The organism is Aliivibrio sp. A6 (assembly GCF_028765505.1).
Taxonomy (GTDB): domain Bacteria; phylum Pseudomonadota; class Gammaproteobacteria; order Enterobacterales; family Vibrionaceae; genus Aliivibrio; species Aliivibrio finisterrensis_A.
The window spans coordinates 1-115,343 of record NZ_JARACR010000010.1; the positions used below are offsets into that span (position 1 = coordinate 1).

The 115,343-nt window shown below is 37.8% G+C and carries 105 protein-coding genes; 66 read left to right on the forward strand and 39 right to left on the reverse strand.

Annotated elements, in window-relative coordinates; translation table 11 throughout:
* From PVK70_RS07850 to PVK70_RS07895, 10 genes are all read left to right on the forward strand, one after another.
* The coding region (locus tag PVK70_RS07850) for a retron St85 family RNA-directed DNA polymerase (protein WP_242504745.1) at positions 1–946 on the forward strand (946 nt) is incomplete at its 5' end.
* Positions 939–2,573: a retron Ec78 anti-phage system effector ATPase PtuA gene (gene ptuA / locus PVK70_RS07855; protein WP_130047301.1), complete on the forward strand. Its 1,635-nt coding sequence runs from the start codon at positions 939–941 to the stop codon at positions 2,571–2,573. The genes PVK70_RS07850 and ptuA, both read left to right, overlap by 8 nt.
* Positions 2,574–2,576: 3 nt before the next feature.
* Complete coding sequence (ptuB, locus tag PVK70_RS07860; protein ID WP_105054663.1) at positions 2,577–3,245, forward strand: retron Ec78 anti-phage system effector HNH endonuclease PtuB; 669 nt, start codon at positions 2,577–2,579, stop codon at positions 3,243–3,245.
* A gap of 18 nt (positions 3,246–3,263) precedes the next feature.
* Positions 3,264–6,368: a type I restriction endonuclease subunit R gene (locus tag PVK70_RS07865; protein WP_105054664.1), complete on the forward strand. Its 3,105-nt coding sequence runs from the start codon at positions 3,264–3,266 to the stop codon at positions 6,366–6,368.
* A gap of 484 nt (positions 6,369–6,852) precedes the next feature.
* Positions 6,853–9,315 carry a LysM peptidoglycan-binding domain-containing protein gene (locus tag PVK70_RS07870; RefSeq protein WP_130047302.1) on the forward strand — a complete coding sequence of 821 codons (2,463 nt, stop codon included), beginning with the start codon at positions 6,853–6,855 and terminating at the stop codon, positions 9,313–9,315.
* Entirely contained in the window at positions 9,312–9,797 is a 486-nt protein-coding gene (locus PVK70_RS07875; RefSeq protein ID WP_130047303.1) for a hypothetical protein, read from the forward strand. Before PVK70_RS07870 ends, PVK70_RS07875 begins: the two co-directional genes overlap by 4 nt.
* Before the next feature lie 58 nt (positions 9,798–9,855).
* On the forward strand, positions 9,856–10,230 hold the full coding sequence (locus PVK70_RS07880) for a hypothetical protein (RefSeq protein WP_130047304.1): 375 nt from the start codon (positions 9,856–9,858) through the stop codon (positions 10,228–10,230).
* Entirely contained in the window at positions 10,230–10,634 is a 405-nt protein-coding gene (locus PVK70_RS07885; protein ID WP_130047305.1) for a hypothetical protein, read from the forward strand. The genes PVK70_RS07880 and PVK70_RS07885 overlap by 1 nt, the downstream gene beginning before the upstream one ends.
* A complete protein-coding gene (locus PVK70_RS07890; RefSeq protein WP_130047306.1) occupies positions 10,624–11,196 on the forward strand; it encodes a hypothetical protein in 573 nt (190 codons plus the stop codon). The genes PVK70_RS07885 and PVK70_RS07890 overlap by 11 nt, the downstream gene beginning before the upstream one ends.
* 96 nt (positions 11,197–11,292) lie before the next feature.
* Entirely contained in the window at positions 11,293–11,589 is a 297-nt protein-coding gene (locus PVK70_RS07895) for a hypothetical protein (protein WP_130047307.1), read from the forward strand.
* Between the two features lie 265 nt (positions 11,590–11,854).
* Here PVK70_RS07895 and PVK70_RS07900 read toward each other — a convergent pair whose 3' ends face one another.
* Complete coding sequence (locus tag PVK70_RS07900) at positions 11,855–12,715, reverse strand: helix-turn-helix transcriptional regulator (RefSeq protein WP_130047308.1); 861 nt, start codon at positions 12,713–12,715, stop codon at positions 11,855–11,857.
* Positions 12,716–12,917: 202 nt separating this feature from the next.
* On the opposite strand from PVK70_RS07900, the gene PVK70_RS07905 reads away from it, so the two are divergent.
* From PVK70_RS07905 to PVK70_RS07920, 4 genes are read left to right on the forward strand one after another with little or no spacing between them, the layout of a single operon-like run.
* Positions 12,918–13,697, forward strand: a complete 780-nt coding sequence (locus PVK70_RS07905) for a Wadjet anti-phage system protein JetD domain-containing protein (RefSeq protein WP_130047309.1) — start codon at positions 12,918–12,920, stop codon at positions 13,695–13,697.
* A 3-nt stretch (positions 13,698–13,700) separates the two neighbouring features.
* Positions 13,701–16,640 carry a hypothetical protein gene (locus PVK70_RS07910; protein WP_130047310.1) on the forward strand — a complete coding sequence of 980 codons (2,940 nt, stop codon included), beginning with the start codon at positions 13,701–13,703 and terminating at the stop codon, positions 16,638–16,640.
* Complete coding sequence (locus PVK70_RS07915) at positions 16,633–18,042, forward strand: hypothetical protein (protein ID WP_130047311.1); 1,410 nt, start codon at positions 16,633–16,635, stop codon at positions 18,040–18,042. The genes PVK70_RS07910 and PVK70_RS07915 overlap by 8 nt, the downstream gene beginning before the upstream one ends.
* Complete coding sequence (locus PVK70_RS07920) at positions 18,042–18,608, forward strand: condensin complex protein MksE (protein WP_130047384.1); 567 nt, start codon at positions 18,042–18,044, stop codon at positions 18,606–18,608. The genes PVK70_RS07915 and PVK70_RS07920 overlap by 1 nt, the downstream gene beginning before the upstream one ends.
* 246 nt (positions 18,609–18,854) lie before the next feature.
* Here PVK70_RS07920 and PVK70_RS07925 read toward each other — a convergent pair whose 3' ends face one another.
* Positions 18,855–19,133, reverse strand: coding sequence for a type II toxin-antitoxin system RelE/ParE family toxin (locus PVK70_RS07925; RefSeq protein WP_130047312.1), 279 nt, complete (start codon positions 19,131–19,133; stop codon positions 18,855–18,857).
* A complete protein-coding gene (locus tag PVK70_RS07930; protein ID WP_105054681.1) occupies positions 19,134–19,412 on the reverse strand; it encodes a damage-inducible protein J in 279 nt (92 codons plus the stop codon).
* Between the two features lie 317 nt (positions 19,413–19,729).
* Between PVK70_RS07930 and PVK70_RS07935 the strand changes: the two genes are divergently transcribed.
* From PVK70_RS07935 to pepT, 4 genes are all read left to right on the forward strand, one after another.
* Entirely contained in the window at positions 19,730–20,161 is a 432-nt protein-coding gene (locus tag PVK70_RS07935; protein ID WP_130047313.1) for a LysM peptidoglycan-binding domain-containing protein, read from the forward strand.
* A 253-nt stretch (positions 20,162–20,414) separates the two neighbouring features.
* Positions 20,415–21,266: a MurR/RpiR family transcriptional regulator gene (locus PVK70_RS07940; RefSeq protein WP_130047314.1), complete on the forward strand. Its 852-nt coding sequence runs from the start codon at positions 20,415–20,417 to the stop codon at positions 21,264–21,266.
* A gap of 173 nt (positions 21,267–21,439) precedes the next feature.
* Positions 21,440–22,801 carry a C4-dicarboxylate transporter DcuC gene (gene dcuC, locus PVK70_RS07945; RefSeq protein WP_130047315.1) on the forward strand — a complete coding sequence of 454 codons (1,362 nt, stop codon included), beginning with the start codon at positions 21,440–21,442 and terminating at the stop codon, positions 22,799–22,801.
* A gap of 92 nt (positions 22,802–22,893) precedes the next feature.
* Positions 22,894–24,138 carry a peptidase T gene (gene pepT, locus PVK70_RS07950; RefSeq protein ID WP_130047316.1) on the forward strand — a complete coding sequence of 415 codons (1,245 nt, stop codon included), beginning with the start codon at positions 22,894–22,896 and terminating at the stop codon, positions 24,136–24,138.
* 118 nt (positions 24,139–24,256) lie between these two features.
* Here pepT and PVK70_RS07955 read toward each other — a convergent pair whose 3' ends face one another.
* The gene (locus PVK70_RS07955) at positions 24,257–25,279 is read right to left on the reverse strand and encodes a Mal regulon transcriptional regulator MalI (RefSeq protein ID WP_130047317.1); all 1,023 of its coding nucleotides are present in this window, start codon (positions 25,277–25,279) and stop codon (positions 24,257–24,259) included.
* A gap of 249 nt (positions 25,280–25,528) precedes the next feature.
* Between PVK70_RS07955 and malX the strand changes: the two genes are divergently transcribed.
* From malX to manA, 3 genes are all read left to right on the forward strand, one after another.
* Positions 25,529–27,106 (forward strand): maltose/glucose-specific PTS transporter subunit IIBC, encoded by a 1,578-nt coding sequence (gene malX / locus PVK70_RS07960; protein WP_130047318.1) that lies wholly within the window; start codon positions 25,529–25,531, stop codon positions 27,104–27,106.
* Between the two features lie 82 nt (positions 27,107–27,188).
* On the forward strand, positions 27,189–28,358 hold the full coding sequence (locus tag PVK70_RS07965; RefSeq protein ID WP_130047319.1) for a MalY/PatB family protein: 1,170 nt from the start codon (positions 27,189–27,191) through the stop codon (positions 28,356–28,358).
* The gene (manA, locus tag PVK70_RS07970; RefSeq protein WP_130047320.1) at positions 28,358–29,464 is read left to right on the forward strand and encodes a mannose-6-phosphate isomerase, class I; all 1,107 of its coding nucleotides are present in this window, start codon (positions 28,358–28,360) and stop codon (positions 29,462–29,464) included. Before PVK70_RS07965 ends, manA begins: the two co-directional genes overlap by 1 nt.
* 68 nt (positions 29,465–29,532) lie before the next feature.
* Here the strand turns inward: manA and PVK70_RS07975 are convergent, their stop codons facing one another.
* Positions 29,533–30,441, reverse strand: a complete 909-nt coding sequence (locus tag PVK70_RS07975; protein ID WP_130047321.1) for a DMT family transporter — start codon at positions 30,439–30,441, stop codon at positions 29,533–29,535.
* 67 nt (positions 30,442–30,508) lie between these two features.
* Here PVK70_RS07975 and PVK70_RS07980 point away from each other — a divergent pair, with 67 nt between their 5' ends.
* Entirely contained in the window at positions 30,509–31,330 is an 822-nt protein-coding gene (locus PVK70_RS07980; RefSeq protein WP_207216395.1) for an AraC family transcriptional regulator, read from the forward strand.
* A gap of 78 nt (positions 31,331–31,408) precedes the next feature.
* Here the strand turns inward: PVK70_RS07980 and PVK70_RS07985 are convergent, their stop codons facing one another.
* The 3 genes from PVK70_RS07985 to PVK70_RS07995 all read right to left on the reverse strand — a co-directional run bounded on the left by PVK70_RS07985 (position 31,409) and on the right by PVK70_RS07995 (position 35,204).
* The gene (locus PVK70_RS07985) at positions 31,409–32,581 is read right to left on the reverse strand and encodes a MalY/PatB family protein (protein WP_165367135.1); all 1,173 of its coding nucleotides are present in this window, start codon (positions 32,579–32,581) and stop codon (positions 31,409–31,411) included.
* 9 nt (positions 32,582–32,590) lie between these two features.
* Positions 32,591–34,045, reverse strand: coding sequence for a Na+/H+ antiporter NhaC (nhaC, locus tag PVK70_RS07990; RefSeq protein ID WP_130047323.1), 1,455 nt, complete (start codon positions 34,043–34,045; stop codon positions 32,591–32,593).
* 136 nt (positions 34,046–34,181) lie between these two features.
* The gene (locus tag PVK70_RS07995; protein WP_130047324.1) at positions 34,182–35,204 is read right to left on the reverse strand and encodes a LacI family DNA-binding transcriptional regulator; all 1,023 of its coding nucleotides are present in this window, start codon (positions 35,202–35,204) and stop codon (positions 34,182–34,184) included.
* A 202-nt stretch (positions 35,205–35,406) separates the two neighbouring features.
* On the opposite strand from PVK70_RS07995, the gene PVK70_RS08000 reads away from it, so the two are divergent.
* Complete coding sequence (locus tag PVK70_RS08000; RefSeq protein ID WP_130047325.1) at positions 35,407–36,399, forward strand: MBL fold metallo-hydrolase; 993 nt, start codon at positions 35,407–35,409, stop codon at positions 36,397–36,399.
* A 72-nt stretch (positions 36,400–36,471) separates the two neighbouring features.
* On the opposite strand, the gene PVK70_RS08005 is transcribed toward PVK70_RS08000, so the two are convergent.
* Complete coding sequence (locus PVK70_RS08005; protein ID WP_130047326.1) at positions 36,472–36,924, reverse strand: DUF417 family protein; 453 nt, start codon at positions 36,922–36,924, stop codon at positions 36,472–36,474.
* Positions 36,925–37,049: 125 nt separating this feature from the next.
* Here PVK70_RS08005 and PVK70_RS08010 point away from each other — a divergent pair, with 125 nt between their 5' ends.
* From PVK70_RS08010 to PVK70_RS08035, 6 genes are all read left to right on the forward strand, one after another.
* Positions 37,050–37,610, forward strand: a complete 561-nt coding sequence (locus PVK70_RS08010; protein WP_130044446.1) for a TetR family transcriptional regulator — start codon at positions 37,050–37,052, stop codon at positions 37,608–37,610.
* Between the two features lie 33 nt (positions 37,611–37,643).
* Positions 37,644–38,024: a VOC family protein gene (locus tag PVK70_RS08015; RefSeq protein WP_130047327.1), complete on the forward strand. Its 381-nt coding sequence runs from the start codon at positions 37,644–37,646 to the stop codon at positions 38,022–38,024.
* Between the two features lie 175 nt (positions 38,025–38,199).
* Positions 38,200–38,784 (forward strand): glutaredoxin domain-containing protein, encoded by a 585-nt coding sequence (locus PVK70_RS08020; RefSeq protein ID WP_130047328.1) that lies wholly within the window; start codon positions 38,200–38,202, stop codon positions 38,782–38,784.
* Positions 38,777–39,463, forward strand: a complete 687-nt coding sequence (locus tag PVK70_RS08025) for a TVP38/TMEM64 family protein (RefSeq protein WP_130047329.1) — start codon at positions 38,777–38,779, stop codon at positions 39,461–39,463. The genes PVK70_RS08020 and PVK70_RS08025 overlap by 8 nt, the downstream gene beginning before the upstream one ends.
* Before the next feature lie 150 nt (positions 39,464–39,613).
* Positions 39,614–41,050 (forward strand): amidohydrolase, encoded by a 1,437-nt coding sequence (locus PVK70_RS08030; RefSeq protein ID WP_130047330.1) that lies wholly within the window; start codon positions 39,614–39,616, stop codon positions 41,048–41,050.
* 139 nt (positions 41,051–41,189) lie between these two features.
* On the forward strand, positions 41,190–41,495 hold the full coding sequence (locus PVK70_RS08035; protein WP_130047386.1) for an SPOR domain-containing protein: 306 nt from the start codon (positions 41,190–41,192) through the stop codon (positions 41,493–41,495).
* A 57-nt stretch (positions 41,496–41,552) separates the two neighbouring features.
* Here PVK70_RS08035 and PVK70_RS08040 read toward each other — a convergent pair whose 3' ends face one another.
* Complete coding sequence (locus PVK70_RS08040) at positions 41,553–42,896, reverse strand: MATE family efflux transporter (protein ID WP_130047331.1); 1,344 nt, start codon at positions 42,894–42,896, stop codon at positions 41,553–41,555.
* 488 nt (positions 42,897–43,384) lie between these two features.
* Between PVK70_RS08040 and PVK70_RS08045 the strand changes: the two genes are divergently transcribed.
* Positions 43,385–44,266 (forward strand): sulfite exporter TauE/SafE family protein, encoded by an 882-nt coding sequence (locus PVK70_RS08045; protein WP_130047332.1) that lies wholly within the window; start codon positions 43,385–43,387, stop codon positions 44,264–44,266.
* An 85-nt stretch (positions 44,267–44,351) separates the two neighbouring features.
* Positions 44,352–44,918, forward strand: a complete 567-nt coding sequence (gene efpL / locus PVK70_RS08050; protein WP_130044453.1) for an elongation factor P-like protein EfpL — start codon at positions 44,352–44,354, stop codon at positions 44,916–44,918.
* A gap of 86 nt (positions 44,919–45,004) precedes the next feature.
* Here the strand turns inward: efpL and PVK70_RS08055 are convergent, their stop codons facing one another.
* From PVK70_RS08055 to PVK70_RS08075, 5 genes are all read right to left on the reverse strand, one after another.
* On the reverse strand, positions 45,005–46,183 hold the full coding sequence (locus PVK70_RS08055; RefSeq protein WP_130047333.1) for a threonine/serine exporter family protein: 1,179 nt from the start codon (positions 46,181–46,183) through the stop codon (positions 45,005–45,007).
* Positions 46,184–46,274: 91 nt separating this feature from the next.
* Positions 46,275–47,696, reverse strand: a complete 1,422-nt coding sequence (gene rsmF / locus PVK70_RS08060; RefSeq protein WP_130047334.1) for a 16S rRNA (cytosine(1407)-C(5))-methyltransferase RsmF — start codon at positions 47,694–47,696, stop codon at positions 46,275–46,277.
* Positions 47,697–47,857: 161 nt separating this feature from the next.
* Entirely contained in the window at positions 47,858–50,494 is a 2,637-nt protein-coding gene (locus tag PVK70_RS08065; RefSeq protein ID WP_130047335.1) for an MlaD family protein, read from the reverse strand.
* Positions 50,472–51,698 carry a paraquat-inducible protein A gene (locus tag PVK70_RS08070; protein WP_130047336.1) on the reverse strand — a complete coding sequence of 409 codons (1,227 nt, stop codon included), beginning with the start codon at positions 51,696–51,698 and terminating at the stop codon, positions 50,472–50,474. The genes PVK70_RS08065 and PVK70_RS08070 overlap by 23 nt, the downstream gene beginning before the upstream one ends.
* Positions 51,699–51,715: 17 nt before the next feature.
* On the reverse strand, positions 51,716–53,509 hold the full coding sequence (locus PVK70_RS08075; protein ID WP_130047337.1) for an ABC transporter ATP-binding protein: 1,794 nt from the start codon (positions 53,507–53,509) through the stop codon (positions 51,716–51,718).
* A 97-nt stretch (positions 53,510–53,606) separates the two neighbouring features.
* On the opposite strand from PVK70_RS08075, the gene PVK70_RS08080 reads away from it, so the two are divergent.
* The 14 genes from PVK70_RS08080 (at position 53,607) to rmf (ending at position 74,988) form a co-directional block, all read left to right on the forward strand.
* Complete coding sequence (locus PVK70_RS08080; protein WP_130044459.1) at positions 53,607–54,059, forward strand: GAF domain-containing protein; 453 nt, start codon at positions 53,607–53,609, stop codon at positions 54,057–54,059.
* 105 nt (positions 54,060–54,164) lie between these two features.
* Positions 54,165–54,794, forward strand: a complete 630-nt coding sequence (gene proQ / locus PVK70_RS08085) for an RNA chaperone ProQ (RefSeq protein WP_130044460.1) — start codon at positions 54,165–54,167, stop codon at positions 54,792–54,794.
* A 17-nt stretch (positions 54,795–54,811) separates the two neighbouring features.
* A complete protein-coding gene (prc, locus tag PVK70_RS08090) occupies positions 54,812–56,830 on the forward strand; it encodes a carboxy terminal-processing peptidase (RefSeq protein WP_130047338.1) in 2,019 nt (672 codons plus the stop codon).
* 279 nt (positions 56,831–57,109) lie between these two features.
* On the forward strand, positions 57,110–57,778 hold the full coding sequence (locus PVK70_RS08095; RefSeq protein ID WP_130047339.1) for a hypothetical protein: 669 nt from the start codon (positions 57,110–57,112) through the stop codon (positions 57,776–57,778).
* Positions 57,779–57,936: 158 nt separating this feature from the next.
* Entirely contained in the window at positions 57,937–60,540 is a 2,604-nt protein-coding gene (pepN, locus tag PVK70_RS08100) for an aminopeptidase N (RefSeq protein WP_130047340.1), read from the forward strand.
* Positions 60,541–60,648: 108 nt separating this feature from the next.
* On the forward strand, positions 60,649–60,873 hold the full coding sequence (locus tag PVK70_RS08105; protein WP_130047341.1) for a DUF2835 domain-containing protein: 225 nt from the start codon (positions 60,649–60,651) through the stop codon (positions 60,871–60,873).
* A gap of 320 nt (positions 60,874–61,193) precedes the next feature.
* Positions 61,194–66,032 (forward strand): NAD-glutamate dehydrogenase, encoded by a 4,839-nt coding sequence (locus tag PVK70_RS08110; RefSeq protein ID WP_130047342.1) that lies wholly within the window; start codon positions 61,194–61,196, stop codon positions 66,030–66,032.
* 267 nt (positions 66,033–66,299) lie between these two features.
* A complete protein-coding gene (gene pyrD / locus PVK70_RS08115) occupies positions 66,300–67,310 on the forward strand; it encodes a quinone-dependent dihydroorotate dehydrogenase (protein WP_130047343.1) in 1,011 nt (336 codons plus the stop codon).
* A 218-nt stretch (positions 67,311–67,528) separates the two neighbouring features.
* Entirely contained in the window at positions 67,529–68,068 is a 540-nt protein-coding gene (locus PVK70_RS08120) for a cell division protein ZapC (RefSeq protein WP_130047344.1), read from the forward strand.
* A gap of 581 nt (positions 68,069–68,649) precedes the next feature.
* A complete protein-coding gene (gene rlmKL / locus PVK70_RS08125) occupies positions 68,650–70,767 on the forward strand; it encodes a bifunctional 23S rRNA (guanine(2069)-N(7))-methyltransferase RlmK/23S rRNA (guanine(2445)-N(2))-methyltransferase RlmL (protein ID WP_130047345.1) in 2,118 nt (705 codons plus the stop codon).
* Between the two features lie 6 nt (positions 70,768–70,773).
* Positions 70,774–71,016 carry a glutaredoxin family protein gene (locus PVK70_RS08130; protein WP_060990975.1) on the forward strand — a complete coding sequence of 81 codons (243 nt, stop codon included), beginning with the start codon at positions 70,774–70,776 and terminating at the stop codon, positions 71,014–71,016.
* A complete protein-coding gene (locus PVK70_RS08135; protein ID WP_130047346.1) occupies positions 70,997–72,907 on the forward strand; it encodes an ABC transporter ATP-binding protein in 1,911 nt (636 codons plus the stop codon). The genes PVK70_RS08130 and PVK70_RS08135 overlap by 20 nt, the downstream gene beginning before the upstream one ends.
* 8 nt (positions 72,908–72,915) lie before the next feature.
* Positions 72,916–74,613, forward strand: a complete 1,698-nt coding sequence (locus PVK70_RS08140) for a DUF3466 family protein (protein WP_130047347.1) — start codon at positions 72,916–72,918, stop codon at positions 74,611–74,613.
* Between the two features lie 201 nt (positions 74,614–74,814).
* Positions 74,815–74,988 carry a ribosome modulation factor gene (gene rmf, locus PVK70_RS08145; protein ID WP_045102089.1) on the forward strand — a complete coding sequence of 58 codons (174 nt, stop codon included), beginning with the start codon at positions 74,815–74,817 and terminating at the stop codon, positions 74,986–74,988.
* A 178-nt stretch (positions 74,989–75,166) separates the two neighbouring features.
* On the opposite strand, the gene fabA is transcribed toward rmf, so the two are convergent.
* Together fabA and PVK70_RS08155 are read right to left on the reverse strand one after the other, a co-directional pair.
* Positions 75,167–75,685, reverse strand: a complete 519-nt coding sequence (gene fabA, locus PVK70_RS08150) for a bifunctional 3-hydroxydecanoyl-ACP dehydratase/trans-2-decenoyl-ACP isomerase (RefSeq protein ID WP_130047348.1) — start codon at positions 75,683–75,685, stop codon at positions 75,167–75,169.
* A 65-nt stretch (positions 75,686–75,750) separates the two neighbouring features.
* Positions 75,751–77,412: an AAA family ATPase gene (locus tag PVK70_RS08155; RefSeq protein WP_130047349.1), complete on the reverse strand. Its 1,662-nt coding sequence runs from the start codon at positions 77,410–77,412 to the stop codon at positions 75,751–75,753.
* 182 nt (positions 77,413–77,594) lie between these two features.
* Between PVK70_RS08155 and matP the strand changes: the two genes are divergently transcribed.
* Positions 77,595–78,041, forward strand: a complete 447-nt coding sequence (gene matP, locus PVK70_RS08160; RefSeq protein ID WP_130047350.1) for a macrodomain Ter protein MatP — start codon at positions 77,595–77,597, stop codon at positions 78,039–78,041.
* Between the two features lie 96 nt (positions 78,042–78,137).
* Here matP and PVK70_RS08165 read toward each other — a convergent pair whose 3' ends face one another.
* From PVK70_RS08165 to PVK70_RS08180, 4 genes are all read right to left on the reverse strand, one after another.
* The gene (locus tag PVK70_RS08165) at positions 78,138–78,692 is read right to left on the reverse strand and encodes a DUF1439 domain-containing protein (protein WP_130047351.1); all 555 of its coding nucleotides are present in this window, start codon (positions 78,690–78,692) and stop codon (positions 78,138–78,140) included.
* 446 nt (positions 78,693–79,138) lie between these two features.
* The gene (locus PVK70_RS08170; protein WP_130047352.1) at positions 79,139–81,214 is read right to left on the reverse strand and encodes an ATP-binding protein; all 2,076 of its coding nucleotides are present in this window, start codon (positions 81,212–81,214) and stop codon (positions 79,139–79,141) included.
* 12 nt (positions 81,215–81,226) lie between these two features.
* Positions 81,227–82,411: an FIST signal transduction protein gene (locus PVK70_RS08175; protein WP_130047353.1), complete on the reverse strand. Its 1,185-nt coding sequence runs from the start codon at positions 82,409–82,411 to the stop codon at positions 81,227–81,229.
* Positions 82,412–82,507: 96 nt separating this feature from the next.
* Complete coding sequence (locus PVK70_RS08180) at positions 82,508–82,963, reverse strand: hypothetical protein (RefSeq protein ID WP_130047354.1); 456 nt, start codon at positions 82,961–82,963, stop codon at positions 82,508–82,510.
* Positions 82,964–83,232: 269 nt separating this feature from the next.
* On the opposite strand from PVK70_RS08180, the gene ccoN reads away from it, so the two are divergent.
* From ccoN to ttcA, 11 genes are all read left to right on the forward strand, one after another.
* Positions 83,233–84,663, forward strand: a complete 1,431-nt coding sequence (ccoN, locus tag PVK70_RS08185) for a cytochrome-c oxidase, cbb3-type subunit I (protein ID WP_130047355.1) — start codon at positions 83,233–83,235, stop codon at positions 84,661–84,663.
* A 12-nt stretch (positions 84,664–84,675) separates the two neighbouring features.
* A complete protein-coding gene (gene ccoO / locus PVK70_RS08190) occupies positions 84,676–85,287 on the forward strand; it encodes a cytochrome-c oxidase, cbb3-type subunit II (RefSeq protein WP_130047356.1) in 612 nt (203 codons plus the stop codon).
* A gap of 10 nt (positions 85,288–85,297) precedes the next feature.
* On the forward strand, positions 85,298–85,480 hold the full coding sequence (locus tag PVK70_RS08195) for a cbb3-type cytochrome oxidase subunit 3 (protein WP_130044485.1): 183 nt from the start codon (positions 85,298–85,300) through the stop codon (positions 85,478–85,480).
* The gene (gene ccoP / locus PVK70_RS08200; RefSeq protein WP_130047357.1) at positions 85,477–86,448 is read left to right on the forward strand and encodes a cytochrome-c oxidase, cbb3-type subunit III; all 972 of its coding nucleotides are present in this window, start codon (positions 85,477–85,479) and stop codon (positions 86,446–86,448) included. Before PVK70_RS08195 ends, ccoP begins: the two co-directional genes overlap by 4 nt.
* A gap of 102 nt (positions 86,449–86,550) precedes the next feature.
* A complete protein-coding gene (locus PVK70_RS08205; RefSeq protein WP_130047358.1) occupies positions 86,551–87,030 on the forward strand; it encodes a FixH family protein in 480 nt (159 codons plus the stop codon).
* Positions 87,031–87,048: 18 nt separating this feature from the next.
* Complete coding sequence (locus tag PVK70_RS08210) at positions 87,049–89,427, forward strand: heavy metal translocating P-type ATPase (protein ID WP_130047359.1); 2,379 nt, start codon at positions 87,049–87,051, stop codon at positions 89,425–89,427.
* Positions 89,420–89,584 (forward strand): cbb3-type cytochrome oxidase assembly protein CcoS, encoded by a 165-nt coding sequence (gene ccoS / locus PVK70_RS08215; protein ID WP_130044489.1) that lies wholly within the window; start codon positions 89,420–89,422, stop codon positions 89,582–89,584. The genes PVK70_RS08210 and ccoS overlap by 8 nt, the downstream gene beginning before the upstream one ends.
* On the forward strand, positions 89,581–90,255 hold the full coding sequence (locus PVK70_RS08220) for a sulfite exporter TauE/SafE family protein (protein ID WP_130047360.1): 675 nt from the start codon (positions 89,581–89,583) through the stop codon (positions 90,253–90,255). Before ccoS ends, PVK70_RS08220 begins: the two co-directional genes overlap by 4 nt.
* A gap of 95 nt (positions 90,256–90,350) precedes the next feature.
* The gene (locus PVK70_RS08225; protein ID WP_130044491.1) at positions 90,351–91,103 is read left to right on the forward strand and encodes an FNR family transcription factor; all 753 of its coding nucleotides are present in this window, start codon (positions 90,351–90,353) and stop codon (positions 91,101–91,103) included.
* A gap of 149 nt (positions 91,104–91,252) precedes the next feature.
* Positions 91,253–92,200, forward strand: a complete 948-nt coding sequence (uspE, locus tag PVK70_RS08230) for a universal stress protein UspE (protein WP_130047361.1) — start codon at positions 91,253–91,255, stop codon at positions 92,198–92,200.
* A 149-nt stretch (positions 92,201–92,349) separates the two neighbouring features.
* Positions 92,350–93,273 (forward strand): tRNA 2-thiocytidine(32) synthetase TtcA, encoded by a 924-nt coding sequence (gene ttcA / locus PVK70_RS08235; protein WP_130044493.1) that lies wholly within the window; start codon positions 92,350–92,352, stop codon positions 93,271–93,273.
* Positions 93,274–93,342: 69 nt separating this feature from the next.
* On the opposite strand, the gene PVK70_RS08240 is transcribed toward ttcA, so the two are convergent.
* From PVK70_RS08240 to PVK70_RS08250, 3 genes are read right to left on the reverse strand one after another with little or no spacing between them, the layout of a single operon-like run.
* The gene (locus PVK70_RS08240) at positions 93,343–93,990 is read right to left on the reverse strand and encodes a DUF2987 domain-containing protein (RefSeq protein WP_130047362.1); all 648 of its coding nucleotides are present in this window, start codon (positions 93,988–93,990) and stop codon (positions 93,343–93,345) included.
* A 1-nt stretch (position 93,991) separates the two neighbouring features.
* Positions 93,992–94,726, reverse strand: a complete 735-nt coding sequence (locus PVK70_RS08245; protein ID WP_130047387.1) for a glucosaminidase domain-containing protein — start codon at positions 94,724–94,726, stop codon at positions 93,992–93,994.
* Between the two features lie 7 nt (positions 94,727–94,733).
* Positions 94,734–95,546, reverse strand: coding sequence for a hypothetical protein (locus PVK70_RS08250; protein WP_130047363.1), 813 nt, complete (start codon positions 95,544–95,546; stop codon positions 94,734–94,736).
* A 326-nt stretch (positions 95,547–95,872) separates the two neighbouring features.
* On the opposite strand from PVK70_RS08250, the gene potA reads away from it, so the two are divergent.
* The 5 genes from potA (at position 95,873) to PVK70_RS08275 (ending at position 101,173) form a co-directional block, all read left to right on the forward strand.
* On the forward strand, positions 95,873–96,991 hold the full coding sequence (gene potA / locus PVK70_RS08255; RefSeq protein ID WP_130047364.1) for a spermidine/putrescine ABC transporter ATP-binding protein PotA: 1,119 nt from the start codon (positions 95,873–95,875) through the stop codon (positions 96,989–96,991).
* Positions 96,975–97,832, forward strand: a complete 858-nt coding sequence (gene potB / locus PVK70_RS08260) for a spermidine/putrescine ABC transporter permease PotB (RefSeq protein WP_130047365.1) — start codon at positions 96,975–96,977, stop codon at positions 97,830–97,832. Before potA ends, potB begins: the two co-directional genes overlap by 17 nt.
* Positions 97,832–98,602 (forward strand): spermidine/putrescine ABC transporter permease PotC, encoded by a 771-nt coding sequence (gene potC / locus PVK70_RS08265; protein ID WP_130047366.1) that lies wholly within the window; start codon positions 97,832–97,834, stop codon positions 98,600–98,602. The genes potB and potC overlap by 1 nt, the downstream gene beginning before the upstream one ends.
* A gap of 107 nt (positions 98,603–98,709) precedes the next feature.
* Complete coding sequence (locus PVK70_RS08270) at positions 98,710–99,744, forward strand: extracellular solute-binding protein (protein ID WP_130047367.1); 1,035 nt, start codon at positions 98,710–98,712, stop codon at positions 99,742–99,744.
* 385 nt (positions 99,745–100,129) lie between these two features.
* Complete coding sequence (locus PVK70_RS08275) at positions 100,130–101,173, forward strand: extracellular solute-binding protein (protein ID WP_130047368.1); 1,044 nt, start codon at positions 100,130–100,132, stop codon at positions 101,171–101,173.
* Positions 101,174–101,256: 83 nt separating this feature from the next.
* On the opposite strand, the gene cobB is transcribed toward PVK70_RS08275, so the two are convergent.
* Both cobB and PVK70_RS19100 read right to left on the reverse strand, forming a co-directional pair.
* Positions 101,257–101,985: a Sir2 family NAD+-dependent deacetylase gene (gene cobB / locus PVK70_RS08280; protein ID WP_130059993.1), complete on the reverse strand. Its 729-nt coding sequence runs from the start codon at positions 101,983–101,985 to the stop codon at positions 101,257–101,259.
* Positions 101,986–102,084: 99 nt separating this feature from the next.
* Complete coding sequence (locus PVK70_RS19100) at positions 102,085–102,195, reverse strand: DUF3894 domain-containing protein (protein ID WP_165366849.1); 111 nt, start codon at positions 102,193–102,195, stop codon at positions 102,085–102,087.
* Between PVK70_RS19100 and PVK70_RS08285 the strand changes: the two genes are divergently transcribed.
* Together PVK70_RS08285 and PVK70_RS08290 are read left to right on the forward strand one after the other, a co-directional pair.
* Positions 102,152–103,063, forward strand: a complete 912-nt coding sequence (locus PVK70_RS08285) for a LysR family transcriptional regulator (RefSeq protein ID WP_130047370.1) — start codon at positions 102,152–102,154, stop codon at positions 103,061–103,063. The two genes, PVK70_RS19100 and PVK70_RS08285, sit on opposite strands and share 44 nt — an antisense overlap.
* Positions 103,064–103,313: 250 nt before the next feature.
* Positions 103,314–104,534, forward strand: coding sequence for a NupC/NupG family nucleoside CNT transporter (locus PVK70_RS08290; RefSeq protein ID WP_130047371.1), 1,221 nt, complete (start codon positions 103,314–103,316; stop codon positions 104,532–104,534).
* A 116-nt stretch (positions 104,535–104,650) separates the two neighbouring features.
* On the opposite strand, the gene PVK70_RS08295 is transcribed toward PVK70_RS08290, so the two are convergent.
* The 6 genes from PVK70_RS08295 to PVK70_RS08320 form a co-directional block, all read right to left on the reverse strand.
* On the reverse strand, positions 104,651–104,941 hold the full coding sequence (locus PVK70_RS08295; protein WP_130044504.1) for a putative quinol monooxygenase: 291 nt from the start codon (positions 104,939–104,941) through the stop codon (positions 104,651–104,653).
* Positions 104,942–104,992: 51 nt separating this feature from the next.
* Positions 104,993–105,649, reverse strand: a complete 657-nt coding sequence (locus tag PVK70_RS08300; RefSeq protein ID WP_130047372.1) for a Qnr family pentapeptide repeat protein — start codon at positions 105,647–105,649, stop codon at positions 104,993–104,995.
* Between the two features lie 228 nt (positions 105,650–105,877).
* A complete protein-coding gene (locus PVK70_RS08305) occupies positions 105,878–106,252 on the reverse strand; it encodes a hypothetical protein (RefSeq protein ID WP_130047373.1) in 375 nt (124 codons plus the stop codon).
* Positions 106,253–106,376: 124 nt separating this feature from the next.
* Complete coding sequence (locus PVK70_RS08310; RefSeq protein ID WP_130047374.1) at positions 106,377–106,976, reverse strand: sugar O-acetyltransferase; 600 nt, start codon at positions 106,974–106,976, stop codon at positions 106,377–106,379.
* 29 nt (positions 106,977–107,005) lie between these two features.
* Positions 107,006–107,434, reverse strand: coding sequence for a PACE efflux transporter (locus PVK70_RS08315; protein WP_130047375.1), 429 nt, complete (start codon positions 107,432–107,434; stop codon positions 107,006–107,008).
* Between the two features lie 136 nt (positions 107,435–107,570).
* The gene (locus PVK70_RS08320) at positions 107,571–109,496 is read right to left on the reverse strand and encodes a transglycosylase SLT domain-containing protein (protein ID WP_130047376.1); all 1,926 of its coding nucleotides are present in this window, start codon (positions 109,494–109,496) and stop codon (positions 107,571–107,573) included.
* 262 nt (positions 109,497–109,758) lie between these two features.
* Here PVK70_RS08320 and PVK70_RS08325 point away from each other — a divergent pair, with 262 nt between their 5' ends.
* Complete coding sequence (locus tag PVK70_RS08325) at positions 109,759–111,078, forward strand: polysaccharide deacetylase family protein (protein ID WP_422836529.1); 1,320 nt, start codon at positions 109,759–109,761, stop codon at positions 111,076–111,078.
* A 56-nt stretch (positions 111,079–111,134) separates the two neighbouring features.
* Here the strand turns inward: PVK70_RS08325 and PVK70_RS08330 are convergent, their stop codons facing one another.
* The 3 genes from PVK70_RS08330 to PVK70_RS08340 form a co-directional block, all read right to left on the reverse strand.
* Entirely contained in the window at positions 111,135–111,683 is a 549-nt protein-coding gene (locus PVK70_RS08330) for a VRR-NUC domain-containing protein (RefSeq protein ID WP_242504748.1), read from the reverse strand.
* A gap of 121 nt (positions 111,684–111,804) precedes the next feature.
* Entirely contained in the window at positions 111,805–112,260 is a 456-nt protein-coding gene (locus PVK70_RS08335; RefSeq protein WP_130047377.1) for a PaaI family thioesterase, read from the reverse strand.
* 139 nt (positions 112,261–112,399) lie between these two features.
* Entirely contained in the window at positions 112,400–113,062 is a 663-nt protein-coding gene (locus PVK70_RS08340) for a hypothetical protein (protein WP_165367137.1), read from the reverse strand.
* Between the two features lie 63 nt (positions 113,063–113,125).
* Here PVK70_RS08340 and PVK70_RS08345 point away from each other — a divergent pair, with 63 nt between their 5' ends.
* Positions 113,126–113,578, forward strand: coding sequence for a hypothetical protein (locus tag PVK70_RS08345; RefSeq protein WP_130047379.1), 453 nt, complete (start codon positions 113,126–113,128; stop codon positions 113,576–113,578).
* Positions 113,579–113,640: 62 nt separating this feature from the next.
* Here PVK70_RS08345 and PVK70_RS08350 read toward each other — a convergent pair whose 3' ends face one another.
* The 4 genes from PVK70_RS08350 to PVK70_RS08365 form a co-directional block, all read right to left on the reverse strand.
* A complete protein-coding gene (locus PVK70_RS08350) occupies positions 113,641–114,186 on the reverse strand; it encodes a sugar O-acetyltransferase (protein WP_130047390.1) in 546 nt (181 codons plus the stop codon).
* Positions 114,183–114,440 carry a hypothetical protein gene (locus PVK70_RS08355; RefSeq protein WP_130047380.1) on the reverse strand — a complete coding sequence of 86 codons (258 nt, stop codon included), beginning with the start codon at positions 114,438–114,440 and terminating at the stop codon, positions 114,183–114,185. The genes PVK70_RS08350 and PVK70_RS08355 overlap by 4 nt, the downstream gene beginning before the upstream one ends.
* 9 nt (positions 114,441–114,449) lie before the next feature.
* A complete protein-coding gene (locus PVK70_RS08360) occupies positions 114,450–114,764 on the reverse strand; it encodes a cupin domain-containing protein (protein ID WP_130047381.1) in 315 nt (104 codons plus the stop codon).
* Positions 114,765–114,850: 86 nt separating this feature from the next.
* Positions 114,851–115,198, reverse strand: a complete 348-nt coding sequence (locus tag PVK70_RS08365) for a RidA family protein (RefSeq protein ID WP_130047382.1) — start codon at positions 115,196–115,198, stop codon at positions 114,851–114,853.
* Between the last annotated feature and the right edge of the window lie 145 nt (positions 115,199–115,343).

The window sequence follows — 115,343 nt, forward strand, 5'->3', positions numbered from 1 at the left end:
AATGGGATTAGAAATGACTTTGATAGAACAGCTAGCATTAGAGTTGAAAAAGGGTGAGGACGAAGTCGCCCGTTTTCTGCTGAGTGCACCTAAAAGGTACAAAGTATATACTATTCCTAAACGTACCTCTGGACACCGAGTGATAGCTCAACCTTCTAAAGAATTAAAAGAATATCAGCGTAAATATTTGGAGTTTCAGCAGTTACCTATCCATGAGTCAGCTATGGCTTATCGAAAAGGTATGAGCATTAAGCAAAACGCACTTGCTCACAAAACCAATCCTTATTTACTTAAACTAGATCTTGAAAATTTCTTCAATTCTATTACTGATAAATTATTTTGGAAAGTTTGGGAATCAATACAGACTCTACCTTCAATTCAAGATAAACAAACGTTAAATAATTTACTTTTTTGGTGCCCGAGTAAAACGACCGGAGGAAGTTTGATCCTTAGTATAGGAGCGCCAAGTTCCCCGCTTGTCTCTAATTTTTTTATGTATCAGTTTGATTGTGTCATAAGCAAGGTATGCCTTGAAAGAGGGATTGTATACACACGCTATGCTGATGATTTGACATTTTCAACAAAGCATAAAGGCATACTTTTTGACCTTCCGATACTTGTAAAAGAAAAGCTGGTTGATTTGTTTGGAAATTCAATAAGAATCAATAGAAAGAAAACAAAGTTCTCATCTAAAGCACACAATAGGCATGTTACTGGTATCACTATTAACAATGAAGGGAAGCTCTCTCTCGGAAGGGAGCGAAAAAGATATATCAAACATTTAGTACACCAAGTTCAACTAAGTAAACTTGATGCTGAGGATAGAGGACACCTTAGAGGTCTAATTGCTTTTGCTAAGCATATAGAACCTGCGTTTGTTGAATCATTGAAACGAAAATATTCAGCTGAATTAATTACTCAAATTGTTGAGGAACCAAATGGCTAAGCAACATAAAAATACAAGCAGAACGGTTAAACACCTAATCCAAAGTGCTGCGAAAGGGAATTTTAGCTCCTCATTTCAACTTTTTCAAAACTATTCGGAAGGTAAAAATGTAGAGCAAAAAGATGAAGATTTAGCTCTAGAATACTTTACTGAAGTAGAAACTGCGCTTATTGAAAAAAAACTTACTCTATCCTCATTACAACTAGTGGATTATAGAAGGTTTCGGTCATTAGATATTCACTTTAATGAAAATATTACGGTGATTATTGGTGATAATGGTGCCGGAAAAACAAGTATTGCAGATGCGATAGCCAAAACTCTTTCTTGGTTAAATAACAACCTTGAAAAAAAAGATGTAGTTGGAAGACCGATTAAGGATAGTGATATTCACGTAGAATCTAGGGAGTTCTCGGAGGTTACAAGCAAATTTAAGTTTGATGATAATAATGATTTTGAGGCGACTATCGGTAATACGGTTCTTGGTTATGGTGGAAGTTCTCCTACAGATGTTGTGGGTATAAAGCAAGTTGCGAATATGTATAAGATGACTGCTGCTAAAAATCCATTAATAAACCTTCCTCTTCTAGCATTTTATTCAGTTGAGCGTTCTGATTTTTCACTGTCTTCGACTATATCGGAGAAAGCTTCAGGTGATGGTGTCAATAATAGATTTTCCGACCTTAAGACCTCTCTGGAGGGAAGTGGAAAACTAGAAGATTTTTCGAAGCTTTATATTGAGTTGGTTAATCTGGCGAAAGGCGAAGAAACTAAAGAAGTGCAAGATCTAAAGATTCAGATATCTAATCTGCAAGATACTATTAACGATGTATATGGAGGACAAGAACCTCCGGAAAATGATGCCTTCAATGCAAAATTGAATAGTAAAAAGGAAGAGTTAGCAAACCTATTAAAGAGTAAACCTTCAGCAAAGTATCAACGTCATTTAGAATTTGTTAATAACGCTATTGAAACACTTGTACCTGATGTCAAGAATCTTGAAGTTGACCGTAGTTCGGGAAAATCTAGATTATTAGTAGAAAATTTTGGCAATAGAGTAAATATCGCTCAGTTATCACAAGGTCAAAAAATGCTTGTCGCTCTTGCCGGAGATTTAGCAAGGCGTTTAGTAAAGTTGAATCCTGATTCTGCTATGCCATTAAATGCTAATGGAATTGTAGTGATTGATGAAATTGAGCTGCACCTTCACCCTAAGTGGCAACAAGAAATACTCATAGGACTTCAAACTACGTTCCCTAATTTGCAATTTATCGTCACCACTCATAGCCCACAGGTCCTCTCTACGGTTGATAAGCAATGTATTCGTCAGATATGCCTCGATGACAATGGGAATCCAATAATTAGTACACCGAATTTTCAAACTAAAGGTGTCACTAGTGCTGATATTTTAGCCCGTATTATGGGTACTAATTCCGTACCTGAAAAACTGAAAGAAGCTACTTGGCTCAATGATTTCTCTAGATACCTTAAAGCAGGTAACCAAGAACTACGAGATGTTACTTTTGCTAAGATAAGTAATCATTTTGGTGAGAGTCACCCTGTCGTTATCGATTGCGAGAGTCAAATTAGAATCGCGCAAATGAAAGCTAGATTAAATAAAGAGCAATAGGATATGAGGAAACTACATAGACCAATGCCAGGACCTCACTGCTTATCAAATTACAATCATAATTCTCAAAAATGGACTAGCCGGAGGCCAAGTACTGCTTGTAGAGATGCTATTTGGGACAAGCTACAAACGATGCAAAATGGATTTTGTGTTTATTGTGAGTCAGTAGCAATCAAAGGGAACGGGCATATTGAGCATTTTTTTCATAAAGGTCAGAAGTCAGATGGGTCAACTCCATATAAACATTTAACGTTTAATTGGATTAATTTATTTGGATGTTGTGGCCTAAGGACAGGTAATAGCTGTGGGCATTATAAAGATCGTAAAGGTGACGACGGACCTGGAAATTATAATGCTAGTGACCTAATAAGACCTGATATCGATGATCCCAAAGACTATTTTAATTTCTTGGATACAGGGATAATAGAGCCTAAACTTGGATTATCTCCAGATATGCATAAAAAGGCTACAGAAACGTTAAGGGTCCTTAAATTAGATTTCTTCAATGGAGCGAGAAAAACACAAATTGATGTGTTCAAAAAAGAGCTTAATGAATTAGAGAGAATAAGCGGTCAATTAGATGATCAGACTCTACAGCAAGCTATGGATGATATTAAAGTGCAAGTTAAGTTGCAGGAGTATCAAACAGCAGTACTGGAAGCTTTATTTTAATTAATTAGGAATAAATTAATGGTCAGTCAAACCAATGAACAAGCTTTAGAAGCTGCAATTGAAAAGCATTTAACAGGTGTTTGCTTAGAAGAGATTAAGTTAGGTATAAGTGAGGTAGCACCTGGATATGGTAGTGATCTATATAAGCTTGGATACACTAGAGATTTTGATATGCAGTATTCTTTAGATCTTCGGTTTTTTTGGCAGTTTTTAAAAGAAACACAAGAAAAAGAGTTGGACAAGCTGAAACGAAACAGCCCTAATGATTGGGAACGAAAAGTACTTGAACGTTTTGACCGACTAATCAAAAAACATGGTATTTTACACTTATTGAAAAAGGGTTTAAGTGTTGATGATGCTCACTTTAGTTTACTGTATCCTGCCCCTCTTGCGAGTAGTAGTGCAAAGATTAAGCAAAACTTTAATGCAAATATATTCAGCTCGACTCGCCAAGTTAGGTATTCGGTTGCCAATCCTCAACAAGAGATTGATATGGTGTTATTTATCAACGGAATTCCGCTGATAACAATGGAGCTGAAGAACTATTCAACAGGTCAAACAGCTCGCTACCACGGACAAAAACAATACCGTAACGATCGAGATATTACTCAACCACTATTACAATTTGGTCGTTGCTTAGTTCATATGACTGTGGATACAGATGAAGTCTATATGACGACTAAATTAGCGGGCAAGGATACTTTTTTCCTGCCATTTAATAAGGGGCACAATCATGGCCAAGGCAATCCTCCGAATACCTTATTAAACGGTGGTCATAAAACATCGTATTTGTGGGAAGAAGTATTCACCAAAAAAAGTTTAGCTAATATCATCCAACACTTTGTGCGTTTAGATGGCAGTATTAAAGATGATTTGAGAAAACGTACTCTTTTCTTTCCTCGTTACCATCAGATGCAAGTAGTACGTAAGTTAGTCGAGCATGCTGCAACAAATGGAGTAGGCCAAACCTATTTGATTCAACATTCCGCAGGCTCTGGTAAGTCAAATTCAATTACTTGGGCTGCTTATCAATTAATAGAAACTTACCCTGTAAGAGCTGATCTACCCGGTAGTAAAGGCGTTGAACAGCCTTTATTTGATTCAGTAATTGTTGTAACAGACAGACGTCTCTTAGATAAACAATTACGGGATAACATTAAAGAGTTTTCTGAAGTCAAAAATATTGTAGCTCCTGCATTTAAATCATCAGAGTTAAAATCAGCCTTAGAAAATGGTAAGAAAATTATCGTTACAACGATTCAAAAATTTCCATTTATTATCGATGGTATTGGAGATCTGAGTGATAGACGATTTGCAGTAATTATTGATGAAGCACATAGCTCGCAGAATGGCGATGCTCACGACAATATGAATCGTGCTATGGGCAAATCAGAAGTTGAAGAAGCAGAGGACCCACAAGAAAAAGTGCTACAAGCAATGCGTTCAAGAAAAATGCGCGGTAATGCATCTTATTTTGCATTTACTGCTACGCCTAAAAATAGCACTTTGGAGAAGTTCGGACAAAAACAAGAAGATGGACGTTTTGAACCAATAGATTTGTATTCAATGAAGCAAGCTATTGAAGAAGGCTTCATCTTAGATGTTATTGCGAACTACACAACCTACAAAAGTTATTACGAGATTGAAAAATCAATTCAAGATAACCCAGAGTTTGATTCTAAAAAGGCTCAAAAGCGTTTGCGTGCGTATGTAGAAGCTAGCCAACAAACAATCAATACCAAAGCTGAAATTATGTTAGATCATTTCATACCTAAAGTCGTTAACACAAAGAAGTTGCGCGGCAAAGGGAAAGGTATGGTGGTAACTCAAAGTATCGAAGCGGCAATTCGTTACTACAAAGCGATCACTCGCATACTTGATGAGCAAGGAAACCCGTTTAAAGTGGCTATTGCGTTCTCTGGTACAAAAGAAGTTGATGGTATTGAGTACACAGAAGCCGAGATGAACGGGTTTGCTGAAGGTGATACTAAAGACTACTTTGATGTTAACTACAAAAAAAAGAATCCAAATGATCCAATACCTAAGCACATAAATCAGGATGAGTACCGATTACTTATTGTTGCAAATAAGTATCTTACAGGTTTTGATCAACCTAAGCTTTGTTCGATGTACGTAGATAAGAAACTCTCTGGAGTATTATGTGTTCAAGCCTTGTCTCGCTTGAACCGCTCAGCGCCAAAGCTTGGAAAGAAAACAGAAGACCTTTTTGTTTTGGATTTCTTCAATAGTGTAGAGGATATTAAAACATCTTTTGACCCTTTCTATACCTCTACTACTTTATCGGAAGCAACTGATGTCAATGTATTGCATGAACTTAAGGATGTAATGGATGAGGTTGCTGTATATGAATGGCCTGAAGTTGAGAGCTTTATTGAGCGCTACTTTAACAACGAAGATGCACAAATTCTAAGTCCTATCATTGATACAGCTGCAAATCGTTTCAACTTCGAACTAGATCTAGAAGATGAAGACAAGATTGACTTTAAAATCAAGGCTAAACAGTTTGTTAAAATATACGGGCAGATGGCATCCATCATGCCGTATGAAGTTGCAGCGTGGGAAAAGCTATTTTGGTTCCTGAAGTTCCTAATACCAAAGCTCATAGTGAAAGATCCAGACTCTGAAGCTTTAGATGCTTTATTGAGTTCTATTGACTTGAGTTCATATGGATTACAGCGCGTTAAACTCAATCATTCTATTGAGTTAGATGAAGCAGGTTCAGAGCTTGAACCACAAAACCCTAATCCCCGAGGTGCTCATGATGATGATGATGAACGTGATTCTCTTGACGAGATTATCCGAAATTTCAATGAACGTTGGTTTCAAGGGTGGAGTGCAACACCTGAAGAACAAAAGGTGAAATTCATTAACATTGCAGAAAGTGTTAAGAGTCATCCAGACTTTAAAGCTAAGTATCAAAACAATCCAGATCCTCACAACCGAGAGTTAGCCTTTGAAAAGATGCTTAAAGAAGTAATGCTGGCAAGGCGTAAGGATGAACTTGAACTTTATAAATTGTTTGCAGGGGATACCGCATTTAAAGCATCGTGGACTCAAAGTATGCAACATACTGTTAATTCTGAGGCATCTAAAAGAGTTTAAATTACTTAACGTATTTATTCTTGTACTATAGAGAGGCTCTCTTTGGGCTTCTTCAATATGCTGAGCTCCTCATAATTATAGACAAGATAGCCTGTAGTACTTTATTGCCATCTATGTGAGTAATTATTATTTTTAACGATTCGTAAGGAAAGTGTGCCTATTATATTAGTGACGCTGTCACCGATAGGGGCTGGAAATGTGTCAAATTCTACTTAAGTAACACCAGAAGTAACACTTTTAAAGTCTACTTTAAATAATTTATTTATAATCAATCGGGTAGGCTGTATAATCGAGTCCAGTAGCGGCACCACATTATACGAAAGAGCCCACCTAGTGTGGGCTTTTTTGTGCTTGTAATTCCTACCGTTATTGGAATAATAATCACACTTACCTACCTTTAGGTAATTCACCTATCTTTTCAGTAAAAATAAAATTGAGTTCTGCGTTAGCATTTTAATCGTGTTTAAAATATTACGAGTTAGCGATGAAAGCGTGGGATGAAAAAGTAGGTGATTTTGTTGATCTTAATGCTTTAGAAGCAGAACAGACGAAACCAAAGCCACAACCTAAATATAGAAATGCCTTTTATAAACCGGTCGAAGGTGGGTTTCTTACTGCTGAGCAAAAAGTTCAACAAGAGCAGCCTCACAACGAACCAGTCTCTGAAAAAAACGCCCCTGTTGCTGCTTATGAATACAATATTGAAATTGCTTGCACACAAGAAGAGCTGATTACTTATCAAATAGGTGTCTTTTCGCTTGGAAAAACGAGCAATGAGCCTTTAATTGATTCATGGAAAAAATCCGCATCACAAGCAGGTTTTACCTTGTTGACCGCTTCGGTTATGGTTAATGAGCCTAAAATGCTTTATCGTGAATTCTTTACATCAAGCGGTAATGCTTTTTCATTTGAAAGCGTTCAACCAGTAAAAAAAGGAGCAGGGACACACTCTGAATCTTTTGTTCCTATTAAAGCGGCAGTGCAAGTAGGCGAGCAACTTGGTTGGCCAACGGCAGGTTTTTATTACCATTTTGTTGATGATAAATTACTTCATGAATATCAAATCGTGGGGGACGAGGCATCCACTTTTGTTGCTACTCAATCTAATGCAGAGCAATTAAGCTCAGAGCGTTTATCTGACCATCAATACAACTTCATACTTCTTCCTTGGAAAATCAATAACTCACCAGTAACAAGACAGCATTTATTGTATTTACCACAAAAAATGCCCCAACAAGAGTTTAATGACTTAAACGCAAATTGGTTAGATGAAAACGCCAATTTATTAGATGTAGAAAGCATTGTTAAATCAAAAAATGAAAGCGCATTAGCTCGTGAAAAAACAGAGGGTGATGAAGTAACCTATGTGATTCAATCTGGTGATTCATTATCAAAAATAGCCCACCAGCAAGGAACAACGGTTGAGAGCCTTGTGGAATTAAATCCTCAATACAAAGGAAAAGAAGGGCAAATAGAGGTAGATGACATCCTTATCATTGAATCGAATAAGGATGAATCAACCAACACCCCCGCGCATATTGTTGTTTTAAATGGAGATGGAAACAGAGAGGCATGGGATGAAATAGCCAAGCAGCATGGTATGGCACCCAAAGATCTTCTCAAACTAAACCCAATGTTTGAAAACAACCCCACAGCACTAAAAGTGGGTGATGAGCTATGTGTAAATGCTCCTCAACAAGCTAAAGATAAAGCGCAAAGAACCACATTGCCCCCCATTGTTTTAACGCATATAGGGCAAGTATCAAGCTTTGTGAATAGCTTTAGCTCTATGAGTGAAAGGCTATTAAACGCCTTTGTGGTTGCCGCATTAAGTGACAAAAATATCCCAGCCAATACACCCATTGTGAATGTAGGGAAGAAAACATTAAGATCAACCGAGTTATCGGCTTCCAATGACTTAGAATTATTGGCTAATGAAAAAGGCGAAGTGATTAAGAAAAAGGCAGAGAGCGAAAGTGTTAAAGCAATTCAAAAAGCACTATTAAAACTCAACTTTGACTTGGGAAGCGCAGGAGCAGATGGTAAGTTTGGAGCTGGAACCGAAAGCGTGATAAAAACCTTTCAAAGCACCTATACACCAACAAATAAAATTCATGCAGATTACAAAATCGGCAGTGCTGATGGAATAGTAGGAAAGAATACTCTGTTGGCGTTAGATGAAGCTGTTGTTGGGCTGTGGATTTATGAGCGAGGTGAATTTAAATTTACGTTATCAATAATGCAAGATATTTATCCATCAGTAAAAGATAGTAAAAAAGAAGAATTAAAAGCAATCGCAGATGAACTTAATAGCCATCTTGAGTTTTATAAGTTAGATACTCCTTTACGAAGAGCTCATTTTTTTGCACAAATAATGCAGGAAACAGGTGCTAGCTTATCGATAGAAGAGCTGTTTAGATATAGTTATAATGGCTTGATTGGTACTTTTAAAAATTTCAGAAGAAATAAAGAATTGGCAAAAAAACTATCTTATGACAATGAAATTAAAGGGAAAAATACAAAAAGAAATGGAGATTTATTATCTTTAGATGATTTTAAAGCGGTAGCAAATGTGGCGTATGGCGGAAGGATGGGCAATATTGATAATAATGATGGGTGGAAGTATCGAGGACGAGGATTAAAACAACTGACAGGTAAAGATAACTATAAAGCATTTGATACTTGGCATAACGATAATTCTAAACAATGGAGTGAGGACGTAGGCTTATCGTTTTTAGACAGACCTGATTTATTACTTAACATGAAATATGCAACTCGTTCTGCAGCTTTTTTCTGGGTTAGTAATAAGCTGTATCAACTTGCAGATAATGGACCTGATATCTCTGTTTCTAAGTCGATAACTGATATTGTTAATTATTATACTGATAGTAAACAATTAAGGTTTGATAATTTCAACAAGCTATATTCAAATGGAGTTTTTGAATGAGAATTTATTATTTATTATTTGTTGTTTTTTTACCATTTATTAGTAATGCAGATTCAATGTGTAAGAAAAATGAAAGAGTGGTATTTTCATGTGAGTTAGAGGGGGGCAGCAAAAAACTTTCTGCTTGCTTTGATGATAGAGATAAAACTATGTATTTTTCAGTAGGTAATACTGAAAAAGCTGTTATTTATAAGCCATATAAAGGTGTTGGGTTAGAGGCGTTTAAGTGGGTGCATATTTCAAGCGTTCCGACTCAACCTTTGTATGTACCATTAAGATTTAAGGTTGACGAAAATCGTAATGCTTATTTTAATGCGAACAAAGCGGGTATTTCATTAGGTATTATGGATTCTAAGTTAATGTACGAAGATAATGATAGTATTTTTTATGATTGTATACCAGAAACTAGAGCTCGCTTAGCTGATGATATTCGATCTAAAATTGAAACAGTGGAACCAAATAAGTTTGAAGCTTGGGATTAGTTTGAAATGAAATTTGATGTCATTTTTATTAAGTATTGATAACTAAAGCAGGGAAAGTATGAGCGTTAAAATAAAAAGTGCTTTTATATTGGTAGCCTTTAGCTTCTTCTCATTTCTAAGTTTTGCAAATGAGGCGACTCAAGAAAAAGCGCAAATACAAAAGATAAACGAACAATATTTTAATGAATTTAATAAGTCTAAAGCTATCTTAGATGAAAGGACTCAAGAAATATTATCTTCATCACGTGAGGGATTAGGTGAATTTAAAAATATGATTTTTTCATGGACTGATTTCATTGAGAAGAAATGTGTTTTTGCTACTGTTGAATCAAAAGGTACAGAGGCAGAAACTGCACTGTTTCTTTCTTGTGAAATTGAAGAATATAATAAAATGAATGAATATCTATTGAATTCAATTATAAGCGTTCCTTAATGTTTAAATATCTAATTAATGTATTTGTGCTTTTAGCCTCTTTTGGTTGTAAGGCGAATTTACCTGAACCAACCGTGTTACTTAAATGCAACTTAGAGAGTGGGTCTTCTTTACTTGCTCAGTATGATGATTCGAAATTTGTAATTTACAAAGGCGAAGAGTCATATATAACAAAAAGAGAAGATGTTTTATATAACGATACTTTTAGATTTCAAAGTGAATATACGATAGTTAAGTTAGATAATCATATGGGTTTGTTTAAAAGTTTTGATGCTACCTTTAGTAATGATATTGAGTATGGTTTTATAAATTCATTAGGTAAAGTTGATGCTTGTAAAGATGTTATTAGTGAAAGTTTTTTTAACTCAGTAAAAGATTTTAAGCGTGATAATAGTGGGATTTAATAAATTATATTTTAAATTTTCTTTGTCGCAAGCTCGCATTTTGTTAATCTTACTTTTAGTATCATGCTCGGCTTTTTCTTATGAGACGAGTATTGATAATGTAAAGTTTGAACAAGGAATAATCTTACTTTCTTTTTCTGATGGTAAAATTCAGCAATTAGAGTCAGAGGTTGAGCCTGATTTTCTTGATTATAAATACACTCTATTAGATGTGAATTTCGATGGTATAGAAGATCTGATTGTTACGGAACAAAATGGACGTAATAGTTTATCTATGGTTTATACATATAATCAGCATTTAGCGCAGGTTAATGAACATATTTATTTTGAAATAACAGGCTTAAGGGTTAATTCAAATAAGAGATATATTTGTGGAGTCAATCAGTTAAGCAGAGAAAATACTCAATTAGTTTATAAGTATTCAGAAAGTAAGTCCGACGTATTTAATTTTAATTATGTGTCAAATAAAGGGTATTCACTTATTCATAATGACAAAAAAGAGATTGATGAGAAAACGTTTAGTCAAATGCTAGATCAATGTGTTATGAATAAAAGTGTTTAGAGTTAGGTATTGTGGGTAAATCATCTATTTACTCGACCTCATGTTATATCTGTATTAAGCAAAAATAGTTAAAAATACGGAGATGAAAACGAATAAATGAAATATTTAAAAATACTATTATTGCTCGCTGTCTTTTTTCACTATTCAGTTAATGCGAATCCATTAGAGCAACAAATTAGTATAGGGAAGTATGCGTCTGTTTTACTTTCCTTAGATAATAACAATGATGATGGAGAGCCTGTTTGCGAGCTTAAAATTGTTACAGAAGAGAAAACATCAACGAAATATATGTTTGATGCATGTGCTAACTTAAATGTTAAAAAGTTGAATGACAAATTATTCAAATTACAAGTGATCAATGATCGCGGAAATCGTAAAAAATTGTTTTCATAAATTCGAAGCTTATTGTTTTGGGTGTCCTTGCGCGGGATCTATCTAGTGAAGATCTTGATGTTTTAGAAAATAATTTTAATAACAAAGTTTGTTTTGTCGATATTGAACCATCAGATTTGAAGTTACTGGAAAATTTTGTACTTTAAACGATAGTGAGGTTTGAGTTTAACTATCAGAAACCGCTCACTTGAGCGGTTTTTTTATATTTAATAGATTGTAATGTTATCGTGTTGATAATTAAGTGTTTTAGGTCTTTATCGCCGGTTTAAAAGGTTAAATATGGTCTCAATTTCTCAAGGTTCCCTAAGATAATTTGCTGTCCTTTGGGGTTCGAGTCCAATACATTGATATCAATATTATATGCGTCTAAAACATAGCGTACTAAAGCTGCGTTAGTTGCTATGTGCAGATTTCCATTTTCCATACCATAATCATTAGCAATGATCGCTGCTTGAGCTTCAGTTAATCTAGGGTCTGGCATTAACTCGATACAAAGCGGAGTGTTCCAAGCTTTATCTTCATCTTTTCCCATTACTATTTTATCGTTGATGTCAGGAATACCACGAATACGACTAAGAACAAAATCTCTGTAGTCTTTGGAATGCTCACAATAAGCACGAACATGCCAACGCAAAGGGGTACAGACGAGCGTATGTGGAGAAATAATTCGTTCAACTTCCTCGCCATCTTTCAAAGATGTGTAGCTTATATCGACACGTTTTTTCTCTCGAATAGCTTGAACTATCGGACGTAAAATATCGGGTGAGATATTCCGTGTTACGGAACGGACCATTGTCGTATTTTCAAAGCCCATATCAAGCTCATCAAAAGTTACCGTCATGTCTTCAGTGCGAGATAAAACATGTAAGTACTCGTCTGCATGACCTATTGTAAGCTTAGGAGTAAAGCTCTCACTGGGTTTATAACCTTTTAAATGTTTGTCGTAGATTAGGTTATCTGGTGCGATATTTTCTAAATAACTGTTTATATCTTTTGATGCTTGTTGGCGACCAATGCCAAAGCTTTGGATTAGATGATTAGTGGTCAGCCTTCCTTCCCATAATGCAATAATCTCAATCATTCGGTATCGAAAAAGAAGATCCCACCGAATTGGCCATTTACTCATAGTTTGATTCCTGTCTAGTTATGTTACATGTATATGCAGTCAGTATTTACCTGTCGCTTATAGCGTCATATTGTTGTGAGCGCAAATTGTAGTCAATAGGTCGATGGATACCTTCTTTAATTAATCGACTTAGTTCGCAATACCCATTAGGGTTTTATGAAATACTTGACATTATCTACATGATTAAATTGGATTTGATGAAATGAAGCTTAATCAATACCTCACGAAGATTTCACAAGGAAAAACGATAAATTTAGATAGGTTTATCGCCTGCTTGCCTCATTCTGATTTTAATGAGTGGCGTAAAATATACAGTGCTACGCGTGTCCGTGGTGGTTATAACTTGACGATACTTGATGAGAAACAGCATAAAGAGCTTTTTGAACCAGAGCTAAGTAATAGAGTTAGTGCATCTCATGTTGGGCGTTCGCATGATTTTTCGAGCAATTACGCGCACATATTAGTTCTGAACCGCATCACTGAATCTCAGATTCCGTTTGTTGTTGTATCTAACCTTGAAGGTTACAAAACAGAAGGGAAGCTTATTGGTAAAAAGGCTGTTCTTATCGAAAATATTGAGAATTTTTATCGCTATCGGGAGTTTTTAGAGTTTATTGGACACTCTTCGATGATAGATAGTTGTGACATTATTTTTGGTTCAGGTAATCAAATATGTCATCACTTGAATCACTCGTTTCTTTCCAGTTATGACGAACTTTATTGTGCTCAAGACGTAGAATTAGGCGGTTTAACAATATACAAAACGCTCAAAGCATATCTTCCTCAGAGCAATTGGCTAGCGCCTAGTGACTGGGAAGTTTTCAGAAATAAATTTAAGCTTAAACCCAAAAATAGTACCCATCTTGAGAAAGCCATACAGCTCGCTCGTGATCTTGAGTTGAACACAGAAGCGGATCTCATGAATCAAACGCGTTCTTTCTTAGAGCAAGAAGCTCTACTACCAGAATTATCACAGGACTAACTCATGTCTAATAAAGCAATCGATAACCTTTTGATCAGTATATCTCGTCTTGTAGCCGTAGATTCTGCGGGTGTTGCCATCGCAGAAATTGATTTGCGTGAAGGTGGAATACTGATAGGTGGCGGAAATATCGGTAAAACCTCAATCCTTAATGCAATAAGATTATTTTTATTGCCGGAAGAAAACTTTAAAGATTCGGCAAAGAAATTTGGGTTTTCAGACAAAGAAGGCAAATTTTATACTAACGATGAGAGCTTCGAGCACTACTTCCCAAGCAGTACAAGCTTTCTGATTTTAGAGTGTGACAATTACTTGGGTGGTCCTTTACCTCATTGCCAGATCCTATATAGAGGCAATTCTGATAAGTTGGATTATCGCCGAATGTTTACCTCATTGCGTTATGAGCAGATTCGACATCTTTTTTGGGATGCAAACGCTGGAGAGGATGGAATTGGTGGACGAGTAGAAGATTTAAGTCCAACAAAAGTTCAAGCCTTCCTCAAACAAGAAGATAAACATTTTAAGACACTTATGCGTTCGGCGGCAATTAAAGAGGTGATTTACGCAAATCAACTGCTAAATATTGATGCAATGCGCTTTTTCCTCTTCCCACTCAGTACGACGAGCGATGCTGATGTCGATGCTTTTCGTGCATTAGTTCGTTTGCTGTTTGATATGAAAACCGGTTCTGACACAGTACGATTAGCCATTGCTAATATTATTGAGTCGCAAAAAAAAGAGCGTAAAGATGAACTCAACTTTGATATTGATGCTTTTATTACGCATAACGAATCACTGACGCGTCGTGAAGAGCTGCTAAAAAATATCGATAATTTAAGGCCAGAGTTTGAAGCACTGTCTGACAGTCATAAGAAATTAATGAAAAACAGAAACGCTGAAGATGAGTTAATGCAGTATGCCATGATGGTGCAAAACCGAATAGGTAATGAAAACCAAGCCTTAGATTTAGAAAAGACTCAACTAGAACTGATAGAAGTTAAAACGCGATCTGCTAACAAAAATTGTAGTGATATAACTGATAAACAGAAGAACTTAGAAGGGGAGAAGAAAGTACTACTTCGCCAACATCAAAAACTTGATGAAACTGTGCAGAAAACTCAGCTGTTAGTAAATTTATACGATGAGTCAGATTCTCTCGAAACGATTGTATCAGGTCATAGACAGCATTTAACTAATAAAAATAACGAGCTGGAACTGAAACAAGATGCCGAAAAGCGACAGAATGAATTGGATGAGCTTGAAGAAGAGATTAAAAAGTTTGAAGAAATGGAACGTCGCTTTCAATCTTCAGTAAATAAGCAGGAATTTAAGTTATTTAATCAATTACCTAAATTTATTTGGGAGAAGGTAGCTGCAGTAAACTCGGAAGTGGCAGAGGCTAACCCGGAAAGAGAACTCACCTCATCAGAGAAACATGCGATAGAGTCTTTTACTGATTTAATTGAGGTTAATGACTTAGGTTATGAGCTATTTGGTGTAAAACTGGATGCGATTTCTGTCGATGGTCGAGAGTCAGATCAAGTTAAGCTAGATAAAACTCGAGCCGCTCTTGAAAAGAGCCGTAAACGTGCAGCAGAGATTAGTGCAATAGGTAATGAAAGTCGCCTTGAGCGGATTAGAGCTATTAATGTGCTTGAGGCAGAAATTAATCGAACTCAGGTCGAAATTGATCTGCTATTGGCTTTCAATAGTAATGCACAGCAGCTTAATAGTGTCAGTGAAGAGCTTGACCAAGCTAAAATTAAAGAGCAGAGACTTGAAGACCAACTTGAAAGTCAAAGAGTAGTGTTAGCGCAAGAAAGAGAAGCATCTGAATCGCAAAAAATCAAAGTAGATCAAATTAAATTAGACCTAGAGACATTAGGTAATTATCACGTTCGGGTTAAGGCAGAGCTTCAAGCCAATGCTTTACCTACTATCGACTTTTCTGTATTGCCAGATCATACAGTAGAACTAAATGAAGAGAACTTACAACATCGTATAAAAGCCCTACAAAATAAACGACAATCGAAAAATGAAATTGTTGAAAAAGTTCAAGGTTTTGTGCGAAATCAGGTGCTTGAGAACGATGATAAATTGATGTCTGCTCATATTGAGGATGATCTACTAGAACACGCCTTCCAACAACTTCAGTTGCGTTATCGTGGCTTAGATGAAGAGTTCGATATACTTCGTAAAAACTTTGTTGAGCATAAGCATTCAGTTCACGCAATTATTAATGAATTAAAAAATAATCGTGAAATGGTGCGCCAGTTTGAACAGAGTATTAACCGATCTTTTAAGGGTGTTGCTATCAATGATTTAGCAGAAGTCGAAGCAAATATAAAAGTCGAAGCAAGGTTCAGTGATTTAGTTAGTGAAATAGAGCACTTAGATACGCATTCAGACCAAAAAGCATCAGATCAATTTATTGAACGCCTTAAAGCATTTAGTAAAAAGTTTTTCCCAGATGGCAAAGCAGCGCTGTTGACGATGGAGCAAATTGTCTCTGGTATTGCTTATCGAGTGAAAAAGCAAGGGCAGACAGGCTGGGAGAGTAAGTCACAATCCACCTCCACAATAATGCTCATCAATATCAAGTTGGTTGAAATTCTCCTTGGTAGATTAAGAAACAGTGCGTGTACAACTCAGTTTCCTTTAATTATTGACGAAGGCGCTTCCGTTGATAGCTCACAGTTTGATTGGCTATTGCCCAATATGAAACAAGCTGGGTTTAGAGTATTAAGTGCATCGACCAATTCAGCATCCAGTGAGATCATCTTTAAATTCGGACAACATTTCCGATTAGACGCGATGCGTACTGCAACTCCTTATAGCGCAGCGCGAACCATCGTTTTTACGGGGATGCCTGACAGTTTTATTACAGAAGGAAGCGCATTGGATAGAGAACAACTTGATATGTTTGGGGATGCAGATGAGTGATCAACGGCTTCTAACTATTCCGACTTTTTCTATTATGCTTGAACATCACACTATCATGCGTGACATCATTCGTGAAATGGATGAAAAGAGTGAGCCTTATGTACGTGAAGCAACCTTTATTTCTCGGTTACATCGCTATATTCAAGGACAAAACAAAGATAAACAGAAACAGCTGCGTACGGCTTTTTCGACAGATAACTTGCTTGAAGCCCACATTTTGGTTGATAAAGATGAATTTGGTGGTGAAAGTCGACTGATCTTTGATCGTTCCGTGATTGGTGTGTTTCGGCTATTTGACCGCAGCCTATTTCAGGATTTGACCGATGTAGCATTGAAAATTCAACTCGGAGGAATACGTTTATTATTAGCTAAACTTCAGTCGAATACTTTGTTGTTTAGCGATAGTGATCTTGATTTTAAAGAATTGATAGATGAACTGTTTCATCGTTTGAGTGAGTTATTAAATAGCATCCGTTTGAACTTAGTTAAAATGCAGATGATTAACCAAGAGTTGAGTGAAGCGAGTGAATTAGCCGCTAAATCAGATAATCCGCAGGTTTTCTCGGTGTTACAACGAGAGTCTATTGAAAAAATCTCGCTACTTTTGTCTAGGCATATTTTACCAACTCGACAGTTTCTTGATGAAAAAAGTCGCTTGAAAGATGGTCCTAACTTATTTGAATGTCTGCAAAGTTTGCGTAGCCAGTTTGAACATCATCAAGATCACCAACGCTCAACAACAATGCTGAAATATGAGGTTAGCTTTAATAGCTTTCATTCACAAATAAGCAAGGTATCTCAGTCGGTTGATCAGTTTTTGGCTCGGTCAAAAAAACGCCTTAAACAGTTTAATGCGATTGAAACGGCATTTAGTGATCTAGTCAAAGAATTAGATGCGACAAGGCATAACCTCAAGCGTAGCCAGATTGATGGGCAATTTGCACGTGATAATGGTGCATTCCTTGGGTTAATGCAACAGGCTAGGCCAAAAGTACTGCGTATTAGCAGTTCTGAAGCTTATCTTAATAATGTAGTCAGTGATATAGAGGCAAGAGTAGCTGATCAAGGTTTGCTAGAAAAGAATCGCTATGTTGATTTAATGAGTTTTAAAGATGATTCTACTGAGCGAAGACTAGAACGAGCAGAATGTATATACAATTTGGTAAAGCAAATGAAAATGACAGAATATCAAGATTTAACACTCGCGCTGCAACGGAGGTTGAAAGGTAACTTACCTGATTATCATTTTATTGATTTGCTAGAAGGGTTAAATTTTCTGATGCGTAGCAATGAAATGCTTGATGGTCATGCAGTAAAAGTAACTAATTTCCGTAATCGTATAGTTCAAGGCGATATTGCGTATTTATATCGTAAAATTCGAACAGAGAGAGTGACACAATGATGACAGCTTTTTCCCAAATAAGTATGGCTAAAAGCCAACAGATTTACTCAACCTTTGTAAACGGGAAGGTGATTACTAAACAAGCTTATGAGCTTTATCAGCAGACCTTTATAGAAAGTACTCTCTATACTGAGTTGTACAATAATCTTGATCATTTTACCCAGCTCTATCTACATATTGGTTACAATCTGAATTTTAACGTTGAAGGGGAGTTTTTCTATATCAGCCGTAGTGAGGCAGAAGAAGACGCAGATACCAACGCCACCAAGATCCAGGCAATATTATTGATTATTGCCCGCTATTGGGTGGATAAAGGTTTTGACCTAGACGATCTCACCACTCCGGTGATTGGATTAGGGCGCTCTGCACTAGAAGAAATTGCAGAACAAACTATTTATGATGATATTCGACAGGCGCTTGGAATCGAAACGTGGGATAAGGCGCTAAACTATCTTGCTGATCGAAACTTTCTCTATCCTTGTGGTGATAAACATTATGTTTTAAGTTCAGCCGGAATGCACTTTTTGAATTTACATGTGGAGAAATACTCACAAGAGCAAGAGTAAACGATTCACACAATTGCAAGCTTGATTAATGACTGTTAGTTAACTCTATGAATTAACTAACAGTATTAAAAGTAATATTATGATAACTAACCGAGCAGAGCAATGTTATGTCCCTGATCCAAATACCACTACAGATTTAGATAAGTGTGGCGTGTCTTTTTAAAGTAAGGGCAATCATTACATCGGATTGGTTGTGCTAACTAGACTAGGTAGGTACTTTATATTGATTAGCTCAATCGAATAAGGTTAATCAATCGGAAATTTTTGCTTTTGGTGGAGGACGCGCATTATTTTAATACTCTCTCCATCAATCATGTATGAAACAATCATTGATATTTCAGGAATAATGAGTAATCGCCCTCTAACATTTTCACGTGGCACACCCGTTAAAGGTTGCTCTAACAAAGCCTCAACCTTCTGCTCAATGGTGTTATCTGTTCTTTCTGCGACATTTGGATTAAAGTCATAAAGAAATTCAAATATTTTCTCACGATCATTTAAAGAGTCTTCTTCCCAAAAAATCATTTATCTTTGGCCTCGAATTCGAGCTTTACGCTCAGCCATTGTTTCTTTTGCTTCATTATGATTAATAAAGTTAGCTTTCCCTGAGTCGAATTTATTGAAAGCTAAATTTACTTGCTCAGTTAACCATTGATCGTGTGATAAGGCTTTACGCTGTTGCTCTGCCATTTCCTCTGTCAGTTCTCGACAAGCATCACTTAGAGTACGCCCTTGGCTCTCAGCAAATTGTTGTGCTAATAGTTTAACTTCATCATTAACTCGGAATTGAATTCTAGTATCCATAATTTAATCCTTAAGAATGCGTACACACAAATGTTAGCACATTATTAAGTGGTAGCAACTAACAATCTGTTTAAGGGTGACATAGTATTAAGATAATGCCGAGAGTAGAAGTAGTGCAGGTAAAAGTAACGTCATCTCCTTCTTTAAACGGTTTAAATCGTTAATGGATGTTTTTCTAAACTACACTTTTATTTATAAATAACTGGCACCAAACAAGCAAAACTTCTCAATAAAGCTATTTATTACTTGTACATACATTCTATTTTTATGACAATGGTCGAAGTTATTTATCAACTAGATGAAGTTGTGAGAAAAGTATGAAACAGAAAAAAAATATAATTCTACTGGCGTCGCTAATGTCTTCATTAGTTCTTACTGGTTGTGCTTCAAATGATGAGCTTATTGCTCAGCAAAAGAATCAGACAGAACAAATGAGTGTATTAGAATCAAAAGTTAGCACGTTAGAATCTCAGGTTGGTACATTAGAAGCTGAGCTACAAAAGCAAAAAGAAACGGACAGTGAAATTTATCAAACTGTACGTAAGTTAGATGTAGCACAAGGCGAACTAAAGGCGCAAGCACAGCAACAAGCTGACAAAGCGGTGATGTACTACACAATTAAACAAGATGATACGTTATACAGTATTGCAAGAGAGCAAGGGATCGCATTAGAAGATTTACTTCAACTAAACCCTAAAATCGCTAACCCTAAGCGTTTGCTTATTGGCGATGTGCTTAATATTAAGTAATTATATTCGTCACCTAAGAGTGAATGATTATAAAGACCACTATATTTAATGTAGTGGTCTTTTTTTTACGATAAAACTAAGCATCCTAACCATTTTATTGTGTTTTATTAGCGTTACTTTAATAATATGTTAAATCCTTACTTTTTATGTGTGTTTGTCACAAAATAAGTATGGGAAAAATTAATTCCCTTGAAAGTATCATTGCATTAGTGGAAATATATCCCATAGATTAAATATTTGGGAAATAATCCCCGTGGATAAAAAAGACTTCATCGATGCAGTAAATGGATTAGGGGCGCTAACGGCGGCAGAGCAGCGTATTACCCAATATTTTATGAAGCATTACACCATGCTGCCATTTGCCAAAATCGATGAGTTATGCAAACAAATAGGGGTAGGTAAGGCTACGTTAGGTCGTTTTTTACAGCATTTGGGTTTTAGTGGATTTTTAGAGTTTAAAAAGCACGTAGCAGATGATTTAGCATTAACACTTACCACGCCAGTAGAGCGTTACGAAACACTTCAACCTACTGATAGAAAAGATAATGTTTTGCAGTCGCATTATGATGAAGTGATGTCGAATATGGCTAAAACCTTTGCGACAATCTCTGAGAGTGATTTTGAATTAGCCATCGAATATATGCAAAACCCGAAAGGGAAACTCTATGTTATTGGCAGCGCATCATCAGAGGCATTGGCGAATTATTTTTACCTATTAGCTAGATACTTACGTAAAGATGTTGTTTGGTTAAAAGCCGATATATCCACGCTGCCACATCAGCTGGTAGACGTAAGTAAAGACGATGTTTTATTTGCCATTTCTTATCATAGGTTCTCAACCATAACGATACGGCTAGTGAAATGGTTTCATCAATTTGGTGGTCGGATCATCTTAGTGACGGATCAACCCGTAAATCCTTTTGTCGCATATTGCGATATTCAATTCTCAGTAGAGAGTGCCAGTCAGGGCTTCTTTAATAATAGAGCATCAGGGTTTGCATTAATTGAAGCATTTATTAAGGGGTTATCAAAACAGAAGGAAAGAAATAATCGATTTAATCGCATCGAAGGATTGTTTGAAGAGTTTAGTATTTTTGATAAATAAAAATACAGTGTCATAAATAAGGGAATAGCTCTATTTTAAAAGAACTTTGTTTTAAATAACTCTGGTATTTTAAATTCAGATAAGCTCCCGCATATTCATAATATTTATTAATTTAAGTTTGTTTATTTTTAAATGGACTTACCTATCTATAGTTATAATATATTGAGGTTGTCATGATTACTTTTTTAGCGTTACCAATAATATTGGGTGTCGGATATTTTATAGTAAAAAAATATAATACTCAGGCAGTGTTATTTCTTTCTGGTTTATTAATGATTGCGTTGGGTGTTTTAAACGGAACTACGGAGTTTCTACCTAAGGGCGGTACTCCAACAGGGTCGATCATTGTCGATTTCTTTGAAGTGATTAAAGTGATTTCGTCATCTACATTAGCGAAATTAGGTCTGATCATCATGGCGGTTGGTGGTTTCTCTAAATACATGGGTCACATTGGTGCTGCAAACGCCATGGTACAAATTGCGACTAAGCCACTTTCATACATTAAAAACCCATACTTAGTCTTAGCGCTTGCGTACATTATTGGTCAATTAATTAATATATTTATTCCAAGTGCTACAGGCTTAGCATTATTGCTATTAGTGGCTATGTATCCAGTATTGGTTGGCGTTGGTTGTAACCCTGCGGCAGCGGCTGCGGTTGTAGCAACAACAGGTTGTCTTGATTTAGGCCCTGCCTCTTCTGCGGCAAATAAAGCGGCGGAAGTGTCAGGTATTGATGTTGCGACGTATTTTGCTAGCTATCAACTTCCTGTAGCCATTGCTGCTATGGCTGTTATTGCGGCTCTGCATTTTGTTTGTCAGCGTTATTTTGATAAAAAAGATGAAGAGAAGGGCGTGGTTCATGAGTTTAACCTTGATGCGAAAGACCAACGTAAAGCGCCTAAGTGGTTTGCAATTTTACCTGTTCTGCCATTATTGCTGCTATTAACCTTCAGTAAATTTGCGGTGACATCAGTTCGCATGGATGTCGTAACGGCAATGTTCATATCTCTATTTATCGCTATGGTGTGTGATTACCTATATACCCGTGATGGCAAAGGAGTTGCTGCGTCATTAAAAGTCTATTTAGAAGGTATGGGTAACGTATTTACGGGTGTTGTGAGCTTAATTATCTCGGCACAAGTTTTTGTTACCGGTTTAACGACGATTGGCTTTATCGCTCTACTGCTTAATTCTGCTGCAAATATGGGATTGGGCTATATTGCTATGGTTCTTGTTCTTGTTGTGATTATTGTTTTAGTTACTATGTTATCTGGCTCTGGTAATGCTTCATTCTTCAGTTTCTCAAACCTAGCACCAGATGTGGCAGCACAAGTAGGTACGGCTGCTGCTCACGTTGCACTTCCTATGCAGTTAGCAGCAGGTTTAATGCGTTCTGCATCGCCAGTGGCGGGTGTTGTTATTGCGTGTGCGGGTGTGGCAAACGTATCACCAATTGAATTAGCTAAACGAACGATTATTCCAATGTCTGGTGGTTTAATTACCGTTTTAATTTGTTCTCAAATTTTAGTGTAGTTTACGGTTATAGCAATCCGGATAAGCTGTTATTTACATGCTTATTCGGGTTGGGATTAAATATAATTTAGATCCAAGAATTGGAGTTAACTATGGATATTATCGAACGCTTTTTAAGTTATACACGTATTAATACGACGACGAGTCGAGAAAAAGGGGCGGCTGGGATCATGCCTTCTTCAGATGGTCAGATGGAGCTTGCCAAGTTATTAGCAAAAGAGCTAGAAGCATTGGGAATGGAAGAGGTTGTTTTACGTGATACGGCAATTTTAACGGCAACGCTACCATCAAATATTAAAGGTGAGCAGACAATACCAACGGTGTCATTTTTTGCCCATCTTGATACCAGTGCAGAGCAAACAAACGATACCAATGCGCAGATTGTGAGTTACCAAGGCGGTGATATTTGTTTGAACCCTGCATTAGAGATTATTCTAAAAGAGAGTGAGTTCCCTGAGCTTGTTAACTACGTCGGTGATGACATTATAGTTACCGATGGCACGAGTTTATTAGGAGCAGATGATAAAGCGGCGATTGCTGCAATAATGAATGCACTGCAGGTATTGAAAGCCGATCCAAGTATTCCTCATGGCACTGTGAAAGTTGCTTTTGTTCCTGATGAAGAGCAAGGTTTACGAGGTGCGAAGGCATTTGATGTAGAAAGCTTCGGTGCTGATTTCGGTTACACGCTTGATTGCTGTGGCATTGGTGAGTTTGTTCATGAAAACTGGAATGCGGGTGATGCAATCATTACGTTTACTGGACAATCTGCACACCCAATGTCTGCAAAAGGGAAGCTAAAGAATTCACTATTAATGGCTCATCAATTCATCAGTATGCTACCAGGTGGTGAAGCGCCTCAATATACCGAAGGTCGTGAAGGCTATTATTGGGTGAAAGAGTTATCTGGCAACAGTGCTAAAACAGTACTGAAAATGGATATCCGTGATTTTTATAAAGATGGATATCGTGATCGTATGGCATTTTTACAAAACCTTTCTGACAGTTTTGCTAAGTTATGGGGTGATTCAAGTATCTCTATCAATCTAAGTGATCGTTATGAAAACGTAGCGAACAGTTTAGAAGGGGATGCGAGTTTCCCTATTGATATTGCAAAAGCGGCATACGCACGTAATAACATTGAAATGAAAGCGATTCCTATGCGTGGTGGCTATGATGGTGCTGTGTTATCACAAAAAGGACTACCATGTCCGAATATATTTACAGGCGCACATAATTTCCATTCAATTTATGAATATCTGCCTGTTAACTCATTAAAAGCGGCAAGTAATGTAGTTGTGGATGTGATTAGAATTACAGCAGAAGAGGCGAATTAAAATAGCTATAGTGGTTGTGACGCTGTCACTTATGTTGTGAGTATATGAAGAGCATATTAATAACGCAATATGCTCTTTTTTAGGATGATGATAAGTAATTTATAGATTCGTTTATTGATTAAGCGGAATCTCGAGCAATTAATTCAGGGTTTAGAATAAGACTTTGAGGTGCACTGTCTTTATTGTTTATTTGATGAATTAATCGATATCCAGCTTGGCGACCAATATCACGAATAGGGGATGATACAAAGGTTAACGATGGCTGAATTAATTTAGCTTCAGGTACATCATCAAACCCAATGATAGCGATTTGTTGCCCTATATGGTTATCTTTACCTACACTGCGGTTAGAGCGATTTACACCATATACCGCGCCAAAAGCTGTTGATGAATAATGACAAAGTATCGCTGTGATTTTAGGGTTCTTATTAATGAGTTCATTGACAGCTTCTGCTGAGGCTGTTTGGCTTTTATCACATTCTACAACCCATTCCGGTTTAAAAGGTAAACCAAATTGCATAAGTGTGCTGCAGTAGCCACCTAAACGTTCGGCTCTGCTTAATGAATCACTTTGCCCACCAACGTAAGCAATCTGACGGTGTCCTTGTTGAATCAAATACTCTGTGGCAATTTTAGCTGCTTGCATATTATCAGGCCCGACAAAGTCAATCTGCTGTCCTACTTTTGCTCGTGCAACGCAAACAATCGGTAGACCTAAGTCTTGTATTCTCTCAATATGTGGGACGCCAACATCACGAATAGGGCAAAATACAATACCACCTACATCTTGTGCGACCATAGTTTCAATACATTGGTCGAATTTTTCCTGACTTTTTCCTGATTGAGTGAGAAAAAGCATATAACCTTTCTCTTCTAATACTTCACTTAACCCTGCTGCAATCTCAGCATAATAGGGATCACTAATGTCTCTCAGGATCAATCCAATTAATAATGACTGTTTTGATCGTAAATTAGAGGCCGTTCGGTTTTTAATGTAACCGAGCTCTTGTACTGCTTGATTTACTTTTTGAATGGTTTCAGGTGAGATCCGTCCTTTATCGCTCAGTGCCATTGATACGGTTGTTACTGAGACGCCAGCTCTTTTTGCAACATCCTTAATATTTGCTTTTTTGTTTGTCATAGCACTTCTTTTACCGCGAATTAGATAAAACGTTTTACCTAATAAAACACATTTATTGTCGCCATTCTAGCGTAATTATAAATCTAATGGAAAAAGATCGTGATCGCTCGCACAAGATTATTGGTAAAACGTTTTACCAAAATTTATCAGGTGTATTGTATTGACAATGATTAAGAGAAAATTTAAATCAAAAAGACATTTAAATTACTCAGCGATATTTTATTTTAAGTGATTAATTAAGGATATTTTATGCAGCAAAAAGCGAATAAAACGACTTTATGGGAGTTCTTACAAAGCTTAGGAAAAACCTTTATGGTTCCTGTTGCTTTACTTGCGTTCTCAGGGATATTACTTGGTATTGGTAGCTCTTTCTCAAGTGCTGCATTAAAAGAGGCAATGCCATTTTTTGATAATGTTGCTTTTCAGTATTTATTTATATGGATGACAAAGATTGGTTTAGTAGCCTTTATTTATCTTCCAGTAATGTTTGCGATTGCCATTCCTATGGGCCTTGCTCGTGAAGAGAAAGGGGTGGCTGCATTCTCTGGTTTGGTGGGTTATGCTGCATTAAATTTAGCGGTTAACTTCTACTTAACGGTGAATGGGGTACTTGATAATGAAGTGTTACGTGAAGCTTACGGTGTAAAATCTATCCTAGGTACTGAATCGATTGACACCGGTATTTTAGGCGCGGTTATCGTTGGTATTATCGTTGCTAAGCTACATATTCGCTTCTATACGTTTAAAATGCCTGATGCATTAGCGTTCTTTGGTGGTGCTCGTTTTGTTCCTATTATTTCAACGATTACGTTAGGTGTTGTTGGCTTATTGGTTCCTTTTATTTGGCCTTACTTTGCGGCAGGTATTAACGGCATTGGTCACGTTATTGCTGGTGCAGGTGATTTTGGTCCTTTCTTATTTGGCATGAGCGAACGTCTACTTTTACCTATTGGTCTTCACCATATTTTAGTTGCGCTTATCCGTTTTACTGAAGCGGGCGGCACGATGGAAGTGTGCGGTGATACGGTATCTGGCGCATTAAACATTTTCTATTCAGAGCTTTCTTGTTCTGAAACACAAGGCTTTACACCATCAGTTACTGCTTTCTTATCTCAAGGTAAAATGCCTGCGTTTTTAGGTGGTCTTCCTGGTGCTGCTCTAGCTATGTACCATTGTGCTAAAGTTGAAAATCGCAGCAAGATTAAAGCGTTATTAGTTTCAGGTGTGGTTGCTTGTATTGTTGGTGGTATCACTGAGCCGCTTGAGTTCTTATTCCTATTCGTTGCTCCAGTTTTGTATTTTATCCACGCGATTTTAACTGGTCTTGGCTTCATGATTATGGGAATGCTAGAAGTTACTATTGGTAACACTGATGGCAACATTATTGATTTCTTAGTCTTTGGTGTACTTCAAGGTCTGTCTACTAAATGGTATTTAGTTCCAGTGGTTGCAGGTGTTTGGTTCGCAGTTTATTACTTTGTGTTTAAGTTTGCGATTCTTAAGTTCAACCTTAAAACGCCAGGCCGTGAAGCGGAAGATGTTGCGATGTCTAAAGAAGAAGCCGCAATTATTGCAACAGCTGGTGGTAAAGGAAAACTTATCCTTGCGGCACTTGGTGGTGCGGAAAATATCACATCACTAGATAACTGTATTACACGTTTACGTATGACGGTTGAAGACATGAGCTTGGTTGATGATGCTCAGTTGAAACTGTATGGCGCACTTGGTGTGGTTAAACTTGATGAGCATAATTTACAAGTTGTGATTGGCGCACAAGTTCATATTGTAAAAAATGAAATGCAATCCTTAATGTCAGCAACAGCTTAATCGTTAATAGGTGGAGGTTCTCTCCACCTTTTTCACATTCTTCGTATTTAACTTTATATAGACTTAAGCTTTTGGAGTCGCTATGTTTAATTTCTCTGAGCAAATCAATCGTAAAGGCAGCTACTGTACTCAATGGGACTATGTTGCTGATCGTTTCGGTGAGGCCGATCTTTTGCCATTCACAATATCAGATATGGATTTTGCTGCACCACCTGTGGTTATGAATGCACTAAAATCACGAATGGAGCATCCTGTATTTGGTTATAGCCGTTGGGATCACAGCGATTTTAAAGGGGCGATCACTGATTGGTTTAAGCGCCGTTTTAATGCTGAGTTTGATGGTAAGCATCTTGTTTATGGGCCATCTGTTATTTACATTATATCTCAGCTGATCCGTCAATGGAGTAATGCAGGTGAAGGTATTATTGTTCATACCCCTGCTTATGATGCCTTTGATAAAATGATTTTAGGATTAGAGCGAACCATTATTCCAAATCAATTATCTCCTTCCTCAAATGGTTATCAGATTGATTGGAATGTATTTGAAGCTCAATTATCTGATCCGAATAATACGGTTTTATTGCTGTGCAGCCCTCATAATCCGACAGGTAAAATTTGGAGTGCTGATGAGTTGAAACGCATGGCGGTTCTTTGTGAAAAGTATCATGTGGCAGTGATCAGTGATGAGATCCACATGGACATTTGTTTTAAACCTCATACGCCTTGGCAAGGGTTTGGAATGGGAACTCGTTGGGCTTTAGTGAGTTCAGCATCAAAGTCATTCAATATTCCGGCGCTTAATGGCTCTTATGCTTTTATAGCTGATGATGTTGCAAGGGAGCATTACCTATTTAATCTTAAACAAGTGGATGGGCTTTCTTCTCCTTCTATTCTTGGTGTTATTGGTTTAATGGCCGCTTATCAAGAAGGGGGGCCTTGGCTTGATGAGCTGAAATTATACCTATATGAAAATCATCGCTATGTTCAAGAGATGTTGGCGAAAGAGTTACCAAGTATTGGTTATCAAATCCCTGACTCTACGTATCTTGCATGGATTGATCTTTCTTCGTTATCCCTAGATATGGATGCATTAAATCAGTGTTTAATTAAGAGCCATAAAGTTGCCATCATGCAAGGCAGTACTTATGGGGTTGCAGGGAAAGGCTTTGTAAGACTTAACTTAGGTTGTCCGCGCATAAAAGTAGAGCAAGGATTAACGGCGCTTATTTCTGCAATTAAAGAGTTATCCTAATGAGCTCTGTATATAACGTAGAAGCTGGGCAGCGTCATTACCAATGGGGTTCTCACTTACTTTATGGATTGTTTGGTCTTCCGATTAAAGATGATAAGCCGCTGGCTGAATTATGGTTAGGTGGGCATCCATCGTTGCCTTCTAGAGTTCAATTGGATGATAGCTCTTGGCAAACATTAGATAAGTTCTTAGAGCAAAAACCGCTGAATTTTTTATTTAAAGTATTGAGTGCCTCTCAGCCTTTGTCTCTTCAGGTTCATCCGAACCATACTCAGGCTAAAGAGGGATTTGAGCGTGAAAATACACAGCAGATTCCTTTGGATGCACCACACCGAAATTATAGAGATGCTTACGCTAAGCCTGAAATGGTCATGGCGCTATCACCTTTTAAAATTATGGTGGGATTTAAAAAGTTAGAAGATATTGTTGATAATCTTGGTTTAATTCAGTCGGAAAGATTAAATGTTATCTTAGAAAGTGAAGCATTTAATCATCAGACATTATTATTCTCATTGTTGCAATTAGCACAAGAAGATAAACAGCAGATCATTGCACAGGCATTATCTATTGGAATTGGTCACAATGACCTAATGTGGCAGCAATTGGTAGAGCTTGCACATTATTATCCAAGTGATATTGGAGTATTAGCGCCACTTTATATGAATTGCTTAACTCTAGAACCTGGCGAGGCGATGTATTTACCCGCAGGTACTATTCATGCGTATACAAAGGGCACTTGTATTGAGTTGATGGGCTGTTCAGATAATGTATTACGAGCTGGGCTTACTCCAAAATATATTGATACCGCTGAGTTAATGGCTTGTACTCAATTCACTTCGTTTATTCCTGAAAAATTAACCCCAATGCCTGTTGAGTCAGAGCAAATATTGCAACCAACAGAGACTGATTTTGGGCTTGCATTATGTCAAGTCACTGAACATGAGCAATCTTTAACGGTGACGTCTCGTTCAATTTTACTGGTTGCGAAAGGGCGTATTCAGTTTAATGACACTGTGTTGCTAGCAGGGCAATCATTATTCATAGAATCAGGCACTTATCAGGTATCTGGTGATGGATTATTAGTTCGGGCTTTTGAATCTAAATAGAAAAAAGAGCCGATAATGTTATCGGCTTTTTTATAACTAAAGAATGAGTGAAGATATCGTGACTAGTACTAGCTTTTCGATGTCTTGATTATATTTGGATTAACACCCATTCGAAGAGGTAAGATTTTTACTTGAGCGAGTAATAAACCGATAAAGACAAAAGTCCCACCAATGAGGTGATATATGGTGGGGGATTGGCCTAAAAAGATAAGGTTAATTGCTACTGTAAATATCGGGACTAGGTTCATAAATAAGGTTGCTTGAGCCGCTCCAATGCGCTGAACTCCTTTTAACCAAAACCACGGTGCTAATACAGAAGCGAATGCAGCGGCAAACAGAACCATAGGCAAAGCATCTGTAGTAATTACATAAGAGTCACTGCTAAGGAGTAGAGAGAGTTGCAGTAATGTGGCAATCGCGACTTGGCTAAAAATAGAGGCCCAAGGTTTAAGAGGTAACTTCCATTTATTCAGCAGTATTGAATAAAGCGCGTAGGCTAAGCTTGAAATAAACATTAAACCGTCGCCTTGTTGGATTCCGTTTGTGAGTAAATTAGTAGGGTTACCTTTACTGAGCATATAGACCAAGCCAGAAAGAGAAATAACGGCTCCGATTAACGCTTGTTTTTTTAGTTTATTGCCTAATAAAGGCACAGCAAGAAATAACCCAAATAGGGGCATGAGTGATAAAAATACGGCGATATTTGTTGCGCTTGTTGTGTGAGCAGCATAGTAAGCAAGGCATTGATTTAACACCATACCTAATGAGGCGAGAATAGTAAGCTTACCTAGGTTACTGAAGATTAATTGTCGTTGTTGCCATACGGGTTTAATGCAAAATGGCAACAAAATAAATAAGGCAAAAAACCAACGATAAAAAGCAATGGCTCCGGGCTCTATTGCGCCAGTGGCTAGTTTGCTTACTACGGCGTTTGCAGCCCAAATAAAGACGGCAACAATTGGGAAAAATAGATTCATAGTTATCTCTGTTATTGATAGTTAACAGAATTGTCACACTAATACAGAGAGCAGTGGTATACCATTTATGACACCGAATATAGCGATTACGACAGATAAAAAATTCATGCCTAAATTGACAGAAAAACTGCCAACAGAGGTGTTCTGCCACTATTTTTTTATTGAAGCGAAAACTGAAACTTTACCGCATTCACACTCTTGGGGGCAGTTGCATTTAATTAAGCAAGGTGTGTTAGAGATGGAAGTAGATCAACAGAAAATGGTGTGCCCTGAAAACTATACAATTTGGACACCTCCTCACCAAAATCACCAAGCATTTAACCGGAATGACATCGAATATTGCGCCATTAATATTACGGCAGAGTTGAGCGAAAAGTTTCCTAAACACGCGTGTATGATCCCATTAACACCGTTATTAAGAGCCATAATTGATGATTTAATTGAACGAAAAACCACAATGGTGAGCTCAGAAGAAGATAAGTGCCTTAGTTATGTGCTTATGGATAGATTAGTAAAAATAAACCCAATTGAAATTTATTTACCATCAACTAAAGATAAGTTATTAGCACCTATTTTGACGCAACTAGAAGAAACCCCTGAAGATGATTCGAGTTTATCTGTTTGGGCTAAACGTGTATTTAGTACCGAAAGGACGCTAGCCAGACGTTTTCAAAAAGAATTAAAAATGAGCTTTAATGATTGGCGACAGAGAGCAAAATTAGTTAAAGCAATGACACTCTTGAAAGAATCCATAAGCATTAATGAAATAGCGTATCAGCTGGGTTATAGCCAAGGGTCTTCTTTTATTAAAATGTTCCGAAAGCATACTGGTGTAACTCCGGAACAATTTAGAAAGCAGAATGAAAGGTTAACAGTGGGAGATAATTAGGGCATGACAGTCAGTTGGATGATGATAAAAAGCCGCTGAATTTAGCGGCTTTCTGTTTTAGACGTTATGGTTATTTATTTAGTTACTCAGCGCTACTTTAATTCTCTGCATGGCTTGAACTAACACTTCACGAGGGCAACCTAGGTTTAAACGAATAAAGCCAGATCCTTCACTACCAAAAGCGATCCCCATGCTTGGGACTATTCCCGCTTCAACTAATTTCAGTTCTAATTCTTTATCTGTTAACCCAAGACCACGACAATCAACCCATGCTAAATAACCTGCTTCTGGGGGCATAAAGTTCAGCTCTGGCAGTTCGGTTTGAATAAAGCGTGATAGGGTGCTTATGTTCTCTTGTAAGTATGTTTTCAGTTCATTTAACCAAGGTGCTGAAGTTTGATAAGCGGCGGTTGCTGCACACATTGCTAAGCTATTATAAACATCCATACCATGAGCATCTAAACGGCGAACTAAACGTGTTTTTAATTCTTGATTTGGGATCATGAAATTAGAAATACGCACAGAAGACAAACCAAATGTTTTACTTGCCGCGGTAGCTACAATCAGTTTTTGTTGCAGCACATCTGGTAATGACAATGCTGAATGGTAAATGTTATCTCCCATTGCTAAATCGCCCCAGATCTCATCACTTAGTAGCCATACATCGTATTGATGACATAGCTCTGCTACAGCGGTTATCTCTTCTTTTGACCATGCTTTACCAACAGGGTTATGGGGGTTACAGAAGATCATCACTTTAGCGCCTTGCTGAAAACAAGATTCTAAATGAGTAAGATCGAGTGAGTAAGTTCCTTGTTGTTCAAGTAATGGGTTTTCAACCAATACTCGGTCATTAAATTCAACGATTTTACGAAACGAGCCATAACCCGGTGTTTGCATTACCACTTTATCATTGGTTTCAGTCAGTAGCTGAATTGCCATTGAAAGCCCAGGTAATACGCCGTGTACCGTTGTTATCCACTCTTTTTTTATACAGATATCATGCAGCTCTTGATACCAATTGATAACAGCTTGATAGTAGTCATCATTACGCTCTGCATAACCAAAAATACCATGGTCAATGCGGTTATGAAGCGCTTCTAATACGTGTGGTGGCGCTTGAAAGTCGTAATCAGACACCCACATAGGTAGTCGGTCTGTACCATCTAATCCGAGTTTTTCTTTCATGAAATCCCATTTTAATGAGCCGGTGTTGCAACGGTTGTGAATGCAGTCAAAAGAAGTTGTCATTAGATAGCCTTATTTTACGTCAACTGGAGATAGAGAATCGTTGTCTTGAGTTACTGGCGCTTTTGCAATACCAAAGCCTGTGAAACCATAAATGATGGCGAAAATCACGCCGGTGTAACATTGAATTGCCCATGGAAGGTAATCAAGCGTTGCTACGCCTAGTGTGCTTGCCATGTAAATACCTGCTGCAGTCCAAGGAACTAATGGTTCGATAATGGTGCCTGCATCTTCAATGGTTCTTGACAGGTTTTTTGTATCTAACCCCATTTTGCGATAAGCGTTTTGGAATAATTCACCCGGGATTAATAGGGCAAGTTTGCCATCAGAGGTTGTGAAGACCACTGTAATCGTAGCAATCACGGTTGATAGAATTAACTGACCTGTACTGTGAATCAGGTGTAAGAATCGACCTAGAACCACATTGAGTGTGCCAGTTAAACTTAAAATACCCGCAAAAGCGAAGGCACAAAATACAAGAAGAATGGTGCTCATCATAGAGAATAGGCCACCACGGTTAAGCAGTTTTGCAATGTCAGGAACTAAGCCGTCAGTAGTGTGGCCATTTGCGTTTAGCATATCGATATTAAAGCCATTAACAAACGCTTGCAGTGCTTGTTGTAGGCTGAAGCCTTGTAAAAATACACCGATAAGTAGGGCAAGAGCAGAAGCCGCAAGCATTAATGGAAGCACTGGTTTCTTAGTAAATGCACCCCATAAGATCATGATTGGTGGCACAATTAATAGAATATTAAGGTTATATAGGCTTTCTAATCCTGCAAGAATATCTAATACTTTTTGAGGTTCGCTTACATTTGCAACATCGCCGTATTGGCCAGCAAAGAAGAAGACAACAGAAGCAATAACAAAGCCCGGTAGTGTTGTATAAAGCATGTGTTGGATGTGTTCATACAATGTGGTGCCAGAAACGATAGGTGCAAAGTTTGTTGAATCAGAAAGAGGGGAGATTTTATCACCAAAGTAAGCACCAGAAACCACTGCACCAGCGGCGGCTGCCATTGATACATCAAGACCTGCGGCTACGCCCATTAGAGCAACACCGACCGTACCTGCAGAGCCCCATGATGTACCTGTACAAACAGAAACCACACTGGTAACAAAGAAAGCAGCGATTAAGATATATTGAGGACTAATAACTTTTAAACCCCAATACACCATGTAAGGAATGGTGCCACTGACCATCCAACTTGCGATTAGGCCGCCAACCGACACTAAAATTAAGATAACTGGCATTGCTTTCGCCAGTTTCTCAACAATGGCGTTCATTATCTCATCCCAGTTGTATCCCATTTTATATGCAATAAAACCAGTGAAGGTTGCTGAAGTAAGTAGTAGTGCTTCAATTTGTAGACCAAATAGGCCATATCCAATTGCAAGTAGACCAAACATGACTGCAATAGGTGCTATTGCGAGTGCAAATGATGGTAGAGGCTTTGATTGTGTCATTTTGTATTCCTCGTAAATAGATGTAGGGTTGTTTTGTTTTTATGAGGTAATAATAAGAGTTCTATTAATTGGAATATGAGAGGTAGGTAACGCACTCATGTAAGCGCTTACATGGGATTGTTACCTAAGATGCTCATCACACTTTTAGGGCTTGTTTATCTAAATAAGGCATGACGGTTTGGCGCTCAACCAAGCTAGCATTAAAGCGATGATTTGATGGTGGAACATATCCAGTATTTTTTATTTTTAATGCTAAATCAGCAGCATAACTCGACATTTCATCAATAGGGTTGTGCATTGTGGTTAAGCGTGGGTAGAGATATCGAGCTAATAAAACATCGTCAAACCCAATAATAGAAATATCGTCAGGTACACGAATATTGTTTTCATGTAAATTAGCCATTAAACCTGCGGCCATTACATCGTTAAAGGTAACGACAGCAGTGACTTCTGGGCATTGAGTCAATAATTGTTCACCTGCCAGTTCTCCGCCTTCTTCGCTAAAGTTCTGATTTATTATCCAATTTGGTTCAATAGTAATATTAGCGTCTTTCATGGCATCGCGATAACCGTTAAGCCGCTCTGTTCTATCTTCAATAGGAAGGTCACTGGTGACACAAGCGATCTTGCGATGACCTTGTGAAATTAAATGAACCACAGATTCTTTGGCACCGGCTCTATTATCAATATAGACAGAGCGGTTGGATATTTGTGGAATGGTACGGTTGAGTAATACCATCGAAGGGAGTTGGGCGCTGTATCTAAGTAGGGTGGTATCGTCTAGCATTTTTGCGTGAACCACCATGGCTTCGCATCCTTGACTGATCAAAAAATCCAACCCTTCTTTTTCTCGCTGTGCATCATGACCTCCGCTTACTACGACTAATTGGCATTTATGCTTACGTGCCACTTCTTCTACGTGTTTGGCTATTAGGGCAAAGAAAGGATCTGCTAGATTGCCGGTGAGTAGACCAAGGGTGTTATTTGTCTTTTTTGCTAAGGCGCTGGCTCTTGCATCTCGCTGGTAGTTGAGTTCACGAATGGCACTTTGTACTCGCTCAAGAGTCACTGGCTCAACATAAGCAGAGTTATTGATTACGCGGGAAACGGTAGCGGTAGAAACTCTTGCTAACTTTGCAACGTCACTGATTGTCGCCATGATTACTACTTATGGTGATTAACATTAAGTCGGAGTGTAGCGTGGATTTTTCGATAAAGATGTTAGAACTATCAAATTCTGTGGAGCATGCCGTTTATAATTACCTTCTTATCAATAGTATTAAATATTTAATACACCATTTAATTATCTCATTGTATTATCTGACTGAGCACAAGGGTGTGCAATAGTATTAAGGTTAGATATGTTTAAAAATAAATTAGCAGTGTTATTTACGTGTTTGTCTGTATTTTCTTTTTCGGCTCAATCAGCGAGTTTTGATACCGTTACGTTAGGGAGTAAAGGAGGGATCCAAGACGGTAATTTAACAGCTTTTTTAATTAAAAGTGAGGCTGATTCTCATTTTGTCATGCTTGATGCAGGCTCTGTTGTTAATGGGTTAATTGTTTCAGAGCAGAAAGGTGCGTTTAAAGATATTACCGTACCAGATGACTCTCCCTATACAAAAGTAGGTTACTTATTAAAGGATAAGATTAAGGGCTACTTTATTAGTCATGCGCATTTAGACCATGTTGCGGGTTTAATTATCTCTTCTCCTGATGACAGTAAAAAACCGATCTATGGATTAGAAGCGACAAATAAAGATCTTATGAAGAATTACTTTAATTGGTCTGCATGGCCTAATTTTGGTAACAAAGGTGAGGGCTTTAAACTGAACAAATACAATTATGTGGATCTTCAACCGGGTGTTTGGAGTTCGGTAGCTGAAACTACGATGAGAGTGATATCATTGCCTTTATCTCATTCTGGTGGGCAATCTACGGTCTTTATTTTAAAAGACAGTGAAGGAGATGTATTTGCTTATTTTGGTGATACAGGACCAGATGAAGTAGAGAAAAGTTCGGCAATGAAAATGGCGTGGTCTGCATTAGCTCCTTTTGTAAAACAAGGGAAGTTAAAGGGGATCATTATTGAAGTTTCTTTTACCAACGAAACCCCAGATAAGTCTTTGTTTGGACATTTAACGCCAAACTGGTTAGTTAAAGAATTAAGTGTGCTTGAAGGAATGAATGGCAAAGGTTCTTTAAAAGATCTAAACGTAGCCATAAGCCACATCAAATACAGCTTAAAGAACAGTGAAGATCCTAAAGTAATTATCAAAAAGCAGTTAGCAGAAGCAAATAACTTAGGTGTAAATTTTATTTTCCCTGAGCAAGGAGATTCACTGCAGTTTTAGAACAATCTAATTTAGCTCATATCAAAAGACAACAGCCTGCTTAATGAGAATTGAGCAGGCTGTTTTTATTGATTATGCGTATTTTTTATTATGCTCAATCACAAGTAGTGATACCGAGATAAACACAATGTCTTTAAGTAAAAAGAAGTTGGTTGTTAATACGCCATCAACGACTTTCCATGTATTAGGTGTAGTTGCTAAAAAGCTAAGTGTTGCAATAAAAGTGAGTAAAGCAAGGATCCCTGAGTAGTAACCAATTTTAGGGTTAAAGAAGCCTGCGATAAGTCCTATTGCAATCACAATTTCAGTCAATCCAATGATATTTGATACCATTTGAACTGACATAAATCCGTATATCCAGCCCATTAAAGGGTGGTTTGCAACTAATGGCTCGATAGCTGCTGCTTCTGTTGGGGTAAATTTAAAAATACCTATCCAAAGTAGGGTAAGTACGACACCAAAGACACCAATTTTATAACCTAACGAAGTTTCTGCTGAGGTGGCTTTACAAGTTTTAGTATTCATTTTTATCTCCTGACTAATAAACTAAACTGTTTAGTTTAATTTATCGTTTATTTTGATACTGTCAATCTGTTTTTGAACTAAACAGTTTATTTTGCTAAAATCACAGCATTAATGGAGAGTGATGTATGAAAGAAGAAAAAAGAATAAACGCACTTAAAAAGACGATAGAACTGTGCGCATTACATGGTTTTCATGGTACGAGTATGGATAAAATTACCGCAGCGACGGGGTTATCTAAAGCGACCATATATAAGTATTTTCAATCTAAAGAGAATTTAATTGCCAACGCATTAGAGTTGTTTAGCCAACAATCTCTTTCTCATGTCCAAGCTTTGTTTGAAAATACAGAACTAACATTAGAAGAAAAAATTGCGTTTCGTTTTGAAGGTCTTGCTGGGTGTATTGATATCGAGTCATTTAACGGTTGTTATTTTCAATTGGCATACAGTGAATACAGCAGTGAAGATCAAGGTATTACTGAGGTAAGCGCGCAATACAAACAACGCACACAAGAGCTATTAATCGAGTTATTTAAAAGACACGATATTGAAGATGCAGAGTTAAAGGCCAAAAAAGCAGGGCTAGTTTATAACGGGCTATTGGCATCGTTACAGTTAACAAAAGATGCAGAGCTTATTGAACTCGCTCACCAAATGTTTTTAGGTATTATCTTTAAATCTGAATAATGTCTTACGTTTTTGTTTCATAGGGAATGAATCATGAAAGTTGCACGTTTAGATCATCTTGTTTTAACGGTTAACAGTATTGAAGTGACGAGTCAGTTTTATTCAAACGTGCTCGGAATGGATATCGTTACCTTTGGTGAGGGCAGGGTCGCCCTTACTTTTGGTGAGCAAAAGATAAACCTTCATCAATTAGGATATGAGTTTGAACCCAAGGCGGCACAGGTTCAAAGCGGCAGTGCTGATCTCTGCTTTATCACTCATACGCCCATTAATGAAGTTCAAAGCCATATTGAGTCACAAGGCGTGGCTATCATTGATGGTCCAATTCAACGAACAGGAGCGCTAGGCAAGATAATCTCAGTCTATTTACGAGATCCTGACGGTAATTTAATTGAACTCTCCAATTATTTGTGACTCTTAATTAGCAAGAAGCAGTACTTATCTCTCATAAGCATTTTCTTAGCATATACTTAGATCGTGTAGCGATAATATTAATCATAAAGGTTGACTTAAACTGAAATTCGACTAAATTAAACTAAACGGTTCAGTTTAATTTAAGTAAATCAGTTTGCTGATAGGGGAAGTCGCAATGAAACCAATAAAAATCACATTATATCGCTGGGCAGGCAGTTGGGGCCCATTCAAAGTCAATATTCCATGTGGAGAGTGCACTTTAACGAAAGATATTCTTGAAGATACATTTAACACTGAGCTTGCTGGTATTCCTATTGAGCTTGAAGTGAAAGATTGGTTGTCTTACTGGTGGGAGCCGTTAAAACTTAAAGCATGGCATGCACCGATTATCATTGTTGAAGATAAAGTGATTAGCCAAGGTGAAGCATTAAATCGTGGTGTTTTAGTTCAATCAGTGATCGCTCAAGTTGCTAAGCGTGATGATATCAAAGGCAATGTAGTGTTTGGTAAGGCGACGTGTCCATATTGCATTAAAGCGAAAGCCGCATTAGATGAGGCGGGAGTTGACTATATTTATCACGATGTGGTGAAAGACAGTGCGGCTTTATATCGTATGATCCCAGAGGTTAAAGCCATTATTGGTGAGAAAACGCCAGTGACGGTACCTCAAATTTGGTTGGATGGTAAATACGTAGGTGGTTTTGATGAGCTAAGTAAAATCATGAATACCAATGTAACAACAGGAGAGCACTATGAATAAGAAACTGATATTACTTGTCGCTCTTTTGATCTCGTTTTCTGTGGTTTATTTTAATTTTGGACACTTGTTAACGTTAGATCAGGTAAAAGCCTTTCATCAAAACGTACAAAGTGACATACAAGCTAATTTGTTGATGTACAGTGCCATTTATTTTATCTCTTATGTGGTAGTTACGGCACTTTCTATTCCTGGTGCGGCTGTTGTTACCTTGCTTGGCGCAGCACTGTTTGGTTTTTGGTGGAGTTTATTACTCGTATCGTTTGCGAGCACCATTGGAGCAACCATCGCGTTTTTGAGTAGTCGTTATTTATTAAGAGAGTGGGTAGACAGTAAGTTTAAAGATAAATTGGTAGCGATTAATGAAGGCGTGGAAAAAGACGGGGCATTCTATTTGCTGACATTACGTTTGATCCCAGTGTTTCCTTTCTTTTTAATCAACTTACTTATGGGATTAACCAAAATATCAGTAGGTCGTTTTTATCTGTTTAGTCAGTTAGGTATGTTACCGGGGACAATGGTGTACTTAAATGCGGGTACACAATTATCAGAAATAACCTCGCTGTCTGGGCTAATTTCACCGCAGATTTTAGGTTCACTAGCCTTACTTGGTTTGTTCCCGATAATGATTAAGTTTGTTATGGCCCAAATTCAAAAGCGCCGCTCTCAAGTAAAAGAGTAGTAAATAGAGAGACCTATCCCACAATATTATGGTTTGATAGGAAGAATCGTCTCGTAATAATCATATTTATCAATTAAATTAATCAAAGAAAGAAGCATTTTCCCCAATGCTTCTTTTTTTTATTTATGGGGGCATGATTAAGGTTTAGGAATGAAGCTTAAAAGCTTGGTATTGAGTATTAGCGCCGTATTGTTATCGGGTTGTGGAACGATGGTAAAGCAGCAAGAATATAATGCAGATTTGATCATTAATAACGGACAAGTATTAACCGTAAACGCCGATATGCAAGTGATTAATGATGGTGTCGTGGTGGTTAAAAACGATAAAATTATAGCGGTAGGTGATACGACATTACTAAGTCAATATTATGCACCAAAAAATATTGATGCGAATGACGGTATTGTGATGCCAGGAATGATTAATGCTCATAACCACCTTCCGATGATCGCATTTCGTGGTTTAGGTGAAGAAGGCATTTCTAATCGACTATTTGCTTATTTTTTCCCGCTAGAAGCACAAAAGTTAAGCCGTGAGCTGATTTATAATGCCACTAAGCTCGGTGCTATCGATTTAGCTCAGAGTGGCGTTACCACTTATGCTGATATGTATTATCACATGGATGAAATGGCTAAAGCGACCAAAGAGGTTGGGTTAAGAGCCGTACTTGGTGAAACTGTCATTAAGTTCCCTGTGGTGGATGCAAAACAACCGTATGGTGGAATTCAATATGCCCAGTCATTTATTGAAGAATATCAAAATGATCCATTAATCACGCCAGCTTATGCACCTCATGCCGTGTACACGGTAAGTAAAGAAAAGCTTCAAGAGATCAATCAACTTTCTGAAGATTATGATGTGCCTGTTTTAATTCATGTTGCTGAGTTTCCAAATGAAGAGACAAGAATTAAAGATCCAACCAAAGCGGAATCTCCAGTTGAATATCTAGAAGAAATTGGTGTTCTGGACGAACGAATGGTGATTGCTCACGGTATTCATTTATCTCAACATGATCAAGCGTTATTAAAACAAGCGGATGCGGGAGTGGTTTATAACCCAATGGCGAATGCGAAAGGGGCAACAGGCATTGCTCCTGCTTGGGATATGTTTCGTGCGGATATGCGAGTTGGTTTAGGGACGGATGGACCAATGAGTTCAAACCAAGTGGATTTATGGCGCACGTTAAGTTATGCCGCAAATATGCAGCGTTTAAAACACTCAGATAGAACCATTATGATCCCAGAACAAGTGATCGAGATGGCAACTATTGGTGGTGCAAAAGCCTTGCACATGGAAGATGAAATTGGCTCTTTAGAAGTTGGGAAGAAGGCGGACATCATCATTATTGAAACTCAATCAGCGAACATGATGCCAAATTATGATCCTTACGCTACGCTGGTTTATCAAGCTAACCCAAGTAACGTAGAAACAACGATTGTAAATGGCAAAGTGGTCATGGAACAGCGTCAGATGCAGACTGTTCAATTGGATGACATTCGACAAAGTGTTGAAGCGTTTGAATCAGATATTGCTGGTTTTGCCAAAGAACTGTCTAAAAAAGCGATAAAATCAAAAAGTTTGATGGATTAGTTTTATATAAAAATCTTAATTTTTAGATGCTTAGTTAGGCTCTAAAATATTATTATTTTATGAATAGAATAAGATGATTATTTCCTTTATTATTCAACTTTAAATCGGTTATCGGATAAATAGGGTGTTTAAGTATTTATTGTTAGTAGGTGTACTTTTTAGTAGTACTTCTTTTAGTGATGAATTGTTTGAAAAAGAAGCTGAGATATATCGAGTTCAGGCTTATGCTTTTTCATCCATGCCAGAGCTAAATTATAAAGTGTGCAGTAGTAATATATTGACGCTATATAAAATAGAAGATACGTATTATTTAGTGACTGACTTTACTACCTATGAAAATGCAAAAGACATAGTAAGTTCTTTAAGAGTAGAGTGCGGATTTAAATCATGGATCCGACCTCAAGCGATGGATTTGTCATTTACTCAGGATAACCGAGCTTACTAATAAAATGGGCAAAGGTATTTATTTACTTTTGCCCATTTTTATTTGTTACGATTGGTATTAGATAAGATTGAACTTGGTCCAGACTTTAGATCGCCAGCGGCGAGCCATAATGATCCCACGGACCCATTCATCTGCTGCAAATGCTAGCCAGGCACCAAGTACACCGAATCCAAAATGAACACCAAGCAGATAAGTGAGACTAACGGCCACTCCCCACATGCTCAATATTCCCATTTGAACTGGGAACTTAATATCTCCAGCACCTTTAAGAGCGGATATAAAGACAAGGTTAAATACCCGTCCCGCCTCCACTAAAATAGAGCCTGCGATTAATCCTGCGGTTAAGGTTATAACCTCTGGATCCTGTGTGAATAGGCTAAGTAATTCATAGCGAAAGAAAAAGACGATACAAGTAAGGGCAACAGACACGGCAAGAGAGACCAAAAAATAGAGTTGTACGCGAGTAAGAATTTGTTCAATCCATTTTTTTCCTACGTAGTAGCTCGTTTGTATTTGGCTTGCTTGACCGACTGCTAATGCAAAAGCAAAAGAAACGCGAGCAATATTTTGGGCGTAAGTAAATGCAGTTAATGAAGCGGTACCCATTTGTACAACAAGGTACACAATGACCATTTGTGACAAGTTATAAGAGAGCATTTCACCTGCGTTCATTACGCCAATATGCATAATTTTCTTATAGGTGGCTTGAGGTATCTTCTTAAAGTTGGCCATTGGTAGTGCAATGTGTTTTCTGTGGAGCATAATCCATAAAATAATGGTATTAATCACTTGGCTAAACGCGGTCGATACGGCCACACCTTGTACACCATAAACGGGTAATCCAAACGGTTGGTATAGCGCACAGTAATTACCGGCAATATTAAGACCGCCAGTGAGAAGGTTCACTATCATTGGGGTACGAGAGTATCCATTACTGCGTAATATGGTCGAAAAGACAATACCAAGGGTTACAGTTAACGTGAAAGAGCCAGTAATGATTAAATAATCGTAGGCAAAAGTGGCAACGTCACTTTCTAGTCCATACATGATAACAATAGGATCTGCGGCAAAAAAGGCGAACAAACTGAGGCCAAGTCCTAATATCCCACCGAGTACAACACTGGCTACGGCTACATCAGTTGATTGTTGTGGTCGGCCCGACCCGTTGTATTGGCCAATAAGAATGCCAGTACCTGTACTCACCATCATTGAAATGATCATTAAAAAGAAAATGATTTGAGAGATAACCCCAATAGCAGATACTGCCAAATCAGAATAGCCACTTAGCATGAATACATCACTGGTACTAATGGCTGTACGAAGTAAAATTTCGACCAGGATTGGCCACGCTAATGTAGTGATCTGCATTCGGCGTTCAATAGGGTTGCTTTTATCAAGCATAGCTTATCCTTAAAAAAGGGAAGAGAGGATGCTCTTACCATATAGCTAGGAAGGAGTTTAAAGGTGTCTACTTTGAAGAAATTCATTCTCCCAGTCTGGGAGCTAGAACTCGTTTTTGGATAGTATACTAATTTAAGTAATTATCGATAAAAATAGTTAATAGAGTTAGCATCAATTATAAAAATATTTGTTTTTAGCATCATTGTTTTTTATTTATCAAATCTACTAACAAAAACGCCATTATTTTGCAAAGAAATCAATCAAGTTACTTTAAAAGCAACGGTAAGAAAACATAAGTATGTAATAGGTAAAGCCGATAGTTATGTTATAGATTAAATAAATCCATTTGATAGCAATAAAATGTAAAAAAGATGAAATTATTGTTATCTATTAAATAGGCTTTCCATTTGGCGTATAAGGGATACTCTGGTTTTTCTTATTAATCTGAATTACTATCCCCGACATTATTTCAGCGATGTGATGTATCAATGACTGTTCTATTATTTTTACAAATAGGCCTTATTATTGGAGGCCTAACGTTCCTTTTTATGCTCGTTTCATTATGGCTTAAGAAAAAGGATTCAGAAAAAGACACTAATATATGGGCTGTTGGTCTAATTGGTGGCTTCGCAAACTTTTGTGACACTCTTGGTGTGGGAAGTTTTGCTATTAAAACGGCTGGTTATAAACAGTTTAATTTAATTGATGACAAAGTATTACCTGGCACCTTAAATGCTCAAGCAACCATGGCAACGGTTTTTCAAGCCTTAATTTTTCTTACCGCTGTTAATGTGGATTTAACGACGTTAGTTAGCTTAATTATTGCGGCGTGTGTTGGTGCAACTGTTGGTGCTCGATTAGTATCAAATTTTGACCGTCAGTTGATCCGTTTGATCATGGCAGGGGCTTTGTTAGTTGTTGCATTGCTGATGTTTGCTGGACGCTTAGATTTATTCCCACTAGGTGGTGAAGCGTTGGGATTAACGGGGGAAAAATTGGTTATCGGGATCATTGGTAACTTTATTTTTGGTGCATTAATGACAATAGGGATTGGTTTATACGCGCCGTGTATGACGATGATTTACTTGTTAGGTATGAACCCGTTAGCGGCATTTCCAATTATGATGTGCTCATGTGCTTTTTTATGCTTTTTCTCGGCTGGTGGCTTTATCAAGCAGAAAGCGGTGAACTCAAGGGCGTCTTTGGTGGTGGCGATAACCGGGCCTATTGGTGTATTAATTGCGGCATTTATTGTGAAGTCCCTCGATGTGGATATGCTTGCTTGGTTAGTGGCATTTGTGGTTCTTTATACAGCCGTTATGATGTTGCGTTCATGGCAACAAGGCCGAGTGACAAATAAAGCGCTATAAAATGCGAGTTTCTGTCACATAGTTATTGGAGATATAAAAAGTTCGTGGTATTTTCCACCTACCAATTATTTATGGATTTTTTATCATGCCAAAGGCAAGTGACATCAAAAAAGGTTCAGCAATTGAACACAACGGTAAAGTATTTTTCGTTAAAGAAATCAGCAAGCTAACTCCAAGTGGCCGTGCAGGTGCAACATTATTCCGTATGCGTATGTACGATGTAGCAACTGGCTCAAAAGCAGACGAAAGCTTTAAAGCTGATGACATGATCAATTTAGCTGACTTTAGTCGTCGCAGCGCAACGTTCTCTTATGTTGATGGTAATGAGTATGTATTCATGGATTCTGAAGACTACACTCCATACAACTTCAACAAAGAAGCAATTGAAGAAGAGTTACTTTTCATCACTGAAGAAACTCAAGGTCTTCAAATTCTTATCGTTGATGGCGCACCAGTTGCGATTGAGTTACCTTCAGCAGTTGATTTAGTAATTGCAGAGACAGATCCTTCAATTAAAGGCGCGTCAGCAAGTGCTCGTACTAAACCTGCGACAATGACAACTGGCTTAACTGTACAAGTTCCTGAGTACATCGCTAACGGCGAGAAAGTGAAAATCAACACGAGTGAACATAAGTTCATGAGCCGTGCTTAATCGTTTTAGATAGTATTATTTAATACTGTTAAAAACAAAGAAAAGGCCAGTTATTATTTAATAGCTGGCCTTTTTAATTTGGCGTATTACAAGTCTCGCTCGATTTTGGGTGAGTAAATTGAATAAGCGGTAATTTGTCCTGCAACAATAGCAGAAAACATAAACAGAGCGGATAATCCAATACTAGGAATAGGAAGTATGGATTGCTCAAACACACTTTGACTTGCACTCACTAAGACGCGACTTCCCGGAACAAGAATAATGATCCCTTGTACGATGAATATAATCCCAGTTAGGTTTAATCGCCTAGCAATCCAAGTACCGTAAAGGGTGATTAATACGGTTGTAACCCATGTACCCACAACCCAACCACCATCAAAGCCAAGATAAAATGGCCCCCACATACCTAATACCGCGACAGGCAAGCTATAAACGGTATCAATAGGGCGAGCTTTAAACATTACGCCTAATGAGAATGAAATAATAGGTAAACCTAGTATTTGTAGCCATATTGGAAATTCATTTTGATAATCAATGGATTCGGCTGTGCCAAAAATAGCTTCGCCAATGTGTAAACCAATAATGATCCCAATAAGAAGTTTTATTAAAGTGAGAAAGCACTGGCCAAGTAAACTGGTACCAGAGACGAGATCATTAAAAGCCAAACACTCTAGAGCATTTGAGATGGAGAGTCCGGGAACAAAAAGAACCACGGCGGCGATACAAAGCCCAAGAATAGGAATTGGGACACCAAGGCTAGCAATAAACGCAACAGTAAAGGCAACAATTAAGGCACCAAAAAACTCAACAGCAATACTACGGCGTTTACTACAAAAAACTTGAGACAACCAAACTAAAAATCCAAGTAAAAAACTCACACATAAAGCTTCGTATGTTGATCCAACTAACATAAGAAAGGCAGGGGGAATGCACGTGTTTGCTAAACAAACCGCCCAGGAAGGATAAGAGATCCCTTCAGCTGGAGCGAGTGGAACAGGGGTTAATGGTTGTTGTAATTGAATAATAGTATTTGCGAGTAAACCCAAATCAATACTTGAGGGTTTATGACGTTTCATGATGACGGCGTTATTATCATCAGGAAATTGATAGTTAATGGACGTTGGTGTTGCTTGGATCATACAATTAACGCCATATTTATTGGCGTAAAAGGTCGTGTAGCGTTCTACTTTATAGGGAGCACAACCGCAACGGTGCAGTGTATCTCCAATCTCTACAATTCGATTGATACGATATTGTGAAGGCATATCCTTATTCCTACAGCTTGATGTATGATACCAATCTAAACATTTAATTATTTCAAATGCTTAGATCGGCACTAATTTAAAAACGTATTATTTAAAATAAGTTTCCATCACGAACAAGTTCACGAGGTAATCCATTTTTAATTCGATTACCCACCCATTTCCCTAAGCCAATAACTGCGCCTTTATAAGTAACAATTGTCTCACCTTTTCCTGAGAAATCAGGACGTACATCTCGTCCCATATACCACTCACGTGCTTGTTCTGTGTTCAGTTCTGCACAAGTAGGGTTATCAGCTGTCGCCAATGCCATGATAGCTTCATGTTGCCAGCGATATCCTTTTTTATGGGTTTCAGCAAGTTTAAATCCAATTCGATGATAGCGCATTTCGCCAATTAATGGCTTCATGCGTTTAGGAAAAGCCCAGACTTCTTTATCTCGGATCCAAAACTCATTATCTTCAGGAATTTCTAATTGTAATGTCGATTTTAATTCTGCTTCAATAGCTTGTGCTTCTTTATTTGAAGCCGGTGCGAAAGGAAATTTTCCTAAGCGTTTTTTCACTTCAGGGGGCGTAGTTGAGCTATTTTTACGGATCTTAGCAACAAAGAAGCCTTCACTATCAAAAATTTGTGGGTAGATATGTAAGAAACCTTCTTTGGTTAATGCTTTTTCTGCATTTTCAAAGAGGTCACCTAATGGCTCAAACGTGACCGTGTCACCGAATTGTTCGACAAGATGATGGCAAATATGTTGGTTTTCTTGATGATTTAACGTGCAGGTTGAATACACCATAACACCACCCGGTTTTAGGGCATGAAAGGCACTTTCAATTAAGTCACGTTGAGTGTCACCAATTTCGATAACAGACTCTGGACTCCAGTTATGCATCGCATCAGGGTCTTTACGAATGGTTCCTTCTCCTGAACAAGGTGCATCAAGCAAAATAGAATCAAATGTTTCTGGTAGCCAACCACCAAAAACACGACCATCAAAGTGGGTAAGTGCCACATTACTTACACCGCAGCGTTGGATATTTGAGCACAGCACTTTTACGCGGCTTGAAGAAAACTCGTTAGCAACGAGAGCGCCTTGGTTTTTCATACCAGCAGCCAGTTGCGTTGTTTTAGAACCGGGAGCTGAAGCCATATCGAGAGCCATTTCGATATCATCATTATTTTTTAATAATGCAGTAACTGGCATCATTGAGCTGGCTTCTTGAATATAAAATAACCCTGACATGTGTTCGGCCGTACTGCCTAGTTTTACCGTATCGGTTTCTGGTCTTGTTATCCAAAATCCAGTATCACACCAAGGCACAGGTTCTAATAGCCACTGTTTTTCATTAGCACGCTGTTTAAATTCTTCTACGCTATTTTTTAATGTGTTAACACGGATACTGCGTCGTAAAGGGCGTTTACAAGCAGCAACAAATTCTTCCATAGAAAGGTGGGAAGGCATGGTCTCTTGTACTTGATCTAGGAAGGCTTTAGGTAGAAAAATATTATCGTGCACAGATGAATCTCATTGGGTAATGTTATGGCAGGAAGTGTAAACGTAATTCAGACTATTGTCTAAATGGAATCGACAGTAATAGCTAAAATTAAAGGCTTAAATAAAAAAGGCAGCCAATTTGAAGTTTGGCTGCCTAAAGTTAGCGATTAAGTTATTGTTGACTATTTATTGGGATTAGGAATAGCCGCATTCCACAGAGGCCAATCTTCTTCTGCTGCTTTATACAGTAGGTAAGATTTGTTCTCTTTTGCTTGTGGTTTTAGCTCTTCGTCATCAGGAGTAGAGAATGCAATACCGCCACGTAGAATACTATCTACGGTACCAGCCTGTACTTTTGCTCCACTTAAGCCAATGGACATATTTACCCCTGAAACATTCCAAAAAACGGTGTTTTGACGAACAAGGTAACTAAAATCAGGATTTATACCTATGGTGAAAATAACACGATCAGATAAGTCACCTAACTTAACATCGGTCACTTCTCCTACTTCCATTTCTCTAAATAAAATAGGGGTTCCAATTTTTACTGAACCTCGGGTAATTGACTCGAGAGTATAAGTGACTAAATCATCACCTTGCGATTGGTCAGCGAGTGAAAATTGTGTTTTTGCTTTTCCGTCACCTGGTGTTACTTGAATATAGCTGCCTAGTAGGGTATCGAGATTTTCAGCACCCGATAGGCTAATACTTGGTTTTACAACCCAGAAATGACTGCCAGAGACAGCAATTTGATTAACGTATTCAGGGTAAATACGCGCCTGTATATAAACATTATTTTGTGTAAAGTTTGGTGATACCTTGCTGACTTCACCAACAGAAACACCTTTATATTTAATGAGTGTTCCTTTAGATATTGAATCACTGTCTTTTGCAGTGAATGCGATAATTCGACCAAACCCTTGGGCTTCAGATAAATTAGAGTATAGCTTCCATTTTTTACCTAATTTATTTTCTACTCCTTGCATATTATCAAAGCCAATACCACCACGGATCATCGACATCAATGGAGCTGCTTGAATATTAACGCCACTTAAACTGGCTTCAACATTCACTCCTGAATAATTCCAAAATACGGTGTTATCTTCGATTAGGTGTGCGTACTGTTTTTCAATATTGATCTTAATGTTTACACCATCATTACCTAAATCAAAGTCTGTCACTTTACCAACAACGAGGTTGCGATAGAGAATAGGACTGTTTTTCGTAATAGGAGGAAGCTCTGGGCTAAACAGTGTCAGCTCTGTGCTTTTAACTGTTTTAAATTCTGCAAGTTCAGCCAGTGAACTATTTTTAAATAGAGTATAACTTTTTTGTTTATAGCCTTTACCTTCACTAGTAAAGCTAATTGAACCTGAGATGAGGGCTTGTGTTGGCGGAATATCGATATTTACGCCAGAGTCAGTTAACTCTGCGGACACACTGCCAGAAACAAAAAATTTGTTACTTGATTTAATGAGATGTTTGTACTTCTCAAGGATCATGACATCAAATTTAACTCTGTCGTTAACTAATGCAACTTGAGTCACTGAGCCTACTTTTATGCCTTTGTATGAGATAGCAGTATCTGGTGTTAAACCAAAAGATTGATCTGCATATAACGAAAAAGTGAGTGCTTTTGTATCTTGTTTTATCAGTTCTTGTTTTCTTATGGCTGTAAATGCTCGAGATTTATCACCTTCACCTGGGATTAAGGTTAGGAAGTTACCGCGAACAAGGTTGCCAATATTTTCGACACCAGATAAACCAAGTTTTGCCTCTTCTAGAACAAATCGAGAACCATCGTTTAAATAATCGATAAATGCGGGTTCAACCGTTGCTGATGCAATGATGTCTTTTTTATCATCAGACAGTTTTAAACTGTTAATCTGGCCAATTTCAAGGCCCCTATACATAATGGCCGAGCCGTTTGGGCTGATTTGGTTATTGTCTGGTAGGGTGATTTTAATTGAAATACCACGGCCAGCAGTTTTGATGTTGCTGTATAGTCGGAATTCTTTTCCATTTTCAATCGCAATACCATCATCTGGTGAATCTACTGCGATAGCCCCACCAATTAAGGCTGATAAACTTTCAAGTTGAACATCAACACCATTAAATCCAATACTTGCACCTACGCCACTGGCATTCCAAAACCGGCTTTTAGAGGTGATTAGATGAGCATACTCTTCTTGGATAAGCGCTTTTATTCGTACATTATCGGTTTTTTGGTCTAGTTTGAAATTGTAAACTTCACCGATAGGGATTTTTTTATAGTAAATCTTTGAACCAACAGAAATGGAACCCAAGTCTTTAGAGCGTAAGGTAACACTTAATCCGGTAGAGTCAGGTTGAATAGCGGGTGAGTTGGCAAGGGCTGTGAATTTTGTTTTTAGATCGCCACTGCCAGGTAAAATAGCAATATAGTTACCCGATACTAAAGCATCAAGTCCTGAAATACCCGTTAATGAAGCTTGCGGCTTAACAAGCCAAAATTGAGTATTGTCTCTTAATAAGTTAGAGGCTTCTGGGTAGATGTCAGCATCAACGTAGATGTTAGAAAGATCTTTAGATAAGGTGATATTTTTAACCATCCCGACTTCAAGACCCTGATAACGAATGGTTGTTCGCCCTGCGATTAGCCCTTGAGCATCCTCAAAATAGATTTGAACGCGTTGGCCCGCTTCAATAATAGCGGAATAGACAAGCCACCCACCAAGGCAAAGTGCAAGAAGAGGTAATATCCAAAGTGGGGATATCCCTCGTTCATTTTTGATGTTTACTTGTTCAACAGTAGAATCAAGATTTGTCGGTTCGCTCATAATTATCCCAAATCAGACGAGAATCAAAACTTTCAGCGGCCAGCATGGTAAATACCACAACTAAACCAAAGGCAACGGCACCAAGGCCTGGGGTAAAATCTAAAATTTGTCCGCGATCAATCAATGTCATCATAATAGAAATTACGAATAAATCCATGACTGACCATTTTCCAATCCATTTTACAGCCGTATATATCGCCATTCTTTGTCGATGGAATACACTGCGTTTGAATTGAACACACAATAACAAGTAACCTAAACCAAGAATTTTAGCGACCGGAACTACGATACTTGCTACAAAAATGATAATGGCGATACCATACATATCCGTTTTAATTAATCCAGCAACGCCGGAAAAGATTGTATCTTCTAGTCGCTTGCCATTGGTTAGCAGAATCGAAATAGAAAGTACGTTAGCTGGTATGATAAAAATGGTTGCAGTTAATAAATAAAGCCACGTTTTTTGTATCGACTTTGGCTTTCTTGAGTGAATAGGTCGCTTACAACGGATGCAGTGAGTGCCACTTTGTTGAGTGAAGTGACAATGCTCACAATGGATTGATGTTTCAGGTCTAGTAATAGGTGCTTCAATCTTTTGCTGATGTTTTCTTTGCCATGCGCGCCAATAGCGTCGTGCGCTTACATGAGTCAATAAAAGTGAGGTAACAAAAAGAAGTAAAACAAGCCCATAAAGACCTGACCCAACGAAAATATCAGCATGGTCTTGAATTTTAAAGCAAGCGATAGCCAAACTAACTAAAAAGACATCTAACATCATCCAATCTTTTAAATGCTGAATAGTCGATACGCTTAGCCGAAAGAGAGTAAACCACTTTCTTCGTAAAGCTAGATGCGCAGATACCACTGAGCCACATACAAGAAAAGGCACAATAGAGCTGCAAAATAAAATTAATAAGCCAAGCATAGGGAAGCCTTCACTCATTAAGGTAATTGTCCCAGAGGGAAGTGTTGCAGGGATCATGACACCAAAAAGTTGAATGGTGACCATAGGAAAAAAATGGGATGGTATAAATAACAATAACGCAGCAACAGCGATAGCTAAATCGCTATTTAATGAAATACGGTTACCACGATAGAGTTGAGTATTGCAGCGAGGGCAGTGAGCATTTTGCTTTTTAGCTACCTTCGCTACTTCTACGACCAGATCACAGCCGTGGCAGCGACGAAACTTAGCGTCTTCCACGGTTGTTGTCCGATTGATTAACTTTGAATTGATCCATATAGCGTTTGATACAGTCCTTGCTGTGTAACCAGTTCATGGTGTGTGCCAGATTGAGATACTTTACCATCGTTCAGCACATAAATAGTATCTGCTTGTTTTACTGCACTTAAACGATGCGCCACAATTAAAGTGGTTCGTCCAACTAAGAAGTCACTTAATGCTTTGTGCAATGCGGCTTCTGTTGCAGTATCTAAAGCAGACGTCGCTTCGTCTAAAATAACAAATTTTGGATCCGTTAATACCATTCTAGCAATGGCTAAACGTTGTCTTTGACCACCAGATAATTTTACACCTTGGCGACCAATTTGAGTATCTAATCCATCAGTCAATTGAATTACAACGTCTTGCAGTTGGGCTACATCAAGCGCATTCCATAGTGCATCATCTGAATAATCTGAACCTAGTGTTAGATTATGCCTTAATGTATCGTTAAATAGTATAGGTTGTTGTAATACCACCGAGATTTGATTGCGAATTTTTTCAAATCCTACGTCTTGTGTATTGTGACCATTAAATAATATTTCACCATTAGTAGGTCGATATAACCCTAATAGTAGCTGAATTAATGTTGATTTACCGCCACCACTGGCACCGACAAGGGCAACTTTCTCACCGCCACGAATGGTTAATGATAAATTATCTAAAACCTGTCGTTCCTCGTTATAGCTAAAATTAATATTGTTAATTTGTATTTCAGTTGCACTATTTGTAGCAAATGGGTTGATTGTAGATTCTACTTTTGGCTCTTCATCTATGTGTAATAAATGATTGATACGCTTAAGCGCCGCCGAGGCACCATACCAAGAAAATTGAATACTTAATAATTCTTGTATTGGCGAAAGCATTACCCAAAGATAGCTAAATATGGCAAACATTTGACCAATACTTAAATCACTAAGCACTACCATGATCATGGCTGCGGCTCTAAATAATTCAAAACCGAGTAAAAATAGAAGAAAGGAGAGCCGTCCAGCCGCTTCAGACTGCCATGTAAATTGGTCGGCACTGTGTCTTATGTCATCGGCTTGGTTTTTTAATTGGTCCAAAAATGCACGTTCACGGTTTGATGCACGTAATTGATAAATTCCATCTAAGGTTTCAATTAAGCGTGTTTGAAAACGTTCATAAGACTGGTTCTCTTTTCTTTTAAGATCTTTTACCCGGTTACCTAATTTTCGAGAGAAGTAGATAACGATAGGGTTTACTAAAAGAATAAATAAACCAAGTTGCCAATTAATCCAAAGAAGGACGCCAGCTGTGCCAATGACGGTTAAAAAAGAGACAATAAAACGACTTAATGTTGGGCCAAGGAACTTATCGATCGTATCTATGTCTGTAATAATATGAGAGTTAATACCACCGCTACCGCGTGATTCGTATTCTTTCATACTGATGCGGCTTAATTTATCGAGTAACTGAAGTCGTATTTGATAGGTAATAGTTTTGGACACTAAGCTAAATTGTCGGCCTTGATAGATATTGAGAACCTGGCTGACAATGCGCATTAAAATGACCATGACGAGGACTAATAGGATATAACCTATTGGACCTTGCCAATGGGTAGGCAGCATTACATTTAATAGTTCAACACCCGTTGACGGTTTGTGTAATAACACTTCATCTACCATCAATGGCATGAGTAATGGGATAGGTACACTGATAAGCGTCGCGACAATGGCGATGATATTTGCTACAACCAAACGGCTTTTATAGGTTTTTGCTTGCCTAAATAGCCAATTCCAGTTAATTGTAGGGAGAGTAGTATTGCGCATGGTGAGAATGATTCCTATTATTATCTTTTCCATCGGCATTGTACTCAGTATAAATAGAGTCGCAAGTGATTGGTATAAATAGAGGAAAAATATAAAGATGGAATTGAAGCATTACGAGCGATTAACGCAGCAAGCGATAGGCTTGATTGATGGTGAAACGGATTTTATCGCTAACCTAGCAAACCTTAGTGCGTTATTAAATATGGAACTGGACGACATTAATTGGGTAGGTTTTTATCTATTTAAAGAAAATGAGTTAGTCTTAGGCCCATTTCAAGGTAAACCCGCTTGTATTCGAATTAGTGTAGGGAAGGGAGTGTGCGGTACTGCTTTTGCTACAGAAACTGTCCAACGTATTGATGATGTTCATCAATTTTCTGGCCATATTGCTTGTGACGCAGAAAGTAATTCTGAAATCGTGATCCCATTTTATAGAAATGGCGTATTGACTGGAGTATTGGATATAGATAGTCCAAATATTGCACGATTTAGCGAAATTGATGAAAAAGGTCTGGTTGATTTCATGAAAGAAGCAGAAAAGAGACTTTAATTGTCTTTCAGTAGTGGTTTTTCACGCTTAAGTATCTATAATAGCGGAATATCTTTACTAGAAATAAACCGAAATACGGCTTGAACCGTACTATCAGGAAACTACATGGAAAACTCTGAAAAATTAGCGAACAGCAAAGAAGTAATTGCATACATTGCTGAGCGTTTCCCGAAATGCTTTATTTTAGAAGGCGAAGCTAAACCTCTTAAAATTGGTATCTTCCAAGATCTAGCTGAGCGTTTAAGCGATGATCCTAAAGTAAGTAAAACTCAGCTACGTGCTGGTTTACGTCAATACACATCTTCTTGGCGTTACCTACACGGTGTTAAGCCGGGCGCATCTCGTGTTGATTTAGATGGTAACCCTTGTGGTGAACTAGAAGAAGAGCACATTGAACACGCTAAAGCTACTTTAGATGAGAGCAAATCAAAAGTTGCTGCTCGTCGTAAAGAACAAGCTAAAAAAGCAAGAGAAGAAGCAAAAGCTAAGAAAACAGCTCGTGCTGCTACTCCACCTAAGCGTCGTCCTCAACCAGCTGCTGCTAAGAAAGTAGAAAAGCCAGTTGAAACTCGTGCTCTAAACGCAGATGAAGTTACTGTTGGTAACAACGTAAGCGTTAACATGGGTAAAGGTAATATGCCTGCGACAATCGTTGAAATTAACAAGGATGATGTACGAATTCGCTTATCAAACGGCCTTCAAATGGTTGTTAAAGCGGAGAATCTTCGTTCATAAAGGAGCACTCCCGACGCATGAATTGTCGATTAAGAGTCTCGCTGATTGCTGCTGGCGTTATGCTAGCAGCTTCTGCGCACGCACTTGAAGCTAAGGTATTAGACGCCAAGTATTCTGAAACTGACTTACCAGTATTAACCGCAGAAACACAGCATGCTACTGCTAGTAAGCGTGTTACTTCTCGCTTTACGCGTTCTCATTATAAGCATTTCTCATTAGATGATGACTTTTCAGTTGCCATTTATGAGCGATACTTAGACATGCTTGATTATAATAGAAATATTTTCACTCAAGCTGATCTTTCTTCATTCGCCCCGTTATCAACTAAGTTAGACGATCAATTAAAGATTGGGGACTCCCAAGCGGCTTTTGATATCTATAATTTATCATTGAAGCGTCGTTTTGAGCGTTATGTCTACGCACTTTCTCTTTTAGATAAAGAGTTTGATTATACGATTGATGAATCTCTTGAGTTAGATCGCTCTGAAGCGGCTTGGCCAAAAGATGAAGCTGAGTTAAATGAACTGTGGCGTAAACGTGTTAAATATGATGCTCTAAACTTGTCAATGACAGGGAAAGATTGGCCTGAAATCCAAAAGATGCTAGGCAAGCGTTATAATAATGCACTTAAGCGTTTGACTCAGAGTCATAATGAAGATGCGTTCCAACTTTACATTAATGCGTTTGCACGTGAAGTTGATCCTCATACCAGTTATCTATCTCCACGTAATGCTGAGCAATTCCAATCAGAAATGAATCTTTCATTAGAAGGGATTGGTGCGGTATTACAAGCAACCGATGATTACACTGTAATTCGTTCATTAGTTGCTGGTGGACCAGCATTAACAAGCAAACAACTTTCTGAAGGCGACCGAATTATCGGTGTCGGTCAAGACGGTAAAAAAATTGTTGATGTGATTGGATGGCGTTTAGATGACGTTGTTCAACTTATTAAAGGACCAAAAGGGACAAAAGTGAACCTTGAGATCTTGCCTGAAGGTAACGATTCAAAAAGTCACACTGTCACAATCGTTCGAGATAAGATCCGCTTAGAAGATAGAGCAGTAAAATCTGAAGTGATTGAGCAAGATGGCAAGAAAGTTGGGGTATTAGAAGTACCTAGTTTCTATGTCGGTTTAGCTGAAGATACGAAAAAACAGATTGATGAGCTGAAAAAACAAGATATTAGCGGCATTATTGTTGATTTACGTAACAATGGTGGTGGTGCATTAACTGAAGCTACGGCATTATCTGGATTATTTATTACTGGTGGCCCAGTAGTTCAAGTTCGTGATAGTTACGGTCGAGTAAATGTAAATGCTGATACTGATGGTGAGATCTCTTATACTGGTCCAATGACAGTATTAGTGAATCGCTACAGTGCATCTGCCTCTGAAATTTTTGCTGCAGCAATGCAAGATTATGGTCGTGCTGTAATCTTAGGTGAAAATTCCTTTGGTAAAGGAACGGTTCAACAACATAGATCGTTAAATCATATTTATGATCTTTTTGATAAACCGCTTGGTCATGTTCAATACACGATCCAAAAATTCTATCGAATCAATGGTGGTAGTACGCAAAATCTAGGTGTTGTGCCTGATATTGCATTCCCTACAGCGATTGATCCAAAAGAAACGGGTGAAAGTGTTGAGGATAATGCGCTTCCTTGGGACAGCATCAAAGCTGCCGAGTATGCACAAACCAATCAGATTAAAAATACGATTGAACCATTAGCGAAAAAGCATGTAGAACGAATTAAAACGGATGAAGAATTTGGTTTTATTCAGGAAGACATTGCTCGCTATCAAGCTGAAAAAGACATCACAACGATTTCATTGAATAAAAAAGTTCGTGAGAAAGAAGGTGATGAAGCAGATGAACGCCGTCTTAAACGAGTGAATGAGAGACAAAAACTTCTGAAAAAAGAAGAATTTAAAACTCTTGATGATATTCCAAAAGACTATGAAGTTCCTGATGCGTATCTTGATGAAGCCGTCGCAATTACGATTGATTTGGCGTTAATGAATCAAAAATAATGTGTTAATAAGTAATATTTATTAACCATCTTAAACAGAAATCTATTTGGATTTCTGTTTTTTTTTGCCTAAATAAAAGCAAAGTATGGTTTTTCATCTAGGCTTATATTATGCCAATCAAAATAATACTAATCTTGATATCTAGTTAAGTCTTCTTTTTTATTGCCGATTTTTACTACGAAGTATTAGTGAGCAGATTTTCCGTTTGGTGTTATGCAAGTATTCATTCACAAGTTGTACTGATTTTGAATACTAAATTAGTATGAAATGGAGCATTGTATGAAAACAATAATTGTATTTTTCATTTTATTTTCTGTTACGTCTTTTGCTTCAAATGAAAGCATGATAATAGAAGAACGCAGGTCACTGACTTATTTTTCAAATCCTTTTTTAATTGGTGATTGGTATTTCTTTAAGCCTGCAAATGTAGAAAATGATTATGATGTTTTACATATATCTTTAAGCTCAAATAATAAATTTCGTATTGAAATGATAGAGATGGCATCGAATACGGCGGAAGAGTGGGAAGGAAGTTTTGAGATCTCCCAAGACAGTATTCGTTTTGAAGGAAATGAAGATGAGTCTCAAATTTATCATTATCAAGTCAGCCATAATAGACTTTATCTTAATGGGGTTGAATTTTTTAAAGTAGTACCTGAACGCATTATCGGTTCTTGGAATTCGGAATTGGTGTCAGGTGAAGATATTATGGTGAGTAATGTGAAATCGTTAAACTTAAAGTTACGTTCTGATTTTATATTTTCACTTGAAGTGATCTCACACACCGGAAAATCGAATCAACATATTGGCTACTATTATTTTGAGAATAATGATTTAGTTTTACTTTATGAAGAGGGTGAACAAGAATCAACTTTTCATATAACGGAAGATCTACTCGAGATTAAAAATGAACAGTTTGGTATGTACGCATTATTAGTAAGGCAGTGAATTATAAATGAAAGAATAATGTGACTCTAAGGATAGAAATATGAGACTAAAACTCTTTTTATTAACAAATCTATTAGATCTTATGCGAGAATAAGAGGGTTAACTAGTAACTATCACTCATCCTGTTTTTAAAGTGATAGACATCATAAGGATATATTATGAGCCAACAACCTCAGGCTAAATTTCGCAGTGATTACCAATCTCCAGAATTCACCATTTCAGATATCGATTTAGTTTTTGATCTTGATGATACAAAAACATTTATTTCCGCGACTTCAAAAGTACAACAACTAAAACAGTCAACGGATCTTCTTCTTGAAGGGGAAGGGATGACATTGACGTCTCTGAAAATAAATGATGTTGAGCATAAAGATTATACGTTAACAGATACACAGTTAACCATTCATAATGTAAGTGGTGATTTTACGCTTACCATTGTGACCGAAGTGAATCCACAAGAAAACACAGCCCTTGAAGGTTTGTATAAATCAGGCGATGGTTTCTGTACTCAATGTGAAGCAGAAGGTTTCCGTCGTATTACTTATTATCTTGATCGCCCTGATGTATTAGCGCGTTTCACAACAAAAGTGATTGCAGATAAAGAGGCTTACCCACATCTTTTAAGTAATGGTAACCGTATTAGCCAGGGTGATCTTGATGGTGGAAAACATTTCGTTCACTGGCAGGATCCATTCCCAAAACCAGCGTATCTTTTTGCATTAGTTGCAGGTAATTTTGATGTATTAACAGATACTTACAAGACAAAGTCAGGCCGAGATGTGGCTCTTGAAATTTATGTCGACCAAGGTAATTTGGATCGTACTCCTCATGCAATGACTTCGTTAATTAACTCGATGAAGTGGGATGAAGATCGTTTTGATCTTGAATACGATCTTGATATCTACATGATCGTAGCGGTTGATTTCTTTAACATGGGTGCAATGGAAAACAAAGGCTTAAACGTCTTTAACTCTAAGTTTGTATTAGCAAAACAAGAAACAGCAACAGACACTGATTACCTAGGTATTGAAGCGGTAATCGGCCATGAATATTTCCATAACTGGACTGGCAACCGTGTTACTTGTCGTGATTGGTTCCAACTAAGTTTGAAAGAAGGCTTAACGGTTTTTCGTGATCAGGAGTTCTCTTCAGATCTTGGCTCGCGTTCAGTAAATCGAATTAATAATGTTCGTATTATGCGTGGCCCACAGTTTGCTGAAGACGCAAGCCCAATGGCACATCCAATTCGTCCAGAAAAAGTAATAGAAATGAATAACTTCTACACGCTTACGGTGTATGAAAAGGGCAGTGAAGTTATTCGTATGATGCATACCTTATTAGGTGAAGTGAATTTCCAACAAGGGATGAAACTCTACTTTGAGCGTCATGATGGCACAGCAGCAACGTGTGAAGATTTTGTTTTGGCCATGGAAGATGCATCAGGCGTCGATCTTACTCAATTCCGTCGTTGGTACAGTCAATCGGGTACGCCGACATTATCAGTAGTTTCTTCTTATGATGAATCAACTCAAGAATTCACCTTGATCGTTAAACAACAGACTCCAGCAACAGAAGATCAAACTGAAAAGTTGCCATTGCATATTCCATTGGATATTGAGTTATATGGTCAAGATGGAGCGATTATTGAGTTACGTTGTAACAATGAAAAGATTGATAACGTACTTAACATTACACAAGAAGAACAGACATTTGTATTCCAGCAAGTTTCTGAAAAACCAGTTATTTCTTTACTTCGAGAGTTCTCTGCGCCAGTTAAATTAAACTATGCGTACTCAGATGAAGAGTTGATTTTCCTGATGGTTCATGCACAAAATGACTTTGCTCGTTGGGATGCCGGCCAAATGTTATTGGCGAATTATATTCGTACAAATATTACTAATGTACAAAATGGTCAAGCACTTGAATTACCAGAAGCGGTAGTCGATGCTTTCCGTGGCGTATTGCTCAATGTCGATCTAGAGCAAGCATTTATTGCTGAGATGTTTGTGTTACCAAACCATAACGAGATCACTGGTTGGTTTGATACTGTCGATGTGGACGCGATTGATAAAGCACTTGGTTTTATTAAACAGACATTGGCCGTTGAACTTAAAGACGAGTTTTCTGCTACATATCATAGCCTAAAGCAGGGGGATTACTCGGTTGATCATGATGCGATTGGTAAGCGTGCATTGCGTAATTGCGCATTAAGTTATTTAGCAAAAACAGACATTGGTGAGACGTTAGTTCAAGCGCAATATCAAACTGCAGATAACATGACCGATACTATGGCGGCCATGGTTTCTGCAAATGCGGCTGAGCTTCCTATTCGTCAAACGTTAATGGATGATTTCAGTGCCAAGTGGTCTCACGATGGTCTAGTTATGGATAAGTGGTTCATTTTACAGGGTTCTAATCCAAGCACTGATGCTTTAAATATTATTAAAGAGACGATGAATCATAAAGCATTTAGTTTAAAGAACCCGAACCGAACTCGCAGTTTAATTGGTTCATTTGCTGCCAACAATGCTGTTAACTTCCATTCTAAATCTGGTGAAGGTTATGCTTTCTTAGGTGATATATTACTGGAATTAAACGAAAGTAACCCACAAGTGGCTTCTCGTTTAATTGATCCATTATTGAAATTTAAGAAGTACGATAGTGATCGTCAGGATCTAATGAAAGCTCAACTTCAACGCTTGGCTGATCTTGATAGCTTAGCCAAAGATCTGTTTGAGAAGGTAACCAAAGCATTAGCATAATATGCTGAGTTTATCGTTATAGTGAAATCAAAATGGTCAGTTTTTTACTGGCCATTTTTTTATTTCAGCGCCACAATATGCACTTCAATTATTAAAGATATTAAGTAAATGAACAAATTTTATTATTTTAGAATGAATGTGACGTATCAGGCTTTTTTAAGTCATTATTCAGGTGTTGCAAGTACTGTTATGGTAATGACAGAGCAGGGACTAAAGCTGCAATTACCTGCATCTCGATTCCGTTCATTTTTAACTCAATTAGGCGTTAAAGGTCGCTTTCGTTTAACGGTTGATCAAAATAATCGTTTTGTAAATCTTGAGCAAGTAGGATAAACCTCTACCTTAATCACATTTCTAACTATAAAGCATCTAGCACGTAAAAAAGTCATAACGTTTTATCCATATTATCCTTACAATGTGAAGCGCATAAGCAGTTTCAACTGCTACACTATATAAACCAACCGTAGTAAATAACAGGTCATCTTAGCTTGTTAAAATACTTGATAACTGCGTTGAAATTTTTGATTGTAGGGTAACTACTTATCGAAAAATTCCGTCTTATTCTTAAGTATTTTTCCTTCGCTATTTCTGAACTCTTACTTACTGTGATTGGTGAAATAATTCTAAATCATAAGAAACGGAGCATTCGCTTTATGACGACGCGTGATCCTATCGTTCCAGTACTACTTGAGAAAGTGTACGCTCTAATTGCTGAAAAGCTTGAAATGCCTCAACAATCCTTAGTAACGCAGCTTGCTCAGCGTTTATTTGCCAACATTGATGATGATGATTTACAGCAACGTAATGAATCGGATATGTACGGTGCAACTCTTAGTCTTTGGAACCATTTATCTGATGTGAATCTTTCTGATATATCGGTTCGTGTTTTTAATCCAAAATTAAGCCAAGATGGCTGGCAATCAACCCATACAGTGGTAGAAATTGTTGCGCCTGATAGCCCATTTTTAGTCGATTCCGTTAAGATGGCGCTAACCCGTCTTGATATGACAAGCCACTTTATGTTGCATGGACCACACTGCTTTACTCGTGATGAGAGCGGTGAGATTATTTCGGTATGCAGCAGTGATGGAAAAATGCAACAAACGTTATTTCATTTCGAAGTTGATCACATGAGTGATCTTTCTGAAATGGACGCACTTCAAGCTGAATTACTGTTGGTACTTGAAGATATTCGCCGCGTGGTAAATGAATGGCAACCAATGTCAGACAAATTAACAGCCGTAATTCAAGAGCTTAAAGATAGTAAATCCCCAATAGCAAAAGAAGAAGTGAATGAAGCAATTGAGTTTTTAACTTGGCTTCAAAATCATAACTTTACCTTAATGGGGTACAAGAATTTTGATTTAACGGCTGTGGAAGGCGATCATGAATTAACACCAACAGCAGATGTCGGTTTAGGATTATTCTCACTAGCTTCTCGTATTCATATGACAAAACTGTCAGAGATGCCATCTTCAGCGCGCGCTGCAGCGAAAAAATCAGACTTGTTAATCTTAACAAAATCAAATACTAAGTCTCGTATACATCGTCCTGCTTATACAGATTACATTGGCATTAAACGTTTGAATAAAGAAGGAAAAGTAATTGGTGAGCATCGCTTCACTGGGCTTTATACATCAACCGCTTATAACCAAAGTGTGTCTAATATCCCGCTATTAAGCAATAAAGTAGAACGTATTTTAGAGACGAGCCAATACATTAAAGGTTCACATTCATACAAAGCATTAAGCAATATTCTTGAGACTTATCCTCGTGATGAACTTTTCCAAGCTACAGAAGAAGAGATGCTAGAGGTAGGTACCGGTGTTGTTAAAATGCAAGACCGTGATTTGTTGCGTCTATTTGTTCGTCGTGACCCATTTGGTCGTTTCTTCTCGTGCATGGTGTATGTAACCAAAGAGCGTTATAACACAGAGCTTCGTCGTCAAACTCAACGTATTCTTAAAAACTATTTTGGTTCTGATCAAGAAGTTGAATTTACGACGTTTTTCTCTGAGAGTGCATTAGCGAGAACACATTACATTATTCGTGTAGACAACAATAACGGCGACATTAATGTGAAAGATATTGAAAATAATTTAATGGAAGCAGCATCTACTTGGGATGACCGTCTATGTGATGTGATTGTGGCTAACTTAGGTGAGAGTAAAGGAACTGCAATAGCGAAGAAATACCAAAGCGCATTTCCTCGCTCATACAAAGAAGCAACACTTCCAGGCTCTGCTGTTGCTGATATTGAACGTCTTGAATTATTAAGTGATGATAATAAACTTGGTATGTTATTTTATCGTCCGCAAGAAGAGAAAAAAGGCTCTGCGAACGTTAAATTGAAACTGTTCCACCGTGATGAGCCAATTCACTTATCAGATGTAATGCCAATGCTTGAAAACTTAGGTTTACGAGTCATTGGTGAGTCACCTTATGCCGTTAAGAAGAGTGATGGTTCGGTGGATTGGATTTTAGATTTCTCTATGATCCACAATGGTTCTGAAGAAGTCGATCTTCGTCAAGCTCGTGATCGTTTTCAAGAAGCATTTGCACAGATCTGGAATGGTCAATTAGAGAGTGATGGCTTTAACCGTCTGGTTCTTGGTGCAGGTCTGTCTGGCCGTGAAGTGACTATCTTACGTGCTTATGCTCGTTATATGCGTCAAGTGGGTTTCCCATTCAGTCAGCAGTACATCGAAGATACATTATCAACACATACCAAATTAGCAGTATCGGTGGTTGAACTTTTTGAATTACGCTTTGATCCAAAAGCTGATTGGTCTGAGAAAAAAGAGCAGAAAGCCCTTGATGCTATCTATGCAAGTTTAGATAAAGTAGAAAGCTTGGATGATGACAGAATTATTCGTCGTTATGTTGAGATGATTGTTGCAACGCTACGAACTAACTATTATCAACAAAATGAAGACGGTCAGCCTAAGCCATGGTTATCATTGAAACTGCAACCATCAAATATTCCTGAAATTCCAGCGCCAGTGCCTGCATTTGAAATTTTTGTTTACGCACCAGATATTGAAGGTGTGCATTTACGTGGTGGTAAAGTGGCTCGTGGTGGTTTGCGTTGGTCAGATCGCCAAGAGGATTTCCGTACCGAAGTACTTGGTTTGGTAAAAGCACAGCAAGTGAAAAACACGGTTATTGTTCCTGTTGGTGCAAAAGGCGGTTTTGTTTGTAAAAAGCAACATAACTTCACAACCCGTGATGATATCTTTGCGGAAGGTCAACGCTGTTATAAACAGTTTATTCGAGCACTTTTGGATGTATCTGATAACATTATTGAAGGCGAGGTTATCCCACCACAAAATGTCGTTCGCCATGATGATGATGATCCGTATTTGGTTGTAGCAGCAGATAAAGGTACGGCAACTTTCTCTGATTTAGCTAACTCAGTTTCAGAAGAATACAACTTCTGGTTAGGTGATGCATTTGCTTCTGGTGGCTCAAATGGCTATGACCATAAAGCCATGGGTATTACTGCAAAAGGTGCTTGGGAATCGGTTAAACGTCACTTCCGTGAAATGGGAATTGACTGTCAAACGACTGATTTCACCGTTGCTGGTGTCGGTGATATGGCAGGGGATGTGTTTGGTAATGGTATGTTGCTATCAAAACATATTCGCCTTCAAGCGGCATTTAACCACATGCATATCTTTATTGATCCAAACCCAAACTCTGAAATTACATGGCCAGAACGTGCGCGTCTGTTTGAACTGCCTGGTTCAAGCTGGGAGGATTACAATAAAGATCTGATTTCTCAAGGTGGTGGCATTTTCTCTCGTCGTGCTAAGTCGATAGATCTTTCTCCTGAAATTCAGAAGATGCTAGGTACTCGTAAACAGTCTTTAGCTCCGAATGATTTGATTCAAATGATCTTGAGGATGGATGTTGATCTGTTATGGAATGGCGGCATAGGTACTTACGTTAAATCAAGTAAAGAAACCAGCGCTGATGTGGGTGATAGAGCGAATGATTCCTTACGTATCAATGGCTCAGAGCTGAATGCAAAAATAATTGGCGAGGGCGGAAACCTAGGTATGACTCAGCTGGGTCGTATTGAATATGGTCTAAAAGGTGGCCGTGTTAATACTGATTTTGTTGATAACGTAGGTGGTGTTGATTGCTCAGATAATGAAGTTAACATTAAGATCTTACTAAATGGCTTAGTGGCTAATGGTGATCTAACCTACAAGCAACGTAATGTTCTACTAGAGAAAATGGAAGATGAAGTGGGTGAGATTGTTCTTGATGATGCGTATTGCCAATCAGAGTCGATCTCGGTAACAGAGCAACAAGGCATTTCATTAGTTAAAGAGCAGATCCGTTTTATTCATCATCTCGAAAAACAAGGTCAATTGGATCGTGGGTTAGAATTTATCCCTGATGATGAAACCTTGATTGAGCGTGAGAAAATGGGGCAGGCGTTAACTCGTCCAGAGCTTTCAGTTCTTGTTGCTTATGGAAAAATGGTGCTTAAAGAGCAATTGGCTTGCGATGACATTGCAAACAATCCATATCATGCTGAGTTACTAACCACGTATTTTCCAACTGAGTTACAACGTAACTATAAAGCAGAGATGGATAACCACCCACTGCGTTCAGAAATCATTGCTACGTGTCTAGCAAATCAAATGGTTAATGAAATGGGTTGTAACTTCATCACTCGTTTGCAAGAAGAAACGGGTTACAGTGTCACTGATATTGCTAACGCATACTCTGCAACAAGAGCTATTTTTGAGTTTGGGGATTTATTTAAGCAAATTCGCAGCTTAGATAATATCTCAACCGCTGAAGCACAATATGAAGCTTTATTTGCAATGCGACGAACTATCCGTCGAGTGACTCGTTGGCTACTCCGTAATGGTTCACAAAATATGACGATTCAGCAGGTTATTGAAAAATATAAGCCAGCGGTTAATGACATTAAAGTGAACCTTGATAGTTATTTAGTAAAAGATGAAGTAGTGGAGCATATTGAACAAGCTAACCATTATTTAGAGATGGGTGTGCCATGTGAGCTAGGTAATGTACTGGCACGTTTAAGCAGCTTATATTCAGCAATGGATATTTCAGCAGTTGCTGTAGATATGGAACAACCGGTATCTACCACGGCACGCTTATACTATGTTCTAGGTGATAAGTTATCTTTGCATTGGTTCTTAAAACAGATTAATAACCAAGGTGTTGACAACCACTGGCAAGCATTAGCTCGAGCTTCTTTCCGTGAAGACTTAGATTGGCAACAACGCCAACTAACTCAATTGGTTCTGACTGAATATAAAGATGCAGAATCTGTGGAAAGTGCAATTGAAGAATGGTGTGAAAAGAATGCGGTTTCAATAGGGCGCTGGGATAATATTCTGAATGAATTTAAAGTCGGTTCTGTTCATGAATTTGCTAAATTCTCGGTTGCGTTAAGGGAGCTTACCTTGCTAAATTTGAGTTGCACATCAAACGTAACTAAATAACCGATTGTTTGATTACTAAGCTCAGACAAACGTTTGCATAATAAATGGGGAAGTGGATAAAAATTCACTTTCCTTTTTTATTACCCCGAGAATTTTCTCATTAACCTATATTTTTAATCCTTTTTTGTGAATCTTTATTCTTTCCTTTGATGTTGGTTTATTTTATTGCGATAAATAATGATGAATAAAGTACGATTAAGTTTGAATTGTGAATAAAATCAGTGAATAATGACTCCCCGTTTATACGGGACTTATTTTGGAGTTACAATGTTATACCGCATCGCCAGAGCTGGCATTTTCAAACTTGATGCTGAAAAAGCACATGACCTAGCAATTCAAAATTTCAAACGTTTCACCGGCACTCCTCTCGATTTATTCTATCGTCAAAAATTGGCTTCTAAACCTGTTGAAGTCATGGGCATTCAATTTAAAAACCCTGTTGGTTTAGCCGCTGGCCTTGATAAAAATGGCGAATGTATTGAAGCATTTGGTGCAATGGGCTTTGGGTTTGTTGAAGTAGGAACCGTAACTCCACGTCCTCAATCTGGTAATGATAAACCACGCTTATTCCGTCTTATTGAAGCGGAAGGCATTATTAACCGTATGGGCTTTAATAACCTAGGCGTTGATAACTTAGTTGAGAACGTAAAGAAAGCAAAATTTGACGGTGTTATCGGTATTAATATTGGTAAAAATAAAGACACCCCAATCGAAAAGGGTACGGAAGATTACCTAATTTGTATGGAGAAGGTATATCAATACGCGGGTTACATTGCGATAAACATTTCATCTCCAAATACTCCAGGACTGCGCACTCTTCAATATGGCGAAGCATTGGATGATCTTCTTTCTCAGTTAAAAGAGAAGCAAAAAGAGTTAGCTGAGAAATACGGTAAGTATGTTCCTATCGCTTTGAAGATTGCACCTGATTTAGATGATAGTGAATTATCTCAAATTGCTGACTCTTTAATGAAGTATAAAATTGACGGTGTGATCGCAACAAACACCACCTTAGATCGATCTATGGTTGAAGGCATGAAGCATGCAGAAGAGATGGGGGGGCTAAGTGGTCGTCCTGTTCAAACTCGCAGTACAGAAGTCGTTCGTCGTCTTAAAGAGCTGCTTGGTGATTCTTTACCAATCATTGGGGTAGGTGGTGTTGACTCTTATGTTGCGGCAAAAGAGAAGATGATGGCTGGTGCAGATCTGGTTCAAGTTTACTCTGGCTTTATTTATAAAGGTCCGGCATTAGTTAAAGATATTGTGAATAATATCTAATTGTTATAAAAAGTAGCGAAAGTTGCTTACAGACTGTTCAAACGGAAGGGGGAATGAAAATTTCCCCTTTTTTTATTGCTAACCTCTTGTAAAATTAACGATTAATTACACCAGTATTATTTTGACTGAAAACATAGATGAATTTTCAGCATAATTTGCAGTCATTGGTGATTGGCTATCGAAGGGATTCTTCCCATTTTTTCAAGAGAGAAATGATAATGCTTAAACCAAGTGATACATGGAACTGGTATTACGACAATAAAGCACAATCTCTAATGCTCGATTTAGGTATGGACATGGTCTTCCGTGTAAACCTTCCTTCTAAAGTGCTTATTGACGGTGCTTTTGATGCGTGCAAATTCTCTGTTGATGATGCCTCTGCATATCAAATGTTCGTAGAACACATTTCTTATCTTCCACTATCAGAACCTCGCAAAGTAGAGCTTGCACTTAATTGTGTGGCTGCTAAACGCTTTCACAAGCCTATGTTGCCTAAGAGCTGGTTCTTTGAGCCTCAAGGCCAAGGTTATTTCCCTCAAGAGGGGGAAGTGGTGTCCCTAAAGAACGACTTAGGAGAAGGGCACTTCATTATTGTTGGGAATTACGAGTGTGCCAGTATGTGTATGCTTGTCGATATGGACTCATTTGCTCTAAATCCAACAAAATACATGGCATTTTGTGAACCGATTAAAGTAATGCATGATCGTATGGCACAGATGCAGGTGGTAAACTCCGCTTATTATGCAATGGTAGGGTAGATAGTTATCATTATTAATAAAAGCCCTGTAAAACAAAGGTCAGTGACTTTTTTACATTAATCCCTCTTCAGTATCTATTTTTACCTTATTCCTCCCTTACTTCTTCTGTATTGTTACCCTCATAAAATCGCGCTATGAGCAATATTATTCATTTCAATTCTTAGTTAAACACTTAGCATTCAATTAAAAACACGTCCAACAGTGGAGTGCTGTCATCTTAAAATTGAGAGATTGAGCTAAGAATGACAAAAAAATATCACCCCTATATCAGTACTATTACTTAAATTTCCCACCGTAATAACCTTGAAAATTCCGCATTTACCTCATTATGTAATAAACTTTCACTCAGTTATGCCTGCTGGTCTATTCCAGATTGCGCCTGTAAATGGGCGCACCTTAATGTTTATATATAGAAACGCTTTAGTTTGATTCTAATTCATTAACTATAAAATTAATTATTAACCTTTTGTTTTAAAAGGCTTATGTACGGTGGTTTCTCGGGGATTTATCTGTAATCTATTTATCCTCTTTCAGTCAGATTCATGTATAATGCGAGGCAATTTAATAACGAAAAGAATCCCATGAAAAAATACTTAGCCATTACTTCTAAAGGCCTTGAAAACTTACTTGCAGATGAACTTATTGCGCTTGGTGTGACTGACCCTAAAGTGGTTCACGCTGGTGTTAAGTTTGAAGCGCCAATCGAGGTCGTTTATCGTTGTTGTTTGTGGAGCCGTATTGCTTCACGTTTCATTCAAATTCTTTCTGAGTTCGATGTCCGTGATGATATGGACTTATACCTAGGCGCATCTTCAATTAACTGGCCTAGTTATTTCTCTGCTGATAAAACGTTAGTGGTGGACTTTAACGGTACTAACAGTGAGATTCGAAATAGCCAGTACGGTGCTCTAAAAGTAAAAGATGCGATTGTTGACCGTTTTACAAAGGCTGATTTAGCGCGTCCAAACATCAGTAAAGTAGAACCAGACTTACGTGTTCATATGCGTTTATCAGGCGAGAAAGGGATTCTTGGTTTTGATTTAGTGGGTTCAGGCTTACATCAACGTGGCTACCGTACTGAAGCGGGTCGCGCACCACTTCGTGAAACGTTAGCCGCTGCGCTTGTTATGCGTAGTACATGGGATGACTCAAAACCTCTATTAGATCCAATGTGTGGTTCTGGTACCTTACTGATTGAAGCGGCACTAATGGCTTGTGAAATGGCTCCGGGTGTTAAACGTGAGAAATGGTGTTTTGAAGCTCTGACTGATTTTGACCCAGAAGTTTGGGCTGAAATCCGTTCTGAAGCTCGAGTTAAGAGCCGTCGCGGTGTTAAGAAAGTAGATGCACGTTTCTACGGCTTTGATCGTGATTACCGTGTTATTCAAACAGCTCGTGAAAATGCGCGTCGTGCTGGTGTTGAAGATTTAATTACGTTTGATGTGGGTGATGCAACCAAAGTTGAGCGTCCAGAAGGGTTTGAAAACGGCGTTATTCTTTGTAACCCTCCTTATGGTGAGCGTCTAAGTACAGAGCCTGCATTGATTGCACTATACAGTGAGTTTGGCCGTCAACTGAAAGAAGAGTTTGGTGGCTGTACGGCATCTATCTATTCAAGCAATGATGATTTACTTGCTTGTTTACGTATGCGTGCAGATAAGCAATTTAAACTGAACAATGGTGCATTACCTTGTGTTCAGAAAAACTACTCAATTACTGAATCTGCTGAACGTAAAGAAGCGGTAAGTGTAGAGGTTGCTCCTGAGTTCATGAACCGTCTTAAAAAGAACATGGGTAAGATTGGTAAATGGGCTCGTAAAGAAAAGCTAGATTGCTACCGTTTGTATGATGCGGATTTACCAGATTACAATGCAGCCATTGATGTATATAAAGAGTACATCATTATTCAAGAATACGCGGCACCAAAAACGATTTCTGAAGATAAAGCGCGTCGTCGTTTAACCGATATGATCCGTGCAACAGTTCTAGTAACGGGTGTAGAAACAAATAACGTTATTTTGAAAGTTCGTCAAAAGCAATCAGGCAAAAATCAATATCAAAAACTGGCAGAGAAATCTCGCTACTTTGATGTTGAAGAGTACGGTGTAAAACTGATTGTTAACCTACAAGATTACCTAGATACCGGTTTATTCTTAGATCATAAACTGACGCGTAAAATGTTAGGTGAAATGGCTGCAGGAAAAGATTTCCTAAACCTATTTGCTTACACAGGTTCAGCTACTGTTCACGCAGCTTGTGGTGGCGCGAAATCTACTATGACGATTGATATGTCTCGTACCTACCTAGAGTGGGCACAGAAGAATATGAATACCAATGGTCAAACGGGTACACAGCACCAGTTCTTACAAGCTGACTGTTTACAATGGTTACAACAAGCGGACGGTGAATTTGATCTAATCTTTATCGATCCACCAACGTTCTCTAACTCTAAGCGTATGGAACAAACGTTTGATGTACAGCGTGATCACATTATGCTGCTTGAAAACTTAAAACGTATGCTACGTGAGAACGGAACTATTGTATTCTCAAATAACAAACGTAACTTCAAGATGGATGATGCGGCGCTAGAGAAAGCAGGGCTTAAAGCGAAGAATATTTCTAAGCAAACTTTGCCTCTTGATTTTGCACGTAATAAGCACATTCATAACTGCTGGATTATTACTCACAAGGAAGACTAGAGACGAATGATTACTCTCTATAGCACGGAAGGCTGCCACCTTTGCGAGCAAGCGTTTGACTTGCTTGTGGAGGTGGGTGTAGACATTGAAAAAGTAGACACGGTAGACATTGCGTTCAACGATGAGCTCTTCTCTCGTTACGGTGTCACAATACCTGTAGTGGCGAATGGCTTATCTGAGCTTAATTGGCCCTTTGATATATCGCAATTAAAGAATTGGTTAGAAGACAATGGCATTACTTACAATTAATAATGGGCAATTAGCGTTTGGCGATCACCCATTATTAGACAAATCTGATTTCGCTTTACAAGAAAACGAGCGTGTGTGTTTAGTTGGCCGTAATGGTGCAGGTAAATCAACGTTAATGAAGGTTATTGCTGGTGACATCATTATGGATGACGGCAAACTTCAAATTAATCAAGATGTGGTGGTTTCTCGTCTAGAGCAAGATCCTCCACGTAATGAAAGCGGAACAGTATTTGATTATGTATCAGAAGGTTTAGCTGAAGCGGGTAAATACTTAAAAGAGTATCATCGTCTGCTTGATTTGCTAGAAACTGATCCAAGTGAATCAAACATTAATAAGCTTTCTCGTGCTCAAGAAAAAATTGATCACCTAGGTGCTTGGCACTTTGATACGCGTATTCAATCAGTACTTGAATCATTAAAGCTAGATGGTCATACATTATTAACGGATTTATCGGGTGGTTGGCAACGTAAAGCAGCATTAGCTCGTGCATTGGTTTCTGATCCTGATGTATTACTTCTTGATGAACCAACCAACCACTTAGACGTAACGACGATTGAATGGCTTGAAACTTTCTTAAAAGATTTTAAAGGCTCAATCATCTTTATCTCGCATGACCGTGCGTTTATTCAATCAATGGCGACACGTATTGTTGATTTAGACCGTGGTAACTTATCTTCTTACCCTGGTAACTATGAAGAATATTTACTTGCAAAAGAAGAAGCGCTGCGTGTTGAAGCCGAGCAAAATGCTCAGTTTGATAAAGTGCTAGCTCAAGAAGAAGCATGGATCCGTGAAGGCATTAAAGCGCGTCGTACTCGTAATGAAGGTCGTGTACGTGCATTAAAACAGTTACGTCGTGAACGTTCAGAGCGTCGTGAAGTAATGGGTAAAGCCAATATCCAAGTGGATGAGTCAAATCGTTCAGGTAAAATTGTATTTGAAGCTGAAAACCTTCATTACTCAATTGATGGCAAAAACATTGTTAAGAACTTCAGCTTCAATGTTATGCGTGGTGACCGTATTGCACTAATTGGTGCGAATGGCTGTGGTAAGAGTACCTTACTTAAACTGATGCTTGACCAGCTACAACCTGATTCAGGTAAATTGCATTGTGGTACGAAATTGGAAGTAGCTTACTTTGACCAATACCGTGAAGCGTTAGACCCTGAAAAAACAGTAATTGATAACCTAGCAGATGGTAAACAAGAAGTAACTGTGGGTGGCCGTGAGCGTCATGCATTAAGCTACTTACAAGATTTCTTATTCTCGCCAAAACGTGCTCGTCAACCTGTGAAAGCATTGTCTGGTGGTGAGAAAAACCGTCTATTACTTGCGCGTTTGTTCCTTCGTCCAAACAATTTATTGATTCTTGATGAACCAACCAATGATTTAGATATCGAAACATTGGAACTTTTAGAAGAATTACTTGCCAACTATCAGGGTACATTATTATTAGTGAGCCATGACCGTCAGTTTGTTGATAACACAGTAACGACAAGTTGGATCTTCGAAGGTGAGGGCCAGATCGAAGAATTCGTAGGTGGTTATCACGATGCACAGCAACAGCGTGCTAATGTACAGGCCACTCGCGATGCAATGGCACCTAAAGTAACAAAGAAAAAATCTGAAACTGTTGAAGTTAAAGAAACAGCAGTGCAAGCGAAGCCAAAGAAATTATCTTATAAGTTACAGCGTGAGCTTGAACAGTTGCCTGAACTTTTAGAGAAACTAGAAAATGAAATTACAGAACTTCAAGAGACGGTAAACAGCGCAACTTTCTTCCAACAAGATCCTAAAAAGACAGATGAAGTCTTAGGACGCCTAGCTCAAGCCGAGCAAGAGTTGGAAGTCGCATTCGAGCGTTGGGAAGAACTTGAAGCTCTACAATAGGAAGTTAAATGAGTAGTAAATTACAATTAACCACATTAGCTGTTTTGGTGTCCGCTGCGCTTCCTGCGCAAGCGGCGCTTTATAAAGTGGTGGAAGTAACGCCTGGTGTTTCAGGTTCTGAGTATTATGGTACGGCTATTCAGCCATCTGATAAGGCTTTAAATACAAGCAACCCACTTGGCTGTTTTGATCCAACGTTAGTCGATGGATCAAACTCTTGTGATGCTAGCGCGGAAAATTCATCTAGTTCATTATTCTTTGCTTTAGCTGGTGAAACTCGCAATTGGGCTGAGGGTGTTTCTTATCGTGAAGAGGTTGCATTCGCGATTGATAATTCTTTTGATTATATTGAAGATGGGTATGATGGTTTTGAAGACTACTGTTTCTTCCAGTTAGGTTATTCAACTTGTGAATATTGGGCTTCAAATCAGTGGAATGGCTGGTATAAGGAATTAAATGGCGGTACTACGCCACCAAATAATTCAGCTGCATTTATTGAAGCTGCATCTTTTAAGAGTTCTGAAGTCAATGTGATTATTAATAGTTTAGTATCGGCAGCTGAAGCTATTGGAAATTACCATTCATCAACGACCCGAAACCAAGCATTTAATTCAGCCGATTTAGCTAATGGTACTGGTAAACAATCTAGAGCATGGGCAAAAGAGGATACATATACAGTAGGTAGTATATCTTCAGGAGCTGGGCATATAAATAATTTCTCTAAAGCAGCTATATGGGATGGGAGTAATGCACCAATTGAATTAGATTGGAAAAACACCTCAGATAACGGCAGTGGGAATGATATTTATGCTCAAGGTAGTGCTCGTGATTTAATTATCGATGCTAATGATTCAGAACGCATGTATATTGTTGGATATAATAGTACTGCAGATGGCGATTCACGTTTAATGCAAGCAACTATTTTTAAGCAAAAAACACCAGGTACTGATATTAGTAAGAGTAATTGGGACTCTAATACTGTTGTAAATGCTCAAGCTGAAATAGGTGGTGATTTTATTCACTCTAATTCTGTTGTAACAAATATAAATGAAAATTTAGTTGCGGTTGGTCAAGCAAAGCGTTCTGGTAGTTACCCTCAAAATGGTGCAGTTGCTAATCGCTTATTTGTTATTTCAGACGCTTCAAGCTCAACACCTAGTGCATCTTTCCTTTCTGGCGGAATCTTTTTTGCTGGTGCTGGTGGTGAGATGGGTGGAATCAATAATTTTAATGAAATTGTTGGGCGTATAGATATTGAAAATAACCGTGAATATGAGGGTAAACAACGTAGGCAACGTGCGTTTATTTATCCATATGCTCCGACTGAAGCCACACGTGGTGCAATTTTTCAAAATAAAGCTTGGATTATTGATAATTTAACTAACGGTGGTTCATTAAGCTCTCATAACAACCAATATCGTATCTACGATGCAAGTGACATTAACGATGCAGGTGTTATCTCAGCAACGGCACTGAAATGTGCTGGTGGCTATGATTCTGTCGCGAGTGATTCTTATTGTGGTAATGGGAGTACAAATGAAACTGTAGTTGCAGTGAAATTAGTACCTATTTCAGATCCTGCAGAGCGTAGTATTGAATCTCGTCCACTTGAGAACAGCACTATCGAACGTCAGGGTGGCTCACTTGGCTTTGGTGCTATGACACTGCTTGGTTTATTTGGTTTCATGCGAAAGCGAATTAAATAAAAGCAATTTATAAGATTAAGCCCGAAGTCACAAATTGAGACTTCGGGCTTTTTTTATACTTGAAAAACGACCAGATTTGTCCGATTCTTAATATTGTCATCATGAAATGTTCATGATGATCCCTAACGGAATAAAAGGGTATCAGTAGTAAAGTAGTATATTTATTGAAGCATTATGCCTTCCATCTATGAGGACTGAACTATGAAGAGACAAAAGCGTGACCGTTTAGAACGAGCACAATCACAAGGTTATAAAGCAGGGTTAAATGGCCGTTCATCAGAGAATTGCCCATATCAAGCAATGGATGCTCGTTCGTGTTGGCTAGGGGGCTGGCGGGACGCAAGAGATGACAAACATTCCGGTTTGTTTAAATAGTTTCCTATATAAAATAGAATTTTAAATTAAAGCCTCTTTATGGGGCTTTAATTTTATTAAGACGATAGAGATTAATTAGTACATGTTTAAGCACGCACCTAGTGCACTATAACTTTGTTGTGTTATTTAAAAATAAAGCCAGCACAAAACCAGCTTTATCTAAATCTCAATTCTTTAATTAGAACTTTGATGTGTCTTGGAAAAGACCCACTTTAAGATCTTTAGCAACGTAGATTTCTTTGCCATCAACTAGAACACGGCCATCAGCTAGACCCATTACTAATTTACGGTTAATAACACGTTTAAAATCAATTTCATACGTTACTTTTTTCGCAGTAGGAAGTACTTGGCCTGTGAATTTAACTTCACCTACACCTAGAGCACGACCTTTACCTTCGCCACCAATCCAACCAAGGAAAAAACCAACCAGTTGCCACATTGCATCAAGGCCAAGACAACCAGGCATTACTGGGTCACCTGGGAAGTGACAGTCAAAGAACCAAAGATCTGGAGTAATGTCTAGTTCAGCAACAACTTTACCTTTACCAAATAGACCTTCAGTTTCAGACATAAGAGGGATGCGATCCATCATTAACATATTTGGTGCTGGCAGCTGTGGGCCGTTTGGACCAAATAATTCACCACGGCTTGATGCTAGTAAATCTTCACGATTGTATGAACTAGGTTTGTTTTGCATTAAAGTATTACTCCTAAATAAGTTGCTGAAATTCTAGCTAACACTTGTACGCTTATCAAGTCGGATCAGCGCTGGTTAAACCAGTTTTTAAAACGACAAAATAGCGCAGAACACTGAGACGGATTATGTTCAACATCTTCAATATGTTGCGCAATTAAAGAGAAAATCGACTCATGTTCTTCGGATTGTAACGGCATGCCCGTTAAAAGTTCGACAGCTTGTTCAACATGACTAATTGGATAAATCGTAAACTGTTTCTCTTCAACAGCACGAATTACCTCGTCAGATAGAACAAGATTAATTCCGTTTGTTTCTGGAATGATAACACCTTGCTTACCAGTTAACCCGCGTTTTTCACACAGCTGGAAGAAGGCTTCAATTTTTTCATTTACACCACCAATCGGTTGAACCATACCAAATTGGTCAACCGAGCCTGTAATTGCCAAACTTTGATCGATAGGCTTAATGGCCAGAGCACTTAAAAAAGCACAAAGCTCTGCAAGGCTAGCACTATCGCCATCAACTTCACAATAGGATTGCTCAAATACCATTGAGGCTGTGAAGGGTAATGGTTCATGCGTATTTAGCTGACTGAGAATATAAGCCTGCATAATCAACATACCTTTAGCATGGAGATCTCCGCCTAACTCAACCTTACGCTCAACATCCGACAATTCGCCATCACCAACGTGAACTACACAAGATATGCGTGATGGTTCACCATAAGAAATAGGATGGCCAGGAACTGACACTACCGTTAATCCATTGATTTGGCCAACTTTTTCGCCATCAGTTTCGATGAAGATGTTTTGTTCTAAAATATCATCTAACGCACGAGATGGAAGGTATGATTCAATATGGTATTTAGTTTCAAACGACGCTTTGAAATCATTAGCATCAATATATGTTTTTGAGCAAGAGGCCAATGAAGCGTGTGCTAAAGCTGAATTTAACCACAGTAAACATAAATTTAGTCGTGTTTGATCTTCACACTCTTTTGCGCCTGCTTTTAGTAATGGTAATAGGGCTAAACCATTTTCTAAAGGAAGATGAGAGTGCTGCTTTGATAGGAAACCTATCAATTGCAAATACTCAGTGACAGTGTCACTTGTTACCTTGGTGTCAAATTCATATTCAGCAAACATAGACATGCCTGCCAATAAATCAGGCTCTAATTGTTCAATTTCACCTAATAGTGCACGGTCGCCAACAATGATTAATTTTACATTGCTCGTTAAACGGTGATCTTCTTTAGTTGGTGATTTTGAATCACTAGATGAGATAGAGACTGATTGACCTTGTAAAAGGCTCTTTAAACGAGGCCATAAATAAGGGTTTGCTAGCAACAGACTCGGCGAAATAATAAGAAAGCCGCCATTGGCTTTTTGCAATAAACCAGGCTCAAGAATATCGCTTTTATTATGATACACACCAAAAAGCTCTGCATCAGTACAACTCTCAACAACGATTACAGGTGTGATATCTTGTTTTGAGTGAGCAGCATTCAACACTAACCAATTAGCGATATATTCACGATACACGTGATTATCTAACGCGTTGATTTGAAGAATATTAACACCATTTATAAGAGAGAAAATCTCTAAAGCTTGAGTCAATCGAGGCTGCAGAGAATAGGGTGATTGTGCGTCTATCTGGTAAGATTGATTCAAAGAATCTTGAATATGATCATATTGAGGCGCAATTAAAAATGGCGTGTCTAGTGGCATGCTTACTTATTAATAAAAAATAAAATCGATTATACATGACATAATTTGTTTCGTCTGATTTTTCAGTCGATACATAACATTTAGAGCTTGGTCCCATTGCAGAGTAATTATATTGAAGAATTAAGTAATGCGAGTTACACTGTCACCCGAATTTAATCTCCTAAAATACGAGCCTATTATTTATGAAATATCAACAACTTGAAAACCTAGAAGCCGGTTGGAAATGGATGTATTTATTTAATAAGCATCGTATGGGGGAATCAATTACTTGCTATATTGATTCCAGCGAACAACAGCAAATGGTCGCTGAATTTTTAAAACTTGAACATGAGCCAGTTAAGGCTTTAGAGTGGATTCAAAAACACATGAATCCAGAGTTAGAAAACAAACTTAAACAAGCGATAAGAGCAAAAAGAAAGCGTCATTTTAATGCTGAACAAGAACATACTCGTAAAAAATCGATAGATTTAGATTACCGAGTGTGGGAAAAACTGTCTCTGCGTGCTCAAGATCTTGATTCTACGCTTTCTGATACTATAGAGTATTTATTAAGTGAAGCATCAAGAACAGAAAAGGCCAGTCAAACAGTCTCATCGCTTAAAGCCGATCTTCATGAGTTATTAAAATAGGCTTAAATACTCAATTTAAAGTTAATCAGTATGTAATAGTAATATACTGATTAATACCAGACCCTAATGCACTATAACTACAAGTCACTTATTATTTCAATTAAACAATTCAATCACTAGCTTATTGTTTTTTATAACTAAATTAGGTTCCGCTGACTTAATAAGAGATTCTTTTAGTTTATCTGAATTTAACTTATAAGCGGGTTCATTTGATAGTGCATAGCCAATTATTGATACTGCAGGCTTTAGTAATGACGTTAACTCGGGTGATAATTTTTGGTTTTTATCTTCAAATTTTTCTAAGCGTAGTGATTTCAAATAAATTTCACCCGTTTCTTTATCATATTCTGGCACAGCGCTGAATTCTAACGTGAGTGACAGATTCTGTTTTATTTCATCGAGCATTTGAACATCTGCAGTTGTGTTTGCAAAAACACTAATCCGATCAGCTGCAATGCGGCCAATTTGAACATCGACATTTTCAACATTTACTTGAGCATATAGAAAACCAGGAATACCAACAGACTTGTCTACATGAATTTCATCTGAAAGATAATCAGTCATTTCTTTTTCTGTTATTGAGTAACTCGCACAACCAGATAATGTCAGAACAGAAACTAAAGTAAATAGAGCACGTTTTTTAATATACATAGAATTTTAGCCTTAGATACCAGATTACAACGAAGCCAAAATAAACTTAACTCGTGACAAGGTAACATAAATACAATTAGGCTTAGTTTAATGGCAATCCTAAATAGGCACAAATTCAAAAGAGATAAATTACAGATAACTGACTAAATTAAGTCAAAACCAGCCAATTCCCGGGTCATTTTAAAATACACCACAGTGCGCATTATATATCTTATGTTAAATAGAGTTTGTTAATACTCAAATATAAGTACATATAGCTTCCCTTTCTGCACAACTTCTTTCGAGAACAATCAATTTAACCATAATCGTATTTACCATAAAATAGCTAATAATCATTAAATAATACTTCGTATCCATCTAATGATTATTAGCTTAAAAACATTATCTTCATAACGTTATAAATTATCTCTATAGATTTATTATCTTCATAACGTTATAAATTATCTCTATAGATTTAAAGATCTTAACACTGCTTTTAATTGCTTTGCTCTTATTGGCTTTGAAATAAAGTCATTCATTCCAGCATCAATGCATAATTTCTTTTCTTCATTCAATGCGTGACCCGTTATTGCAACGATTGGAATTAGCGATCCTGTAGATCGTATTTCTTTAGTTGCACTAATGCCATCTTTTAATGGCATCGACACATCCATTAAAATGACATCATAGTTATTGTTATGATCAGACCATTCTTGAATTACTTCAACACCATTCTTAACCAAAGTAACTTGATGTCCTTGCCGTTCTAATAGTAACTTCATGACTGCTTGGTTTGCTTTATTATCTTCAGCAACTAAAACGGATAAATATTGTTTACTTATCTCTGGTATTAATTCATTTATCGGAAATTTTCTAGATATTGGCACAGTCTCTTTCAATGGCAACTTTACAGTAAAAGTACTTCCTTCGCCGATTAAACTTTCAACTTCAATGGTACCATTCATCAATTCTGTAAGACGTTTTGTGATTGATAAACCTAAACCTGTCCCTCCAAATTGACGGGTAATTGAGCTATCTGCTTGTATGAAAGGTTTAAAAAGCTGCTCAGTAATATCTCGAGCAATACCTATTCCTGTATCTTTAATTGAAAAGCAGATTAAATCACCATCAGAAAGGCTGATATTTAAACAAACCGACCCATTATTGGTGAATTTTACAGCATTTCCCACTAAATTGAAGATGACTTGAGCGATGCGTGTTTGGTCTGCAATGACATTAATAGGTATATTTTGTGACGTTGTCACAGTTAATTTTATGCCTTTGTCCTGAGCTATCACCATGAAATAATCAATGGCGCTATGAATGGTTTTAATTAAATCAATTGGTTGCTCATCTAGAATAAAAGTTCCTGCTTCAATTCTTGAAATATCTAATACATCACTAATTATTGTGAGGAGAAGCTGAGATGAAGTTTCCATTTGTTCAAGCCATTGTCTTTGCTCAGATGATAAATGACTTCCACTAAATACATCTATCATACCTAGGATAGCATTCAGTGGTGTTCGGATCTCATGACTCATCATCGCTAAAAACTGAGATTTAGCTCTGTTAGCTTTCTCAGCTTCAACTTTTGCTTTATGTATTTCGGTTATGCGTTTTTTTCTAGCTGAAATGTCTTTTGCTGTACCTCGATAACCTGTAAGTACGCCAAACTCATCATAATATGGAGTGCCACTCAAACTAAACCATACTTTATTATTCAACTTTTCAGGGCTCCACTCTAATTCATTAAATGATTTATTATGATGCTTTGCTGCTAATATTTGCTTTCGAATCGATTCACTTTCAATTAAACCTAATAAGTTTTGTGAACTCATTTTAGTCTCATTGATTTTTGTTCCTGCTAAATAACTGAAATTAAAGTTAATATCAGTTTCCCAGAACCAATCACCAACTGTATTAGCGAAGTCTTGAAAACGTTGCTTACTTAAATGCAATGCTTTAGTTTTTATGTCAACAAGTGATTGAAGCCTGTGTTTATAATCAATATCAATAACTGCCCGCTCAATAAGTGGCGTAAAACGTTGTAAGCTATTTTTAGTTGATGCTGAATATTCACCAAATCGACGACTGGTCAAAACAATAACAGCATGTCCTGATGAAGATTGAATCCCAGAGATTGCAACTGAAGAGAATTCAGTTTTAAGTTCAGGAGGAATAGATGAAAATTCTTGGGTATTCTTAGGTTTAAAAAGAATAATACTTTCGTTATGACAAGCTCGATAAAAAAGATCACTAAAAGACCAAGTTAAGTCGTTAAAAATATCATCTGTTGAAGCAAGAACGGATAAGCATTTTTCATCAGAAGAAGAAATCACAAACGCATTATCGAAATGAATAAACTTTTTAATAACGACAAGTAAACTATTAAAAATGTCTTCTTTATTTTGAGCATCTGAAATGGCCGATAAGCCATTTAGTATCGCTTGGTTTTCTTTATAAAGATGAGATTCTCGCTCTTTACTTCGCTTTAACTCTAGCAATGCTTCCTGGAGTTGTTCTTTCTCTGCATGAACCTTCACAACTACACTATCCTAATAATGAAATAAAACGGTAGAGACCATTAAATTGCCATGAGCATTCTCGCCACCAGTAAAACGTCCTTGCTCACCGAAAGTAAATGGACATATATAAGGAGCACCATGCATTGCCGAGTTAACTGAATGACAAACTGCATCCATAGATGTTTTTATATGCATCATTGAGCCAGCACAAAATATATTAATGCCGCCTATTGGGCTGAAGTTATCTTCATAAGAATTAATGGCCGAATTAATGACTCGCTGTGGTCGAGAAATAATTTGTTCTTCTTCACCGTACATCATAAAAACCTCCTCTCCTTCATTAATACTAGCAAAACATTCCATGCCTCCATCATGAGTAAATTTTACAGGATGGGCTAATTTGAAATATGGCGACGAATACATGTAACCAGCAATTCTTCCTAAAGGAAATAGAGTTACTCTTTCTAGAAGATTTGTTTTATCACCAAGCCCCATTGGTAATTCAGTCCATTGCTTATAAACATCAATAACCGGTTTATGGTCAATTTCATAAATAATTCGATTATGTGTTTTTGTTGCAATCCCCGATGTTGAAGAGCAAGCATATCCAGAGTGAAAGGAATAAGACACTTTACAGGAGGGATAAAAAACAGATAAAGAAATTCCAGAACTAAGCAGGTCATCTTGTGTAAAGATACACCACTTTCCCTGTACATTATTATCCGCAGCGGTTCCTCCTATAAGAGGTATTGGCGTCCCAAAATATTCATCTATTGCTGTAATTATTTCCTCTTCTTGTCCAGGTGTTGCATGGAGTAAAACCAATGCAGGCAATTCTCCTTCGCGACCACTATCCTTAATTGCTTTTTCTAATAATTGTTTTGTAAGCTGAGTGATCTCATGATTGTTATTAAGTTTAGCTATACTTGTTCCATATCGTCCATGCTTTGAATCATAGAGTGCCCATAATGCAATTGAATAACACTCAAGAAATCCATGATCAGTCATTACCCCTCGGCATGAGGTGCAGCCATGAATTTTGGTATTAGGAAATCGTTTTTTTAACGTATTTATAATAAGGTGACTATCATGTTCTTCAGTGAAATAGCACAACAAAATATCCGGTTCAATAGGATGAACAAGTAAATTACTTAGACAGTATTCAAGTGCTTTTCCTGAATCGTTATTCTGTGAATTTGTGCTAATTATCTTCATATTCCTTCCAAATTGTTTTATTTTTATTAAACAAACTCTAATTTGTCATTGAGCGGTTGATTTTTGCACATTTAAAGAATAACACATTGAAAGTTATCATTTTGTGGAATTAAAAATAACATTTATTTTTTGAGAGCTATTCGATACTTCTACATTCCATGCCATATCATTATGTTTACATTTTGGTACAAATACTGAATACATTTGTTTGTCATTTTGCTTAACCGAAGGCATGAACTTTAACGTTCCCATGTTCATCTTCACGCCAGTTGCTTCCATCTCCCAAGCCTCACTTAGACCTGAAACTAAGATGCTGACCTCTGTATTTTGCAAAATAGGACGCTCTTTTACATCAATAATGACTTGATTATTATCGATATTAAAAGCACAAGACTTTTCAGTTATGTTACAAACAGTCGCATCTTGGTCATTTTTCACACTATCCATCGGATCTTTGTAGGTAATTGTTCTCCAAGTAAATGCAGTAATTAATACTACCAACAAGAAAATAAGTTGAAATAAACGAGGACCTGTTAACTTTTCTACAGCCATAGTTGAAAAAACCTGTGTTATCTAGTTCAAAAAAAATGAAAAAATGTTGCTTAACCGTAAAATTCCTATGGGCATCAACTATGATTCAATTTTGAAGTGAAGTATCATTAACGCCGAAAATGCCATTTTTGCATTAAAAAAGGATATTTCAAAATAAAAAGGTCACAAATCTAATTATTAGAGATTGAATTTTGGATGGCATTGCGAACAAATTGTTCGCACTATGGAAAGTAAAGTGTAGTTAATAATAAAAGTGGAAGCATGCAATTATGAGCCAAGTACAGCAGCATGAACAAAACTACAACTATACCGTTGTTCGTCAATTCTCTTTAGTTACCATACTATGGGGTATTGTTGGCATGGGTGTAGGTGTACTAATTGCCGCTCAGTTAGTTTGGCCGCAACTTAATTTTGACACACCATGGCTTACGTATAGTCGTCTGCGACCTCTGCATACCAATGCAGTGATTTTCGCATTCGGCACAAGTGCCCTTTTTGCAACATCTTATTATGTTGTTCAGCGTACTTGTCAAACACGTTTGTTTGGTGGTCCATTAGTTGCGTTCACCTTCTGGGGTTGGCAAGCAATTATTCTAGCAGCAGCAATTTCATTGCCTCTAGGTATTACATCAGGAAAAGAATACGCAGAATTAGAGTGGCCGATTGATATCGCAATTACTCTGGTTTGGGTTGCGTATGCCATCGTTTTCTTTGGAACCCTGTTTAAGCGTAAGACATCTCACATCTACGTTGCAAACTGGTTCTTTGGAGCCTTCATTTTAACCGTTGCCGTTCTTCATATTGTGAATAGCCTTGCTGTTCCTGTATCTATGACTAAATCTTATTCGATTTATTCTGGTGCTGTTGATGCGATGGTACAATGGTGGTACGGGCACAACGCAGTTGGTTTCCTATTAACTGCAGGCTTCCTTGGTATGATGTATTATTTCGTACCAAAACAAGCTGAGCGTCCAGTTTATTCATACCGTTTATCTATTGTTCACTTTTGGGCTCTAGTATCACTTTATATCTGGGCCGGCCCTCACCATTTACATTATACAGCACTGCCTGACTGGACTCAGTCACTTGGTATGGTAATGTCACTAGTTCTATTTGCTCCATCTTGGGGCGGTATGATTAATGGTATTATGACGCTGTCTGGTGCTTGGCATAAACTTCGTTATGACCCAATTCTTCGCTTCTTAATTGTTTCTTTGTCTTTCTACGGTATGTCTACCTTTGAAGGCCCGATGATGGCAATTAAATCAGTAAATGCCCTATCTCACTATACTGACTGGACAATTGGTCACGTACACTCTGGTGCATTAGGTTGGGTTGCAATGGTATCAATTGGTTCTCTATACCACTTAATTCCTAAGCTATTCGGTCAAGAGCGTATGTACTCTGTCTCACTAATCAATGTTCACTTCTGGTTAGCGACTATCGGTACGGTTCTTTACATTGTGGCAATGTGGATTTCTGGTGTTATGCAAGGTCTAATGTGGCGTGCAGTAAATGCAGATGGCACATTAACATACAGCTTTGTTGAGTCATTAGAAGCCTCTTACCCATTCTATTTTGTTCGCTTCTTAGGTGGATTTATCTTCTTATCAGGAATGTTCTTACTTGCATACAATACATATAAGACCGTTACTGCTCCGAAGAACAGCCTAAAAGCTATTCCTCAACCAGCTCAATAAGGAGGCTATGTTATGAGTTCTAATCGTCATGAAATCATAGAAAAAAACGTTGGCCTTCTTGCGGTTCTTATCGTTGTTGCTATTAGTTTCGGTGCATTAGTTGAGATCACTCCTCTAATTTTCCAAAAGCAAACAACTGAACCAGTAGAAAACTTACGTGTTTATACACCGTTAGAAATGGAAGGCCGTGATATTTACATCCGTGAAGGTTGTAGTGTTTGTCATAGCCAGATGATCCGTCCGTTCCGTGCTGAAACAGAACGTTACGGACATTATTCTGTTGCTGGTGAAAGTGTTTGGGAGCATCCATTCTTATGGGGTTCAAAACGTACAGGTCCTGATCTAGCTCGTGTTGGTGAGCGTTATTCTGATGAATGGCACCGTGTTCACCTAATCAACCCTCGTGATGTGGTTCCTGAATCAAACATGCCTGGCTTCCCTTGGTTGGAAGAGAACGTGTTAGATGGTGAATTGACATCGCAAAAAATTGCTATTTTCCGTAACAACTTTGGTGTTCCATACACTGAAGAAGACGTAAAGAATGCGGCTGATGCGGTTAAAGGTAAGACTGAGATGGATGCGCTTATTGCTTATCTTCAATCACTTGGTCATGCAATGAAGTAAGGAGGTCCCTATGGACGCTGGAACTATTCATGCAATTTGGACAGTTATTCTGTTTTTAAGCATGGTAGGTATTATTTTTTGGGCTTACAGTAAAAAGCAAAAGGCTCGCTTCGATGAAGCTGCTAACTTGGTTTTTGCTGATGAACAAGAAGATACTTCAAGCCAAAACAAGACAGGAGTTGATAAACAATGAGTACTTTTTGGAGTCTCTGGATAAGTATCATTACTATTGGTACATTAATTGGTTGTGGTTTACTGCTTCGTTTCTGCTTGAAAAATACAACAGGAATTGAAGAAGGTGAAGACATGGGTCATGAATACGATGGTATTCGTGAGCTTAATAATCCACTGCCAAAATGGTGGACTTACATGTTCTTAGCTACACTCGTCTTCTCTATCGTTTATTTAATCCTTTATCCTGGATTAGGTAATTTTAAAGGCGTTTTAGGCTGGACAAGTTCAGACCAAACGGTTCGTACTGTTGAAGAATCACACACATCGATTGAGCGTTCTCATAAAGAGAAAACACTTGACCAATTTGCTCGTGAATTAGATGACGCAAATACGAATTTTGGCGAAACATTCTCAAAACTTGCATATAAGCCAGGGACATCAGAGTTCCGTGCTATTACTGATATCGCAAATGACGAAGAAGCACTAAAAGTAGGTCAACGTTTGTTCCTACAAAACTGTTCTCAATGTCATGCATCAGATGCAAGAGGTATGATTGGCTTCCCTAATTTAACCGATAACGCATGGTTATATGGTGGTGAGCCAGAAGCAATCAAAACGACTATCATGAATGGTCGTATTGGTAACATGCCTGCTTGGGGTGACGCTTTAGGCGCCGACGGCGTTAAAGAAGTTGTTAGCTATACACTTGCCCTATCGGGTCGTAAAGTTAACACGAAAGAAGCCGCAGCAGGCAAACAACGCTTCATCGTTTGTGCTGCATGTCATGGTACTGATGGCAAAGGTAACCCAGCGTTGGGTGCACCAGATCTAACTGATAATGATTGGTTATTTGGGGATTCACGCGCAGCAGTTACTGAATCAGTAGAAAATGGCCGTCAAGGTGTTATGCCAGCATGGAAAGACGTATTAGGTGAGGAAAAAGTACAACTTATTTCAGCATACGTCTGGAGCCTAAGCAACAAATAATAAATATAATAGCCCCTGCATGTACAGGGGCTTTTTTCGCTCTTATATTAAAAATTTTATATATAAAGCGCTAATAGCTCGACTTTAATAGGAATCATTACTATGTCTCAGCCTTGGTATAAGCAGTTTTGGCCTTGGTTTCTCATCATCCTTCCAGGTACCGTTGTTGTTGCTTGTATATCAACTTACATTTTATTTGTAGAGCACGATGTTGATCTAGTCGCAGAGGATTATTACAAGAAAGGTAAAGCAATCAACGTCGATCTTTCAAAAATCAAAGTGGCTCAAGAGTTATCTATATTTGCCAAAGTACGTAGTGTAGATAAGACAATTGAGATCCAACTTGATAAAGGTAAACTGGAGCATAATCCAGCAATAAAAGCTATCTTCACTCATAGAACGCTTCCCAATCACGACTTTTCGCAAGTATTAACATCAGATGCGAAAGGTATTTATCGCCTTCAATTAGATGAACCATTAAATGGCCCTTGGTTTATCGAATTGCTCCCACATGACAGCGCATGGATGGTCCAAGGACGCACAAATTTCCCGAGTGAAGATTTTTTCCCTTTAGGTAAGTAGATTAGGTAAATAAACCATATGTCGAAGGATTGTTACCACTGCAGTGAGCCTGTTCCATCAGGCTCACATTTTCAAGTTGATATTTTAGGTGAAACTCGTGATATGTGTTGCCCAGGCTGTGAATCAGTAGCGCAAACTATCGTTGAAAACGGCCTTTCTTCTTATTATCAATATCGTACGGCCCCTGCCGATAAAGCGGATTTAATCCCTGAGCAATTAAAAGCATTAGCTCATTATGATCATAGTGAAATTCAAAAAGAGTTTATTCGAACTAATGACAACTACAAAGAAGTGACATTGTCACTAGATGGTGTCTCTTGTGCTGCCTGCGCTTGGCTCATTGAAAAACAACTTGCCAACGCACAAGGTATACATCAAATAAAAGTAAATACCTCTACTCATAGAGCATTATTAAGTTGGAACCCAGAAGAAACTAAATTAAGTACCCTGCTTACTCTTATTCATCAACTTGGTTACAAAGCAGCCCCTTTTGAAGCCGATAAACAAGAAGAAGAATATCACCGCTCAATGAAGCAATACTTATATCGTTTAGGTATCGCAGGACTAGCAACCATGCAAGTGATGATGCTTGCTGTTGCATTATACTTAGAAGTCTTTGGTGATCTCGATGCGGAATTCAGAAACTATCTTCGATACGTGAGCTTGGTTTTTGCAACACCTGTAATGCTTTACTCTGCTCTGCCATTTTATATGAATGCATGGCGAAGCTTAAAAGCTAAAACACTAGGAATGGATGTTCCCGTTTCTATCGCGATGTTATTTGCTTATTTCGCAAGTGTTGTTGCTACCGTGACTGAATCAGGTGAAGTATTTTTTGAATCAGTTGCCATGTTTACCTTTTTCTTATTATTAGGCCGATTTCTTGAAATGCGTGCTCGCCGCAAAGCAGCAGCTATTACAGGAAACTTGCTCAAACTTATCCCCGTAATGGCAACATTAACCTCAGGAAAGAAAGTACCCGCGCGCACACTTGATGTTGATGACACTGTTATTGTCCCTCCAGGTGAGCATCTACCGGCAGATGGTATTGTCATCGCTGGTTACAGCGCGATTGACGAATCAATGTTTACCGGTGAGTCGATGCCTGTTGCTAAAAAGGAAACTGATCCAGTTTATGCTGGTACGATTAATGGTGATGGTAATTTAACTGTTAAGGTAACCAAAACCAAAGCGGATTCTTTAATATCAAACATTGTTAAACTTCAAGATGAAGCGCAAATGTCAAAGCCTAAAGTCGCTGAAATTGCTGACTTAGTGGCTCGCTATTTTGTTGCAGGTATCTTAATTATCTCTGCCTTCACTTGGTTTTATTGGCATGAAACAAAACCAGATGACGCTTTTTGGATCATGTTATCTGTGCTCGTTGCAACTTGTCCCTGTGCCTTATCATTAGCGACACCAACGGCAATCACTTGTTCAACCTCTCGATTAGCACAGCTTGGTTTAATGCTTCGCCGTGGCCATGTTTTAGAAACTCTGTGCAAAGTGAATCGCTTAGTTATCGATAAAACAGGAACATTAACAGAAGGAAATATCAGATTAACTCAAGTCCATTCCTTTACTGATATATCAGAAAAAGAAGTCAAAACAATAGCGTCTGAAATGGAATCTTTTGCTAATCACCCTATTGCTCGAGCTTTCTCACAATACAGAGATTCAACTCAAACTCATTTTGATAGCGTTAAAAATATTATAGGCTCTGGCTTGCAAGGATACATTGGTAACGATGAATGGAAGATTGGTCATAAAGCCTTTGCTGCACAAGATTGCCTGTTAGAAAATCATCAAGATTACCAAGTGTGGTTATCTAAAAATGGGCAAGCAGTCGCTGCTTTTTCTTTAGATGATCCAATACGTCAAGAAAGCAAAGCATTAATTCAATCATTGCATCATTTAGGCATTAAAGTGACTATGCTAACTGGTGACAGTAGCTCATCCGTAAAGAAAGTGGCTAATGCTTTGGATATTGATGAGGTAATTTCTGGAGCAACACCGCAAGGGAAGTTAGATTATTTAAAATCATTACCAAAAAGTGAAATCAGTTTGATGGTTGGCGATGGCATTAATGATGCACCTACACTTGCAGGAGCTCACCTCTCTATAGCGATGGGGTCTGGAACTGATGTTGCTAAAGCCTCTGCAGATATGATACTTCTGGGTGATAACCTTTCTCGACTAATAGAAGCGCGAGAACTTGCGATGAAAACTCGTAAAATTATCCGTGAAAACTTAGCGTGGGCTTTAGGCTATAATGCCATTATATTACCACTGGCTGTCATGGGTTTAGTTGCACCTTACATTGCTGTTGTAGGAATGTCGGGAAGCTCAATTATTGTTGTCTCTAATTCTCTTAGGTTATTAAAAGAAAATGGCTAGTTTATATTTGTTAATCCCAATTGCGATTATGTTAGTGTGCGTTGCCGTAGCAATTTTTATTTGGGCCGTTAAAAGCGACCAATTTGAAGATCTCGATCGTCAAGGTACCGAAATATTATTCGATGAACAACCTCCCATAAATAAAGAAGATAAATGAACATTGATTTATTAGGAGCCTTTCTTGTTGGCATGATGGGGGCTGGCCACTGCATAGGCATGTGCGGTGGTATTTCTGCTGTAATCTCAATGAACACCAGTAATTCAAAGGCCCCTCGTTGGCTGTTTATTTTACTCTATAATTTTGGCCGAATTCTATCTTATTCAGTTTTCGGTTTTATTATTGGTGGTGTGTTTGTTTCTATTGCCGTCACATCAGAAAGTTATAGTGCGTTAGTTTATTTAAGGATCTTTGCTGGTATCCTTATGTGCTTACTCGCTTTGTATATCGCAAACTGGTGGAAAGGATTGGTGTATATAGAAGTCATTGGTAAGCAATTATGGAAATATATATCGCCATTAACAAAACCACTGCTACCGCTTAAAACCCCTTTTCATGCGATTCCCTTTGGATTCTTATGGGGATGGCTTCCTTGTGGTTTAGTTTACTCAACATTAAGTTGGGCAGCCGTTTCTGGTGGTGCGATTAACGGTTCATTAATCATGTTTGCTTTTGGCATTGGTACGCTTCCCGCTATGTTTCTAGTAGGTGTTGGTGCTCATGCCCTTCAGTCATTCATCAATAATTCGATCACCAGAAACATAAGTGCATTGTTATTATTAACGTATGGTATTCACACTGTTTATATTGCGTTACATCAACTAATATAATTATAAATTTTTGCATAGTTTTGTATTTATGCTACCACTTTGGTACTGGTTAATGCTAAAATTGACATATATCAATTATAAGAGCATTGAATGAGATGATGTCAGATAACTCAGCAAACAAACGAATCCAGTCAGGCGGATGTGCTATTCACTGCCAAGATTGCAGTATCAGTCAATTATGTATTCCTTTTACTTTAAATGAGTCTGAGCTTGATCAGCTTGATGAAATCATTGAACGTAAAAAGCCTATTCAAAAAGGTCAGGAACTGTTTAAAGCTGGCGATGAATTAAAATCTTTATACGCTATTCGTTCAGGCACAATCAAAAGCTACACGATTACTGAGCAAGGTGATGAACAGATAACTGCATTCCACTTAGCGGGTGACCTTGTTGGCTTTGATGCTATTACTGAAGCTGAGCACCCAAGCTTTGCTCAAGCTCTTGAAACATCTATGGTATGTGAAATACCTTATGAAATCCTTGATGACCTATCGGGTAAAATGCCAAAACTTCGTCAACAAATCATGCGTTTGATGAGTAACGAAATCAAAGGCGACCAAGAAATGATTTTGCTACTGTCTAAGAAAAATGCAGAAGAACGTTTAGCGGCATTCTTATACAACTTATCAACTCGTTTCCATCAACGTGGTTTCTCACCTAGAGAGTTTCGTTTAACAATGACTCGTGGTGATATTGGTAATTACCTTGGGTTAACTGTTGAAACAATCAGTCGTTTATTAGGTCGTTTCCAAAAAAGTGAAATGTTAACAGTTAAAGGTAAATACATCACAATCAATGATCATGATGCTTTAGCTGAACTTGCTGGCTCAGCAAAAGAAATTAAGTAAATTATATAAATAAAAACATTTAAAAAGTGAGGTATATCTTCTGATGTACCTCACTTTTTTGTATCTAATTTCTCCATATTCCCCCTCAAACTGCTAAAGTAAAGATAACAAAATGATTTTATGAATTGGTTTTTACCAAGGAGGTTAGTATGAACCGCTACCGTAAAATACTTGTTGTTGGGATAATTGATCAGGATGAACAACCCGCTTTAGACCGTGCGCTGGATATAGCAAAGCGCAGCACAAAATCGTCTGAAATAACGCTATTCTGTACAACGTATGATTTTTCTTATGAAATGACATCCATGTTATCTGCTGATGAACGTACAGCCATGAGAAATGGTGTTGTCTCTCAAAAAGTGAAAATGTTTGATGAGATTATCAGTAATTACAATATTCCAGAACATGTTACTATCAAAGTGAAAATGGTTTGGCATAATCGGCCATACGAAGCCATCGTCAATGAAATCTTTGATGGCAGCTATAATTTATTAGTAAAATCTACTCGCCAGCACGCAAAATTAGAAACCGTCTTTTTTACTCCAACTGACTGGCATTTATTGCGTAAATCCCCTATTCCTGTTCTTCTTGTAAAAGAGAGAACATGGCCAGAAAATGGTAATATTTTAGCTTCAGTGCACGTTGGTTCCGAAAATCCAACACACTTAGCACTCAATGATAAAATGGTCGATGAAGCTAAATATTTTGCAGAGGTGCTTAACTCAACACCGCACCTAGTCAATGCTTACCCTTCAACCCCTCCTTCAATTCATGCCGAACTGCCTGAATTTGATGCTATACAATACAAAGATGCAATTCGTGGTCATCATTTAACAGAAATGAAAGCACTAAGACAAAAACATGGTATCCCCGAAGAACAAACACACGTATATGAAGGACATACAGAAGAAGTTATCTCTGAAGTAGAAGATGAATTACATGCTGCGCTTGTTATACTTGGTACAACAGGAAGAACAGGTTTGTCCGCTATCTTTATAGGAAATACCGCTGAGAATACATTAGACTTACTCAATAGTGATATTTTAGCGCTAAAACCAGAGGGATACATTAGCCCATTAGACCCTAATCATATCTAATATTACCTACATTAATAACGTAAAAGTAAGGGTTACTTAAGTAGCCCTTGTTTTGCATCCCAAAATAATTTTTGTGGAAACTCGCTTATTGAATTTGATTGGGTATAATACCCGCCTTATCAGTTCCATCATTAGTTTAGAGTAAGTAAATGAGCGAATTAACCAAAGCGCAGCAATATAATTTTAATAAGCTTCAAAAGAAGATCCGTCGTAATACAGGTAATGCCATTGTTGATTACAACATGATTGAAGATGGCGACCGTATCATGGTATGTCTGTCTGGCGGTAAAGATAGCTTTACTATGCTTGATATCTTAATGAGCTTAAAGAAAAATGCGCCAATCTCATTTGACTTAATTGCTGTGAATCTTGATCAAAAGCAACCGGGTTTCCCTTCTCATATTCTTCCTGAATATTTAGAAGAACTAGGTGTTGAATACAAGATCGTAGAAGAAGATACCTACTCTATCGTTCAAGATAAAATCCCTGAAGGCAAAACGACTTGTTCATTATGTTCACGTTTACGCCGTGGTATTCTCTACCGTACCGCAAAAGAACTTGGTGCAACTAAGATTGCATTAGGGCATCATCGTGATGATATTTTAGAAACTATGTTCTTAAATATGTTCTATGGCGGTAAATTAAAGGGTATGCCACCAAAATTAGTTTCTGATAATGGTGAGCACGTTGTTATTCGCCCACTTGCTTACTGTCGTGAAAAAGACATTATCAAGTACGCTGATATGCGTAACTACCCGATTATTCCGTGTAATCTATGTGGCTCACAACCAAACATGCAACGTCAGAACGTTAAACAAATGCTAAACACATGGGATAAGCAATTCCCAGGACGCATTGAAACAATGTTCACAGCAATGCAAAACGTAGTGCCTAGCCATTTAGCCGATTTTAATACGTTTGATTTCAAAAGTATTAACCGCGACTCTGGTGTTATTAATGGTGGTGATATTGGCTTTGATAAAGAAGAAATGCCAGTACAGCCTATTGATGCTGATGACGCAGTTGCAGAGTTTGACCCATCACTAAAACTTGATGTTATTACTGTAGAGTAATCTTTCATTTATGCACAAAAAAGGCGTTAACTTTTAAAGTTAGCGCCTTTTTTATTATAAAAAATAGAATTATTTCGCTAACCAGGGAGTTACTTTCAATGGTTCAGCAGGCAGTAAAATACGCACATCATCAGCATATTTTTCAAGACTAACTGTAGCTCTTCCATTTTTTAAAGAAAGATCCTTACCATTTGACAGTTTGACAGCTTCAGTGACAGTGTCACCAAAAACAAACGTAATGCCTTCAACATCAGGCATAAAGTAGCTTGAGAACATGCCACCGATATCAGCAAACATTGCATCCATTTGAATAGCGAGTTCTTTTAACTCTTTAATCGAAACTGAGCCATCAAAGCGCTGATTTGCAAGAACTTCCATCGAAATATCACACTGCTTACCCTCTTCAGTTTGAATATAAACTAATGGATTGGCTGATTTTAAATTGTCATCAATAGGAAGAGTCAATTCCTGATTACTTGGAATCGTAAATTCTTCGTAATGCTCTTCTTTTTCCATCCATGCTTTGGTTATTTGACATGCTTTACCTGTTTGAGAATCATTGAAGAACAATGCCATGCGAACATCATCATGCCCTTCTTTTTGATTCACTTTTAACTGGTAATACAGTTTCGAATAAGTAAAACGATACTGCTCAGCTTTAACTGGTAACGCCAAACACAACAGTGACAACGTTGTCGCACCAATCCATTTTTTCATTTTATCTCCAATACTGACTATTATGACGGATCATCGCTTGGATCTCTTCTACGTAAGCTTCACCACGCTCAGAATAACGAATTAACCCATGCGCTAATGCATTTGCTTCTTGTTCTGGTGTCAATGCTTCTGGAGAGCTATGTAGTTTTTCTCTAATAACACGAAGTTCAGCATAGGCATTGTTGCGGTTAACGTTCATAAAATAAGCGTGAACCGCCTCTTGTGATGAATCAAACTTTGCAACTTCATGCGCTGCACCTTCATTACGCTTACTAGGAACCACACCACAACCTTTAGTGTAACACCATTGACCAAAGTAGTTATTGGCTTCGCGAGCAAAACGAGAGGTCCCCCATGCCGATTCATTTGCCCCTTGGCTTAATACTAAAGGCGCAGGAATGTAATCTACTTTGACTAGCATCGCGTTAACCCAATCTGCATTCACGCCAGCATCCGTTAGCTTTTCTTTATAAAGTTCACCTAACTTAGTTGCCTTATCCAATTCTTTAGAGGTAGTGCCAGAATCATTATCCAACTTCATAACTAATGACTCTATAAATTCACGCTCTTTCTGTACACGAGCGTTTTCAGCGATTACTGCAGGATACATAAAATTGAAAAACGCCGCTTTTTTCTCTTTTACATCTGTGAATGCTTTAAAGTCAGGCACTTTTTCTTTTGGTGTACACGCTGCCATCAATAAAACAGCGAACAAAACAATCGTCTTTTTAATCATAATAAACTCACGCGTTGAAAATATCATTGTTAACATCTTGGTTCGGATTATCAGAATTACCTTTATCATCCTTCACCATTACTTTTAAAGTAACACCAAACATATTGCGGTAAATAATTCCTTTCACATTGAAAATAAACGGCATTACCACAATTAAACCAACACCATATAATGCAATGCCAAAGACTAACGCTAGCATAATCACAACATGAATCAGCAGCATTGATGTTAATTTTTTATTTGTTGCTCTAAATGAATATAGCAGGGCTTTTAGCGGTGGTACTTTTTTCTCACATACTAAAAGTACAGCGAAGCCAAAAGCCATTGATAAGTACAGTGCAACCATTGGCAAATAGATATTCACTAAGCCTTGCAGCACTTCCGACAAAATCGTCACTAATGCGACCATTCCAGCAGACGCTAATCCTTTAAAAATATAATTAGTACGACATTTAAAACCAGCGGCATGACTCATTCCCATCAAACTGGCGCCTGCCGTTAATGGCGAAATAATCACTTGTGCGCTTAACCCTGCAACAAAAGCAGCATAAGATATCTTAGTTGTTAGTTCCGTCTCACCAAGAAATGCATGAAATAACACCGCAGGATCACCCAGCTGTATTTGTAAAGCCACAAAAAAGACGGCCATATACGAAGATGTAAGCAACAAAATTGCTGGAGAAAACGTGAAAAAATGTTTAATTGTATTTTGCCAAGCTTCTTGAAGTACGCTAACAGGACTTAATTCAAAATCCCCTGCCATCGCTTTTTCAATGCTCCCACCAAGAATAAACTTTTTTTCTTTTGGTTGGTCACTCATTTTTGTCTACCACTATAAAACATGAGTCGATTATACGGTTTTCATTAAGCTAGTGCAGTATTCATAAAAAAGAATTTTACAAATCTTCAAAAAAAAAGGAGATTTATTTGTAATAAAACCAATCAAGTGGCCGATTATTGTCTATAATGAAGCTCAATGAATGAGCACACAATGCATAAAAAGTAGCTTATTAGAAAAAAAATAGGGCAATCAAATAAAAAACACTTTTCATATCGTAACTTGGGGTCTATCATGCGCCCGAAATCCCATCTTACATCCATAATACTAAGCGCGGTATCACTACCCAAGGCGGAGATAAAAAGACATTGAACGTTACACAACAATCCGAAAAAGAAGCCGTTATTAAATTAACAGGCATTTCAAAAAGTTTTGATGGCAAAGAAGTGATCTCTAATTTCGATTTAGATGTTAATCACGGCGAATTTTTAACCATTCTTGGACCATCAGGTTGTGGTAAAACCACAGTGTTACGCATGATTGCAGGTTTTGAAACTGCTGATGCTGGAACAATTTTACTGGATTCGACAGATGTAACGTCAATACCCGCTGAACAGAGGCATGTGAATACCGTATTCCAAAGCTACGCCCTATTCCCACACATGACGGTATTTGAAAACGTTGCTTTTGGTTTGCGTATGCAAAACGTGCCAAATAATGAAATTGAACCTCGCGTAACAGAAGCGTTGCAAATGGTTCGTTTAGCACAAATGGCAAATCGTAAACCTCATCAGTTATCTGGTGGCCAACAACAACGTATCGCTATTGCTCGTGCAGTGGTTAATAAGCCTAAAGTTCTTCTTTTAGATGAATCTTTGTCTGCACTTGATTACAAATTACGTAAACAAATGCAAATTGAGCTTAAACAATTACAACGTCAATTGGGCATTACTTTTATCTTTGTAACTCACGACCAAGAAGAAGCTCTTTCAATGTCTGACCGTATTATCGTAATGCGTGATGGTGTTATTGAACAAGACGGCACTCCTCGTGAAATTTACGAAGAACCAAAGAACTTATTTGTTGCTCGCTTCATTGGTGAAATCAACGTGTTCGCTGCCACCGTGCTAGAGCGCCTTGATGAAAAACGTATTAGAGCAGAGATCGAAGATACATCCGCTGTCGTTTACTGTGACCTTGATGTTGCACCTGGCGATAAAGTGAAGGTATTACTTCGTCCTGAAGATTTACGCCTAGAAGAAATCAAAGAGTCTGATAACAAAGGCATTACTGGATATGTTCGTGAGCGCACATATAAAGGCATGACTTTAGACTCTGTACTTGAATTAGATTCAGGTATGCGTGTAATGATCAGTGAGTTCTTTAATGAAGATGATCCAGATGTTGATCACTCTTTAGGTCAAAAAGTAGCAATTACTTGGGTTGAAAGCTGGGAAGTGGTGTTAGCAGATGAACAAGAAGTTTAATCTCCAAAATATCATCATCACGGTTATTGTTAGTTGGTTACTGCTGTTCGTTTTCATTCCAAATGTAATGATCATCGGTACGAGCTTCTTAACTCGTGATGAAGCAAATTTAATCGAAATGACGTTTACGATGGATAACTATCTGCGTCTTTTTGATCCGCTATACGCAAAAGTGCTTTGGCATTCATTTTATATGGCCATTGTTGCAACGTTAATTTGTTTGGTTGTGGGTTATCCATTCGCCTACATCGTTGCGAAAATGCCTGAAAGATGGCGTCCATTTATGCTGTTTTTAATTATTGTTCCTTTTTGGACTAACTCATTAATCCGTACTTATGGTTTAAAAATTGTGTTAGGTACTCAAGGTATTTTAAATAAAAGCTTAATCGCGATGGATATCATAGATAAACCATTACGTATTATGTACACAGAAAGCGCAGTAATGATTGGTTTGGTATACATATTATTACCTTTCATGATTTTGCCACTGTATTCAGCGATTGAAAAACTTGACGGTACTTACTTGGAAGCGGCTCGTGATCTAGGTGCAAACAAACTTCAAACACTATGGAAGATTGTATTGCCATTAACGATGCCAGGTATCATTGGTGGTTGTTTATTAGTATTACTTCCAGCACTTGGTATGTTCTATATTTCCGACCTGTTAGGCGGTGCGAAAAACCTACTAATCGGTAACGTAATTAAGAGCCAAGTATTAAACGCTCGTGATTGGCCATTTGGTGCAGCAACCAGTATCGCCCTCACCTTAGCAATGGCATTAATGCTCTACGCTTACTACCGTGCAGGCAAGTTATTAAATAAAAAGGCGGATCTAGACTAATGGGACGCACAATAAGATTTAGTTTTATGAGTTTGGTATATCTTTTCTTATACCTTCCAATCATTGTTCTGATTGCAAACTCATTCAACGCAAGTAAATTTGGTATGAAATGGGGCGGCTTCACTACAAAATGGTATGAAGCTCTAGTCAGTAATGACAGTTTAATGCAAGCAGCTTGGCACTCAATTACTATCGCAGTAATTTCAGGTACCGCTGCAACCATTATTGGCAGTTTAACGGCAGTTGCCCTTTTTCGTTATCAGTTTAAAGGCAAAAAATTCGTTAATGGACTATTATTTGTAGTAATGATGTCACCTGATATCGTAATGGCAATTTCATTATTGGCTATTTTCTTAGTAATCGGTTTTGAACTTGGCTTTTTAACACTATTAATTGCTCACATCACTTTCTGTTTACCATTCGTGGTAGTAACAGTATATAGCCGCTTAAAAGGCTTTGATGTGAAAATGTTAGAAGCAGCACGAGATTTAGGCGCAAGTGAATGGGTAATTTTGAAGCAAATTATTCTTCCACTAGCAAAACCTGCTGTAGCGGCTGGCTGGTTATTGAGTTTTACCCTATCACTGGACGATGTGATCATCAGTTCATTTGTAACGGGTCCAACTTACGAAATTTTACCACTGAAGATTTACTCAATGGTTAAAGTGGGTATTTCACCTGAGGTTAATGCTCTAGCTACTGTTATGTTAATTGTTTCACTTGCTTTGGTTGTTCTATCACAACTGTTAGCAAGAGAAAAAATAAAGTAAATTTCAATTTTTTAAAAAACTATTGTTTAGATAAACAATAGAATCTGGAAGACATGCCTTTTGTTCGACATGTCTTCTTTTTTATCACTCTAATGGAGAGTCAATCAATGAACAAAATGGCTGCGTTTTTTACTGGAACCGCCTGTGCTTTAGCACTAACAATGAATGTTGCTAACGCAAAAGAAAATGATGAATTGGTATTCATGAACTGGGGACCATACATCAACAGTGATATTTTAGAAGAATTTACTAAAGAGACTGGCATTAAGGTTATCTACTCGACTTATGAGTCGAACGAAACGTTATACGCAAAAATGAAGGCGCACAACCAAGGCTACGATCTTGTTGTTCCTTCGACTTATTTCGTTGCAAAAATGCGCGACGAAAAAATGCTTCAACCAATTGATAAGTCAAAGCTATCAAACTTTGCTCAATTGGACACAAACTACTTAGACAAGCCATTTGATCCTAAAAATGAATACTCTATTCCACACGTAGTGGCGATCACAGGTCTTGCTGTAAACACAGAAATGTACAACCCAGATGACTTCAATAGCTGGGCTGATCTTTGGAACCCAGAGTTTGAAGGTCAATTAATGTTAATGGATGATACTCGTGAAGTATTCCACATTGCATTACGCAAATTAGGTTACTCAGGTAACTCAACAAATCCAAAAGAAATCGACGAAGCTTACGCTGAGCTACAAAAACTAATGCCAAACGTATTAGTATTTAACTCAGATAACCCTGCAGCACCATACATGGCTGGTGAAGTGGGTCTTGGTATGCTTTGGAATGGTTCTGCAGCGGCTGCACAAGCTGAAGGTTTACCAATTAAACTGATCTTCCCTAAAGAAGGCGGTATCGGTTGGGTTGATAACTTTGCAATTCCATCTGGCGCTAAAAACGTAGAAGCATCTCATAAAATGATCGACTTCTTACTTCGTCCTGAAATTGCAGAGCGTATTTCTAAAGATACAGGCTACTTGACTGCTGTTAAAGCATCAAATGACAAATTTAAAGATATTGCTCCACTGTTCCCGTCTCAAGAAGATCTTGACCGTGTTGAATGGCAATCAGCTGTTGGCGACATGACAGTGAAATACGAAGAGTACTTCTTAAAACTGAAAGCCGGACAGTAACCTAACCCTTTACTGACCTTAACTAATGGCAGCGTTTATCGCTGCCATTTTTGTATCTGTGCTATAGGTTTTCAACTAACTGATTTATCAATATTAATTGATTTAATACCATTCTGGATAAGTAGTTGTTCAGATAATTGCGTAGGAAAAATCGATTAGAGCAAGGCATAAATTACAGTAACTAGTGGTTCTAATTACACCTGATTTTTGCAATAGAAAGGTATAACGCAGATATAATCGATTTTAACAAGCAAGAATGATCAAATACTTATGTAGATTGGTATAAACCAAGATATTGTTTTATAAAGCAATGAAGTAATTCTTAAAAATGGTTATACTGTACAGCTAATTAATGGAACACCTTTCATCTTAATAGGAGAAGGAAATGAAAAAGTGGACAACTCTCGTCTCTACAGGACTGTGCGCTGCAGCCTTAATCGCTGGTAATGCACAAGCTGCAGATAAGGAGCTCTATTTTTATAACTGGTCAGAATATATTCCTAATGAAGTGCTTGAAGACTTCACAAAAGAAACCGGTATCAAAGTTTATTACTCAACTTATGAGTCTAACGAAAGCATGTACGCTAAGTTAAAAACTCAAGGTTCTGGATACGACCTAGTTGTTCCTTCTACCTACTTTGTATCTAAAATGCGCAAAGAAGGCATGCTACAAAAGATTGATAAATCTAAACTTCCTCATTTTAAAGATTTAGATCCAAACTACCTCAATAAGTCTTTTGATCCAAACAACAACTACTCTATCCCATACATCTGGGGCGCAACAGGTATTGGTATTAATGCCGATATGATGAACCCGAATGAACTTCACTCTTGGAATGACTTCTGGGATGAAAAATGGCAAGGCCAGTTAATGATGATGGATGATTCACGCGAAGTTTTCCATATTGCATTAACAAAGCTTGGCTACTCAGCAAATACAACTAATCCTGATGAAATCAAAGCCGCTTACGAAGAGTTGAAAAAATTACTGCCAAACATCTTGGTATTTAACTCAGACTTCCCTGCAAACCCGTACTTAGCCGGCGAAACAAGTGTTGGTATGCTTTGGAACGGTTCAGCTTATATGGCACGTGAAGAAGGTGCCAACATTCAAATCGTATGGCCAGATAAAGGCGCAATTTTCTGGATGGACAGCCTAGCTATTCCTGCTGGCGCAAAAAATGTAGACGCAGCGCATGAAATGATGGATTTCTTATTACGTCCTGAAAATGCAGCTAAAATCGCACTAGAAATTGGTTACCCAACACCTGTTAAATCAGCATACCCTCTTCTTCCAAAAGAGTTTGCGAATGATCCAAATATCTTCCCACCACAAGAAGTAATGGATTCAGGCGAATGGCAAGATGAAGTCGGTGAAGCAAGCGCGCTATACGACGAATACTTCCAACGTCTAAAAGTAGATATGTAATATAACTCTACTTAGCTTCATCAAGATTGAAGTAACCGAATAAAAAGCCAGTGAATTATACGATTCATTGGCTTTTTTAATTATTAAGTTTTATTAATCTCACTCTCTAACAACTCTGAGACTAACTCAGGAACTAACACACCAGCCTTTCCATAGCGTTTCTCTTCAAATTCATCGTCAACAGCGCTTGGCTCTAAGTTAATCTCAATGGTATGAGCGCCATGTAATCTTGCTTCATGAACAAAACCCGCAGCTGGGTACACTGAGCCAGAAGTACCAATAGAAATAAACAAATCAGCGCGATTTAATGCATCATGAATTCGTCCCATCTCTAATGGCATCTCACCGAACCAAACCACATGAGGACGCAACTGCGCAGGGATCTGACAACAATGGCATAAATCGCCAGTATGTATATCATCAGTGCATACAATCACTTGATTTGATTCTTCACAACGAATTTTATTTAACTCGCCATGCATGTGGATCACATTTAAACTGCCACCACGTTCGTGTAAATTATCGATGTTTTGAGTCACAATCGTCACCGTACCATCAAGTTCATTCTCAAGTTTAGCTAACGCCTTATGAGCCGCATTAGGCTGAATATCATCACTTTTTAACAGAGCACGACGTTTATTATAGAAACTTTGAACTAGGTCAGGATCTTTTAAAAAACCTTCTGGAGTCGCAACATCTTCAATTCGATGATTTTCCCATAAACCATCACTGGCACGAAACGTTTGAATCCCTGACTCTGCAGAGATCCCAGCTCCCGTTAAAATTACAATATTCTTATATGGAAATAGCATTTTAATATCCTTACCCGCCGTCTTTGTTTCTAAACTCTATCACGAAAAAACGATGCCTCTTCAATAGATAGCTAAAAACAAAGACACAACTCACTTTATTCAATTCCATCGCTCTATTACAATAGAAGCGTTCTTTTTCCTGTTAAAGTTACCAATAGAGAAGCCTATGTTAAAGCAAGCCAAACAAATGATCGTGTTTAATGCGCTCACACAACAAAAAAGCTTTACTAAGGCCGCTCAGCTTCTCGATATATCTAGAACACAAGTAAGCTTACAAATTCAACTTCTTGAAGAGCGCTTAGGTGTTCAGTTAGTACAACGCACGACTCGATCTTTTTCGCTTACCGAAGCTGGGCAGTCCTTCGCGGTGCATTGTGCCAATATTGCCGATGAAATTAACGAAGCTGAAAATGAACTGCTTTCTAATATCGACACGCTAAATGGTAAATTGCGTGTTGGTATCGCACAGTCTTTTGCAACCAACCACATTTTGCCTTATTTATCAGAGCTGCATCAGCGCTATCCACAGCTTAATATAGAGATAACTTTATTTGATCATAAGATCGATGTGATTGCAGAGCAATTAGACTTATGGATAGGTGTAATGGATTCCCCTCCAGAAGGATTTGTCGCAAGGCATCTGATTGATTGTCACTTTGTGCTCGTTGCAAATCCCTCTTATCTTGCCAAGCATGGGATCCCTTATCACCCTTACGATCTTAAAAAGCACAATTGTCTAACCTATATGAGTCGTGAACGTAAAGATAATGTCTGGGGTTTCCATAAAGGTGATGAGAATCTACAAATAAAAGTATCGGGGAATTATCGTATTGATTCGGCCGATGCGATTCGTAATGCGACCGTGTCAGGTAATGGCATTGGTTATATTGCCACTTATCTTCTCTCTGATGAACTGCGTAATGGAAAGCTAGTTCAACTTTTACCTGATTGGGAATTAAATCAATCCATGCCACTTTATGCCGTTTACCCACGCCATAAATTCTTAGCGAAAAAAGTTCATATTTTTATGGAGTTTGTTCGAGTGCACATTAACTCAGACAAAATTGATAACATCTAATCATATAACCACCACTCTAATTTAGGGATAGTTAGGTCTAATAAATCGCCCCATTATCCCATATAGTAACAACTGACTCTCTTATATGTGATAAAGTTCTCAAATGACCGTTTATTGATGAAAGTATAAACAAATAACCTTATTTTTGTTATTGCTATGTGGATCCAATAACATTTTGATCCTTGTCACACTTTTATTTTTGACTAAAATACCCCCGCAATCATCAACTAAATACTTTTGGAGTTTGACCTTGAACTTTTTGGTCAGTATTTTAGGCATTGTTTGCCTATTCGCGATTGCGTTTCTTTTTTCAGAAAACCGACAAGCCATCAAATGGCGCACTGTATTAGGCGCGTTCTTAATTCAGTTATTGTTCGCTGGGTTCATCCTCTACGTACCAATTGGCCAAACTATCCTTAATAGTATCTCTATGGCTGTTTCAGACATTATTGCTTATGGTCGAGTTGGTACCGAATTCCTTTTTGGTGATCTTGCTCAATACAAGTTAGGCTTTATTTTTGCCGTTAACGTTTTACCTACCATTGTATTTTTCTCAGCCCTAATCTCTGTTTTATATTACTTAGGTATTATGGGTTGGGTAATTAAAATTATTGGTGGCGGATTACAACGCTTTCTTGGTACAACTCGCACCGAATCAATGTCAGCAACCGCAAATATCTTTGTTGGATCGGTTGAAGCGCCATTAGTTGTACGTCCTTTCCTTGCTAAAATGTCTCGTTCAGAACTGTTTGCTGTAATGGTTGGTGGTCTAGCTTCTGTTGCTGGTGGCACAATGGTAGGTTACGCCGGGTTAGGTGTTGAATTACGATACTTAATTGCGGCAAGCTTTATGTCTGCTCCTGCTGGTCTAATGATGGCAAAACTTCTGGTTCCACAAACCGAAGAGATTAACGAAGCCGAGCAATATGAAGACGATATCGTTGATGATGCACCAGTAAACATTATAGATGCCGCATCACAAGGTGCATTAAATGGCTTACAAATTGTATTTGCGGTTGGCGCAAGCTTATTAGCTATTATCAGTTTAATTGCACTGGTTAATGGTGGATTACATAAAGTAGGTTTATTAGTTGGTTTTGATAACTTAAGCCTAGATCTGATCTTTGGTTACCTATTTGCACCTATTGCATGGCTAATTGGGGTTCCATGGTCAGAAGCAACCATCGCAGCAAGTTTAATTGGTAAAAAAATCGCAATTAATGAATTCGTAGCCTTTGCTGACTTAATGGCTGTAAAAGATCAATTAAGTGAGCATTCTCAAGCGATTGTAACTTTCGCTTTATGTGGCTTCGCAAACTTAACCTCTATTGCTATGTTAATGGGTGGATTAGGTGGCGTTGTACCAAGTCGTCGCCCAGACATTGCACGCTTAGGCATGAAAGCTATCTTTGCCGCAACATTAGCAAACTTGATGAGTGCAACCGTTGCAGGCATCTTCCTTTCTTTCTAAAGAAGTCAGTCCTGATAACATAAGACATAAAAAAGCCACTCATGGTAATACGTGAGTGGCTTTTTTGTTTATAAATGGGTTAAGTAACCTAATAATGGCTAATCACTTAACGTCTATTAAAGTTTCGTCATACGATTAAGTACAAATGAAGTGATTGAGCCGTCTACCGCTTTTACATACTCAGCAATATGAGCCGTATTTAAATGATCTTGTAAAAGCACTTCGCTTTCCCACTGTTCATGAAATACAAATACATGTGGGTTATCGTTGTCTTGATGTAAATCATACTGAATGCAACCAACTTCTTTGCGTGTTGGTTCAAGTAACTTAAGCATTTCTGCCTTAACAAAGTCCGCTTTCCCTTCTTGGGCTTCAATTCTTGCAACAATCGTTAATATCTGTGTCATTTTATGCTTCCGCTCTACTGAATAAGCTCATGATTTTCTATTAGACTCTTTTTATTCGGGGAGTACAACTAATCCTAATGACTCTAGCAATTGCTCTTGTTGCCAACTACAAATTTTAACCCCCGTCACGTCTATTTTACGCGGGTCTAAGCCTTCTAATTCACAATGGCATAAGTTGGCGTCTTGCATTTTAAACTGCTCCCAAGCGTCTTCAGAAAACGAACCTCGAGATAAGTCAGAACCTTTAAAGGACGCCCCTTGTAAATTCGCCCCATTCCATTTATTTTCAAATAAATCACACTTTTCAATGCATAAGCGTTCAAAGTTTACATAGGATAAATTACAGCCTGTAATGTAAGCTGAACAAAAGTACATTTGGTGATTAATTTGATTTGAAAAACTGGCCTGAGTAAAGTTTGCCCCTTTTAAGTCACATTCTCTAAACTCAACGCCAAAAGCATTTACGCCTTTAAAATTGGCCATTGCTATCTTGCAACGTTTAAAGGACGCATCTCGTAAATCTGCATATTCAAAATGACAGCCTTCAATTGCACCTTGTTCAATAAAACTGCAATCGACAAATTGAACATCCCTTAAATTTGCTCTAGAGAAATCACATAAGTAAAACTTACACCCTTCATAATAAGCATGACTCAAATCTTGACGTGAAAAATCAACAGAATTAAATATTTCATTATATATAGCCATAAATACTCCTTAAACTTGTTAAGAAGAAGACTACCAGTAAGTACAATAAACTCAATAAAAACAAAACCTTTAATATCAACAACTTAAATTCGCTAATTTTACCACCTAGAACGAGCTATAAAAGGGGTTCACGGCACTTTAAACTTACAATCAAGCGCCAAGGTCAAAAAAATATTTTTGCAAAACAGCGAGGCTTACAGCGTGGTAAGTTAGTGTATTTGCATCTATCTACGAACAGACAAACATTTTGCTTTTTGCTCTGACAAATGCCGATACTTGTATACTGCGTGGTAAATTAAGTTTCATTACACTTTCACAGCAAGTCATTAAAACTTCTGTCGCTTTCTCTTCCCACTCACGTTCAGTTTCTAATGAGTGAAAGGATACGCATGGTTCTGTCTTTGAATTTTGCTGAAAAGTAGTTAAGGATTTATTGAAAATTACATCTTCACAGGCTTTTACCTGGCTTTGTGAACTCAGTTTTTTTCTTAGAATAGCCTGCGCTGAATTACTTAAAGTGAGCGTGCTAATAAAATCACGGTCATTAAAATAAAGATCAATTGCTCTATTTAATTGATGTAGTGCAATAGTGACACTGTCCATAATTACCTCCTTGTGGTTATAAATATATTCTAGGAGATTTTTTTAAAGCAATATGACGTTATGATCACGAATAAATATTATTGTTCACAAATCATTCAATTGTGTATTTTATTGATAGTAAAACTCATGTTAAATCTGCCCACATTTCGTCAAGCTCTTCATCTGTTGGCATTTCTGAATGCGTGATGGTTTTAATAACTCGGCAAGGATTACCAACAGCTACACAGTCTGGTGGGATATCTTTAGTTACTACACTGCCTGCACCAATAACACTTCTATCTCCTATTGTTACGCCATCAAGAATCACAGCATTTGCCCCAATCCAAACATTATCTCCAATCTTTATTGGGTTAGCTGAAGCAATTGGTAACACTCGCTCAGCTAAATCAAAAGGATGCCCTGCTGTACTTATTACGACATTCGGTCCAATTTGAACGTACTCACCAATAAAAACAGGAGCAAGATCTAAGATCTTAACTCCTGAATTTAAAAAACCACCACATTCGAAATGAATATTCTTTCCCATATCGCAATAAAATGGCGGGACGATAATCACACCTTGATAATTACCTAATATGGATTGTAATACATCTGCCCTTAATTGATGTTCAGATGGACGAGAGTGATTAAAGTCATACAGCTGTTCTTTTACTTCATCCTGAAATGCACACAGTTCTTTGTTAATAGGAATTTGAACTGAAAAATCTGACAACTTATAACTCATAACCACTCCTTAGTTAAGCGAATCCCTATCTATTGAGTGACTTGTTTTATCTCATTAATAGGGAAAGCTTCATCATAAGCTAAATTATAAACATACGCATAAAACAGATAGAAAACAACGAGACCAATATCAAGAATAAAAGCTTCTAATAAACTAATATTTAAAAACCATGCCATTGCAGGAATAGTTAAAAACAATAACCCACCTTCAAACCCTAGGCTATGAACAACACGGTTTAATGTTGATTTAATCGTAGTGCCTGTTTTTCTCATCATGTACTTATCAAATAGGATGTTATAAACATAATTCCATCCAGTGGCGACAAGAGAAAATACAACCCCCATAATGCCAACATGACCCATTTCAAAACCAAATTGACTCAAAACACCGACAATAAGAATAAGACCTATCAATTCAAACATAATAGCGTGGCGAATTCGGTCAAAACGACTTCTCATAATAAAAACTCCAAAGATTAATGTTGGCGCCATTATATAAATAATAATGACCAGATAAAGTTAGAAACCATCTCTTTTCCGGATGCTTATAGCATCAATAGGTGACGGCGTCACTTCTAGTAATTTGACTGCTGCGCTATGGATGCCAGTTTGATTCTGCTTGTGTTAGAAAAGGACCTTTTCGACCCATAATTTCTCGATAATACATTTCAAACATTAAAATATTTTTCACATAAACTCTGGTCTCTTTAAATGAAATGCCCTCGATATACGCAAAGATATCAATATTCGGGTTAGACTGTCGTCGCCATACAGACACCATCGTTGGCCCCGCGTTATACGCAGCGTAAGCAAAAATCCTATTTTGATCATAGTGATTCAATAAATGACCAAGATAGCGACTGCCAATTTCAATGTTCTTTTCAACGTTAAACAGCTCAGTTCTTTGCTGATAACTGATATCATATTTATCTGTGATGTATGTTGCTGTACTTGGTAAAACCTGCATTAAGCCCAAAGCCCCCACAGGAGAATGAGCGAACGGAGAAAAGCCACTCTCTTGCCGTGTTAATGACAATAACGAAATAACATCTACTTTATGTCTCTTACCATAGCGCTCAAATACATCATAATAATGAACTGGGAAACGCAAATAAATGTAATCCCATAGTTGGCCAACCAATGTCGCATCATGGACAAAAGCCTGCCATTTCTGTTGTTTCGCATAAGTAGTAAGTAAAGCTTTGTCTTTCATTGGTGTTCGACTAATTAGATGCCGCCATTGACTCTTTGCTGCCCCCTCTTTTCCAAGTGCTAACAATTCATGTACTCTAGCTATATCAGATTCATACATAGACAACTTTTCACTGTTTACTTCAGCCCGTGCTATAGGGTATTTAACTTGCCTATTAAGACTGATTGCTGCTGCCACACTATAAAAGTGACGCTCCCCTGATATACGTTTTAATCTCGCCTCTCCCGTTGCCTTATCGCCCAATTCAATTTCACTTCGTCCTAACCAATATTGCCAGCGATACGACGTTATATTCTCTTCTGGTAACTTCAAGACCCAATGTTGAATACCTTTCCAGTCAGCCTTTCTAATCGCCAATCGGATTCGTTGCTCTAATGCTGTTTTATTGCGTGAGTTTTTAAATACCTGATCTCGCCATTCAATTACATTTTGATCTTTTGCTTCTAATAATCGTACAGCAGCAAATTCTAACCCCGGTTGAAACTCTCCCTCTTCAAACTTAAAATGATCCATTAAAAACTGAAACGTAGGATAGGCTTTAGCGACATCATGGCGAGCTACATGCATAAACATTGTTTGAGCATAAGCACGATTAAACGAATTATCTTTTTTGGTTTCAAAGCGCATTATCATTTTGTTTGGCTTTTGATATAGCTCTAGCATTTCGGTCAATACATCCTTACTCTGCTCACTAGATGCTAATTTTCGTAAATAAGTAATTAGACGTGAATTACGCCGCTCTACTGCCAATAGTGCACGTTGAAGGATCTCCGTATCTGTTTTTCCTCCCGACTGCGTCCAATATAAAAACAACGCATTACAAGCAGTAGAGACACTCTCCCCATTTAACCAAAGTGATTCGGCTCCTTTAAATGCGAACGCGGTATTTCCTTGGTGATAATGAGCGGTGTAATACCAACATTGGTAATCTTGATCTCGAGGTAACGTGATTTGATACTCAGTTAACGCTTTCCAATTTTTAGATGCGATTAACGCATTAAGGTAATCAGCACGAATGGAAACAGAAAAAGGATAGTCAGAATACTCTGTTGAGAATTGATTCACTTGAGGTGGTGTTTTATTGGTGATATCAAATAAAAATGCACGATAGTCAGTATATGCTGCTAATGGGTAGCCATTGATACTGGCACGTTTCTTATCATAAACAGAAATGTCTTTCTTATTAAAACCTTGCTGAATGGCGTCATACGCATAGCGATCTAACCATAATTCAGAAACCGACACAGCCTCTGAGCAATAGCCAGTAAAAATCATCCCTATACACCAATGCCTCATCCTTAAGTTCATCAGCTATCCTTTATTTTACTTTTTATAATCAATAAGTGTGGTCTATTTATTGATCATTTTCCATTCATTGATTTATTTTTGAAGGCAAGCAATGTTAATAACTCTATATTCAATTTGTTACATATTCTCTTGAAAAGAGTCGCAAAAACAAGTTAACGATTAGAGTTTACTGGCTTCATTTTTGTTTTATAAAGCGCCTCTACTACACTCTTTTTTTATTTAATTCAAAGGGAGTTGTAATGTGAAAAAATCAAGGTCATTCATTCCACCAATCTTAACAAGCACCTTAATCTTTAGCTCTGCACTTACTCAAGCACAAGTATTATCTATCGACAATGTTGCACCATCAGTATTACCACCAATTCAAGTGTCGCATACACCGATGTTCATTAGTTTAGGCTTTGATGACAACCTTGAAATAGATGGTTTAAAGTGGGTAATAAAACAATTATCCAATAATCATAACCCAAAAGGTAATGACCAATATGCAAATCAAACTCTCTCTGCATCTTTCTTCATGCATTGTGGGCCAGCTAGAGATAATGGAGACATTAAAACATTATGGCGCCAATTAGTGACTAATGGACATAATATAGGTAACCATACAGAAACACATCCTGATGATAAGGTAAACTACAATCCTCTACAGCCTTGGATGACTGCTGAGCAATGGCAAAAAGAAGTCAAAGATTGTAATGATTTTTTGAAACAGCCTCAAAAAGATGGTGGTATTGGAGTTACGCAGGTTTCAGGCTTCCGAGCTCCCTTTATGACCTACAATGACAATACACTTAAAGCGGTTGTTGCCAATAACAGCGCTTATGATGTTAGTTTCCCCGCAGGGATCACACCAGAGCAAAATGGCCTGAATAATTATTGGCCATTTACTCTAGATAATGGCAGTCCCTCTCATAATGCTGCAGTGAATGGTTGGTGGAAGCCTGCAATTAATAATTACCCCGGTTTATGGGAAATCCCCCTTCATACATTAATTGTTCCGCCTGATGAACTATTAGAAAAATATGGTTTAACCTATTCACTAAGAGATAAAATAGCAAGCCGTGTTGGTTATTTTGACCCGTTATCAGGTAAAGGTGATAATTTTGATTGGAACCTATACACAACACCGAACTGGGGTGCTGCAGGCCTTAATGAAAATGATGTCGTTGCCATATACAGCTATAACTTAGATCTACGCTTACAGGGAAATAGAGCACCACTTGTACTTGGATTACACTCTGCATTTTATGGTTATCTTAATGGAGAAGAACATTTTGGTATGCCAGAAACAACGGTCAAATCTCGCCAAAATGTACTAACTCGATTTATAGCTTACGCATTAAGTAAACCCGAAGTTCGATTTGTTAATCACAAACAAATTATTGATTGGATGAGAGATCCAGAACCTCTAACGTTATGCCCTAAGTCAGAATGGCAACCTCATGATGTTTACCGCAAAGGTGAAACCGTTAACTACCAAGGAAAAATATGGCAAGCCCAATGGTGGACTCAACTTGAAATTCCAGGAATTGTGGATAATTCACCATGGGAAATAGTTAATTTTTGTACCGCTAACCGCTAGATAATAGCAAGCCCCTCTTTTTGATTTAAAAGGGGGCTTTTTCTATCTATTAAAAATTACACGCCAAGTGGGTTAGGAAATTGAACCACTTTAATGTCATAGCTTTTCGCCGCATATTGATGACTTTCTTCAACTAAAGATACGATTTCCACATCGCATTCCAAAACAGATTTAATGTTTGATAAACAGATCAATTGCGCATCGGTTAAGCTCTCATCAGCCTGTTTAACCACAACGAATAACAATGTTCCATCTGGCTTATATAAAAATAGATCTGGCTCACCAGAGGTAATCCCTGTTCGTAATCCTTTAAAAAGAGAAAGCTTAATTGGATCTATATATTGAGCTATTAATACTCGTCCTGAGTGATAAGTTGGGTTTTCAACCTCCCAATTACCTAGAGCATAAAATGCCGTACCTAACCACCCCTTATCGTTATATTGAGCTAGCGTATAATACTTAGAAAAATATAATGAGGGCTCTTCATAAACCTCAGCAGGAACAAATAAATCGGAGGAGACCCAATCCACTCTCCCTTGATTCCAGCTATCTAACAACGTTTGAGGGTAATGTAATACCGTTTCCTTAATCGTGTGAATCATCATAAACTCCATTTACTACGACAATATTTTAAAAACAAATCAGTTATCTAAGTTCTTAATCTATAATACGTTGAATTGTCATTATGGAATTTGATAAGTGGCACATTTTCAACTAGCGGAAAAATTATTTATCTCGATAGATCATACAGGTAGCTGTAGCATGCGCATACAAGTTACCTTGCTTATCTTTCAAGCTTCCTTCTGATATACCCAAAGAGTAACCTGACTGTATGACACGGCTTTCGGCGATCAATAGTATGTTTTGGGGTATTGCCTTCAACATTTTCACATGCAAGTCGATCGTCCCATAACCTACATTAGGTTCTAAGGTGGTATGAACGGCACAGCCTGTTACTAAGTCCATTACTGTTGCAAAGAAACCGCCATGCACACCACCAAGAGGATTTAAATGACGCTCATCCGCCATCGCTTCAAAAATGACTTTTCCATATTCAGCAACAGTGATTTTCATTGGCACAACTTCCGACATTGATGGATGTGGAAAGTCACCAGTCACCATTGCTTGCATCAGTTCTAAGCCAGACAAAAGCTCTAAACCTGTTGTTTTTTCATTAAGCATTACATTTCCCTATGTATATTTAATTAGAATTATTATCTACATCTAGTAAAAATACTGCTTAATTAAGGGAATGCCATTATCCATTCGTCATAGTGTGAACCAAGTAACAACTGGACAGACCAGAACGACTTAACAACTGCTAACTATTTTGCTTTTCCATTTTTAATTCTGCAGAGACTTTAGTTACGCGAACTGAAATCGCAATACAAATCAAATAAGGGCTTAAATACCAAAAAGCTTCTTCCAATGGATGTTTTTTGGTTTCTAGCATCGTAGTTTCATACACATGCTTTTGACTCTGGTAGTTATCAAACATACCTTCTAAGTACATGATATTAGATTCAATTAGCCCCGAGCTAAAAGTAATTTTTGGTAAGCTATCAAACGTAATATTAGGAAGCTCATTAAAATTCATCGAACGTAAATACAGTGTTGATTCTAAAAACCAAGCACAAGATTGTTGCGACTCAACCCCCTCATCCACGCCTTTCTCATTCGTACATAAGAAACTCTCTAGCTGATTAGAGGTATACTTATTGATGGATTCAAGGCTCAGTACCGCACGAGTATGCTCTGTCTCTGCCCAATCACTGGCTACTCTTGATCTGACTTCAGAGACGGTTCCCATCAATCCTATGCCAGCAACAAGCGGCCAAAGATAATCGACTTTTTTCCATTGCACTTTAGATAGGTTTTTGCCACACCACAAAGGGATATGTAAAACTCCAGTAAGAAGTAAGGTCATAAAGAAGAAAAACGTTGAATTGGAGAGTATAATCTCACTACTAAAAAAACTGTCCATAACGGCTTATTTACACTCTTTTGATTACGTAAACTCTTTGGATAAAAATAAAGAAGGCTCTTGATGAAAAAACGTATACATAGTGCATACAAAGGTGAAATCTATGGTATTTCATTTTTTACTTATTTTGCAGATAACTATACTGATAAAACATCTCACCCACTGTGGTTAGCCTTGACTCAAGTTGAGATAGTAACGGCAGATCTACTTGAGATCAGCCTACACAAGCTTCAAATACCGTTTGAACGCCACGACCCTTTAATGATCGATAAAGGCATTATTGATGCAAAACGCTGGCTTACTCTGCCTTGGAATGAGCTTGTAGATACACTCACCGATTGGGTCAAGCCATACGAAAAAAAATATCGTGAGTGGGCTCTAGAAGCAGAAGACCATACTGAAGTCTTCCAGCTAATCGCAGACCACGAGACTGCTATTTACCAATGTTGGAAAGCAGAACAAAACGGAGAACCCGGCATTGGTTATTTATCTACATTTATACAAAAGTACACATAACTATAAGTAAAAAGTGATATGTACTATTAATTCAACTTGCTCTTTTTAATGCGTAAATTCACTTATATTGATTTTGTTACGCGACATGGATTCCCAACGGCAACACTGCTCTCTGGTATATCACGCGTAACCACACTCCCCGCTCCAATCACGCAGTTATCCCCAATAGTAACCCCTGGTAATATTGATACATTACCTCCAAGCCAAACATTATTGCCAATAGTGATTGGAGAGCCATACTCAGTACTTAGACGCTCAATAGGATCTAACGGATGCGTTGCCGTAGATATCATAACATTCGGACCAAACAGAACATTATCACCAATCGTCACCTTACACACATCTAATATTGTCAAATTATGGTTAGAATAAAAATTACTCCCTAGCTCAATGTTATAGCCATAATCACAAAAGAAATTCGGTTCTATATTTACGTGATCTTTTATACAAAGCAGAGCTTTTAAAATCTCAGCTCTTTCATCTAGCTTGGTTGGATCAGCCAAGTTAAATTGATGGCATATTGCCTTCGCTCTCATCCTTTCACTGAGCAAAACGTCATCCCAAGCATCGTAAGGTAAACCTGCAAGCATTTTTTCTTTTTCAGTCATTTTAATACACATCGAGATACCTTAGATCCTGCTATAAAAGCGATAATAAGCAACAATAAAACAAAGACGGTAGACACCAAATAACTGATCCCTACAGAAAAACCAAATCCCCAAGCTAACGCAAAAACCAATCCCTGAAAAGCCTCATAAGGCCATTGATAAACAGGAAAATGCGAACCTGTGGATAATAGAGCAATAAGTCCTATTAACGTAAAAAATGAAGCCAATAAACCAGAAATTCGTGCTTTATCCATATCTATTACTCAAACATAAAAAATAGCTAACCAAACCGTTACTTCTTTTAAAGATGTCGCTTTAACCTTGTGTTTTTCGTGCGCTTTAATATTAAGGTAATCGCCTTTCTTTAAGTGTACTTCACGGCCATCTTCAAACTCTATGACACCAAAACCAGATAACACCACGACCCACTCATTTTCATCCTGATCATACCACCCTTGCTCTGGCGAACTCTGTCCATAAGATAAAACACGCTCAATACGAAGATTCTGAGTTGTCACTATCTCTTCAAATATCTCAGAAGGGACTGAGGTTGGAATATCTTCAAATACATTATTCATCTGCTGCTCTCCTTGCATAGCATTTAAAATAAAAAAGCTCGATAAACCATTGTCTATCGAGCTTTATTTTAATACAAATCGTCTTGTTATTTCACCGCAGCGACAAAAGCAATTTCAACTAAATAATCAGGATCGGCTAACTCTACTTTTAAGCAAGCTCGGCTTGGTGCGCAGCCTTCAGGTAACCACTTAATCCATGCGTCATTTAAAATGCTTAGATTTGCAAAATCAGTAACATAGATAGTGACTGAAACAAGACGTGATTTATCACTATTTACGCTTGCAAGCATCGCTTCTGCTTGAGCAAACACTTGCTCTACCTGACCTAGCATATCTGCGGTTTCATCAGCTGGCACTTCAACAAAATGCGCCATCTTATTAAACACCGTTACATCAGACCATTTTTCACTTGGATTAATACGTTGGATATCCATTATTCAATAACACTCAACTATAAATTATCGTGACGCATTTTGCTCAAGATTTACCATTTTGTCACTCTAAATTTATAAAAAATGCACATGATTTATGCGACTCAAAATTGGACAATTATACTATGGCAGTAAGGTATTAATATCT

Excerpts from the sequence above, each read along its gene's own strand:
- ptuA (WP_130047301.1), top strand. The coding sequence starts at position 939 with ATGGCTAAGCAACATAAAAATACAAGCAGAACGGTTAAACACCTAATC.
- ptuB (WP_105054663.1), top strand. The coding sequence starts at position 2,577 with ATGAGGAAACTACATAGACCAATGCCAGGACCTCACTGCTTATCAAAT.
- PVK70_RS07865 (WP_105054664.1), top strand. The coding sequence starts at position 3,264 with ATGGTCAGTCAAACCAATGAACAAGCTTTAGAAGCTGCAATTGAAAAG.
- PVK70_RS07870 (WP_130047302.1), top strand. The coding sequence starts at position 6,853 with ATGAAAGCGTGGGATGAAAAAGTAGGTGATTTTGTTGATCTTAATGCT.
- PVK70_RS07875 (WP_130047303.1), top strand. The coding sequence starts at position 9,312 with ATGAGAATTTATTATTTATTATTTGTTGTTTTTTTACCATTTATTAGT.
- PVK70_RS07880 (WP_130047304.1), top strand. The coding sequence starts at position 9,856 with ATGAGCGTTAAAATAAAAAGTGCTTTTATATTGGTAGCCTTTAGCTTC.
- PVK70_RS07885 (WP_130047305.1), top strand. The coding sequence starts at position 10,230 with ATGTTTAAATATCTAATTAATGTATTTGTGCTTTTAGCCTCTTTTGGT.
- PVK70_RS07895 (WP_130047307.1), top strand. The coding sequence starts at position 11,293 with ATGAAATATTTAAAAATACTATTATTGCTCGCTGTCTTTTTTCACTAT.
- PVK70_RS07900 (WP_130047308.1), bottom strand. The coding sequence starts at position 12,715 with ATGAGTAAATGGCCAATTCGGTGGGATCTTCTTTTTCGATACCGAATG.
- PVK70_RS07905 (WP_130047309.1), top strand. The coding sequence starts at position 12,918 with ATGAAGCTTAATCAATACCTCACGAAGATTTCACAAGGAAAAACGATA.
- PVK70_RS07910 (WP_130047310.1), top strand. The coding sequence starts at position 13,701 with ATGTCTAATAAAGCAATCGATAACCTTTTGATCAGTATATCTCGTCTT.
- PVK70_RS07915 (WP_130047311.1), top strand. The coding sequence starts at position 16,633 with ATGAGTGATCAACGGCTTCTAACTATTCCGACTTTTTCTATTATGCTT.
- PVK70_RS07920 (WP_130047384.1), top strand. The coding sequence starts at position 18,042 with ATGACAGCTTTTTCCCAAATAAGTATGGCTAAAAGCCAACAGATTTAC.
- PVK70_RS07925 (WP_130047312.1), bottom strand. The coding sequence starts at position 19,133 with ATGATTTTTTGGGAAGAAGACTCTTTAAATGATCGTGAGAAAATATTT.
- PVK70_RS07930 (WP_105054681.1), bottom strand. The coding sequence starts at position 19,412 with ATGGATACTAGAATTCAATTCCGAGTTAATGATGAAGTTAAACTATTA.
- PVK70_RS07935 (WP_130047313.1), top strand. The coding sequence starts at position 19,730 with ATGAAACAGAAAAAAAATATAATTCTACTGGCGTCGCTAATGTCTTCA.
- dcuC (WP_130047315.1), top strand. The coding sequence starts at position 21,440 with ATGATTACTTTTTTAGCGTTACCAATAATATTGGGTGTCGGATATTTT.
- pepT (WP_130047316.1), top strand. The coding sequence starts at position 22,894 with ATGGATATTATCGAACGCTTTTTAAGTTATACACGTATTAATACGACG.
- PVK70_RS07955 (WP_130047317.1), bottom strand. The coding sequence starts at position 25,279 with ATGACAAACAAAAAAGCAAATATTAAGGATGTTGCAAAAAGAGCTGGC.
- malX (WP_130047318.1), top strand. The coding sequence starts at position 25,529 with ATGCAGCAAAAAGCGAATAAAACGACTTTATGGGAGTTCTTACAAAGC.
- PVK70_RS07965 (WP_130047319.1), top strand. The coding sequence starts at position 27,189 with ATGTTTAATTTCTCTGAGCAAATCAATCGTAAAGGCAGCTACTGTACT.
- manA (WP_130047320.1), top strand. The coding sequence starts at position 28,358 with ATGAGCTCTGTATATAACGTAGAAGCTGGGCAGCGTCATTACCAATGG.
- PVK70_RS07975 (WP_130047321.1), bottom strand. The coding sequence starts at position 30,441 with ATGAATCTATTTTTCCCAATTGTTGCCGTCTTTATTTGGGCTGCAAAC.
- PVK70_RS07980 (WP_207216395.1), top strand. The coding sequence starts at position 30,509 with ATGACACCGAATATAGCGATTACGACAGATAAAAAATTCATGCCTAAA.
- PVK70_RS07985 (WP_165367135.1), bottom strand. The coding sequence starts at position 32,581 with ATGACAACTTCTTTTGACTGCATTCACAACCGTTGCAACACCGGCTCA.
- nhaC (WP_130047323.1), bottom strand. The coding sequence starts at position 34,045 with ATGACACAATCAAAGCCTCTACCATCATTTGCACTCGCAATAGCACCT.
- PVK70_RS07995 (WP_130047324.1), bottom strand. The coding sequence starts at position 35,204 with ATGGCGACAATCAGTGACGTTGCAAAGTTAGCAAGAGTTTCTACCGCT.
- PVK70_RS08000 (WP_130047325.1), top strand. The coding sequence starts at position 35,407 with ATGTTTAAAAATAAATTAGCAGTGTTATTTACGTGTTTGTCTGTATTT.
- PVK70_RS08005 (WP_130047326.1), bottom strand. The coding sequence starts at position 36,924 with ATGAATACTAAAACTTGTAAAGCCACCTCAGCAGAAACTTCGTTAGGT.
- PVK70_RS08010 (WP_130044446.1), top strand. The coding sequence starts at position 37,050 with ATGAAAGAAGAAAAAAGAATAAACGCACTTAAAAAGACGATAGAACTG.
- PVK70_RS08015 (WP_130047327.1), top strand. The coding sequence starts at position 37,644 with ATGAAAGTTGCACGTTTAGATCATCTTGTTTTAACGGTTAACAGTATT.
- PVK70_RS08020 (WP_130047328.1), top strand. The coding sequence starts at position 38,200 with ATGAAACCAATAAAAATCACATTATATCGCTGGGCAGGCAGTTGGGGC.
- PVK70_RS08025 (WP_130047329.1), top strand. The coding sequence starts at position 38,777 with ATGAATAAGAAACTGATATTACTTGTCGCTCTTTTGATCTCGTTTTCT.
- PVK70_RS08030 (WP_130047330.1), top strand. The coding sequence starts at position 39,614 with ATGAAGCTTAAAAGCTTGGTATTGAGTATTAGCGCCGTATTGTTATCG.
- PVK70_RS08040 (WP_130047331.1), bottom strand. The coding sequence starts at position 42,896 with ATGCTTGATAAAAGCAACCCTATTGAACGCCGAATGCAGATCACTACA.
- PVK70_RS08045 (WP_130047332.1), top strand. The coding sequence starts at position 43,385 with ATGACTGTTCTATTATTTTTACAAATAGGCCTTATTATTGGAGGCCTA.
- efpL (WP_130044453.1), top strand. The coding sequence starts at position 44,352 with ATGCCAAAGGCAAGTGACATCAAAAAAGGTTCAGCAATTGAACACAAC.
- PVK70_RS08055 (WP_130047333.1), bottom strand. The coding sequence starts at position 46,183 with ATGCCTTCACAATATCGTATCAATCGAATTGTAGAGATTGGAGATACA.
- PVK70_RS08065 (WP_130047335.1), bottom strand. The coding sequence starts at position 50,494 with ATGAGCGAACCGACAAATCTTGATTCTACTGTTGAACAAGTAAACATC.
- PVK70_RS08075 (WP_130047337.1), bottom strand. The coding sequence starts at position 53,509 with ATGCGCAATACTACTCTCCCTACAATTAACTGGAATTGGCTATTTAGG.
- PVK70_RS08080 (WP_130044459.1), top strand. The coding sequence starts at position 53,607 with ATGGAATTGAAGCATTACGAGCGATTAACGCAGCAAGCGATAGGCTTG.
- proQ (WP_130044460.1), top strand. The coding sequence starts at position 54,165 with ATGGAAAACTCTGAAAAATTAGCGAACAGCAAAGAAGTAATTGCATAC.
- prc (WP_130047338.1), top strand. The coding sequence starts at position 54,812 with ATGAATTGTCGATTAAGAGTCTCGCTGATTGCTGCTGGCGTTATGCTA.
- PVK70_RS08095 (WP_130047339.1), top strand. The coding sequence starts at position 57,110 with ATGAAAACAATAATTGTATTTTTCATTTTATTTTCTGTTACGTCTTTT.
- pepN (WP_130047340.1), top strand. The coding sequence starts at position 57,937 with ATGAGCCAACAACCTCAGGCTAAATTTCGCAGTGATTACCAATCTCCA.
- PVK70_RS08105 (WP_130047341.1), top strand. The coding sequence starts at position 60,649 with ATGAACAAATTTTATTATTTTAGAATGAATGTGACGTATCAGGCTTTT.
- PVK70_RS08110 (WP_130047342.1), top strand. The coding sequence starts at position 61,194 with ATGACGACGCGTGATCCTATCGTTCCAGTACTACTTGAGAAAGTGTAC.
- pyrD (WP_130047343.1), top strand. The coding sequence starts at position 66,300 with ATGTTATACCGCATCGCCAGAGCTGGCATTTTCAAACTTGATGCTGAA.
- PVK70_RS08120 (WP_130047344.1), top strand. The coding sequence starts at position 67,529 with ATGCTTAAACCAAGTGATACATGGAACTGGTATTACGACAATAAAGCA.
- rlmKL (WP_130047345.1), top strand. The coding sequence starts at position 68,650 with ATGAAAAAATACTTAGCCATTACTTCTAAAGGCCTTGAAAACTTACTT.
- PVK70_RS08130 (WP_060990975.1), top strand. The coding sequence starts at position 70,774 with ATGATTACTCTCTATAGCACGGAAGGCTGCCACCTTTGCGAGCAAGCG.
- PVK70_RS08135 (WP_130047346.1), top strand. The coding sequence starts at position 70,997 with ATGGCATTACTTACAATTAATAATGGGCAATTAGCGTTTGGCGATCAC.
- PVK70_RS08140 (WP_130047347.1), top strand. The coding sequence starts at position 72,916 with ATGAGTAGTAAATTACAATTAACCACATTAGCTGTTTTGGTGTCCGCT.
- rmf (WP_045102089.1), top strand. The coding sequence starts at position 74,815 with ATGAAGAGACAAAAGCGTGACCGTTTAGAACGAGCACAATCACAAGGT.
- fabA (WP_130047348.1), bottom strand. The coding sequence starts at position 75,685 with ATGCAAAACAAACCTAGTTCATACAATCGTGAAGATTTACTAGCATCA.
- PVK70_RS08155 (WP_130047349.1), bottom strand. The coding sequence starts at position 77,412 with ATGCCACTAGACACGCCATTTTTAATTGCGCCTCAATATGATCATATT.
- matP (WP_130047350.1), top strand. The coding sequence starts at position 77,595 with ATGAAATATCAACAACTTGAAAACCTAGAAGCCGGTTGGAAATGGATG.
- PVK70_RS08165 (WP_130047351.1), bottom strand. The coding sequence starts at position 78,692 with ATGTATATTAAAAAACGTGCTCTATTTACTTTAGTTTCTGTTCTGACA.
- PVK70_RS08175 (WP_130047353.1), bottom strand. The coding sequence starts at position 82,411 with ATGAAGATAATTAGCACAAATTCACAGAATAACGATTCAGGAAAAGCA.
- PVK70_RS08180 (WP_130047354.1), bottom strand. The coding sequence starts at position 82,963 with ATGGCTGTAGAAAAGTTAACAGGTCCTCGTTTATTTCAACTTATTTTC.
- ccoN (WP_130047355.1), top strand. The coding sequence starts at position 83,233 with ATGAGCCAAGTACAGCAGCATGAACAAAACTACAACTATACCGTTGTT.
- ccoO (WP_130047356.1), top strand. The coding sequence starts at position 84,676 with ATGAGTTCTAATCGTCATGAAATCATAGAAAAAAACGTTGGCCTTCTT.
- PVK70_RS08195 (WP_130044485.1), top strand. The coding sequence starts at position 85,298 with ATGGACGCTGGAACTATTCATGCAATTTGGACAGTTATTCTGTTTTTA.
- ccoP (WP_130047357.1), top strand. The coding sequence starts at position 85,477 with ATGAGTACTTTTTGGAGTCTCTGGATAAGTATCATTACTATTGGTACA.
- PVK70_RS08205 (WP_130047358.1), top strand. The coding sequence starts at position 86,551 with ATGTCTCAGCCTTGGTATAAGCAGTTTTGGCCTTGGTTTCTCATCATC.
- PVK70_RS08210 (WP_130047359.1), top strand. The coding sequence starts at position 87,049 with ATGTCGAAGGATTGTTACCACTGCAGTGAGCCTGTTCCATCAGGCTCA.
- ccoS (WP_130044489.1), top strand. The coding sequence starts at position 89,420 with ATGGCTAGTTTATATTTGTTAATCCCAATTGCGATTATGTTAGTGTGC.
- PVK70_RS08220 (WP_130047360.1), top strand. The coding sequence starts at position 89,581 with ATGAACATTGATTTATTAGGAGCCTTTCTTGTTGGCATGATGGGGGCT.
- PVK70_RS08225 (WP_130044491.1), top strand. The coding sequence starts at position 90,351 with ATGATGTCAGATAACTCAGCAAACAAACGAATCCAGTCAGGCGGATGT.
- uspE (WP_130047361.1), top strand. The coding sequence starts at position 91,253 with ATGAACCGCTACCGTAAAATACTTGTTGTTGGGATAATTGATCAGGAT.
- ttcA (WP_130044493.1), top strand. The coding sequence starts at position 92,350 with ATGAGCGAATTAACCAAAGCGCAGCAATATAATTTTAATAAGCTTCAA.
- PVK70_RS08240 (WP_130047362.1), bottom strand. The coding sequence starts at position 93,990 with ATGAAAAAATGGATTGGTGCGACAACGTTGTCACTGTTGTGTTTGGCG.
- PVK70_RS08245 (WP_130047387.1), bottom strand. The coding sequence starts at position 94,726 with ATGATTAAAAAGACGATTGTTTTGTTCGCTGTTTTATTGATGGCAGCG.
- PVK70_RS08250 (WP_130047363.1), bottom strand. The coding sequence starts at position 95,546 with ATGAGTGACCAACCAAAAGAAAAAAAGTTTATTCTTGGTGGGAGCATT.
- potB (WP_130047365.1), top strand. The coding sequence starts at position 96,975 with ATGAACAAGAAGTTTAATCTCCAAAATATCATCATCACGGTTATTGTT.
- potC (WP_130047366.1), top strand. The coding sequence starts at position 97,832 with ATGGGACGCACAATAAGATTTAGTTTTATGAGTTTGGTATATCTTTTC.
- PVK70_RS08270 (WP_130047367.1), top strand. The coding sequence starts at position 98,710 with ATGAACAAAATGGCTGCGTTTTTTACTGGAACCGCCTGTGCTTTAGCA.
- PVK70_RS08275 (WP_130047368.1), top strand. The coding sequence starts at position 100,130 with ATGAAAAAGTGGACAACTCTCGTCTCTACAGGACTGTGCGCTGCAGCC.
- cobB (WP_130059993.1), bottom strand. The coding sequence starts at position 101,985 with ATGCTATTTCCATATAAGAATATTGTAATTTTAACGGGAGCTGGGATC.
- PVK70_RS08285 (WP_130047370.1), top strand. The coding sequence starts at position 102,152 with ATGTTAAAGCAAGCCAAACAAATGATCGTGTTTAATGCGCTCACACAA.
- PVK70_RS08295 (WP_130044504.1), bottom strand. The coding sequence starts at position 104,941 with ATGACACAGATATTAACGATTGTTGCAAGAATTGAAGCCCAAGAAGGG.
- PVK70_RS08300 (WP_130047372.1), bottom strand. The coding sequence starts at position 105,649 with ATGGCTATATATAATGAAATATTTAATTCTGTTGATTTTTCACGTCAA.
- PVK70_RS08305 (WP_130047373.1), bottom strand. The coding sequence starts at position 106,252 with ATGGACAGTGTCACTATTGCACTACATCAATTAAATAGAGCAATTGAT.
- PVK70_RS08310 (WP_130047374.1), bottom strand. The coding sequence starts at position 106,976 with ATGAGTTATAAGTTGTCAGATTTTTCAGTTCAAATTCCTATTAACAAA.
- PVK70_RS08315 (WP_130047375.1), bottom strand. The coding sequence starts at position 107,434 with ATGAGAAGTCGTTTTGACCGAATTCGCCACGCTATTATGTTTGAATTG.
- PVK70_RS08320 (WP_130047376.1), bottom strand. The coding sequence starts at position 109,496 with ATGAACTTAAGGATGAGGCATTGGTGTATAGGGATGATTTTTACTGGC.
- PVK70_RS08330 (WP_242504748.1), bottom strand. The coding sequence starts at position 111,683 with ATGATGATTCACACGATTAAGGAAACGGTATTACATTACCCTCAAACG.
- PVK70_RS08335 (WP_130047377.1), bottom strand. The coding sequence starts at position 112,260 with ATGCTTAATGAAAAAACAACAGGTTTAGAGCTTTTGTCTGGCTTAGAA.
- PVK70_RS08340 (WP_165367137.1), bottom strand. The coding sequence starts at position 113,062 with ATGGACAGTTTTTTTAGTAGTGAGATTATACTCTCCAATTCAACGTTT.
- PVK70_RS08345 (WP_130047379.1), top strand. The coding sequence starts at position 113,126 with ATGAAAAAACGTATACATAGTGCATACAAAGGTGAAATCTATGGTATT.
- PVK70_RS08350 (WP_130047390.1), bottom strand. The coding sequence starts at position 114,186 with ATGACTGAAAAAGAAAAAATGCTTGCAGGTTTACCTTACGATGCTTGG.
- PVK70_RS08355 (WP_130047380.1), bottom strand. The coding sequence starts at position 114,440 with ATGGATAAAGCACGAATTTCTGGTTTATTGGCTTCATTTTTTACGTTA.
- PVK70_RS08360 (WP_130047381.1), bottom strand. The coding sequence starts at position 114,764 with ATGAATAATGTATTTGAAGATATTCCAACCTCAGTCCCTTCTGAGATA.
- PVK70_RS08365 (WP_130047382.1), bottom strand. The coding sequence starts at position 115,198 with ATGGATATCCAACGTATTAATCCAAGTGAAAAATGGTCTGATGTAACG.